118 protein-coding genes, 1 tRNA gene and 2 riboswitches (1 of these 121 running past the window's edge) are annotated in these 115,343 nt (G+C 36.2%); of the genes, 10 read left to right on the forward strand and 109 right to left on the reverse strand.

From position 1 onward, the window contains the following. The first annotated feature begins 109 nt into the window (after nucleotides 1-109). The 3 genes from FR7_RS11720 (at nucleotide 110) to FR7_RS11730 (ending at nucleotide 4,769) form a co-directional block, all read left to right on the forward strand. On the forward strand, nucleotides 110-1,486 hold the full coding sequence (locus tag FR7_RS11720; RefSeq protein WP_237714844.1) for a VanW family protein: 1,377 nt from the start codon (nucleotides 110-112) through the stop codon (nucleotides 1,484-1,486). Nucleotides 1,487-1,725: 239 nt separating this feature from the next. Then, nucleotides 1,726-3,525, forward strand: a complete 1,800-nt coding sequence (gene hflX / locus FR7_RS11725) for a GTPase HflX (RefSeq protein ID WP_007934294.1) — start codon at nucleotides 1,726-1,728, stop codon at nucleotides 3,523-3,525. After that, nucleotides 3,522-4,769: a methionine gamma-lyase family protein gene (locus tag FR7_RS11730; RefSeq protein WP_007934293.1), complete on the forward strand. Its 1,248-nt coding sequence runs from the start codon at nucleotides 3,522-3,524 to the stop codon at nucleotides 4,767-4,769. The genes hflX and FR7_RS11730 overlap by 4 nt, the downstream gene beginning before the upstream one ends. Before the next feature lie 79 nt (nucleotides 4,770-4,848). On the opposite strand, the gene lexA is transcribed toward FR7_RS11730, so the two are convergent. Then, on the reverse strand, nucleotides 4,849-5,469 hold the full coding sequence (gene lexA, locus FR7_RS11735) for a transcriptional repressor LexA (protein WP_007934292.1): 621 nt from the start codon (nucleotides 5,467-5,469) through the stop codon (nucleotides 4,849-4,851). Nucleotides 5,470-5,661: 192 nt separating this feature from the next. Between lexA and FR7_RS11740 the strand changes: the two genes are divergently transcribed. Continuing rightward, a complete protein-coding gene (locus FR7_RS11740) occupies nucleotides 5,662-5,970 on the forward strand; it encodes a LysM peptidoglycan-binding domain-containing protein (RefSeq protein WP_007934291.1) in 309 nt (102 codons plus the stop codon). 85 nt (nucleotides 5,971-6,055) lie between these two features. On the opposite strand, the gene FR7_RS23855 is transcribed toward FR7_RS11740, so the two are convergent. The 3 genes from FR7_RS23855 to FR7_RS11750 form a co-directional block, all read right to left on the reverse strand. Next, nucleotides 6,056-6,229 carry a hypothetical protein gene (locus FR7_RS23855; protein ID WP_007934289.1) on the reverse strand — a complete coding sequence of 58 codons (174 nt, stop codon included), beginning with the start codon at nucleotides 6,227-6,229 and terminating at the stop codon, nucleotides 6,056-6,058. 140 nt (nucleotides 6,230-6,369) lie between these two features. After that, nucleotides 6,370-6,762 (reverse strand): PIN domain-containing protein, encoded by a 393-nt coding sequence (locus FR7_RS11745; protein ID WP_007934288.1) that lies wholly within the window; start codon nucleotides 6,760-6,762, stop codon nucleotides 6,370-6,372. Between the two features lie 34 nt (nucleotides 6,763-6,796). After that, on the reverse strand, nucleotides 6,797-7,039 hold the full coding sequence (locus tag FR7_RS11750) for an AbrB/MazE/SpoVT family DNA-binding domain-containing protein (protein WP_007934286.1): 243 nt from the start codon (nucleotides 7,037-7,039) through the stop codon (nucleotides 6,797-6,799). A gap of 188 nt (nucleotides 7,040-7,227) precedes the next feature. Between FR7_RS11750 and FR7_RS11755 the strand changes: the two genes are divergently transcribed. Together FR7_RS11755 and FR7_RS11760 are read left to right on the forward strand one after the other, a co-directional pair. Further along, the gene (locus FR7_RS11755) at nucleotides 7,228-8,199 is read left to right on the forward strand and encodes a site-specific integrase (RefSeq protein WP_007934285.1); all 972 of its coding nucleotides are present in this window, start codon (nucleotides 7,228-7,230) and stop codon (nucleotides 8,197-8,199) included. 119 nt (nucleotides 8,200-8,318) lie between these two features. Continuing rightward, complete coding sequence (locus tag FR7_RS11760) at nucleotides 8,319-8,732, forward strand: DUF6173 family protein (RefSeq protein WP_007934284.1); 414 nt, start codon at nucleotides 8,319-8,321, stop codon at nucleotides 8,730-8,732. Nucleotides 8,733-8,741: 9 nt separating this feature from the next. On the opposite strand, the gene FR7_RS11765 is transcribed toward FR7_RS11760, so the two are convergent. The 68 genes from FR7_RS11765 to FR7_RS12100 form a co-directional block, all read right to left on the reverse strand. Next, a complete protein-coding gene (locus FR7_RS11765) occupies nucleotides 8,742-9,566 on the reverse strand; it encodes an Asp23/Gls24 family envelope stress response protein (RefSeq protein WP_007934283.1) in 825 nt (274 codons plus the stop codon). A gap of 172 nt (nucleotides 9,567-9,738) precedes the next feature. Beyond that, nucleotides 9,739-10,578: a PHP domain-containing protein gene (locus FR7_RS11770; RefSeq protein WP_007934281.1), complete on the reverse strand. Its 840-nt coding sequence runs from the start codon at nucleotides 10,576-10,578 to the stop codon at nucleotides 9,739-9,741. Then, complete coding sequence (locus tag FR7_RS11775; protein ID WP_007934280.1) at nucleotides 10,575-12,074, reverse strand: leucyl aminopeptidase; 1,500 nt, start codon at nucleotides 12,072-12,074, stop codon at nucleotides 10,575-10,577. Before FR7_RS11775 ends, FR7_RS11770 begins: the two co-directional genes overlap by 4 nt. Before the next feature lie 107 nt (nucleotides 12,075-12,181). Further along, nucleotides 12,182-12,442: a stage V sporulation protein S gene (locus FR7_RS11780; RefSeq protein ID WP_007934279.1), complete on the reverse strand. Its 261-nt coding sequence runs from the start codon at nucleotides 12,440-12,442 to the stop codon at nucleotides 12,182-12,184. A gap of 108 nt (nucleotides 12,443-12,550) precedes the next feature. Then, complete coding sequence (locus FR7_RS11785; protein ID WP_007934278.1) at nucleotides 12,551-13,336, reverse strand: TIGR00282 family metallophosphoesterase; 786 nt, start codon at nucleotides 13,334-13,336, stop codon at nucleotides 12,551-12,553. A gap of 42 nt (nucleotides 13,337-13,378) precedes the next feature. After that, entirely contained in the window at nucleotides 13,379-13,915 is a 537-nt protein-coding gene (locus FR7_RS11790; RefSeq protein ID WP_237769520.1) for a hypothetical protein, read from the reverse strand. Between the two features lie 130 nt (nucleotides 13,916-14,045). Beyond that, nucleotides 14,046-15,569, reverse strand: a complete 1,524-nt coding sequence (gene rny, locus FR7_RS11795) for a ribonuclease Y (protein ID WP_071524645.1) — start codon at nucleotides 15,567-15,569, stop codon at nucleotides 14,046-14,048. A gap of 318 nt (nucleotides 15,570-15,887) precedes the next feature. After that, on the reverse strand, nucleotides 15,888-16,355 hold the full coding sequence (locus FR7_RS11800) for a regulatory protein RecX (RefSeq protein WP_007940162.1): 468 nt from the start codon (nucleotides 16,353-16,355) through the stop codon (nucleotides 15,888-15,890). Continuing rightward, nucleotides 16,336-17,388, reverse strand: a complete 1,053-nt coding sequence (gene recA / locus FR7_RS11805) for a recombinase RecA (protein WP_007934273.1) — start codon at nucleotides 17,386-17,388, stop codon at nucleotides 16,336-16,338. The genes FR7_RS11800 and recA overlap by 20 nt, the downstream gene beginning before the upstream one ends. A 263-nt stretch (nucleotides 17,389-17,651) precedes the next feature. Next, nucleotides 17,652-19,232 (reverse strand): DEAD/DEAH box helicase, encoded by a 1,581-nt coding sequence (locus tag FR7_RS11810; RefSeq protein WP_007934272.1) that lies wholly within the window; start codon nucleotides 19,230-19,232, stop codon nucleotides 17,652-17,654. Between the two features lie 32 nt (nucleotides 19,233-19,264). Then, entirely contained in the window at nucleotides 19,265-20,506 is a 1,242-nt protein-coding gene (locus FR7_RS11815) for a competence/damage-inducible protein A (RefSeq protein ID WP_007934271.1), read from the reverse strand. Between the two features lie 85 nt (nucleotides 20,507-20,591). After that, nucleotides 20,592-21,926: a 30S ribosomal protein S12 methylthiotransferase RimO gene (gene rimO, locus FR7_RS11820; protein ID WP_007934270.1), complete on the reverse strand. Its 1,335-nt coding sequence runs from the start codon at nucleotides 21,924-21,926 to the stop codon at nucleotides 20,592-20,594. Between the two features lie 31 nt (nucleotides 21,927-21,957). Beyond that, entirely contained in the window at nucleotides 21,958-22,995 is a 1,038-nt protein-coding gene (locus FR7_RS11825; protein WP_007934269.1) for an extracellular solute-binding protein, read from the reverse strand. A gap of 226 nt (nucleotides 22,996-23,221) precedes the next feature. Further along, nucleotides 23,222-25,144, reverse strand: a complete 1,923-nt coding sequence (locus FR7_RS11830; protein ID WP_007934260.1) for a YgiQ family radical SAM protein — start codon at nucleotides 25,142-25,144, stop codon at nucleotides 23,222-23,224. Nucleotides 25,145-25,329: 185 nt separating this feature from the next. After that, on the reverse strand, nucleotides 25,330-26,070 hold the full coding sequence (locus FR7_RS11835; RefSeq protein ID WP_007934259.1) for a helix-turn-helix domain-containing protein: 741 nt from the start codon (nucleotides 26,068-26,070) through the stop codon (nucleotides 25,330-25,332). 343 nt (nucleotides 26,071-26,413) lie between these two features. Further along, a complete protein-coding gene (locus tag FR7_RS11840; protein ID WP_007934258.1) occupies nucleotides 26,414-26,641 on the reverse strand; it encodes a YlzJ-like family protein in 228 nt (75 codons plus the stop codon). Next, nucleotides 26,638-27,411 (reverse strand): ClpP family protease, encoded by a 774-nt coding sequence (locus FR7_RS11845; RefSeq protein ID WP_007934257.1) that lies wholly within the window; start codon nucleotides 27,409-27,411, stop codon nucleotides 26,638-26,640. Before FR7_RS11845 ends, FR7_RS11840 begins: the two co-directional genes overlap by 4 nt. Before the next feature lie 138 nt (nucleotides 27,412-27,549). Next, complete coding sequence (locus FR7_RS11850) at nucleotides 27,550-29,214, reverse strand: ribonuclease J (protein ID WP_007934256.1); 1,665 nt, start codon at nucleotides 29,212-29,214, stop codon at nucleotides 27,550-27,552. 236 nt (nucleotides 29,215-29,450) lie between these two features. Continuing rightward, the gene (gene dapA / locus FR7_RS11855) at nucleotides 29,451-30,377 is read right to left on the reverse strand and encodes a 4-hydroxy-tetrahydrodipicolinate synthase (protein ID WP_071524644.1); all 927 of its coding nucleotides are present in this window, start codon (nucleotides 30,375-30,377) and stop codon (nucleotides 29,451-29,453) included. Continuing rightward, nucleotides 30,352-31,572: an aspartate kinase gene (gene dapG, locus FR7_RS11860; RefSeq protein ID WP_007934254.1), complete on the reverse strand. Its 1,221-nt coding sequence runs from the start codon at nucleotides 31,570-31,572 to the stop codon at nucleotides 30,352-30,354. The genes dapA and dapG overlap by 26 nt, the downstream gene beginning before the upstream one ends. A 10-nt stretch (nucleotides 31,573-31,582) precedes the next feature. Then, on the reverse strand, nucleotides 31,583-32,614 hold the full coding sequence (locus FR7_RS11865; RefSeq protein ID WP_007934253.1) for an aspartate-semialdehyde dehydrogenase: 1,032 nt from the start codon (nucleotides 32,612-32,614) through the stop codon (nucleotides 31,583-31,585). 192 nt (nucleotides 32,615-32,806) lie between these two features. Next, a complete protein-coding gene (dapB, locus tag FR7_RS11870; protein WP_007934252.1) occupies nucleotides 32,807-33,601 on the reverse strand; it encodes a 4-hydroxy-tetrahydrodipicolinate reductase in 795 nt (264 codons plus the stop codon). Nucleotides 33,602-33,765: 164 nt separating this feature from the next. Then, a riboswitch (Lysine riboswitch) is annotated at nucleotides 33,766-33,943 on the reverse strand. A 104-nt stretch (nucleotides 33,944-34,047) separates the two neighbouring features. After that, nucleotides 34,048-34,665 (reverse strand): general stress protein, encoded by a 618-nt coding sequence (locus tag FR7_RS11875; RefSeq protein ID WP_007934251.1) that lies wholly within the window; start codon nucleotides 34,663-34,665, stop codon nucleotides 34,048-34,050. A 65-nt stretch (nucleotides 34,666-34,730) separates the two neighbouring features. Then, nucleotides 34,731-35,012 (reverse strand): YlmC/YmxH family sporulation protein, encoded by a 282-nt coding sequence (locus tag FR7_RS11880; RefSeq protein WP_007934250.1) that lies wholly within the window; start codon nucleotides 35,010-35,012, stop codon nucleotides 34,731-34,733. Between the two features lie 4 nt (nucleotides 35,013-35,016). Next, nucleotides 35,017-35,337, reverse strand: a complete 321-nt coding sequence (locus FR7_RS11885) for a hypothetical protein (RefSeq protein WP_007934249.1) — start codon at nucleotides 35,335-35,337, stop codon at nucleotides 35,017-35,019. Between the two features lie 114 nt (nucleotides 35,338-35,451). Then, nucleotides 35,452-35,904: a dUTP diphosphatase gene (dut, locus tag FR7_RS11890; RefSeq protein WP_007934248.1), complete on the reverse strand. Its 453-nt coding sequence runs from the start codon at nucleotides 35,902-35,904 to the stop codon at nucleotides 35,452-35,454. Continuing rightward, complete coding sequence (locus FR7_RS11895) at nucleotides 35,885-37,138, reverse strand: M16 family metallopeptidase (protein WP_007934246.1); 1,254 nt, start codon at nucleotides 37,136-37,138, stop codon at nucleotides 35,885-35,887. The genes dut and FR7_RS11895 overlap by 20 nt, the downstream gene beginning before the upstream one ends. Before the next feature lie 193 nt (nucleotides 37,139-37,331). After that, the gene (locus FR7_RS11900) at nucleotides 37,332-38,201 is read right to left on the reverse strand and encodes an N-acetylmuramoyl-L-alanine amidase family protein (RefSeq protein WP_007934240.1); all 870 of its coding nucleotides are present in this window, start codon (nucleotides 38,199-38,201) and stop codon (nucleotides 37,332-37,334) included. Between the two features lie 22 nt (nucleotides 38,202-38,223). Then, nucleotides 38,224-39,459: a glycosyl hydrolase family 18 protein gene (locus FR7_RS11905; RefSeq protein ID WP_007934239.1), complete on the reverse strand. Its 1,236-nt coding sequence runs from the start codon at nucleotides 39,457-39,459 to the stop codon at nucleotides 38,224-38,226. Between the two features lie 114 nt (nucleotides 39,460-39,573). Next, nucleotides 39,574-40,290: a polysaccharide deacetylase family protein gene (locus tag FR7_RS11910; RefSeq protein WP_007934237.1), complete on the reverse strand. Its 717-nt coding sequence runs from the start codon at nucleotides 40,288-40,290 to the stop codon at nucleotides 39,574-39,576. 115 nt (nucleotides 40,291-40,405) lie between these two features. Then, nucleotides 40,406-42,499 (reverse strand): polyribonucleotide nucleotidyltransferase, encoded by a 2,094-nt coding sequence (locus FR7_RS11915; RefSeq protein ID WP_007934235.1) that lies wholly within the window; start codon nucleotides 42,497-42,499, stop codon nucleotides 40,406-40,408. 156 nt (nucleotides 42,500-42,655) lie between these two features. Continuing rightward, entirely contained in the window at nucleotides 42,656-42,922 is a 267-nt protein-coding gene (gene rpsO, locus FR7_RS11920) for a 30S ribosomal protein S15 (protein WP_007934234.1), read from the reverse strand. Nucleotides 42,923-43,076: 154 nt separating this feature from the next. Continuing rightward, nucleotides 43,077-44,012: a bifunctional riboflavin kinase/FAD synthetase gene (locus tag FR7_RS11925; protein ID WP_007934231.1), complete on the reverse strand. Its 936-nt coding sequence runs from the start codon at nucleotides 44,010-44,012 to the stop codon at nucleotides 43,077-43,079. Nucleotides 44,013-44,099: 87 nt separating this feature from the next. Beyond that, complete coding sequence (gene truB / locus FR7_RS11930) at nucleotides 44,100-44,978, reverse strand: tRNA pseudouridine(55) synthase TruB (RefSeq protein WP_007934223.1); 879 nt, start codon at nucleotides 44,976-44,978, stop codon at nucleotides 44,100-44,102. Beyond that, on the reverse strand, nucleotides 44,975-45,928 hold the full coding sequence (locus FR7_RS11935) for a DHH family phosphoesterase (protein WP_007934221.1): 954 nt from the start codon (nucleotides 45,926-45,928) through the stop codon (nucleotides 44,975-44,977). The genes truB and FR7_RS11935 overlap by 4 nt, the downstream gene beginning before the upstream one ends. A 3-nt stretch (nucleotides 45,929-45,931) precedes the next feature. Further along, on the reverse strand, nucleotides 45,932-46,288 hold the full coding sequence (gene rbfA, locus FR7_RS11940) for a 30S ribosome-binding factor RbfA (protein ID WP_007934215.1): 357 nt from the start codon (nucleotides 46,286-46,288) through the stop codon (nucleotides 45,932-45,934). A gap of 15 nt (nucleotides 46,289-46,303) precedes the next feature. Continuing rightward, on the reverse strand, nucleotides 46,304-48,835 hold the full coding sequence (gene infB / locus FR7_RS11945) for a translation initiation factor IF-2 (protein WP_007934214.1): 2,532 nt from the start codon (nucleotides 48,833-48,835) through the stop codon (nucleotides 46,304-46,306). Nucleotides 48,836-48,877: 42 nt separating this feature from the next. Then, nucleotides 48,878-49,186, reverse strand: a complete 309-nt coding sequence (locus FR7_RS11950; RefSeq protein WP_007934211.1) for a L7Ae/L30e/S12e/Gadd45 family ribosomal protein — start codon at nucleotides 49,184-49,186, stop codon at nucleotides 48,878-48,880. Further along, on the reverse strand, nucleotides 49,183-49,449 hold the full coding sequence (gene rnpM / locus FR7_RS11955) for an RNase P modulator RnpM (protein ID WP_007934208.1): 267 nt from the start codon (nucleotides 49,447-49,449) through the stop codon (nucleotides 49,183-49,185). Before rnpM ends, FR7_RS11950 begins: the two co-directional genes overlap by 4 nt. A 9-nt stretch (nucleotides 49,450-49,458) precedes the next feature. Next, a complete protein-coding gene (nusA, locus tag FR7_RS11960) occupies nucleotides 49,459-50,496 on the reverse strand; it encodes a transcription termination factor NusA (RefSeq protein WP_007934207.1) in 1,038 nt (345 codons plus the stop codon). A gap of 28 nt (nucleotides 50,497-50,524) precedes the next feature. Continuing rightward, nucleotides 50,525-50,983 carry a ribosome maturation factor RimP gene (locus FR7_RS11965; RefSeq protein WP_007934205.1) on the reverse strand — a complete coding sequence of 153 codons (459 nt, stop codon included), beginning with the start codon at nucleotides 50,981-50,983 and terminating at the stop codon, nucleotides 50,525-50,527. A gap of 248 nt (nucleotides 50,984-51,231) precedes the next feature. After that, nucleotides 51,232-54,897, reverse strand: a complete 3,666-nt coding sequence (locus FR7_RS11970; protein WP_007934203.1) for a PolC-type DNA polymerase III — start codon at nucleotides 54,895-54,897, stop codon at nucleotides 51,232-51,234. A gap of 230 nt (nucleotides 54,898-55,127) precedes the next feature. Beyond that, nucleotides 55,128-55,748: a histidine phosphatase family protein gene (locus tag FR7_RS11975; RefSeq protein ID WP_007934201.1), complete on the reverse strand. Its 621-nt coding sequence runs from the start codon at nucleotides 55,746-55,748 to the stop codon at nucleotides 55,128-55,130. Further along, a complete protein-coding gene (gene cobD, locus FR7_RS11980; RefSeq protein ID WP_007934197.1) occupies nucleotides 55,748-56,845 on the reverse strand; it encodes a threonine-phosphate decarboxylase CobD in 1,098 nt (365 codons plus the stop codon). Before cobD ends, FR7_RS11975 begins: the two co-directional genes overlap by 1 nt. Then, complete coding sequence (locus tag FR7_RS11985) at nucleotides 56,823-57,719, reverse strand: GHMP family kinase ATP-binding protein (protein WP_007934196.1); 897 nt, start codon at nucleotides 57,717-57,719, stop codon at nucleotides 56,823-56,825. The genes cobD and FR7_RS11985 overlap by 23 nt, the downstream gene beginning before the upstream one ends. Before the next feature lie 70 nt (nucleotides 57,720-57,789). Further along, on the reverse strand, nucleotides 57,790-58,536 hold the full coding sequence (cobS, locus tag FR7_RS11990) for an adenosylcobinamide-GDP ribazoletransferase (RefSeq protein WP_007934195.1): 747 nt from the start codon (nucleotides 58,534-58,536) through the stop codon (nucleotides 57,790-57,792). Nucleotides 58,537-58,601: 65 nt separating this feature from the next. Continuing rightward, nucleotides 58,602-59,552 (reverse strand): adenosylcobinamide-phosphate synthase CbiB, encoded by a 951-nt coding sequence (cbiB, locus tag FR7_RS11995; protein WP_007934194.1) that lies wholly within the window; start codon nucleotides 59,550-59,552, stop codon nucleotides 58,602-58,604. 1 nt (nucleotide 59,553) lies between these two features. After that, nucleotides 59,554-61,074 carry a cobyric acid synthase gene (locus tag FR7_RS12000; RefSeq protein WP_007934193.1) on the reverse strand — a complete coding sequence of 507 codons (1,521 nt, stop codon included), beginning with the start codon at nucleotides 61,072-61,074 and terminating at the stop codon, nucleotides 59,554-59,556. Next, nucleotides 61,067-61,648 carry a bifunctional adenosylcobinamide kinase/adenosylcobinamide-phosphate guanylyltransferase gene (gene cobU, locus FR7_RS12005; protein WP_007934191.1) on the reverse strand — a complete coding sequence of 194 codons (582 nt, stop codon included), beginning with the start codon at nucleotides 61,646-61,648 and terminating at the stop codon, nucleotides 61,067-61,069. The genes FR7_RS12000 and cobU overlap by 8 nt, the downstream gene beginning before the upstream one ends. A 23-nt stretch (nucleotides 61,649-61,671) precedes the next feature. Next, nucleotides 61,672-63,069 carry a cobyrinic acid a,c-diamide synthase CobB gene (locus FR7_RS12010; RefSeq protein ID WP_007934189.1) on the reverse strand — a complete coding sequence of 466 codons (1,398 nt, stop codon included), beginning with the start codon at nucleotides 63,067-63,069 and terminating at the stop codon, nucleotides 61,672-61,674. A gap of 41 nt (nucleotides 63,070-63,110) precedes the next feature. Beyond that, nucleotides 63,111-63,737 carry a precorrin-8X methylmutase gene (locus FR7_RS12015; RefSeq protein ID WP_007934188.1) on the reverse strand — a complete coding sequence of 209 codons (627 nt, stop codon included), beginning with the start codon at nucleotides 63,735-63,737 and terminating at the stop codon, nucleotides 63,111-63,113. Further along, nucleotides 63,725-64,498, reverse strand: coding sequence for a cobalt-precorrin-6A reductase (locus tag FR7_RS12020; RefSeq protein ID WP_007934187.1), 774 nt, complete (start codon nucleotides 64,496-64,498; stop codon nucleotides 63,725-63,727). Before FR7_RS12020 ends, FR7_RS12015 begins: the two co-directional genes overlap by 13 nt. Next, nucleotides 64,495-65,193 (reverse strand): precorrin-3B C(17)-methyltransferase, encoded by a 699-nt coding sequence (cobJ, locus tag FR7_RS12025; RefSeq protein ID WP_007934185.1) that lies wholly within the window; start codon nucleotides 65,191-65,193, stop codon nucleotides 64,495-64,497. The genes FR7_RS12020 and cobJ overlap by 4 nt, the downstream gene beginning before the upstream one ends. 26 nt (nucleotides 65,194-65,219) lie before the next feature. Next, nucleotides 65,220-66,281, reverse strand: a complete 1,062-nt coding sequence (locus FR7_RS12030; RefSeq protein WP_007934183.1) for a cobalt-precorrin 5A hydrolase — start codon at nucleotides 66,279-66,281, stop codon at nucleotides 65,220-65,222. Next, nucleotides 66,278-67,033, reverse strand: coding sequence for a precorrin-4 C(11)-methyltransferase (gene cobM, locus FR7_RS12035; RefSeq protein ID WP_007934182.1), 756 nt, complete (start codon nucleotides 67,031-67,033; stop codon nucleotides 66,278-66,280). The genes FR7_RS12030 and cobM overlap by 4 nt, the downstream gene beginning before the upstream one ends. A gap of 42 nt (nucleotides 67,034-67,075) precedes the next feature. Next, nucleotides 67,076-67,657, reverse strand: a complete 582-nt coding sequence (cbiT, locus tag FR7_RS12040) for a precorrin-6Y C5,15-methyltransferase (decarboxylating) subunit CbiT (RefSeq protein ID WP_007934180.1) — start codon at nucleotides 67,655-67,657, stop codon at nucleotides 67,076-67,078. Then, nucleotides 67,654-68,280, reverse strand: coding sequence for a precorrin-6y C5,15-methyltransferase (decarboxylating) subunit CbiE (cbiE, locus tag FR7_RS12045; protein ID WP_007934178.1), 627 nt, complete (start codon nucleotides 68,278-68,280; stop codon nucleotides 67,654-67,656). The genes cbiT and cbiE overlap by 4 nt, the downstream gene beginning before the upstream one ends. Then, a complete protein-coding gene (cbiD, locus tag FR7_RS12050) occupies nucleotides 68,265-69,365 on the reverse strand; it encodes a cobalt-precorrin-5B (C(1))-methyltransferase CbiD (RefSeq protein ID WP_007934176.1) in 1,101 nt (366 codons plus the stop codon). The genes cbiE and cbiD overlap by 16 nt, the downstream gene beginning before the upstream one ends. A gap of 81 nt (nucleotides 69,366-69,446) precedes the next feature. After that, a riboswitch (cobalamin riboswitch) is annotated at nucleotides 69,447-69,620 on the reverse strand. Nucleotides 69,621-69,765: 145 nt separating this feature from the next. Continuing rightward, nucleotides 69,766-71,307: an ArnT family glycosyltransferase gene (locus FR7_RS12055; RefSeq protein ID WP_007934175.1), complete on the reverse strand. Its 1,542-nt coding sequence runs from the start codon at nucleotides 71,305-71,307 to the stop codon at nucleotides 69,766-69,768. Nucleotides 71,308-71,442: 135 nt separating this feature from the next. Then, nucleotides 71,443-72,354, reverse strand: a complete 912-nt coding sequence (locus FR7_RS12060; RefSeq protein ID WP_007934174.1) for an NAD-dependent epimerase/dehydratase family protein — start codon at nucleotides 72,352-72,354, stop codon at nucleotides 71,443-71,445. Between the two features lie 12 nt (nucleotides 72,355-72,366). Next, nucleotides 72,367-73,350, reverse strand: coding sequence for a lysylphosphatidylglycerol synthase transmembrane domain-containing protein (locus tag FR7_RS12065; RefSeq protein ID WP_007934173.1), 984 nt, complete (start codon nucleotides 73,348-73,350; stop codon nucleotides 72,367-72,369). Beyond that, on the reverse strand, nucleotides 73,343-74,197 hold the full coding sequence (locus FR7_RS12070; RefSeq protein ID WP_007934172.1) for a ChbG/HpnK family deacetylase: 855 nt from the start codon (nucleotides 74,195-74,197) through the stop codon (nucleotides 73,343-73,345). The genes FR7_RS12065 and FR7_RS12070 overlap by 8 nt, the downstream gene beginning before the upstream one ends. A 138-nt stretch (nucleotides 74,198-74,335) precedes the next feature. Further along, on the reverse strand, nucleotides 74,336-75,124 hold the full coding sequence (gene folE2 / locus FR7_RS12075; RefSeq protein ID WP_007934171.1) for a GTP cyclohydrolase FolE2: 789 nt from the start codon (nucleotides 75,122-75,124) through the stop codon (nucleotides 74,336-74,338). Between the two features lie 3 nt (nucleotides 75,125-75,127). Then, nucleotides 75,128-75,808: a 7-cyano-7-deazaguanine synthase QueC gene (queC, locus tag FR7_RS12080; RefSeq protein WP_007934170.1), complete on the reverse strand. Its 681-nt coding sequence runs from the start codon at nucleotides 75,806-75,808 to the stop codon at nucleotides 75,128-75,130. Between the two features lie 153 nt (nucleotides 75,809-75,961). Next, a complete protein-coding gene (larC, locus tag FR7_RS12085; protein WP_007934169.1) occupies nucleotides 75,962-77,188 on the reverse strand; it encodes a nickel pincer cofactor biosynthesis protein LarC in 1,227 nt (408 codons plus the stop codon). Between the two features lie 4 nt (nucleotides 77,189-77,192). Further along, on the reverse strand, nucleotides 77,193-77,945 hold the full coding sequence (gene larB, locus FR7_RS12090) for a nickel pincer cofactor biosynthesis protein LarB (RefSeq protein WP_007934168.1): 753 nt from the start codon (nucleotides 77,943-77,945) through the stop codon (nucleotides 77,193-77,195). A gap of 111 nt (nucleotides 77,946-78,056) precedes the next feature. Next, entirely contained in the window at nucleotides 78,057-79,085 is a 1,029-nt protein-coding gene (locus tag FR7_RS12095) for an HD-GYP domain-containing protein (protein ID WP_017531223.1), read from the reverse strand. Between the two features lie 296 nt (nucleotides 79,086-79,381). Next, a complete protein-coding gene (locus FR7_RS12100; RefSeq protein ID WP_007934166.1) occupies nucleotides 79,382-79,579 on the reverse strand; it encodes a hypothetical protein in 198 nt (65 codons plus the stop codon). Nucleotides 79,580-79,827: 248 nt separating this feature from the next. On the opposite strand from FR7_RS12100, the gene FR7_RS23495 reads away from it, so the two are divergent. Both FR7_RS23495 and FR7_RS12105 read left to right on the forward strand, forming a co-directional pair. Next, complete coding sequence (locus tag FR7_RS23495; RefSeq protein WP_017531222.1) at nucleotides 79,828-79,971, forward strand: hypothetical protein; 144 nt, start codon at nucleotides 79,828-79,830, stop codon at nucleotides 79,969-79,971. 145 nt (nucleotides 79,972-80,116) lie between these two features. Beyond that, on the forward strand, nucleotides 80,117-80,641 hold the full coding sequence (locus tag FR7_RS12105; protein WP_007934164.1) for a hypothetical protein: 525 nt from the start codon (nucleotides 80,117-80,119) through the stop codon (nucleotides 80,639-80,641). A 199-nt stretch (nucleotides 80,642-80,840) separates the two neighbouring features. On the opposite strand, the gene FR7_RS12110 is transcribed toward FR7_RS12105, so the two are convergent. From FR7_RS12110 to FR7_RS12225, 24 genes are all read right to left on the reverse strand, one after another. Further along, nucleotides 80,841-80,917 (reverse strand) — tRNA-Pro (locus FR7_RS12110). A gap of 47 nt (nucleotides 80,918-80,964) precedes the next feature. Further along, nucleotides 80,965-81,873, reverse strand: a complete 909-nt coding sequence (gene thrB / locus FR7_RS12115) for a homoserine kinase (RefSeq protein ID WP_007934162.1) — start codon at nucleotides 81,871-81,873, stop codon at nucleotides 80,965-80,967. Nucleotides 81,874-81,904: 31 nt separating this feature from the next. Further along, a complete protein-coding gene (locus FR7_RS12120) occupies nucleotides 81,905-83,200 on the reverse strand; it encodes a homoserine dehydrogenase (protein ID WP_007934161.1) in 1,296 nt (431 codons plus the stop codon). Nucleotides 83,201-83,217: 17 nt separating this feature from the next. Further along, nucleotides 83,218-83,664 carry an ACT domain-containing protein gene (locus FR7_RS12125; RefSeq protein WP_007934159.1) on the reverse strand — a complete coding sequence of 149 codons (447 nt, stop codon included), beginning with the start codon at nucleotides 83,662-83,664 and terminating at the stop codon, nucleotides 83,218-83,220. 172 nt (nucleotides 83,665-83,836) lie between these two features. Further along, nucleotides 83,837-85,315 (reverse strand): stage IV sporulation protein A, encoded by a 1,479-nt coding sequence (gene spoIVA, locus FR7_RS12130; RefSeq protein ID WP_007934157.1) that lies wholly within the window; start codon nucleotides 85,313-85,315, stop codon nucleotides 83,837-83,839. Between the two features lie 233 nt (nucleotides 85,316-85,548). Next, the gene (gene plsY / locus FR7_RS12135; protein ID WP_007934156.1) at nucleotides 85,549-86,163 is read right to left on the reverse strand and encodes a glycerol-3-phosphate 1-O-acyltransferase PlsY; all 615 of its coding nucleotides are present in this window, start codon (nucleotides 86,161-86,163) and stop codon (nucleotides 85,549-85,551) included. Between the two features lie 26 nt (nucleotides 86,164-86,189). After that, complete coding sequence (gene der / locus FR7_RS12140; protein ID WP_007934155.1) at nucleotides 86,190-87,512, reverse strand: ribosome biogenesis GTPase Der; 1,323 nt, start codon at nucleotides 87,510-87,512, stop codon at nucleotides 86,190-86,192. 36 nt (nucleotides 87,513-87,548) lie between these two features. Further along, nucleotides 87,549-88,085: a cob(I)yrinic acid a,c-diamide adenosyltransferase gene (locus FR7_RS12145; RefSeq protein WP_007934154.1), complete on the reverse strand. Its 537-nt coding sequence runs from the start codon at nucleotides 88,083-88,085 to the stop codon at nucleotides 87,549-87,551. A 4-nt stretch (nucleotides 88,086-88,089) separates the two neighbouring features. Next, complete coding sequence (locus FR7_RS12150; RefSeq protein ID WP_007934153.1) at nucleotides 88,090-89,397, reverse strand: DUF512 domain-containing protein; 1,308 nt, start codon at nucleotides 89,395-89,397, stop codon at nucleotides 88,090-88,092. A gap of 222 nt (nucleotides 89,398-89,619) precedes the next feature. Further along, nucleotides 89,620-90,780, reverse strand: coding sequence for a stage II sporulation protein P (gene spoIIP / locus FR7_RS12155; RefSeq protein ID WP_007934152.1), 1,161 nt, complete (start codon nucleotides 90,778-90,780; stop codon nucleotides 89,620-89,622). Next, nucleotides 90,773-91,528 (reverse strand): DUF1614 domain-containing protein, encoded by a 756-nt coding sequence (locus FR7_RS12160; RefSeq protein WP_007934151.1) that lies wholly within the window; start codon nucleotides 91,526-91,528, stop codon nucleotides 90,773-90,775. The genes spoIIP and FR7_RS12160 overlap by 8 nt, the downstream gene beginning before the upstream one ends. A 75-nt stretch (nucleotides 91,529-91,603) precedes the next feature. Continuing rightward, nucleotides 91,604-92,668 carry a type 2 isopentenyl-diphosphate Delta-isomerase gene (gene fni / locus FR7_RS12165; protein WP_007934150.1) on the reverse strand — a complete coding sequence of 355 codons (1,065 nt, stop codon included), beginning with the start codon at nucleotides 92,666-92,668 and terminating at the stop codon, nucleotides 91,604-91,606. 12 nt (nucleotides 92,669-92,680) lie between these two features. Continuing rightward, the gene (locus tag FR7_RS12170) at nucleotides 92,681-94,648 is read right to left on the reverse strand and encodes a bifunctional 4-hydroxy-3-methylbut-2-enyl diphosphate reductase/30S ribosomal protein S1 (RefSeq protein WP_007934149.1); all 1,968 of its coding nucleotides are present in this window, start codon (nucleotides 94,646-94,648) and stop codon (nucleotides 92,681-92,683) included. 143 nt (nucleotides 94,649-94,791) lie between these two features. Next, entirely contained in the window at nucleotides 94,792-95,382 is a 591-nt protein-coding gene (locus FR7_RS12175; RefSeq protein ID WP_237714845.1) for a lysophospholipid acyltransferase family protein, read from the reverse strand. A 1-nt stretch (nucleotide 95,383) separates the two neighbouring features. After that, the gene (gene cmk, locus FR7_RS12180; RefSeq protein WP_007934137.1) at nucleotides 95,384-96,058 is read right to left on the reverse strand and encodes a (d)CMP kinase; all 675 of its coding nucleotides are present in this window, start codon (nucleotides 96,056-96,058) and stop codon (nucleotides 95,384-95,386) included. A gap of 28 nt (nucleotides 96,059-96,086) precedes the next feature. Continuing rightward, a complete protein-coding gene (gene aroA / locus FR7_RS12185) occupies nucleotides 96,087-97,388 on the reverse strand; it encodes a 3-phosphoshikimate 1-carboxyvinyltransferase (RefSeq protein WP_007934136.1) in 1,302 nt (433 codons plus the stop codon). 109 nt (nucleotides 97,389-97,497) lie between these two features. Further along, nucleotides 97,498-98,028, reverse strand: coding sequence for a DUF5359 family protein (locus FR7_RS12190; RefSeq protein ID WP_007934135.1), 531 nt, complete (start codon nucleotides 98,026-98,028; stop codon nucleotides 97,498-97,500). A gap of 96 nt (nucleotides 98,029-98,124) precedes the next feature. Then, nucleotides 98,125-99,390, reverse strand: a complete 1,266-nt coding sequence (locus FR7_RS12195; protein ID WP_007934134.1) for a BaiN/RdsA family NAD(P)/FAD-dependent oxidoreductase — start codon at nucleotides 99,388-99,390, stop codon at nucleotides 98,125-98,127. Between the two features lie 70 nt (nucleotides 99,391-99,460). Then, complete coding sequence (locus FR7_RS12200; RefSeq protein ID WP_007934133.1) at nucleotides 99,461-100,183, reverse strand: pseudouridine synthase; 723 nt, start codon at nucleotides 100,181-100,183, stop codon at nucleotides 99,461-99,463. A 19-nt stretch (nucleotides 100,184-100,202) separates the two neighbouring features. Beyond that, complete coding sequence (locus FR7_RS12205) at nucleotides 100,203-101,171, reverse strand: hypothetical protein (protein ID WP_007934131.1); 969 nt, start codon at nucleotides 101,169-101,171, stop codon at nucleotides 100,203-100,205. Between the two features lie 12 nt (nucleotides 101,172-101,183). Continuing rightward, nucleotides 101,184-102,464 carry an FAD-dependent oxidoreductase gene (locus tag FR7_RS12210; RefSeq protein ID WP_007934130.1) on the reverse strand — a complete coding sequence of 427 codons (1,281 nt, stop codon included), beginning with the start codon at nucleotides 102,462-102,464 and terminating at the stop codon, nucleotides 101,184-101,186. 156 nt (nucleotides 102,465-102,620) lie between these two features. Then, nucleotides 102,621-103,157 carry a spore maturation protein gene (locus FR7_RS12215; RefSeq protein ID WP_007934128.1) on the reverse strand — a complete coding sequence of 179 codons (537 nt, stop codon included), beginning with the start codon at nucleotides 103,155-103,157 and terminating at the stop codon, nucleotides 102,621-102,623. Between the two features lie 5 nt (nucleotides 103,158-103,162). Further along, the gene (locus FR7_RS12220) at nucleotides 103,163-103,756 is read right to left on the reverse strand and encodes a nucleoside recognition domain-containing protein (protein WP_007934126.1); all 594 of its coding nucleotides are present in this window, start codon (nucleotides 103,754-103,756) and stop codon (nucleotides 103,163-103,165) included. A 95-nt stretch (nucleotides 103,757-103,851) separates the two neighbouring features. Beyond that, nucleotides 103,852-105,003 (reverse strand): D-alanyl-D-alanine carboxypeptidase family protein, encoded by a 1,152-nt coding sequence (locus tag FR7_RS12225; protein WP_007934125.1) that lies wholly within the window; start codon nucleotides 105,001-105,003, stop codon nucleotides 103,852-103,854. A 208-nt stretch (nucleotides 105,004-105,211) separates the two neighbouring features. Here FR7_RS12225 and FR7_RS12230 point away from each other — a divergent pair, with 208 nt between their 5' ends. Beyond that, a complete protein-coding gene (locus tag FR7_RS12230) occupies nucleotides 105,212-105,400 on the forward strand; it encodes a hypothetical protein (protein ID WP_007934121.1) in 189 nt (62 codons plus the stop codon). A 118-nt stretch (nucleotides 105,401-105,518) separates the two neighbouring features. Here the strand turns inward: FR7_RS12230 and ytfJ are convergent, their stop codons facing one another. The 6 genes from ytfJ to FR7_RS12260 form a co-directional block, all read right to left on the reverse strand. Further along, the gene (gene ytfJ / locus FR7_RS12235; protein ID WP_007934120.1) at nucleotides 105,519-105,965 is read right to left on the reverse strand and encodes a GerW family sporulation protein; all 447 of its coding nucleotides are present in this window, start codon (nucleotides 105,963-105,965) and stop codon (nucleotides 105,519-105,521) included. Between the two features lie 17 nt (nucleotides 105,966-105,982). After that, nucleotides 105,983-106,633: a DUF2953 domain-containing protein gene (locus tag FR7_RS12240; RefSeq protein ID WP_007934118.1), complete on the reverse strand. Its 651-nt coding sequence runs from the start codon at nucleotides 106,631-106,633 to the stop codon at nucleotides 105,983-105,985. Between the two features lie 97 nt (nucleotides 106,634-106,730). After that, nucleotides 106,731-107,246 carry an SMC-Scp complex subunit ScpB gene (gene scpB, locus FR7_RS12245; RefSeq protein ID WP_007934116.1) on the reverse strand — a complete coding sequence of 172 codons (516 nt, stop codon included), beginning with the start codon at nucleotides 107,244-107,246 and terminating at the stop codon, nucleotides 106,731-106,733. Nucleotides 107,247-107,253: 7 nt separating this feature from the next. Further along, the gene (locus FR7_RS12250) at nucleotides 107,254-107,961 is read right to left on the reverse strand and encodes a segregation and condensation protein A (protein WP_007934113.1); all 708 of its coding nucleotides are present in this window, start codon (nucleotides 107,959-107,961) and stop codon (nucleotides 107,254-107,256) included. Between the two features lie 2 nt (nucleotides 107,962-107,963). After that, complete coding sequence (trpS, locus tag FR7_RS12255) at nucleotides 107,964-108,953, reverse strand: tryptophan--tRNA ligase (RefSeq protein ID WP_007934111.1); 990 nt, start codon at nucleotides 108,951-108,953, stop codon at nucleotides 107,964-107,966. An 18-nt stretch (nucleotides 108,954-108,971) separates the two neighbouring features. After that, a complete protein-coding gene (locus FR7_RS12260; RefSeq protein ID WP_007934110.1) occupies nucleotides 108,972-109,592 on the reverse strand; it encodes a site-2 protease family protein in 621 nt (206 codons plus the stop codon). A gap of 228 nt (nucleotides 109,593-109,820) precedes the next feature. On the opposite strand from FR7_RS12260, the gene FR7_RS12265 reads away from it, so the two are divergent. Further along, complete coding sequence (locus FR7_RS12265) at nucleotides 109,821-110,564, forward strand: DUF4363 family protein (protein ID WP_007934108.1); 744 nt, start codon at nucleotides 109,821-109,823, stop codon at nucleotides 110,562-110,564. Nucleotides 110,565-110,590: 26 nt separating this feature from the next. Here the strand turns inward: FR7_RS12265 and FR7_RS12270 are convergent, their stop codons facing one another. The 7 genes in view from FR7_RS12270 to spoVAC are tightly spaced (at most 40 nt apart) and all read right to left on the reverse strand, a layout consistent with a single transcriptional unit that may run on beyond the window. Next, nucleotides 110,591-112,087: a spore germination protein gene (locus FR7_RS12270; RefSeq protein ID WP_007934106.1), complete on the reverse strand. Its 1,497-nt coding sequence runs from the start codon at nucleotides 112,085-112,087 to the stop codon at nucleotides 110,591-110,593. After that, nucleotides 112,065-112,661: a stage V sporulation protein SpoVABEA gene (gene spoVAEA, locus FR7_RS12275; RefSeq protein ID WP_007934104.1), complete on the reverse strand. Its 597-nt coding sequence runs from the start codon at nucleotides 112,659-112,661 to the stop codon at nucleotides 112,065-112,067. Before spoVAEA ends, FR7_RS12270 begins: the two co-directional genes overlap by 23 nt. Before the next feature lie 10 nt (nucleotides 112,662-112,671). Further along, on the reverse strand, nucleotides 112,672-113,328 hold the full coding sequence (locus FR7_RS12280; RefSeq protein ID WP_007934102.1) for a hypothetical protein: 657 nt from the start codon (nucleotides 113,326-113,328) through the stop codon (nucleotides 112,672-112,674). A 10-nt stretch (nucleotides 113,329-113,338) separates the two neighbouring features. After that, a complete protein-coding gene (locus FR7_RS12285) occupies nucleotides 113,339-113,731 on the reverse strand; it encodes a hypothetical protein (RefSeq protein ID WP_007934099.1) in 393 nt (130 codons plus the stop codon). After that, nucleotides 113,731-114,078 carry a stage V sporulation protein AE gene (spoVAE, locus tag FR7_RS12290; protein WP_017531221.1) on the reverse strand — a complete coding sequence of 116 codons (348 nt, stop codon included), beginning with the start codon at nucleotides 114,076-114,078 and terminating at the stop codon, nucleotides 113,731-113,733. The genes FR7_RS12285 and spoVAE overlap by 1 nt, the downstream gene beginning before the upstream one ends. 40 nt (nucleotides 114,079-114,118) lie before the next feature. Next, on the reverse strand, nucleotides 114,119-115,126 hold the full coding sequence (gene spoVAD, locus FR7_RS12295; RefSeq protein ID WP_007934095.1) for a stage V sporulation protein AD: 1,008 nt from the start codon (nucleotides 115,124-115,126) through the stop codon (nucleotides 114,119-114,121). Between the two features lie 12 nt (nucleotides 115,127-115,138). After that, nucleotides 115,139-115,343, reverse strand: partial view of a stage V sporulation protein AC gene (spoVAC, locus tag FR7_RS12300; RefSeq protein ID WP_007934093.1) — the 3' end only. It continues 272 nt past the right edge of the window; only the last 205 of its 477 coding nucleotides appear in the window; its start codon lies beyond the right edge, outside the window — the gene reads right to left on this strand; the stop codon is at nucleotides 115,139-115,141.

Below are 115,343 nucleotides of genomic sequence, written 5' to 3' on the forward strand. Positions count from 1 at the left end.
TCTCTCCAATTATGGTGGTTTTATTATCATGTTACGAACAAATCCCCGCTATTGGCGGGGATTTGCTCTCTTGCTAGCTAATCGAATAATTGGAATGGAGTTACTAACTATGAAAATTACAATAAATCAACGTGCTAAAAATATAATGCTTTTTCTTAGCATTATTATATTATTTAGCTTAACTGGATTCATTGCCACCACTACTGCGTTTGATGTCAGTGATAGTATCTATGAAGGTGTTTTCATCGGCGATATTCCTGTGGGGGGATTATCAATTGATGAAGCAAAAAGTGAAATTATTATAAATATCAAAAATCAAACAGCTAATTCACCAAGTTATTTAACGTATAAGACGCAAAAATGGCCGATTTATGCAAATGACATTGATCTAGAAATCAATGCAGATGATCTTGCGCAGCAAGCTTATAATATCGGTCGTCTTGGCAATATAGCTAAACGTTTACAAGAAAAAATTATAGCTGTAAATTATGGATATACGATTCCGTTGTCTTTACATTATAATCATGTTAAGTTAGAAGCAATTCTTAATACAATTGCAGATTCTATCAATAGTAACCCCGAAGATGCTTTACTGATATATCAAAATTCGAATGTTAATATTCAGCCTGAAAAAAATGGTCATAAAGTTGATTTAGAAAAAAACTGGCTTGATTTAAATGCTATTATACATACTCGTATTCCTTTTACTCTTGAATTAACGGTTAATGAAATAACTCCTAAAATTTTATCGAAGGATTTAGCTGAAGTTGATAGTTTACTTTCTATATATACCACAGAGTTTGATCCTGATAATGAAAACCGTTCTAAAAATATTAGCCTTGCTGCCAAGAATGTGAATCACATTTTAGTTCGTCCCAATGACGTTTTTTCTTTTAATAATAATGTAGGGGAACGTCTATCGGAGAATGGTTACAAGGAAGCTCCCGTTCTCATTGATGGTAAACTAGTTTTGGATTGGGGTGGAGGTGTATGCCAAGTAAGTAGTACTTTATATAACGCAGTGTTATTGGCGAATATGAGTATTGAAGAACGAACATCACATTTTCGCCCGCCAGCCTATGTCCCTTTAGGGCAAGATGCTGCTGTTGCTGATAACCTTTTGGATTTTAAATTTAAAAATACAACAGATTCTAATATTTATATTACGACAGAGATTCTAGACAGGGAGATTATCGTTCAAATTTTCGGAAAAAATAATCCTACTCTTTCAGATATACGGATTATCGGTACGAATAAAAAAGTATTAGAACCTAATACGATTATTAAGCAAGATCCCACTCTTGAATTAGGAAGCCAAGTAGTAGAGTACGCAGGAGAGAAAGGCTTTCAGATTACGACTTATAGGATTGCATTTGCTAATGGACAAGAAGTTAAACGAGAACATTTGGCTTATGATGAATTTAAGGCGGAGGATAGAATAGTGCGTATTGGTACTAAAATGTTATCGAATCAGTTAACCAAGTAATGAATAAAAAGTAATACTTTCTGTTTAGCAAGCGGAAGGCATTACTTTTTATTATATTTTGTGCATAACAACAAAAGGAGCTATTAATAATAAGAAAGCTAGGAAAGATACCTTTTCCTATTTGTCTGTGGTAATATGTAGTATAATCAGTAGTGGCCCTGAAAAAAGTATATTACTAGACGATTTGTTATCTTAATCGAGCTAGCAAAATGGAATAGGATCGAAGGAGCGTGAAATAATTGACAACTATATATGGAGATGTCAATGGTATACGAAAAAGTATTATTAATAGGCTGGAAGAATTATATGAATTTACTATTCCTTTTGGGCAAGTCATAACAAATGAATTAGCACAAAAATTGATCGATTTGACAGATGACCTAAATCGCGAACTTGTTGTATATATTACCAGAAAAGGACAAGTTACTTGTGTAGCAGTTGGCGATGTCTATACCGTAATATTGCCGGAAGTTGATGGTCGGCGTTCTGTCAATCGATTAAGTGGTATTCGTTGTATTCATACTCACCCTAGTGGCGAGACAGAACTTAGTGGGGTGGATATAGCTTCATTAAAGGAAATGCGTTTTGATCTAATGGCTGCACTGGGACGCAAGGATGAGATGATACAAGCAAGCTTTGGTATTATTACCAATATTGAAAATGATCAATTTAATACTCAAATGATTGGTCCTTTGTCCATTGATGAATTTATAGAGTTGGATATTACATATTTAACTGCACAAATTGAGCGCCAACTCGATTTAAATACTAAAACGAGTGCTATTGCAGAACCTGAAAGAGCTCTATTGGTTGGGGTGGAGAGGCAAGGAAAGTGGCGAATTACTGACTCATTAAAGGAATTGGCTCAATTAGCAGAGACAGCTGGTGCGGAAGTATTAGGTATGACGTGGCAAAAGAGGGATCGACCAGATTCAGCTTTATTTATTGGACGTGGAAAAGTGCAGGAGATTAGTTTGCTGCGTCAGGAAAAGAATGTAAATCTCATTATTTTTGATGATGAGTTATCACCTGCACAGCAACGCAATCTTGAAAAAGCCTTGGGTATTAAAGTTTTAGATCGTACGGCGCTAATTCTAGATATTTTTGCACAGCGTGCTCGATCTCATGAAGGGAAGTTGCAGGTTGAATTAGCTCAGCTTCGCTATAATTTACCAAGATTAGGTGGACAAGGATTAGTATTATCTCGGTTAGGCGGTGGTATTGGTACTAGAGGTCCTGGCGAAACCAAGCTTGAAGTCGATAGACGTCGAATCAGAGAACGCGTAAGTGACATCACAAAACAAATTGAATATATAAAAAAACAACGTAATTTGCATCGTAAACGTAGAGAAACTACTCGCATCCCTACGATCGCTTTAGTTGGCTATACAAATGCAGGAAAATCAACCTTGCTCAACCTGCTTACAGCATCGGAAGTGCTGGCCGAGGATAAATTGTTTGCAACCCTTGATCCAACAACTAGGAACATTACGTTAACCAATGGCCAGCAAGCCTTAATTACTGATACAGTTGGCTTTATACAAAAGCTGCCGCATCAATTAATTGCTGCATTTCGTGCAACCTTAGAGGAAGTTGTACAAGCTGATATTCTTCTGCATGTTGTTGATGTTAGCCATCCTCAATACCAAGAACAAAGCCATGCTGTTTTTCAGGTTTTACACGAATTGAATGTAGATATAAAACAATTAATTACAATTTTTAATAAGGCAGATAAAGTAGAGGATTCGAATAGTGTAAGTGCTCTTTTAAAAACAGAAAATAGTGTTATGATTTCTGCTTTGCATGGTCATGGTATTGAAGGACTATTATTATTAATTGAAAATGCTATAAAGCAGAAAACCATTGAAATGCATTTGTTGATACCTTATGACGAAAGTAATGTAATAGCCAAGCTATATGATATATCAAATGTTCATTCTACGGAGTATCGTGAAGATGGCATCTATGTAAGTATTTCACTGTCTCCAGACCAAACTAATTATTTTAATCGATATGCTATAGGAGTAGAACAAGAATGACTATATTTAGTAAAGAAATATTAGAAATACGTAAACAAGCATTACAGCAGGCATCCTCTTTATTTGCTCGAGTGGATGAAATATCCGAAAAAAATACTACTAGAGTTCTAGAAATATTTCGTAACCACAGAGTATCTGATTATCACTTTCGTACTACCTCGGGTTATGCCTATAACGATGCTGGGCGAGAGAAGCTAGAAGAGGTTTGGGCTGACATTTGTGGAGCAGAAAAAGCCTTAGTGCGTACTCAATTTGTATCTGGGACCCATGCATTGGCTACTGTACTTTTTGGTTTACTGCGTCCTGGACATGAGCTGTTATCCCTTACAGGAGCGCCTTATGATACCATGCAGACCGTTATTGGGCATACTTGTTCCTCGTCTGGTTCTTTAAAAGAATTTGGTATCGGTTATTCAGAGCTTCCTATGATTGATAGTGGAGTGGATATAAAGAATATTGCTAAAGCTATGAAACCTAATACTAAAATGGTTTTGATTCAAAGGTCGCGAGGATATAGTATGCGAGCGCCTTTAACTATCGATGACATCAAAGAATTATGCACTTACATAAAGAAAATTAATCCTGAATGTATATGTTTTGTTGACAATTGCTATGGTGAGTTTGTTGATATCTTAGAACCAACTGCTGTGGGTGCTGATATTATGGCGGGTTCATTAATTAAGAATCCTGGGGGTGGTATTGCTCCAACAGGCGGATATATAGTCGGAAAAAAAGAATTGGTTGAACAAACAGCTTATCGAATGACTGCGCCAGGTATTGGAAGTGAGTTAGGTGCGTCACTTGTTGATAATCGTCTTTTATTCCAAGGAATGTTTATGGCGTCACACACTACAGCCCAAGCTGTTAAGGGAGCTATATTTGCTTCCGTATTTTTTTCATTGTTAGGTTATAAGACATTACCTCTTCCTAATGAAGAACGTAGTGATATTATTCAAGCGATTCAACTTGACTCTCCAGAAAAATTAATAGCATTTTGTCAGGGAATCCAAAAATATTCTCCGATAGATGCCCATGTACGACCAGAGCCTAGTGCGATGCCAGGGTACCAGGATGCGATTATTATGGCTGCAGGTACCTTTGTGCAAGGTGCATCGATTGAGTTAAGTGCTGATGGTCCTTTGCGTCCACCGTACATCGTCTACTTACAGGGTGGATTAACTTTAGAACATGCTATCGTTGGGACTATGGGAGCTGCTGCTGAAATATTAAAAATAAAAAAGTGAATATAAATAAGCAAAAGGCAACTACCTACTTAAATAGGTAGTTGCCTTTTGCTTATATTCTATATCCTGACCTACATTATTACATACTTCGGAAAATACCAACTACTTTACCTAAAATTGATACATTGCGAGAAAAAATAGGAGACATACTGTCATTTTCAGGCTGCAACCGTATGAATTCTTTCTCTTTAAAAAAGCGTTTTACAGTAGCTTCTTCATTATCAAGCAAAGCAACTACAATGTCATTATTATTAGCGGTTTTTTGTTTATTAACTAAAACATAGTCGCCATCTAAAATACCTGCATTGATCATACTATTTCCTTGGACGGTAAGCATAAAGATGTTCTCGTTATTACCAATTAAATTTTTGGGAAGTGCATATGTCTCTTCAATATTTTCAATAGCTAGAATAGGTTGCCCTGCGGTAACGCGACCAACTAATGGTACTGAAACAAATGTTTCCTGCTTCCATGGTGTTTCTCCTAATACCTCAATTGTTCGAGGTTTTGTAGGATCACGGCGTATAAAGCCCATTTCCTCGATTTTAGCCAAATGACTATGAACAGTAGAACTAGAACTTAAGCCAACGGCTTTGCCGATCTCTCTTACTGAGGGGGGATACCCCTTTGCGCGTAATGTGTTTTTAATATAGGTTAAAATCTGGCTTTGCCTAGATGTTAATAGATCTTCTTTATCCACAGCTTCATCTCCTAAATCAAAATAAACATTAATGTTATAATGTTTATAATTTCAATATTATTATCATTATAACAATAATTAATAAAAATCGCAAACGTTTGTTCGTTTTTATATTTTTTACTCTTGACCGAACATATGTACTGTGCTAAAATGAAAACAGACAAAACAAACATATGTTCGGAGGTTTGTACAATGTATAAATTAGATACTATTTGGATTGTAATATTGGTAATTATGTCTATATTTTTATATGATACTAATTTTGAGTTTTCTAATAAATATTTGGCATGTGCCACATATCAAATTGTTGATGTTAATAAAGGAGATTCGTTGTGGACTATTTCTGCAAGATATGTTACAGATAAAGATGATATTCGTCATTTGATTGCAGCAATTAAGCAACTGAACCGATTAGATAATAACACACAAATATATCCTGGGCAGCTTTTAAAAATACCCGTTGCATCAGATAATATTAGATTAGCGAGAGAAACAAACTAAGTACTGATTATTCTTAGTTTGTTTCTCTTTTGCAGCATCAACTTATGTTAAGTTATCAGTTTATTTTATTTAACAGAAAGAATCGTTATCTACTTATCGCAATGGGAAGAATTACTTCTGAATTAGCTCCGTGCACCCCACATTCCGGACAAAGCCACGATTGTATTCGTAGCTTCTTCGTTTCATTTCCAAAACGATATTCTACAGTAATATACTTTGCAACTTTTTCTACATGCTCACACCATAATTGTTTATGCATAAATAAATACCCTCCTGAAATTCAGAATTATAAGATTATTTGTTGATGATGTATTTTATTATTCTTCCTCGGGTATTATGCAACACTTATTAAAGATTCTTAAGAGTTTTATATTCTAAAATCAAGAGGAATATCTATTTCTATATGCTTGCTTCCTCTGGTATATTAAAAATAATTAATCCTGGAATCATCCTATATGCTTTGACATCAAAGGTGACAAGAGGAAAACCATTTTCTAAAGCAGTAGCAGCGACTATTGCATGCTCGGTAGTCGTTTCAGGATATTGTATTTTTAGGTTCCCTGCTTTTTGAGCAATGGAAGAAGATAAAGGGAAAATTTTCGTGGTAGTGAGAAGCTTGGCAATTACTGCAGGGGTGAGTTGAGGAATCGTATGAAGCTCCATCTCTGTAATTGCGGATATCGCGGGCAAAGGAGCATTGCTCTGCGCTACTGTACGTAAAAAATCAATAGTGGCTTTACAACCGTTTAGATGAGATTTTAAAATGGATGCATCCATGAGAATTTGATTCATATTAAATAACCTCCATATCTTAAGTCTTTAAAATTCATTCAAGTTTCTGGGCTCTCCTCCCTCTATTCATGGCAGCGAATGTTTCTTCGAGAGCTCTTAATAGTCCATCCGTATCTTTATCAATATTGACATTTTTTCCGCCCTTTAACACAATGGTTCCTTCCTCCGCTTTTTTTGCAAGTAGTACGTCATCTTCTTGAATTGCTAATATTTTTCTAATTTGCGACGGAATTGTTATTTGTCCCTTGGAATTAACTTTGCAAGAATAATTCAACATACATCACCTCTTTCGTATTTATAGTAAAATTAGGATTTCCTAATTTTACTATAAATAATAAGAAATCTCAAGGAGTTACTGAAAAATCATTGACGATTCTTTCTTAGTGAGATAAAATTAAATAAAAACTCAATATACGATAATTTAAGATTATCGTATATTGAAAAGTGGTAAAAAGGAGAAAAAATATGAATAATATTATAATTGAAGAAAATAAAGAGATTTCTTCTGAAATGTACAATTCATACATAAAACAAGGGAAAAAATTAATTATAAACTCCAAGGCGGAAAATACTAGAAAAGCATACTTTTCGGATTGGAAGGATTTCTCTGAATGGTGTAAGATGAATAAGGTAGTATCATTGCCGGCGGAACCGGAAACAATTGTGGCATATTTATCCTACTTGTTTGCAGAAAATAAGAGACCTAGTACAATAGCGCGTAAGAAGAGTACGATTAGCCAAGCGCATGCCACTGCGGGTTATGGTTCCCCAACGACGGCTAAAATTGTAACTGATACCATGAAGGGAATAAAACGTGAGTTAGGTATTATGCGTAATAAGAAAAATCCTATATTGGCTGAAGATATACAGCATTTTTGTGAGAAAAAAGATGACATAAGAGATCTTCGTGATTGTGCGTTACTATTAATTGGATTTTCTGGCGCCTTTCGTCGATCTGAGTTAGTCTCCTTAAATATTGAAGATGTTCGTTTTACGAGAGAAGGAATTCGAGTTATTCTTCGTAAATCGAAAACAGATCAGGAAGGTGCAGGGATGGAAAAGGGAATTGCTTATGGTTCTAATCCAGATACTTGCCCTGTGCGCATTTTACAAGACTGGATTGAGGCTGCACAAATCAGAGAGGGAGCACTCTTTCGTCAAATTAATAAGTATGGTCAAGTTTCAAAAAAAAGGTTAGCATCATCCCATTCGGTAGCTAGGATTGTAAAGGAGTATGTGCAGAAAATTGGACTTCCAGCAGCAGAATATTCCGGACATAGTCTTCGTGCTGGTTTTGCTACAGAAGCATCTGCCAATGGGGCATCTTTAGATGATATCATGAGGCAAACAGGTCATCGGAGTGTGGAGATGGTAAGAGAATATATTAGAAAGCAGAATCTTTTTAAAAATAATGCTTCAGCAAAATTGGGGTTATAGAAATATAGCTATCAAATATAAAAAATAAGAGTATTTGAATAAAATACTCTTATTTTTTATATTTGATAGCATGTTGGAGTTATGTGACCCATATAATGATTAAGGGGGTGTATAATAAAATGAATCCTTCAGAAAGAACTGTTGGTGAAGATGTAATAAAAGAGGGAGAAAGCTTGGAACTCGCCAGTGATTTTTTTAAACAACTAAGTTACTATATGGATGAGTTTGATAAAGGGCTTAACCAGGAACACGAAGTTGGTATTAAGCTAGTAAACTTTGGTCAAACTGTGCAATTTACAGTACATAATATTGGCTATTTTAATCCAAAACTGATTTGTTTTTATGGTGAAATGCCGGATGGATCTGCTATTCAATTAGTTCAACATGTCAATCAAATTAGTTTCCTGCTTACCGCCGTACAACGTAAAAATCCAGAAGAGCCAAAGCGTCCTATTGGTTTTTGTCCAGAGTTATTCCGCAATAAAGAAGGTTATCCAGCTTACTTTTTTCCCAGAATAAAAGGTGAAAGATGAAAATGACTTTTATTCTAAACTAAGCCGTTTGACAGAAACATTTACTTCTTTCACTAATAATCCAGTCATATGCTCCACCATACTCTTAATGCGTTTCTGAGCTTCGTGTGCAATGGTCTTAAGAGAATTACCGTATCGGACAGTAATATCTAGTTGAATCGAAATTCCCGTTTCTTTGTCGTGAGAGTTTTTGATATTGATTTGACCTGTGGTGGGAATTTCCGGATCTATTGTAGCCACATATCCGACAATTGTCGCTATTGCAGCATCTGAGATGAGCAGCTTTCCATAATAACTAAAGGTTGGACGTACAATTGATTTTTCACCAATTTTATGCCTTCGCTTTTTAGGTTTTTTAAAAAAAATTTCTAATGGATCAATCAAATAGCCAGAAAAATGTGGTTTTAGCTCAATTGTTGGTACAGGGATTATATGCTTGCCTTCTTTTAATCTGCTTTCTCTGGCTTTAGCAATTTCCGCGGCTGTAGCAATATCTTCAATCATAATAATTTGTTGTATTTCTGGTAATTCTAATACATGAACAATTTTTTCTACCATATTTACTGAGGTGCCTAATACTAAAATACGGGTTGGTTTCACCTTTTGGATAGCTTCCCTAACTTCTTGTGCATGATCGGCTTCCATAAAAATTGCTCGTTTTACGGCCATTATTTTACTAGCTTCTTTTTTGGCAGAATGACCGGCGATAATTTTACTGTCCTTAATCAGTAAACCATCATCAATAATTGTATCAATATGATGTTCATGTGCTACAATTAATGCTCGATGACTTTTTCCAGTTCCGCTTGGCCCCACTAATGCGATGATATCCATCGGGCAGCCTCCTACTTTTTATATTATATATTGATACAGGGTTCATAAATAAAAATAAACATCTTTCGAGATGTTGTCAAGAAAAAATATTTTGCAATGTTATTTTGAAAAAAATATGGGATATTCCTAGTCACCCGATTTAGTGGCTAGGAATATTTTTTTATAATTAGATTTAGTATGAATGATTGTTTAGTTTATATTCATTTAGTTCCTTAGCTAAATTTGCAGGGATCGTAAATAAGCCTAATTGGGAGGGGAATCGATTAGGAACAGCGTGAAAATCTGAGCCACCTGTTACTAATAATTGATATTGTTTTGCCAGATCTAAATATTTCTGAGTTTGTATTTGATCATGGATAGGATGATAAACCTCTAAACCTACAAGCCCATGATGGATTAAATCTAGAATGATCGTATCATCGCCAACCAAGCCAGGGTGAGCTAAGACTGGAATGCCACCAGCCTTTTTTATTAAAGTAATAACTTGTAATGGTGTTAGCTTATAGTGAGGTACATAAGCAGATCCTTTTTTATTTAGTAAGGTAGTAAAGACTTCGGATACTGTAGAAAAATACCCCTTTTCTACTAACGCTCTAGCAACATGTGGTCTGCCGATAGAAGTAGCGTGTTGTGCTAGTTCTATTACACGTGAGTAATCAATTGTATAGCCTAATTGTTTGAGTTTCTTAATGATTTGTTTGGTGCGTTCGTGACGATGAGTAACTAAAATATCTAATTGCTTGCGCAGCTCTGCATTATAGATATCAATATGATATCCTAAAATATGAACTTCATTTTTGGGTAAATCTGTACTAAATTCAATACCGGGAATTAGACAGATCATGTCAATCTTATCGTTGCCTCCTTCATATAGCTCTAATAAGCCGTTTACGGTATCATGATCCGTAATGGCAATATAAGATAGCTTTGCATCAACAGCGTGTATTAAAATGTTTTCTGGAGTAAATCTTCCATCAGAAGCTGTAGTATGAATATGTAAATCGGCTGTCATAATTGGCTCATATTCTGTGCTAATTGTATTAAGGTTCTTGTTCCAACTCCAGTTCCACCTTTAAGATTGTAACCATCTTCTTTTTCAATATTCGCAGTACCGGCAATATCGATATGTACCCATGGAGTATTCTCAACGAATTCTTCAATAAATAAACCAGCAGTAATGGCTCCTGCCATACGACCACCAGAATTCTTCAGGTCAGCAATATTACTTTGTATATCTTTCTTATATTCACTGAAATTTGGAAGCTCCCACATCTTTTCACCCGTAGCAGCTGATGCTTGTAGAACGTGCCCACAAAAATTAGCATTATTCGTTATGAGTCCGGAAGTCACGTTTCCTAAGGCTACCACGCAAGCACCTGTTAACGTTGCTATGTCAATAATTTGAGTAGCTCCCAGTTTATTAGCATATGTAATAGCATCAGCGAGAATTAATCTTCCTTCAGCATCTGTAGAAATAATTTCGATGGTTTTACCACTCATAGAACAAATTACGTCCCCAGGTTTAAATGCCTGACCTGAGGGCATATTTTCAACACAAGGAATAATACCTAAAATATTGACTTTCGGTTTTAACTGTCCAATGGCAGCCATTGCTCCTAAGACTGCAGCTCCTCCAGCCATATCATCTTTCATTTCACCCATATTTAAACTTGGTTTTATGGAAATTCCACCACTGTCAAAAGTAACACCTTTTCCTACAAATGCTGTAAGATGCTTGCTATTGGCATCTCCCATATATTTTAAGATAATCATTTTAGGTAGCTGGATACTGCCTTGGGAGACTGATAACAATGCGTGCATTTTCTCACCAAGCATATCTTCTTTTTCTAATAATAGTAATTCAAGATTGTTTTTTCGAGCGATTTCTTGCGCATGTAATGCCATTTTTGTTGGTGTCATGTATTGAGATGGATGATTTACTAAATCGCGGGCAAGGTTGACGCTTGATCCTATAATTGATGCAATATGAATGCCTTTATGTAGTGATGATGTATTATTTTGATCATGTTCAATCAGAAATAGATCTTTAAAAGGTACATCAGTATTTTTTGTTTTATAATAATTAAATTGATAAGAGCCTAGCAACGCACCCTCTACGATAGCTTGTGCAATTGTTTGAAGATTATTTGTACGTGTAAGTAAATCAGAAGGAATAAAAGCAATTGATGAAGAATGAATCTTTTTTGCTGCACGCATAGCAATTGCTGCTGATGAGCGAATTTTATCGGTTGTTAAGTCTTCTTTATCTCCCATTCCCACTAGCATGACATGCTTAGCCTCAATTACTCCTAAAGTATAGATAATAGTAGTTTCTCCAAATTCGTTACTATTAGGCTGAGCTAAAATTATTGAATTAAGATAACCTGATAATGCTTGATCAAGTATATTGATAATTGGAGTTGTTTCTTTTGTATTTTTGTATAAGCAAACAACTAAAGTATTACATGATGTTTGAACAATTGACTTATCTGTTACAGTTATTTTCATCGTTAGACTCCTTTATCGCATCATAATAAATATAAGTGTATCATATAAGTATTATTATACCCAAATAAAATAGCTAAAACCTGCTCTAAAGAACAGGTTTTAATTATTTATCTTGGTTGGACTATTAGTTTCATCGCGGTTCGTTCTTCACCATCAATTAAAATATCTGTAAAGGCAGGGATGCAAATAAGATCAACACCATGTGGTGCTACAAATCCTCTTGCAATTGCTACTGCTTTTACTGCCTGGTTAAGTGCTCCTGCACCGATGGCTTGCATCTCAGCGCCACCACGTTCTCTTAGCACTCCGGCCAATGCACCTGCTACAGAATTCGGGTTAGATTTTGCTGATACTTTCAAGACTTCCATGTTTTTTAGTACCCTCCTTTAAGTTAGAAAAGCAAATGATAAAGTCCTTATTATATCAGTATTCGTTGCTAACCCAAAAAATTCCTTTTTTATCTAAAATAAATAATTTTAAAATTTAAAATTTTCTTGTATTCGAATAATCTCGCTAATCTTATTAGTAGAAGGGTCAATTTTAATAATTACGGCACAGAAGATTGTCTCACTACCAGATGCTACAGTAAATTTAGTGGGTAAGCCCGTTAAGAATTTTTGTATTACAGGTTCTTTATCAACACCTAAAATCGAATTCCAGCTTCCTACCATACCAATGTCTGAAATAAAAGCGGTTCCCTCTGGTAAGATGCGTTCATCTGCAGTTTGGATATGTGTATGCGTTCCTACAATGCATGATACTTGACCATCTAAATAATATCCTAAAGCTAATTTTTCGGAAGTGGCCTCAGCATGAAAATCGATAATAATAATTTCGCATTGATCTTTAATTTTGGATAGAATCTGATCAGCAGTACGAAATGGACAGTCGATGGCAGGCATAAACACTCTACCTAAAAGATTAACGACAGCAATCTTGTAATTGTTCATAGAAAGAATATGATAACCTTTACCCGGTGTGCCTGGGGGATAATTTGCAGGGCGAATTAAGCGTTTTTCAGTATCAATAAAATTGAAAACTTCTTTTTTATCCCAAACATGATTACCAGTTGTAATGCAATCAATACCCATTTCTAATAATTCCTTTAATACATTCGCTGTAATTCCTACACCGCCAGCTGAATTCTCACCATTAGCAATAATTAAGTCTAGGTTATATTTCTTTTTTAAGAGAGGAATATAATGAGCTGCTGTACGTCTACCAGGTTGACCACAAATATCACCGATCATCATAATATTCAAATTACTTACCCTCCATATGAGAAGTAGATTATGCCATTGTGGCTATTTGTTAAAGACCAAAACCCTGCCATCTTCACGAATACCGATTAATCTATTTTCTGTATGGTGTTTTTTTATATTTGTTAGCATATCTTCAATAACTTCTTCTTGAATTAGAAGGTCTTCTTCTAATAAAGAGTCATTGAAGTCTGTGATGAGGTGGTTCTTGAACTTACCTCGCAATAATGCAATTAACAAAGCAATTTCACCTTTAGAGATAGTATGTACATCTCTGAAGATGCTTAACATAGCGACTTGGTCATAAGTATCTAATAGTACATCAAAAGTGCTTAAAGATACATCCTCTAATGTAGTATAGGCAATTAGACTATTTAATAATAAGTTTTTAATATTGGAGAATTCGATGTTTGATGGTATCGTTGACAACAAAAATGTCAGCTTTAAAGAATTACTTTGTGGATCAAAACCAATTCTTCCAATTTCAGGGTAACGAACAAGAATAGAAATCAATAAATTGACACCATCAGAAACTTGTTCATCATATTGTTTGTATTTAGGCATAAAAAAATCACCGTCCAATAGTATGATAAAATGTTAGTATGATTTATGTTATTCTCTAAAGATGATGAGAACTCCTTTTTAAAATATATGGAAGAATATAAAAACGACCTTAATAAGGTCGTTTTTATATTCTTCCATATATCTTTATTTATTTCGCGTAATCAACAGCACGTGTTTCACGAATTACAGTTACTTTTATTTGTCCTGGATATTCAAGATCATTTTCAATTTTTTTGACAATATCTCTTGATAATCTAACAGATGCTAGATCATCAATTTTATCTGGTTTAACCATAATACGAATTTCACGACCCGCTTGAATAGCAAATGATTTTTCTACGCCTTCGAAAGATTCTGCTATTTCTTCCAATCGTGTTAATCGTTTTAGGTAACTTTCAAGACTTTCACGACGAGCACCAGGTCTAGCTGCAGAAATAGCATCAGCAGCAGCAACTAATACTGCCTGTACTGTGATAGGTTCTTCATCACCATGATGAGCACCAATCGCATTCACTACTTCAGGCGATTCACGATATTTTTTTGCTAAAGTCATGCCTAATTCAACATGAGATCCTTCCATCTCATGATTGACTGCTTTACCAAGATCGTGTAAGAGACCCGCTCGTTTTGCTAGCATCACATCTACACCTAACTCAGCAGCCATGACGCCTGCTAAATGGGCGACTTCGATAGAATGTTTAAGTACATTTTGCCCATAACTGGTGCGATACTTTAAACGACCAAGAAGTTTAATGATTTCTGGATGAAGTCCGTGAACCCCAGTTTCAAAGGTGGCCTGTTCGCCAGCTTCTTTAATTCGTTGCTCCACTTCTTTCTGTGCCTTTTCAACCATTTCTTCAATACGCGCAGGATGAATTCTTCCATCAGCAATTAATTTTTCTAGAGCAATTCTAGCGACTTCTCTACGTATCGGATCAAAGCCAGACAAGATAACGGCTTCGGGAGTATCATCAATAATAAGATCAATACCAGTAAGGGTTTCTAAGGTCCTAATATTACGTCCTTCACGTCCGATAATACGACCTTTCATCTCATCATTAGGTAACGCTACAACTGAAACAGTAGTTTCTGCAACATGATCTGCAGCACATCGCTGAATTGCTAAAGAGATGATGTTACGTGCCTTTTTGTCAGCTTCTTCTTTTGCTTGTTGTTCTAATTCTTTAATCATCATTGCCGTTTCAAGTTTAATTTCTTCTCGAGCATTCGCTAATAATAAATTACGAGCTTCTTCAGATGTTAACCCCGAGAGTCTTTCTAATTCAGCTAATTGTTTGGCATATAAAGTATTAATTATTTCTTGACTTTTATCTAATTCAGCTTCTTTATGGCTGATAATCTCCTCTTTTTTCTCAAGAGAATCAACTTTCCTGTCAAGATTTTCCTCTTTCTGCATTAAGCGTCGTTCTAAACGTTGGAGCTCAGAACGACGTTCCTTAGTTTCTCGTTCTAATTCATTCCTAAGTTTATGAATATCCTCTTTTGCTTCCACCAATGCTTCTTTTTTCTTAGCTTCGCTTGAACGCTCTGCCTCAACGATTATTTTTTTCGCAGCTTCTTCAGCTGAGATTATTTTTGCTTCGGCAGTTTTTTTGCGTATCCAATAGCCTATGCCAAAGCTGAAGAACGCAACAAGTGCAGTAGTTAAAATAAATTCAAATATAATCCTTACACCTCCTTTTATTTCCGTGTTTTAAGGGTAAAGCTGAGAATCTTAAATCAGCTTTTAAAGCATTTCGCAATTACTCCCCTACAGTAACTGATTTTTATTGGATAAGTATGACAATTGCCTACACAATTGATTAATTCAATTGTAAATGTTTTTCAAAGTAGTGTCAAGTTATCCCTTATGTCTCTTAGTTGAGTTTAAAGGAAAAGAAAATAACTTTGAAAATACTTTATATCTCAAGATACGTTGTAATAAACATAAAATGATTTGGCTCATGCCAAATCATTTTATGTTTACCACTTATTTATCACAGTGAGAAAGGGTTTGTAAGACTTTATGAATGCTAGTCGCTGAAAAACCTCTAGAAGCCAAATAGCGATAAATCTTTTCTTTTGTAGTCGTATCGAAGCTTTTAAAACGGGCAGTAACTACTTTAAGCGCCGATTTCCACTCTTCAATATCATCGAAATCTCTTGCGATCTCAGATAAAATTGCATCTGGTAAACCACGTAGCTTTAATTTGTAAAGAATTTGCTTAGTACTATATTTATTTGTTTCTAAGTATTTATGAAATAAATGATTTGCAAGTTTAATATCATTGATGTAACCATATTCTTTTAAACGGCTAAAAACCTTTTCAATGTCATCGCAGCTATAATCCTTATATTCTAATTTTTGCTGTAATTCTTTTTCACTATAGGAACGGCGAGTTACTAAGTGCAATGAGTATTGCCAGATATCATTATGATTATTCAAGGGATGAATCATCCAAAGGGTCGGGCACAACCGCTTGTACTTTGCCAACCAAGAGCAATTCTCGAATCTTCTTGTCGATTTCATCTGCAATGTCGGGATTTTGTTTAAAGAATTCTTTTACATTCTCTCGTCCTTGTCCAAGGCGAGTATCTTTATAGGAATACCATGCTCCACTTTTATTGATAACTTCAAATGAAGTTCCAATATCGACTAAACATCCTTCGTGGGAGATTCCTTCACCATACATAATATCAAACTCAGCTTGTTTAAATGGTGGAGCAACTTTATTTTTAACAACCTTTACTTTAGTACGGTTACCGATAATATCATTACCTTGTTTAAGACTCTCAGCTCTTCTTACCTCTAGTCTTATTGTAGAATAGAATTTTAGAGCACGTCCGCCAGTAGTTGTTTCTGGGTTACCAAACATAACGCCTACTTTTTCACGAATTTGATTAATAAACACAACGATTGTACGTGATTTACTAATAATACCGGTTAATTTACGTAATGCTTGTGACATCAGCCGCGCATGTAAACCCACATGAGAATCGCCCATTTCGCCATCAATTTCCGCTTTGGGTACTAAAGCGGCAACTGAATCAATTATGATCATGTCAATTGCATTACTTCTTACTAAAGCTTCACAGATTTCTAAAGCTTGTTCACCATTATCCGGCTGTGAGATGAGCAAATTATCAATATCAACACCAAGATTTTTAGCATATCCAGGATCTAGGGCATGCTCAGCATCAATAAATGCTGCTAATCCACCAGATTTTTGGGTTTCAGCTATCATATGTAAGGCGACGGTTGTTTTACCAGATGATTCAGGGCCGTATACTTCTATCATTCTACCTCTAGGTACGCCGCCAATGCCAAGGGCAATATCAAGTGGTAATGCACCTGTTGGAATAACTTCGACATTCATCCTGGCAGCAGCTTCGCCTAATTTCATAATAGAGCCCTTGCCAAAATCTTTTTCAATTTTGCGTACAGCACTTTCTAATGCTTGTAATTTATCTGATGTTGTTGATTTCTCCATGTATTTATCATCTCCCTTATTAATATCATTGTACAAACATTTGTTCGTAATGTCAATAGTCATAAATTTGTGATGGATGACTTTCTAAACTTAGGAAGATTAGCATTAATAATTGTCAGTAGGTTGAATGCAAAATAGCTAGCATAAAAAAAATTTAGATAAAAACAGGCGAATATTTAAAGGAATACATAATAAAAGAGGACTATATAGTCCCCTTTTATTATGTATTTAAAAATTAGATTTTACGAAGAAATGTAGCTTGATTATCTGCTTTTAGCAGGCTCAACATTAATCTTATATCCTTTAATTGAGCTTTTATGCAGTACTGCGATAACACGCTCCGCTACATCTATTGGTACTTCTACAAAAGTAAATTTTTCATAAATATTGATTACACCAATTGTATTTCCAGAGATGTCGGCTCCCTCTGCTATCGTGCGTACAATATCTTCTGGACGGATTTTCTGTGCTCTACCAGCATTAATAAACAAACGTACCATACCTGCTTCAGCGCCCGTATTAGTAAAGTCAGGTTTTTCTTCTTCAACGGTAAACTTTTCTTTAAATCCTTCTTGAGCAAGTTTAAGAGCAGCGGCAGCAATCTCTATTGGATCATAATCAGCGGCTAAATCCACAATAATGTCCTGATAGACTTCAAACTTACCCTGTTCAATTGTTTGCACTAAACGATTCTTAATGATTTCTCGTTGACGATCTAAAATGTCAGCTGCTGAAGGTAGTTGCTTGCGTACAATACGTGATTTAGTTAGCTTCTCGATCAGTTTAAGCTGGCGGTATTCACGAGGATTAATAAAGGTAATTGCCACACCCTTTTTACCAGCACGTCCTGTACGTCCAATACGATGTACATAGGCTTCATTATCTTGAGGGATATCGTAATTGAAGACATGTGTGATATCATCAATATCTATACCGCGAGCAGCAACATCTGTGGCTATTAATAATTCAAGTTTTCCATCACGGAATTTTTTCATGACTCTATCACGTTGTGCTTGACTTAGATCACCGTGTAAACCATCAGCCATATAACCGCGTCCTTGTAAGGATACAACCAAGTCATCCACACCTCTTTTAGTACGGCAAAAGATAATCGATTTACCTGTTGTCTCTACATCTAAAACGCGACATAATGCTTCTAATTTTTCTCGTGTTTCATAATAAATCTGGTCAATAAGAGGTACTGTAAGCTGCTCTCTATTGATAGAAATTGTTTTTGGATTATTCATATATTTTCTTGCTAAAGTAGCAATTGGTCCTGGCATAGTAGCAGAAAATAAGAGTGTTTGTCTTCCTTCAACAGGAACTTCTTGCATAATAGTTTCAATATCTTCAACAAAGCCCATATCAAGCATTTCATCAGCTTCGTCAAGAATAAGTGTTTTTACAGCGTCAAGTTTTATTGTTTTCCGGCGAATGTGATCTAAAAGTCTACCTGGAGTACCAATTACAACATGTACACCCATACGTAGAGCCTTAATTTGTCGGTCAATTGGTTGCCCACCATAAATAGGTAAAGTTTTTATTCTTTTGAACTTACCTATCTTTGCCAGCTCTTCTGAGACTTGAATTGCAAGTTCACGAGTTGGAGTAAGTACCAACACTTGTATTTGACGACTATCAGCAATTTTTTCTATTGCAGGTATACCAAATGCAGCGGTCTTACCTGTACCTGTTTGTGCCTGTCCTATAACGTCGTGACCTTCAAGTACAAGAGGAATGGTTTGGTTTTGAATCGGTGAGGGTTCTTCAAAACCCATTTCAGCAATTGCTGAAAGTAGTTTTTTGCTTAATGGAATAGTACCAAATAATTGAGTATCGTTCAATGTATAGCCCCCTAGTTTTTATTTAATTTATATTATAACGATAATGTATACTGTCTTAGCATATGTAAAGCGGTTTGCGATATACGATATTTAATGTCAGTACGCTGACCATTAAATGTATGATGTTGGCATTGTATACCAGCAGGACCATCAATTGCAATAAAAACCGTACCAACAGGTTTTGTTGGAGTAGCGCCAGTTGGGCCAGCTATGCCGGTAATCCCTAATCCAATACTAGCAGCAAATTTCTTACGAATGCCAGCAGCCATAAGACATGCTGTCTCTTGGCTTACCGCACCAAGTTTAGTAATAATTTGCGGTGTTACATCAACAAAATCAGTTTTAATTCGATTGGTGTAACAAACTATAGAACCTATAAGGTAATCTGAACTACCAGAAATGTCGGTAATGCGACTGGTAACCAGCCCGCCTGTACATGATTCGGCTAATGCAACAGTTAACTGTTTCTTAGTTAAAATTTCCCCAATATTTGCTTCGAGAGTATCATTATCTAGACCCCAAATGTAATCGGCAATGTATTGCCTAAGTTGTTTTTCTAATGTATCAATTAATGTTTGGGCTTCATTTTTGCTAGCGCCTTTAGCAGTAAGGCGGACAATAATTTCGCCTTGTCTTGCCAACAATGCAATTGTTGGATTCGACTGGGATAAAATAAATCCTTTGATTTTATCTTCAAGCGAGGATTCACCTATTCCATAAGTATGTAATACTCTAGATACAATTGCCCCTTGTGAGTTAAAATGACTTTTAAGATATGGAACCACTGCTTGTTCAAACATAGATTTTAATTCGTGAGGAGGTCCAGGTAAATGAATAATTATTTTATTATTATGCTCTATGATCACACCAGGAGCTGTGCCATTTTCATTTCTTAATACAAGAGCTCCTTTAGGAATCATAGCTTGTCTTAAGTTACTTTCAGTCATAGAACGGTTACGTTTGGCAAGAAGATCTGTCATGTGAGCTACACTTTCTTCATGTAAAAACAGAGGTCGATTTAATAGGTTTGCAGTCACTTCTTTTGTAATGTCGCCCTGAGTAGGTCCTAAGCCACCAGAAGTTATAATAATATCTGATCGTTCTAACGCATTATTGAAAACCTGTGTCATGCGTACTCTATTATCACCAACTGTAGAATGATATAAAACATCAAATCCTAATTCATTAAGTTTTTCTGATAAAAAAGGTGCATTTGTATTCATAATCTGACCCAAAAGTAGTTCTGTACCAGTAGTTACTATTTCTACGACCATATAAAATCACTCCCTAGACATTGAATAATGTATAGTAATTATTTTAAACAAATATTTCTAAATTATTATTCTTTAGCAGGCATCTTTATAATTTTTCTGCAACAACATCATAGGTAAAGCCTTGGACAATTCTTGTTTTAATGACATCTCCTGGTTTACATTCCATTGCTTTCTCAACATAAACTTGCCCATCTACATCAGGTGCTTCACGATAGGAGCGTCCAGAGACAACAATCTCTGACTCGTTGATATTAACTTGTTCAATTAATACATCCAAAACTGTACCTTCTAATCCCTGATTAAGCTGTTCAGATATTTGACATTGCAATGTCATAAGGCTATGATAACGCTCTTGTTTAATCTCATCAGAGAGCTGATGGGGAAGATTTGCTGCTATAGTATCGTCTTCTTGTGAATAAGTGAAGACCCCTACTCTATCAAATTTCTGTTCCATTATAAAGTGTTTCAAATCTTCAAAATGTTCTTCTGTTTCACCTGGAAAACCTACAATAAAAGATGTGCGAATCGTAATACTAGGAATCTTTGCACGTAAGGTGGTTAAAAGAGTTTCTATATCTTTACGACCATCTTGCCGCAACATTGCTTTTAAAATATCATCATTAGCATGCTGTAGAGGCAAGTCAATGTATTTGCAAATTTTTGATTCAGTGGCAATTAACTCAATTAGTTCATTTGAAAAATATTTAGGATAACAATATAATAATCGCACCCACATAAGTCCATCAATTTTAACTAACTCTTTTAAAAGAGTAGTCAATTTGGGTGAGTCATATAAATCACGTCCATAGCTAGTTGTATCTTGTGCAATCAAGTTGATTTCTTTAACACCAGTTGCTACAAGGTTTTTCACTTCAGCTATAATTGATTCCATTGTTCTGCTGCGAAAAGAACCTCTTACCTTAGGAATAATACAGTAAGAACAACAGTTACTACATCCCTCAGCAATCTTAACATAAGCACTATAGAATGGTGTTGTGTTTATGCGTGGCATGGTTTCATCATAAAGTGTATTTGTTTCTCCTACTAATAATACACGTTTATGATCAACAAGAGTATCATTGATAGCTTCAATAATGCGATGCCAAGCTCCTGTACCAATAATGGCATCAACCTCTGGCAATTCATCAAGCAACTCTTGTTGATAGCGCTGACCAAGGCAGCCAGCTACAATTAAACATTTACAATTACCATGTTTTTTATAATCAGCCATTTGAAGAATAGTAGATATGGATTCCTCTTTTGCTGAATCGATAAAACTACATGTATTGATGATAAGAATATCAGCTTCATGGGGATTATCCGTTATTTTAATATCATTGGTGGCTAATAGTCCTAGCATAACTTCTGTATCTACCAGATTTTTAGCACATCCCAGGCTTATAAACCCGGCTTTTAACATGAATGTTCCTCCTAGATTATAGATCAGATTTTTATTTTGGAGCGAGCCGTACTGTAGTTACCCATTTATCAAGTAGTTGACTTTTTTGTTCAATTGAAAAGGTTTCTTTTTTATCCAAAAGCTTAATATGTTTTGTATCGTAATATTTATAAATGAGTGTTTCTGGATTTGTAGGAATTAAATAAAAACTGCTTGTATACAAAATACTATGGGCAGCATCTTGTAGCAACCAATCCATAAATTGCTTAGCTTCTGTTTCATTTTTTGCGCCTGTAACTAATGCAGATCCAGTTAATACAAAAGAGGTACCATCTTCCGGATATAATAATGTTATAGGAAATTTGTCATTCATATAACGTATTGTTTCGCTCTGAGTCGCAATGGCAATATCTACCTCACCCATTCCAGCCATGCGCACAGGAGTAGATAGAAATTTAGCATATTGAACAATTTGGGGATGAAGCTTTTTCAGATAAGAAAATGCTTCAGACTCTCCAGTTGCAGATACTAAAGTATAAAATAAATTAGCAGAAGCTTCTGCTGCTAAGAAATCAGTTATACCAATACGATATTTACTATCTTGAGTGAGATCACTCCATTTACTAGGTACTTTAGGAAGGGTTTTTAAGAAATCACGATTCGCTGCAAAAACCATAGGGTCATACCAGATACCTGTCCAATAACCGTTTTCTTCTTTAAATCGTTCCGGTATAATATCTGTTTGTTCAGAAGCATATGGTTTTAGTAGATTCATTTTTTGGATCTGTTCTAAAAGTGCACTGTTGGCAATAATAATGTCAGCATTAGGCGCAGCCATTTCTACTCTAATCTTTGTTAGTAAATTTGCTTCAGAAAGAGGCACAAGGTTTACACGTACCTTTTGCGTTTTTTCATATTCCTGAGCCAATATTGATAGTTGCTCTATCGGCAACGTAGTATAAACATTAATACTTTTAATATTCTTCTCAGGATTTTGTTCATCAGCATAACCTTGGAGAGATGTACTCCCAGTGACTATAGTAACTAGTACAAAGAAGGAGATTAATAAAATTGGCAGATAACGACGCATATTCTACCTCCAGTACAAATTAGACCAATAATACTATACCTCTTATTGGTTCGGTATGCAAGTCAAATTTCTATAAAGTGTAAACAAAACATCTTGTAATGCTATTTTAAGTCGTTTACCTTTCTTCTGTCTTAGTATTATCTGAAAATAATGGACTTATGTGAGCGGGGATGTATGAAAGAAAAGTAGAAGCAGCTATAGCAAATTATAGTTGCTTCTACTCGTATTACGAGCGACTCCTAGAATGTTTCTTAGTATTATTCTTAAGCTGTGTAGTGGATTTTGTGTGCATGTTTCTACTACTACTATTTTTACTTGTGGTAGTACTACTATTTTGTTTATGATTTGTATTGTGTGGTGGACGAATGAGGCACTTGGGTCCATAGCCAATAAGATCCTGACGATTAGCCTTTGTCAGTGCTTCGTATACTAAATAATAATTTTTAGGATCACGGTATTGCATTAATCCACGTTGCATTTTCTTTTCATGTATATCTTTAGCTACATACACTTTTTCATTTGTAAATGGGTTGATACCGGTATAGTAAATACAAGTAGATAAACTGCCTGGAGTGGGAATGAAATCTTGTACTTGCTCTGGCCTATAATTCAGATCGCGGATGAATTCTGCTAATTCAATCGCTTCTTTAAGCCCAGACCCAGGATGGCTAGACATAAAGTAAGGAACGAGGTATTGCTCTTTTCCTATTCTTTCATTTACACGTTTATAAGCATGCATGAATTTTAAATAAACCCCTTTTCCTGATTTCCCCATTAAATTGGTAACTTTAGGGGAAATGTGCTCGGGTGCTACTTTAAGTTGACCACTAATATGATGCTCACATAATTCGCGTAAAAATTCTTCGTTGCTCGGATCTGCCATTAAATAATCGTAACGTAGTCCAGAGCGAATAAAAACTTTTTTTACACCTGGTAAAGCTCGTAAGGTGCGTAATAATGTTAAGTAATCAGTATGATTCGTCATTAATTCTTTGCATGGGGTTGGAGCTAAGCATTGCTTTGCTTTACAAGTACCGCGCTCAGATTGTTTTTGACAGGATTGTATACGAAAGTTAGCAGTAGGACCACCGATATCATGAATATAACCTTTAAAATCAGGCATAGCAATGATTATTTTAGCTTCATTCAAAATAGATTCGTGACTCCTGCTTTGAATAATACGTCCTTGATGAGAAACAATTGCACAAAATGAACACCCGCCAAAACAGCCACGATGGCTGACCAAACTAAATTTTACTTCTTGAATTGCCGGCACTCCACCAGATTTCTCGTAAATTGGATGATAGGTGCGTTGATAAGGAAGATCATAGATCTCATCCATCTCTTCTGTAGTTAGCGGCAAAGCAGGCGCATTTTGTACGATAGAATATTCACCATGGTTCTGTACAATTGTTTTACCGCGGATAGCATCCTGCTCTTGGTATTGAATTTTGAACGCTTGGCTAAATGCTTGTTTGTTCGTGTTTACATCATCGTAGCCAGGAGTTTCAATGAAATTCCATAAATGTTCAATGGAATCAGTCTTATAACAAGTACCTTGAACGTTACGAATGTCAGAGATATTGAGTCCTTGTTGTAATTGTTCAGCAATTTCTTTTAATTGTTTTTCACCCATACCATATATTAAAATATCAGCTCTGCTGTCAATTAAAATAGAGCGCCGTATACTATTTGACCAGTAATCATAATGAGCAAATCTCCTGAGACTTGCTTCAATACCTCCAATAATAATCGGTATGTCCTTCCAGACTTCTCGAATTCGGTTGCAATAAACAATAGTGGCTCTGTCAGGACGGCAGCCTGCTTTTCCTCCAGGTGAATAATTATCTGAGCTGCGAAATTTTTTAGCAGCAGTGAATTTATTCAACATCGAATCCAAATTTCCAGCTGATACTAATACGCCTAACCGAGGTTTTCCCATTTTTTTAAAATCTAATGTTGAACGCCAGTCTGGTTGAGAGATAATACCCACTCGATATCCATACTTTTCTAATAAACGGCAGAGAATGGCAGGTCCAAAGCTGGGGTGATCTACATAAGCATCACCGCTAACAAATAAAAAATCTAGTCGATCCCATCCTCGTTTGGTCATATCTTCCTTAGAAATTGGTAAAAATTCATTTTTCATAATTATTTCCCCTATGCAGTCATCACACACTCTAGAGAACGAATGTATAATTGAAGAATATTTTTGTATTATTTTCAAAACGGAAAAAATAATGCATTACGTAAAATAAGAAAAGACTTGGCTCATGCCAAGCTTTCAATAAAGCAACAATGTTAGTCTTTTCTTTAGTATAGTTGTAAACTCGTTTATCTGCTTAAGGCGAATGTTTTAACAAGTACTTCACCTTTTGTTCCCAGTTTCCCCAAGGATTGTCCATTATATACTATATCAATTCCATCAGCATTACCAGCTTTTATTGTAATATTTTGTTCTGCTTCCCAAGTAAGCGTTTCACCGGCTTGAGGAGTTCCCTCATAAATAATTTTATTATCAGCAGTCACTGAGGTCCAGCACTGATCAGTATATTTTGCAATAATAACTACCGGTTTTATTGAAACTGGAGTAGTAGGAATCGATACTTGTTCTTTTACTCCTTGGCTTGGTATTACTGGAGACGGTTGTTGCACCTTTTTGTCTATCTTAGGTTCTTGTGATGAACTTGAATTATTTTGAAGCCACCATGCACCACCAGCTACACATAGTGCCACTACACCAATAGCTAACCATTTGCTAGAAAGAGTTGTATTTGGTTTTTTCATGGATTTTTCTTTTAGAGGTGCATCCATTTTATTCATTTCTTCAGCCACTGTTGTAGGATTTTGAGATTGACGATATAAATCAACAATTTGTTGACCATCTAAACCTAGAAAATTAGCATAATTACGAATAAATCCTTTTAGGTATACCTCACCTGGTATAATACCATAATTACCTTCCTCAATTGCTGTTATATATACAGTCCTTATACTGGTGGCAATTTCAATTTCTTTAACAGAAAGTCCTTTTTTTTCCCGCTCACTACGCAAAATTTCACCAATTGTTTGCACTCAAGATACCCTCCTTAACTTCTCTATGTAGTTAATAAATTTAAGAATTTTAGTTTTAGTTAGCTATAAACTTAGAATTTTTATAGTAGCAGTCTCAGTTCCAGATTTCTCCACCTTAACAATAGATATATTTTACCATTTATATGAGTATTTTTCAAAGTTTCTTTTTATTTTGCGTAAATCGTCAAAAATAAAAAGGATTTTAGATATTAAATAGTAGAATTTTATGTTTTTATGTTACTATAAGGTACATTTTGTTGCATTGAATATAGAGCAGAAAGACCGCCAAGGTTAAGGTATCTTGCAGCGGTCTTTTGTACTACGTTATCTTAATATAAACATTTTATAAAATGGGCTTATATGTTAAAATCTTTCCTGGTTGTATTTCTGGTTGTAGGTAATCTTGGGGGTTTGTTGTTAGTAATCGGCTGACCTTACATTGAGTGGGACCTATTTTCTCGACTAGTAACTTTATGTTATTGCATTGGATTTCTTCATAAAGAGGTGGGCTATCTGGTAAATTATTTGTACTAAAAATTAATTCTTCTGGTAATATACTCCAGAAAGTCATTGCTTCAACCCCTTAGTTTCTTTTTGTATTTTAATTAATTCATTTAGTTTTGTTTGTGCGTGGGATAATCCTCCGATTTCGTTGATGATACCATAAGATACAGCATCTCTGCCAATGACGGATGTGCCAATATCACGAGATAGCTCCCCTGTTTTAAATAGCAGCTCTTTCCACTTTCTTTCAGAAACATTAGAATGATCTACAACAAATTTATTAACCCTATCTTGCATTTTTTCTAGATAATCAAAAGAACTAGGAGCACCGATAACCAACCCAGTAAGCCGGATGGGATGAATTGTCATGGTAGCACTTTCTACAATATAAGAATAAGTTGCAGATACAGCAATTGGCACACCAATACTATGTCCACCACCAAGTACGATAGAAACAGAAGGTTTGGACATACTAGCGATCATTTCTGCGATAGCTAATCCTGCCTCGACATCACCACCAACTGTATTTAAAAGCAGCAATAAGCCTTCAATATCAGAATTTTGTTCAATTGCTACTAGCTGGGGCATAATATGTTCATACTTAGTAGTTTTATTTTGTGGTGGTAATATCATATGTCCTTCTACTTGTCCGATAATTGTCATGACATGTATGTTGGTTTTAGCTGTAGGAATTTCAGTGGCACCTAATTCTTGAATATTGTCTACGGTATCAGTCTTTCGAGCTGTCACCGTTTTTTTTGTATGCTCAATTGGTGGTTTAGGGTTTTCTGGATTTATTCCAGGTGGTTCTATAGTTGGGTTATCATTTTCTAACATTGCATTACCTCCAATATAGTACTTTTTATTCTTTATAGTATTAGCTATGTATAAACTTTCATACAGCTTTGCACAAAAAATGGCTTATGCTGTTATAAAATCAGCATAAACCATTTAAAAAAATAACAAATTATGTTTTTAGACTTCCATAATAATTGGCAGTATCATAGGACGACGACGTGTTTTTTCATATAAATATTTACCCAAGGTATCACGAACGCTTGATTTAATCATAGCCCATTCGGTAACATTGTTCAATTCGCATTTATCCAGTGTTTGTCTTACTTTGTTCTTAGCTTCATCCATTAATTGCTCGGATTCCCTCACATAAACAAAACCACGAGAGACAATATCGGGACCTGCAACAACACAGCCGCCTTGCTTGTCCATTGTAATAACAACAATCAAAATTCCCTCTTGGGAAAGCTGTCGGCGATCTCGTAGTACAATATTGCCGACATCGCCAACACCTAATCCATCAATTAACACAATGCCAGAAGATACTTTTCCTGTAACACTGCCTTTTTCAGGAGTAAACTCCAGTACCTGCCCATTCTCAGCAATGAAAATATGATCTTTAGCCATGCCAAGCTCTTGGGCTAATTTCGAATGCTTAACTAAATGACGATATTCACCATGTACTGGAATAAAAAACTTAGGACGAATTAAATTGTGCATCATTTTTAATTCTTCCTGGCTAGCATGACCTGAGACATGAATGCCAGAAGTTCTCTCGTAAAGCACTTCTGCACCCTGCCGTAATAAATAGTCAATAGTACGAGATACTAATTTTTCATTACCTGGAATTGGCGTAGCGGAGATAATAATGGTGTCACCAGGTACGATATCAACTTTACGGTGGTCAGACATTGCCATTCTAGTTAATGCTGACATAGGTTCACCTTGACTGCCAGTTGTGATGATAACCACGCCTGATGCAGGATAATTATTAATTTGGTCAATGTCAATGAGTATACCTTCTGGAATATTAAGATAACCTAATTCCGATGAAATCGTAACTACATTAATCATACTACGTCCCAAGACTGCTACCTTACGATTATATTTACAGGCGGTATCAATAGCTTGTTGCACGCGATGTACATTGGAAGAAAAACTCGCAATGATGATTCGTCCATTAGCATTATAGAACATCTCATCAAATGTAACACCAACTGATTTCTCACTCATCGTATATCCCGGATGCTCAGCATTCGTACTGTCTGCAAGCATAACGAGTACTCCCTGATCACCCAATTCGGCCAATTTATGAAAATCGGTAACTTTACCATCAACTGGAGTTTGGTCAAATTTAAAATCTCCGGTATGCACAATTGTGCCAACAGGAGTTTTAATAGAAAGGGCTACAGCATCTGCAATACTATGACTAATGCGAATAAAACCAATTTTAAAAGGTCCAACTTCAATTTGGTCGCCTGCCTTGACAGAAATTAAATTAGTTAATGGAACATTATTTTCTTTTAATCTGCCTTCAAGTATTCCCAATGTTAACCTTGTACCGTAGACAGGTACGCTAAGTTGCTTCAGAACATATGGTAATGCACCAATATGATCTTCATGACCATGAGTAAGTATTATCCCCCGTACTAAATCACGATTTTCTAGTAGATACGATATATCTGGAATGACTAGATCAATTCCGAGCATATCATCTTCCGGAAACATTAGACCAGCATCAATAACAATAATATCGTCTCCATAACGAACTACAGTCATATTTTTGCCAATTTCACCTAATCCGCCTAAAGGGATAATTTGAATTTTTTGTTGTGTTTTTACCAAAAAAAATCACACCTCCAGTTATTTTTATAAAGCAAGAAAAACAAACCATTATTTCTAGGTATTTGCCGTTCATTAGAAAATGAGCTAAAAACCGGCCCGTTCATTCACTTATTGTAATTATAGCTTATTTTAAAGTGCATTTGCAATATATGATGCTTCTTTTGAAGGTATTATATGTAAGATTCTCTTGATAAAAGATAAGAACCTCACCCAAAATATGAATGAGGTTCTTATCCTTATATACGATTTATTTTATGCAGATAGCTTTTTATTTGTTCTAATTCATTAATTGTCGGTGGTATTAAAGGTAACCTAAAGGTACCGCCATTTTGCCCAATTAGATTTACAGCTGTTTTTACTGGTATCGGATTGGTTGTAATAAACATCATTCTAAAAAATGGTATTAATTCGGATTGTATGGCTTGAGCTTTAGCAATATCATTATGGACAAAAGCTGTAATCATTTCTTGCATACGATTCCCTACAATGTGAGCTGCCACACTAATAATACCAACGCCACCCACAGATAGGATTGGTAATGTAAGGCTATCATCACCACTGTATACCATAAATTCATTAGGAGTCGTTCGAATAATTTCTGCAACTTGCTCAAGATTTCCGCTGGCTTCTTTAACAGCAACAATATTTTTAAGTTCTGCCAAACGCGCTATCGTTCCAGGTAAAATATTAGAACTAGTACGTCCAGGAACATTATATATGATTAGCGGTAAATTAGTACTGTCAGCAATAGTTTTAAAATGTTGATAAAGCCCTTCTTGCGGCGGTTTATTGTAGTAGGGGCCTACAAGCATAGCGCCATGTACACCTAATTTCTCTGCTTCTTGCGTTAACTTTACGGAAGCCATAGTGTCGTTTGAACCAGTACCAGCGATCACGGTAGCTTTATCACCAACAGCATCAAGTACCGTGGAAAATAGCTTGAGCTTTTCTTCTTTATCTAATGTTGCTGATTCACCAGTGCTACCAGCAACTACTAAACCATCTGAACCATTTGCAACTAAATATTTTGCAAGGGTGGCTGCCGCATCATAATTGACGCTAAAATCATCATCAAATGGGGTTACCATGGCTGTTAAAATCCGTCCAAAAGTCTTCATAGTAATCTTTTTCTCCTTATTAACATGATAAATTAAACTTTTCATGTAATGCTGTAACGGCTGATTGTACAAATGATTTCTTTATTAAAACGGAGATTGATGTATGAGAGTCTACTGTTTGTAATATAGGGATGTTATTCATAGACAGGGCTTCTATAAAACTGGCCATCACACCTGGGACACCATTAATTCCCCCACCTACAACTGAAACTTTAGCACAGTCAAGAGTTGTGTGTACATCGCAACCAAATTCTTGAAGTTGAGCAGTTGCTTTCTCTGCAAGATCTTCTGCTATTGTAAACATGATTTGCCCAGGATGAACATTAATCAAATCTACACTGATTCCATTGTCCGCCATTGATTTGAAGATATTAAAGCTTGCAATATTATTTAAAGAATCATGTAAATTAATTTTGATTTGGGCAATATTAGATATAAAGGTTACACCTGTAGCAACACGATCAGCAACATATGTGTCAGCTGTATCTTCTTTAGTAATGCTAGTTATAAGTGTACCAGGTTCATTGGAAAATGTTGACTTTACCACTAGAGGAATACTTTTCTGCATAGCAATTTCTACAGCTCGAGGATGAATAACTTTAGCACCTTGGTGAGCTAATTGACAGACTTCTCCATAGGTAATACAGTCGAGAATCTTTGCTGTACTTACAATTCTAGGATCGGCAGTCATAATTCCATCTACGTCTGTATAAATTTCTATCAATTCAGCATCGAGAGCAGATCCCAAAGCAGCTGCAGTAGTGTCACTACCTCCACGGCCTAATGTAGTAAATTCATCATCAATAGTTATACCTTGAAAACCGCATACTACAGGAATTTTACCCATCTTAATTAAGTTGCATATGCGAGAAGGATCTACTTTTAAAATACGAGCGTTATTGAAATTATTATCAGTTATTATGCCAGCTTGCCCACCTGTAAGCATAACAGCATCAAGTCCAGCGGCTTGTAATGTGCCAGCCATAATGACGGCGGAGATCATTTCGCCGCAGTATAAGATCTGATCAAGTTCGCGGCTTGCTATATCTTTATATGCTTTTCGTGCTAATTCAATAAAAGTATCGGTTGCATAGCATTCCCCTTTACGTCCCATAGCAGAGACGACAACGACAGGACTCAATTCGTTAGTAACAGCAGCTTTAATTTTTTCTATTACTAACTTTCTTGCCTCAGGAGTTGCAACTGAGGTACCACCAAATTTTTGAATTATTATCCCCATTATTTACACCTCAAATTAAGTTATGCTTAATCATATACTCGGCAATTTGTAAAGCATTTAAAGCAGCACCTTTACGTATTTGATCGCCAACAACCCATAAATTAAGGGCATTTTGAATGGAATTATCTTTTCTAATTCGACCAACAAAGACTTCATTTTGGTTTGAAGTGAATAATGGCATTGGATACAACATTTCTGCAGGATTATCTTGTAAAATAACCCCAGGAAATGCAGCTAAAAGTTCTTTTGCCTGATCAACTGAGACTTCTTTTTCAAATTCTATATTGATTGACTCTGAATGGCTACGATAAATGGGCACTCTTACAGTAGTTGCTGTAATTCCCATTGTATAATCATTGAATATTTTCTGTGTTTCATGTACCATTTTCATTTCTTCTTTTGTGTAATCACCTTCCACAAATACATCAATGTGTGGAATGACATTAAAGGCAATCTGATAATGTTTTGGTAAGCTGGAACTTGGTAAAATAGTAGCTTCTACAGGACGATTTTCTACAATTGCTTGGACCTGGTTATCTAATTCATCAATCGCTTCTTTACCAGCACCAGAGACTGCTTGATATGTGGATACCACTACTCGCTTAATTTTAGCCTGATCATATAGTGGCTTTAAAGCCATTGCCATTATAATGGTAGAACAATTTGGATTTGCAATAATTCCTTTATGTTGTTGTATCGCTTCTGGATTCACTTCTGGTACAACTAATGGTACTGTAGGATCCATTCTAAAAGCGCTGGAATTATCAATGACTACTGCACCATATTTTACTGCAGCAGGTGCAAACTTTGTGCTGGCAGAGCCACCAGCAAATAAAGCGATGTCTATATTCTTAAAAGAGTCATCAGTAGCTTCTTCTACAGTGAAATTTTTTCCCATAAAATTAATAATTTTACCGGCTGACCGTTTGGAAGCAAGCAATTTTAAATTATCATATGGAAAATTACGCTCTTCAATTAAATTTAAAAACTCCTGACCAACTGCTCCAGTAGCTCCGAGTATTGCTACATTATATTTTTTCATATATATCGCTCCCTTTTGTTTTCTCATAAGATTCTATATACTTTATTATATTCATATTTTTTACTATAATTCTTGCTTAGAATGCTTAATTTAGTGCAAAAAATGCTATTAATTTAATAATGATTATGCCATTAATGCCATTATTTTGGGATATTTATATTTCATAAGCTATATGTTAAAGGATACAAGGGATTATTTCAAAATTTCTTCAAGTCCTAAGACTAGGCCATTTGCATTAAGTACGTGTTTACACGCTAGTAAAACTCCTGGCATAAATGATTCTCGTGATATAGAATCATGGCGAATCGTCAAGGTTTGACCAAGTCCACCAAAAATAACTTCTTGATGTGCTACATAGCCAGGAAGACGAACGCTATGCATTCTGATACCTGAGAAGTCGCCACCACGTGCACCAGCGAGCTTTTCAACCTCATCAGGGTGCCCTTGATGTAAGAAACCGCGCTTTTTGGCTATTAGCTCTGCAGTATGCAAGGCAGTTCCAGATGGTGCATCAAGTTTTTGATCATGATGTAATTCAATAATTTCCACATGAGGAAAAAATTTCGCAGCATCTTGTGCCAGTTTCATCATTAAGATTGCCCCAATTGAAAAATTAGGAGAAATTAATGCATTTACCTTAGTTTCTACGCATAATCTTCTAATCTCTTCTATATTTTCTTCTGATAGACCAGTAGTTCCCACAACAGGACAGATTCCATTATTAATGGCGATGTGGATATTATTTAATACTACTTCTGGTCTTGTGAAATCAACCATTACTTGTGGCTTTGTTTCGTTAATAACGGTTTGCAAATCATTACCTATAACAATGCCCGTTTTTCCTGCGCCGATTAAATCACCAATATCTGCAAAGTCAGATTTAGTATCCACAGCACCTACGATACTTAATTGAGTATCGTTATGTATGGCTTTGAGTACTTCACGCCCCATTTTACCGTAAGCTCCGCAAACTATCACTCTAATCATCTTGTGCACCTCCTAATAGTAGCAATGTATTCATTCAAAGTGTTGAATGTTAATAATGAAGACAAAAATAATAGCCGATGAGTAAAATCTCATCGGCTGTCAATAGTAGGTAAGACAGTATAAGGATGGTGAGAAAACAAAATAACAATGTTTTCCCACGCCTTAGATAAGATAGCACTCCACTAGAAAATTAATTCTAGTGACAGTCTTACATCTATTAAATGAAAGACCAGCACAAAAGATTTGGTGTCTTTTGCACTTCGGCAAACAACCCTTTTCTTTCAGATCATAAAAACCAATCTCCCTGAAAGTACTCTTGTTGTCTGCACCTCTATTCCATCCCGCGCAGGATGAAGTCTATTGAATTACATACATTGTATACTAGTGCCTATAGAGGTGTCAATATATGAGTGGAGAAAAAAACGCTATTTCTCCATTCCTATATTCTATTTACTATGATTCTCTACATCTTTAGCACCATTTTGCCGCAGGATTTGTGCTGCAGAACTGACTTTGGTTGTATCTGTCCGAATAATTGCCAGAATACTACCACCGGCAACTTCTTGCTCATAACGTTGACTTGCTTCGGCAGGAATGCCCCAATCAATCAATCCTCCTGCAATACCACCTGCGATTGCTCCTCCTACAGCAGCAGTAATAGGACCTACTGCGATAATCGGACCAATGCCGGGAAGCATTAAGGCTCCTGCTCCCATAAGTAAGCCACCAATTCCACCTAAAGTACCGCCTGTTAATGTACCATCAGTAATATCGTCATCATAGGTTCCATCTTGATTTTGATCTTGATTCTTTTGTTTTTTAGAGACAATATTAATTTCTTCAGTAGTAAAGCCTTGTTTTCGTAGCGTGTTCACAGCATTTTCAGCTTTAGCTCTTGATTCAAATACACCAATAACAGTTTGATTGGCTTGTTGTGTATTTGTGGTATTGTTGTTAGCTGGTGCTGCCATAGTAGTAGCATTTCCATTTCCTGCACTATAGCTGTTTACTAGTGAACTTTCATTTTCTTCATTGGAAACTTGATTATTGGTTTGATTTTTCATGAGTAAAACCTCCTAACATTAAATGCATATCATGCAATTTAACGTTAGTGTCTCCATGATAATCATTAATATGTATTTTCATGACGTTCTCGGTTAAAATTAGTATAAGCATTATTTATATCGACAATAATTACTTCATCTCCAATACGTTTTATTGTTTGCCAAGGAATAGTAGAAGATTTTATATCATTAAAAAAACTAAATAATCCGTTTTTTCTTGGAAGTACAATTGTGAGTATTTTTCCTGATTTATGGTCAAATGTTAACTCACATTCTTCAATGATTCCTAAGCGAGCTCCATCACTTAAATTTATAACTTCTTTTCCGGATAGATTGCTTAAACGCATTTTATCACCCCTTATTATTTTTGCAAAAAAGTCTTATAAAGAAAGGTTGAATGATGGATAATAGAATGGCTATGCAGGCTACTGGGTCTATCCACATTTGAAAAAACAGTATTTTATGAGGGATATCTAATTTTAAAAAAGATATTAGCATCACTAATGATAAGTATATACCTCCAGCAATTGCAACTAGCTCTTGAATTGCTAATGATAAGGGTGAGCTTTTTACATCACCTGCATCATATGTTTGACGAAAGTATTTTATTCGTTCTAATAAAGATAAGATTAATAGTAAAGAAAATCCCAGTAAAATGCTCCAGGAATACATGGTAAACCTCCAGATACCTTCTACTTTAATAGTATGAGGTTAAAGTCAATAATATGTTAAAAAAGCTCTATGGAAAGTATACATAACTTTTCCATAGAACTTTTTTAAAGTATATTATTGACCTGTACTACCGAAACCACCTGTTCTTGTAATGAACAAGTTATTTTCATCATGATCCGCTAATAAATATTTATAAAAAATTCCTTGTGCGATTCTGGTCCCTTTATTTATAGGAATGCTCTGAGAGCTATGATTATAGATTGCAATGAAGATGTGTCCTTCATTTTCATTATTATTGAAATAATCAGCATCAATGATACCTTGGCCATTTACTAAACTTAAATTTTTTTTAATCGACAAGCCTGAGCGGATATGTATGCCAAGATATTCATCTGATTGCATATATGCTTTTATTCCTGTTGGTACTAGCGTAACACTAGCTGGGGCTAATAATACATCTTCAGCTGCAGCTATATCATATCCTGCACTATATTGAGTTTTTCTAGTAGGTAATCGCAGATCATTTTTTTCATAACTAGAAATAAATTTAAAACCTCTTAATTGCATTATATATCTCCTCATTTACTGGACCTAATACTGTAAAAGCTAACCTATCTGGAATCAATAATGTATGTATAATATTGTGTAAGTTTTCTAAAGTTACCTTATCAATTTTATCAACTACTTCATCAAGAGTGATAAAGCTTCCCAATGTTAGTTCCATTTTACCGATTCTAAACATACGGCTGCTAGAACTTTCAAGACTTAATAATAAACTCCCCTTTAACTGCTCTTTGGTTTTTGCAAGTTCAACAGCATTAATTCCTACGTTTCTTAGTGTATTAATATTATCGATTATCAGTTCTATTACTTGAGAAGCATTACTAGGTCTTGTTCCAGCATAAATAGTAAATAATCCGGCATCGCTATAGTTAGTTTGGTAAGAATAGATTGAATAGGCAAGTCCCTGTTCTTCTCTAATTGATTGAAATAAACGTGAACTTATACCACCGCCGACTATGGTATTTAATATATGCATGGTATAGATATCCGGCGATGTTTGAGGTACACTGGCGGTTCCGAGACAAATATGTACTTGCTCAATATTTTTAGATTGTATAATTTGTGCAGGTATTAAGTTTGGTGCAGTGGAACTAAGAAACTTCTTTTGACCAGTCATATTACCAAAATAGTACTCTACTAAGGCTTCTAGTCTTTCATGGCTTAATTTTCCAGCCCCGGCAATAACAATATTATCAGGGGTATAAAAACTTTGATAGTATTCTAGAATCATATTCTTATTAAAATTTTCAACAGATGGAGTGGTCCCAATAATGTTATGCCCTAAGGCATGACCGGCCCAAACATTATTATGATGTAGATCGTGGACTAATTCATCAGGCGTATCTTCATACATACAAATTTCTTCTAGTACGACTTCTTTTTCGCGCTTGATATCTTCTTGGGTAAAAATAGATGTTCTCAGCATATCACTGAGGATTGCAAGAGCTAATTCTAGATGAGTATCAAGGACCTTTATATAATAACAAGTATGTTCTTTAGTAGTAAATGCATTGATTTGCCCTCCGACCCCATCGACTGTTTCGGCTATATCCTTGGCAGAACGATTTTCAGTTCCTTTGAAAACCATATGTTCAATAAAGTGAGAAATCCCATGATTATATTTTTGCTCAAAACGTGATCCAGTGCCTATCCAGATTCCTAAAGTAACCGATTTGACATAAGGAATAGCTTCTGATACGACTCGAATACCATTTGGTAATAATGATTTACAATACATATAATGCTCCTTTAACTCAATATATAATTAACTTCCGGCTGTAATCGAATAATTCCTGCACGACTCTTAGAATTTGCGAGAAAATCACTATAAATAAAGGGACTAGTACTCAGATAAAGTTTAAATTCTATCTGAATACTAGTCGCAATTTAATCATTTTTTATACTAGAAAGCATCATCCTTAGAGCAGTTTTTAATTCTTATTAAAATAATTTACAATCCCTGTAAAAATCCCCTGTGCTAATTTGCTACGATAAGAATCACTGCTTAGTTGAGCTGCTTCTTCTTTATTAGATACGAATCCCATTTCAACTAAAGTACTTGGCATAGACGTGTTACGTAGAACGTGGAAATTGGCAGAAGATGTTCCTTTATCAATTGCACCAGTTTGCACGACCATAGCGTTTTCTACTGCAGATGCCAGTGCAGATGATTTTCCCGTAGAGTAGAAAGTCATGGCACCTTTAATATTAGGATCAGAATTAGAATTGGAATGGATGCTGACGAATGCATCTGCTTGGTTAGAGTTAGCCAGAGTAACTCTAGCCCCCAGCTCTTTACTCAAAGAGCTGCCTTCAGGCGCAACTGTCCGATCCGTTTCACGAGTCATGATGACTTTAGCACCAGCTTGTACTAATTTATCACGTAATTTTAAAGCTACGGATAAATTATTATCAGACTCTCTAGTATTATTGGCGACTGCCCCAGGATTGCTGCCACCATGTCCAGGGTCGACTACAATAATCTTATTTTTTAAAGTGGTATTACTATTTGTTGGTGGTAAAGGTTTTACAGTAACAGGATTATTCTTCGATGGACTGGATGTACTGCTACTACCACCAAAAATATTGAATACTGGTCCCAGAATCTTATTAAACACTAAATCAAATATTTGCTGAAAAAATCCATTTCCTGTTTGCGTACTGCTTGTCTCTAAGGTATTAGCTGCAAGAGAATTAACCACAGAATCAAGGGAGGCAGCATGTGTTGTTGAAATCGGTGCTATTATGCTAATTAAAAGTAAGCATATAATACTATAAGTTAATAATTTGTTTTTATGCACTCTAACACCTCCATAAAGTAAGTTATTTTTTCGAAAATACATTTTTCAATACGTTCCAAGCATTAGGGTCTTCTTCCCCTAATTTCCACATTGCAGCACCTGCGATGTCATACTTGGTAACCAAATCAATTTTATATTTAAGGCTTTCGCTATTTTCAAACCAAACTTGGTGCTTTATGCCATTTGAATCCGTATAATCAAAATGAGGAGATTTAGAAGAAGTATCCCATATAGCAGAACGATTAAAATCTTGCATTAGTTTGGTGATAGCCTTATGTTCTAGGCTTTCTACACCCTTACTGGACCAATCATAACCGTAAGCTGCTAGTCCAATATACAGTTTATTTTTAGGGATAAATTTCAATGCATATTTTAGGTTATTTTCTACCCAATTGATATCAGCGATTGGTCCAGCATCACTCCAAGTACCATGATTATCATAAGTCATAAGAATGATCTTATCGGCATATTTGGCTAATTGTGCATAATCATATGCAATTGCTACATCATTTGATTCATCTTGTTTAGGGAATACGTCAATCGATATAATATACCCTTGGGGTTTAAGACGTGCAGAAAGTTCTTGCATAAAAGTAGATAGGTTATCTCGATCTTGGGCATCAACCATTTCGAAGTCCACATTTATGCCATCCAGCTTATATTTTTTTATATAAGATTCTAAACTATTTATAGCTTTCTCTCGTAATGATGGAGTAGCTAAAATCTTATGAATGGATGATTGACTGTCTTGTTGTTTAGCATTATTTACTAGTAGTAATACAGATATATTATTTTTATGAGCAAAATCAATTACAGACTCATGGTCATTACCACCACGATCTGTAAGTGTACCATCTTCTTCTAAAGTAGCCCAAAAGGGAGCAATCGTTTTAATTACGTCGGTATTTTTATATAGGGAATTAAAAGAAGAGGTATCGGTTGCCCACCATTCAGCGTAAAAACCGATCAGCTCTTTGGGAGAGCTTGTATTTATTCCTGAAGGGAGTTTAATCTTTTTTTGAAGATCTTGTGGAAGAGTCAGTATATCTCCAAAAAAGTTTCCCATTATACCAAGCAGCATGTCCACTAAGCCATTCCCGGAGGGCGCCTCCTTAGGAGTGGTAGAGTTAGCAGTAATCGCTGATTGTAAAATATCAGTAAAGGAAGATGCATATGCTGATGATGTTATCGGGAGCATAAAGGTAAATGCCATCATAAAAATGAGAAGCCATGAGATGGATCGATTATATTTTTTCATGTATCAACCTCCAAGAAGTATTACAATATGAAGTTGTTCATAGTTATGTAAACATGATAACACAAATAAAAGTAGGTAGCAATAACAAAAACAGGCAATTATATGCCTGTTTTATCATTTGATGATATCAGATACTGTTGATATCGTATAGCCTTTACTTTGGATTTGCTGAATTAACTCTGGTAAAGCTTTGCTTGTAACTTCTGTGGGATGGATAAGAATAATGGCTCCATTATGTAGCTTTTTCATAACCCTATTAATGATGATTTCCGTTGGAGGACGCTGCCAGTCAATGGTGTCAATACTCCACATAATGGTTGTATATCCAAGATCGTTCGCTGCTGATAGTACAGTATCATTATATTCACCATAAGGTGGTGCATATAGTGATGTTTTAATAGTGGTAAGCTCTTTCACCAGTTCTTCAGTGCGCAATATTTGTTCTTTATTTTTCTCTTTACTGATAGTGTTCGGGTGTGGATGAGTGTAAGTGTGATTACCTAATTCATGTCCTTGAGTTGCTAGTTCTGTAACTAAAGCAGGGAATCGTTTTCCCCAGCTACCACCAATAAAAAATGTTATTTTTATATTATTTTCATTAAGGGTGTTTAGCATAGTAGGCAGATATTCTTCACCCCAGAAAACATTGCATGCAAAAGCAACTTTCGGTGTCGCTGAGTTACCATGAAAGATAGGAACTGGCTTATTTACAGGTTGTGTATTATTAAAAATGGGTTGCAATAGTCCTGACAAAATAATAATGGCAAAAAAAACTCCAGCAGAAAACAGCACATACCATTGTTGAATTCGAATAACAAAACACCATTTCAAAGGGAATCACCTCTAACTTCATACTATTCTATATTTAATCCTATTAATTAAGAAGTGATTTTATGAAACAAAAAAACATAAACCAAGTGGTTTATGTTTAAAATTTTTATTTACATTATTCTTTTTTTTCAGATTCCACAGGTAAAAGCTCTTTACGTGAAAGGTTAATACGTCCTTGGCGATCCACTTCTGTAACTTTAACTAGAATTTCGTCTCCAACTTTTACAACATCTTCCACCTTTTCCACACGTTCACGAGCTAATTGAGAAATGTGGACAAGTCCTTCCTTACCTGGGAGAATCTCGACAAAAGCACCAAAATTCATTAAACGTGTAACTTTGCCCGTATAAGAGCTGCCTACTTCTACTTCTCTAACCAGTGTTTCAATGATTTTTACAGCTTTTTGTCCTGCTTCCATATCTACAGCAGCAATAAATACTTTGCCGTCATCTTCAATGTCAATTTTAACACCAGTTTCTTCAATAATTTTTTTAATTGTTTTACCACCAGGTCCAATTACATCTCGAATCTTATCTGGATGAATCTCCATTGTAATAATACGAGGAGCAAAAGGCGACAACTCAGCCCTAGGTTCCTGAATCACTTCTACTATCTTACTCATGATGTGCATTCTGCCGCGATGAGCTTGAGAAAGCGCTGCAGATAAGATTTCCTCTGTAATACCAGCAATTTTAATATCCATTTGAATGGCTGTAATGCCAGATGTTGTACCAGCAACTTTAAAATCCATGTCACCTAATGCATCCTCTAAACCCTGAATATCAGTTAGTATAGAAAAATCTTCCCCCTCTTTAACTAAACCCATCGCAACTCCAGATACTGGACGTTTGATCGGTACACCTGCGTCAAGAAGAGATAAGGTACTGCCGCAAACACTAGCCATGGAACTAGAACCATTTGATTCTAAAATTTCCGAAACCAAGCGAATTGTATAAGGGAATTCAATTTCTGAAGGAATAACTGGAACTAATGCACGTTCCGCTAATGCACCATGACCAATTTCTCTTCGTCCTGGCCCTCTTGATGGTCTTGTTTCACCAACGCTAAATGATGGGAAATTATAATGATGCATATAACGTTTGGATTCTTCAACGCCTAAGCCATCAAGTATTTGTTCGTCTCCCATTGCACCAAGAGTTGTGATCGTTAATGCTTGGGTTTGTCCACGAGTAAATAAGGCAGAACCATGCGTACGCGCTAACAAACCAATATCACAACTAATAGGTCGTACTTCTTCTAATTGACGACCATCTGGACGTATTTTATCAACAGTTATCATTCTGCGAACTGCTTCTTTAATAATTTTTTGCATCATATTTTGAATGTCTTTACCATTATCAGGATATATAGTCTCAAAATGTTCTGCAACTTGCTTTTTAGCTTGTTTTATATTTTCTTCTCGGGTTAATTTATCAGAATTTCTAACTGCCGTTGTAAGTTTTTCTGTAGCATAATCACGTATGGCATTACTGATCTCAGCTGGTATTTCATATAGTTTTATTTCACGTTTAGGTTTACCAATTTCAACAATCATTTTTTCTTGGATAGCAATTAGATTGCGAATAATGTCATGTCCAAAGCTAATTGCTTGTAAAATAGTATCTTCGCTTAATTCATTAGCATTAGCTTCTACCATAAGTACAGCATCTTTTGTACCTGCAACGACTAAATTAAGTTCACTTAATTTTTGCTGCTCAACAGTCGGATTCGTAATGAATTCATTATTAATCAAACCAACTCTGACACCGCCAATTGGTCCATTAAATGGAATATCCGAAATTGATAAAGCACATGATGCGCCGATCATCGCTGGTATTTCTGGAGAATTATCCTGGTCGACTGATAATACGGTTGCTACAATTTGTACATCATTGCGAAAACCGCTAGCAAATAATGGTCGAATGGGTCTATCGATCAAACGGCTTGCAAGAATAGAAGATTCACTAGGACGTCCTTCACGCTTGATAAAGCCACCCGGAATTTTACCTACCGAATATAATTTTTCTTCATAATCAACTGTCAGTGGGAAAAAATCAATACCATCCCTTGGTTCTGCCGATGCTGTAGCAGTTACTAATACTGCAGTATCTCCATATCTGACGAACACTGATCCACCAGCTTGCTTAGCCATTCTGCCTGATTCTATAATCAGGGGTCTATCTCCAAGTTGCATTTCGATTTTATACATATATGGCATTCCTCCTCTGTAACCCTTACTCTCTCTACCAAAGATTAACACTTCGACATTTTTTTTAGTATTTCCTTTATTATTAACAGTTAATCTATAAAAAAATACTTCTTGCAATAAAAAGAAAAGACTTGGCTTGTGCCAAGTCCCCACTTGTTACTTTCTAAGATTCAATTTTTCAAGAATAGAACGATAACGCTCGATATCATTGTTGCGTACATAGTTCAATAATCCTCTACGCTGACCAACCATTTTTAAAAGACCGCGTCTAGAATGATGGTCTTTTTTATGCTCTTTTAAATGATTTGTCAAGTAGTTGATACGTTCAGTTAAAATAGCTATTTGCACTTCTGGTGATCCAGTATCAGCTTCATGCGTACGGTATTTTTCAATCAGAGATTGTTTTAATTCTGGTGTTAACAAAATGGGCACCTCCTTTTTATAAATGATCCCCATTAGCCAAGACAATCGTTGGAGAATCGAATATCCTCGCTATGGTTACTTTCAATGACGACTTTCATCAATCATCAACAAAATATAGTTTATCATAAATCAATGCAATTGTAAATAATAAGTACTATTTTCCCTGAGAAGTTTGGTAATATTTTTGGGCAGCCACGATATCTTTTGCTATTTGTAACTTAAGTTCTTCAGAATTGGAAAAGGTTTGTTCATTTCGAATATGATTCAAGAATCTTACGGTAACTGCTTCTCCATATAAATCTCCAGAAAAATCCAGAATGTGAACTTCTATACGACGTCCTATATCATGAAAGGTAGGATTCGTGCCAACATTGGCGATCCCATTATATTGATTATCTTGGATAATAAGTTCAACAGCATATACTCCATTCTGAGGGACAGCAAGACCTGAGGCAATTCCTAGATTAATTGTTGGATAGCCTAATAAGCGACCTCGTTTAGCACCGTGGATGACCATACCCTTTAGTGTTACTGGTCTACCTAAAAGATTTGCTGCTTGGTGCACTTGACCTGCTGCAATCATTTGGCGAATTAATGTACTGCTGACCATAACATCATCTACGTATACCGTGGGATTAATTTCTGTTGTAAATCCATATTGTAGTCCAGATTTTTGTAAAAGTTTTGGAGTACCACAACGCTTATATCCAAAAAAATAGTTTGGACCGATTAGAATATGCTTTGGATTTAATTGGTCTAATAATAAGCGAATAAATTGAGATGCTGATAATTTCAGAAACTCTGCAGTAAAAGGGATATTTAATAAAATATCCACACCCAATTTTTCAATTAATTCAACTTTGTCATCTTGCGTAATGATTTGTAAAGGACATCTTTCAGGAGCAATAATGGATAAAGGATGATTGCTAAAAGTGAATACGACACTTGTTCCATTTAGTTGCTTGGCCGACTCTACAGAACGAGAAATTACTTTTTGATGACCAATATGTACGCCGTCAAAAGTTCCTAAGGCAACTGTAATTCTAGGGTACTGATCTTTTAAAGTTGTCAGTTGATTTAAAACTTCCATATATTCCACCACACAATAACAATAATATCAGAAAATCTATCTATGGAACTCGGATTAGAAAGCTCTTTTAGATAGATTTCATTTTGATTATTCTAATTTGATTACTTTTATTGGCGTAATCACTGCAGTATCAGTATTTATTTGCCCGATTCCAATAAATGAATGTTCTTGGTCATATATTCGCAATACTGTTTGTTTAGAAACAGTATGAGTAGAATTTTCAATACTCTGACCATATTGAAATGCCTGTGCTATTTCTGGAGTCAGTATTACTTTAGGCATATATCCAATAGCATAATCTAGAGGTAGAAGAGCAACAGGAGAATTGTTTTCAATTTCTTGTAATGTAAAAGAATTCTCTAAAGAAAAATCCCCTACACGAGTACGTACTAGAAAAGACATAACGACAGGGCAATTTATTTTTTTCCCTATGTCAGAACATAAAGATCGAATATACGTCCCTTTGGAGCAGGTTACATCAAATAGGATGCGCGTATCATCTATATGTAATAAAGTTATATTATGAATCGTAATAATACGTGGCTGGCGTTCTACTGTTATACCGGCCCTTGCTAATTCATATAATTTTTTCCCTTGTATTTTTATAGCTGAATACATAGGAGGAATTTGTTCAATCGTACCAATAAATGACGATAATACCTTTTCAATTTCCGTTTTAACAGGCATAACACAAACAGCATTATTTAGAATCGCACCAGTATCATCACCAGTATCCGTTTCATAGCCAATAGTGAGTTCAACACGGTAACTTTTATCAGTATCTGTCATATACTCAAGCAATCGTGTAGCTGATCCTAATGCAACTGGCAAAACACCCGACGCTGCGGGGTCTAAAGTACCAGCATGACCTACACGCTTTAGATGATAGGTTCTGCGAATGAAGGAAACAACATCATGTGAGGTCATGCCCGGTGGTTTTAGAACATTTATCAAACCACTAGTCATAGCAGTGTCTCTGCTAGTTGTTTGATGGCAGAATCAAGGACTCTTTTTTTGACTTCTTCAATTTTACCAATGATAGCACAACCAGCTGCACGTATATGTCCACCGCCGCCAAAGGAAAATGCTAGTCGGCTTACATCTACTGTTTTTGAACGGAAACTAATTCTGATCGTACCTTCATTCATGATTTTAAACATGATAGCAATTTCAACACCTTCAATAATTCGTGGATAATTGATAAAGCCTTCAGTACTATCTAAACTCTCAAGAGTATCTGGTGATACAGTTATTGTAGCAATTTTACCATGATGATGCAGTTCAAGAGTTTCTAATACTTTTGCTAAAGTTAAAATACTTTCGAGTGGCTTGGTTTCCATATATTCTGATATAGAATTTGGATTAGCTCCGTATTCCATCAAATCAGCAGCATAACGCATGGTTTGCACTGATGTATTCGCATAACGGAAAAAACCACAGTCAGTAGCGATAGCAGTGTACAAACAGGTTGCTATTGTAGGAGTCATTTTTGCATTTAATAAGCGTAGCAATTCCAAAATGATTTCCCCAGTTGCTGCTGATTGACTATTGATATACCAATAGTCAGCAAACTTAGTATTAGAAATATGATGATCAATATTTAAGATAGGGGCATTTACATGTTCTTTCACTTTACCAATACGTTCAATATCACTGGCATCAAGTACTACTAATAAATCAGAACTAATTATTTTAGTTGTTGGTTTACCAATCGCTTCATAGCCAGGAAGAAAATTATATAATGCAGGTACTTCATCATCAAGCACCATTTTTACACTCTTTCCTCGTGAAGTAAGATATTCATTTAGCGCCAACATAGATCCCAAACAGTCACCATCTGGATGAACATGAGCAGTAATAATAATAGTGCTGCTATTTTGTAAAAGTTCAGCAATCTGCTTAAGTGAAAAATCCATAATTTATTGATTGCCCTCTTCCTGCTTGATTTTAATTAATAATTCTTGAATATGAGCGCTATAATCTAAGGACTCATCAAGGTGCAACGATAATTCAGGAGTGATTCTCATTCGAATGCGCTTACCAATTTCGCTGCGCATGTAGCCTAAAGAACTTTGCAATCCTTTCCACGTATCAGCTTTTTGCTCATCACTGCCCATTAAGCTAACATAGATCTTTGCACTACGCAAATCACCAGTTGCCTCAACTTGAGTAATCGTCGCAAAACCGACACGTGGATCTTTTAATTCGGTTAAAATAATTTTACTGATTTCTTGCTTTATAAACTCCTGAACTTTTTCAACTCGGAGCTGGCTCATATATATCCTCCGCCTTTAACCTTTAGGTTTTATTTCTTCCATAGTGAAAGCTTCAATGATATCGCCTTCTTTAATATCACGGAATTTATCAATTGTAATACCACATTCATAACCTGCAGCTACTTCTTTTACATCATCTTTGAAGCGTCGCAAGGATTCTAATTCACCTTCATGAATCACAATGCCATTACGGATTACACGTACTTGAGACGAATTGAGTATTTTTCCTTCTAATACATAAGCACCAGCAATAACAACCTTTGATATTGTAAACAACTGACGTATTTCTACGCGACCTTGAAGTACTTCTTTGTATTCTGGAGCCAGCATACCTGTCATAGCAGCTTCTACGTCATGCAATGCTTCATAAATAACGCGATATAATCGAATGTCTATCTTTTCAGATTCGCCAGCTTTGCGGGCATTACCATCTGGGCGGACGTTAAATCCGATAATTAACGCATTAGCAGCAGAAGCTAACATGACGTCAGATTCATTAATAGCACCTACTCCAGCATGCACAATGTTCACTCGTACTTCTTTGTTATTAGCATTTAAGGCTAGTAATGACTGACGTAATGCTTCAACAGAGCCCTGAACATCGGCTTTAATAACAATATTAAGATCTTGGATATTTCCATCTTGAATCTGTTTAAATAAATCATCTAGTGAAACCTTTTGTGACTGCATTAATTCATCTGTACGCCTTTTAGCAATACGTTTTTCAGCTACCGCTCTTGCTATTTTTTCATCGACTGCAACCAGAACATCACCTGCTTGTGGTACATCAGCCAACCCAAGTACCTCTACAGGAGTAGAAGGTTCAGCTTTTTTCACTTTCTCACCACGATCATTTACCATGGCTCGAACTTTACCATAGGCAATTCCAGCAATAATAGTGTCACCGATATGCAGAGTTCCTTTTTGCACTAATACAGTAGCGACTGGACCGCGTCCTTTATCAAGCTTTGCTTCAATAATTGTACCATAAGCCTGACGATTCGGATTTGCTTTAATTTCTTGCATCTCCGCTACTAATAAGATCATTTCCAAAAGCTCATTTATACCGGTTTTTTTCTGTGCAGAGACAGGTACCATGATGGCTTCGCCACCCCAGTCCTCAGCAACAAGACCGTAATCAGATAGCTGTTGTTTGATTCGATCAGGGTTCGCACCAGGACGATCCATTTTATTAATTGCTACGATGATAGGAACATTAGCAGACTTAGCATGATTGATAGCTTCAATCGTTTGTGGCATAACGCCATCATCTGCTGCTACTACTAAAATTGCAATATCTGTTACCTGTGCTCCACGAGCTCGCATAGCAGTGAAAGCCTCATGTCCAGGAGTATCGAGAAAAACAATTTTTTTACCTTGGCAAGTTACTTTATATGCACCAATATGTTGTGTAATTCCACCAGCTTCTTGAGAAGTTACATGTGTTTGCCTGATAGAATCTAATAAAGAGGTTTTACCATGATCGACATGTCCCATAACGGTAACAACTGGTGGTCTAAGAACAAGGCTGGAAGGATCATCTTCAATTTCCGCAATTTCAGTGGGGTCTTCTTCAGGTGGTAATTCTAATACTTCAACTCCAAATTCTGTTGCTAACAATGAAGCCGTTTCAAAATCAAGATCTTGATTTATCGTAGCCATAACACCAAGCATCATAAGCTTTTTGATTACTTCACCAACATCACGGCACAATTTGCTCGATAGTTCTTTGACTGTGATAGATTCACCTAATTTAACGCTTTTAGGTTTTGGTGGTTCAATTTTAACCGCTGGTGCAGCACCACGGGATTGGAAACCACGATTTGCTTGCGGCCGTCTATTGAAATTACCTCCCCCTTGGTTTCGTTGAGCGTTATTATTGTTAGTAGGGCGGTTGTTATTTGATTGGAACTTATTAGGAGGAGCAGCAGGCCTAGATTGTACAGGAGGTTGCTGGGTTCCTGCATTCCTTGGTTGAAAATTTTGTTGTGGTGGACGTTGTTGATTTTGGGTATTTTGCTGTGGACGTTGTCCTTGGAAAGGTGCTTGTGGCGGACGTTGTTGATTCTGGGTATTTTGCTGTGGACGTTGTCCTTGGAAAGGTGCTTGCGGCGGACGTTGTTGATTCTGGGTATTTTGCTGTGGGCGTTGTCCTTGGAAAGGTGTTTGTGGCGGACGTTGCTGATTTTGTTGCGGTCTGTTTTGGTTAGATTGACTTTGCCAAGGACGTTGTGGTTGCGGATTAGAAGAAGGACGCTGTTCACCACTATTACTTAGCGCTTGTGGCCTGCCATCATTTCCAGCAGAACGTGTTGTTTGCGTTGGCTGTTCTTGAGTTCTTGGTTTATTTTCAATAGTTGAGGTTCCTGCTGTAGGTGTGGAAGTTATTTTATGCGCAAAGGTCCGGGTAATAACATTCTTGGCATCTTCGTCCACACTACTCATATGATTTTTTGCTTCCATATTGTTACGGTTTAAAATATCAATAATAACTTTACTTGTTGTATTAAAATCTTTGGCTAATTCATATATTCTATATTTGGACATTCATCTACCCCCATTTTCTTTTTCAATAGTGAGTTGTAATACTTAACTATTGAGTAATTTCTTAACTGCATTTGTAAATCCAGTATCTGTTATTGCTAATGCAGCACGATATACTTTTCCGATACATTGTCCTAATTGCTCTTTTGAAAATATTTCATAAAGATCAACTTTGTAATAGGCAGCCATATCATTATAACTTTTTTTTGTAGCATCCGAGCAGTCTATGGCAACGATAAGAAGTTTAGCTTTACCCGATTTTACTGCCTTTTCAACAGATAATTCTCCTGATGAAATTTCCCCTGCTTTTTGTGCTAAACCGAGTAATGAAATTACCTTTTCTTCTTTGGTCATGTTATAATCCCAGATCGTAATTGTTCATATATTTCAGGATTAATTACTCTTTTTAATGCTCGTTCTAATCTTTTTTCTTTAAATGCTTTAGCCAAGCATTGTTCATTGCAGCAAAGATATGCACCTCTTCCTGATTTTTTACCGGTTGGATCTAAAATAACATCATCGTCAGGAGTGCGGACAATTCGCAATAACTCTTTTTTATTTTTCATTTCTTGACAACCAACACACATACGTTGAGGAGTTTTTTTCTGTATAACCATAAAATCCTCCTAAGAACCAACTTGAGATTCGCTTTTAATATCAATTTTCCAACCAGTAAGTTTGGCAGCTAGACGAGCATTTTGCCCTTCTTTACCAATTGCTAACGATAATTGATAATCAGGCACTACCACTCTCGATATTTTCTCAACTTCATTAATTTCTACACTGACTACCTTAGCTGGACTTAATGCATTAGCGATATATTTAGCAGGGTCAGTATTCCATTTTACAATATCAACCTTTTCACCTTTCAGTTCATTAACGATTGATTGTACACGCATGCCTTTATGACCAACACAGGCGCCTACCGGATCAACATTTTCATCACGTGAATATACTGCGAATTTCGAACGTAAGCCTGGTTCTCTAGCCACAGACTTAATTTCAACAATTCCATCATGAATTTCTGGAACCTCTAATTCAAATAATCGTTTTAATAATCCTGGATGTGTTCGTGATACTAATATTTGAGGTCCTTTCGTTGTTTTCTTCACTTCAATTATGTACGTTTTTAATCGATCACCATGTTTATAGACTTCCCCGGCAATTTGTTCAGAAGGAGCTAAAATGGCTTCTGCTTTACCAAGATCAATAAAAACATTTTTTTGTTCAATACGTTGAACAATACCGGTTAGAATATCGCTTTCTCTATTTGAAAATTCATCATAAATAATACCACGTTCCGCTTCCCGAATACGTTGTACTACTACCTGCTTGGCTGTTTGAGCTGCAATTCGGCCAAAGTTTTTCGGTGTAACTTCGACCTCGACAATATCTTCTAAATCATAGCGTATATCTAATAATCTTGCCTCAGTGAGATCGATTTCCAGACGTGAATCGGTTACTGCCTCAACAACTGCTTTACGGGCGTAAACATGAATTTCACCTGTTGTGCGCTCTAATGATACCCGTACATTTTGAGCTGAGCTAAAGTTTCTTTTGTAAGCTGAGATAAGTGCTGCTTCTATTGCCTCAAACAAGACTTCAGGGGCAATCCCCTTTTCCTTGCCTAATTGTTCAAAAGCCTGCATAAATTCTGCGTTCACCTAAATTCCTCCTATTCAATTTTGCGTATTAAAAATCAACAAATAACCTAACTTGTGAAGTTTGATTGCGTGGAATGATCATTTCAACACCATCAATATCAATGCTGATATTACCATTATTTAAGTTGTTTAATGTACCTACGGTACGTTTCTGACCATTAATTGGTGCAAATGTAGTAATTTCAATTTTATCGCCAATGTGACGGACAAAATCCCTGTCTTTTCTTAATGCACGGTCAAGTCCTGGCGAAGAAACTTCTAAATAGTAACTTTCTTTAATGGGGTCAAGCTCTTCTAATTTTGCTTCAAGCTGCTCGCTTACCCAATGACAGTCTTCAATTTCAATACCGCCTTCTTTATCTAAAAAGATGCGAAGATACCACTCGCGTTCTTTGATATATTCTACATCTACTAATTCAATTGGACTGTTAGCGACAATATTTTGAACAATATTCTCTATCAAATTCTCAATATGCTCTTTTGACATACAAAACCTCCTACCTAAGTATATTTTTCTATTATCTTAGTCTTGCCTAAAAATATGTAAGCTTATACCCTATATTTGGTAGGCTAAAATAACCACTAAGCTGAAAGAGTGGGTATTATACCCACTCTTTCAGCGCAAAAAAAACATTTATACTACCACTTAGTATATCATTATATAGTGGTATTTACAATAACATTTTGATTTAAACAGGAAATTAGAATCGGTTCGCATTAATTAGTTGTTATTCATTATCCGAAAAGCATCATTTGATCCGATTCAGGTAAATCAGTGAGGCAACCGTGGGTTTTTAATATATCCACTACTGTTTTTGATAGACGTGCTCGATTTCTCAGGTCTTCCATAGATGAAAAGGGAATTCCTTCACGTGTAAGGGCAATATTATGCGCTGCATTTTCTCCCAAACCTTGTAGAGAGGATAAGGGCGGTAAGAGTCCATTATCCACAACTAAGAACTTAGTTGCATCTGATTTATATAGGTCAACTCTTTGAAAAGTAAAACCACGCAAATACATTTCCAAAGCCATTTCAATAATAGTAACAAGTCCCTTTTCTTTAACAGTTATATTATTTCCTTTTGATTCAAATTCATTTAACTTATTTCGTAACATAACCTCTCCTTGTAACACAAGTTCTGCATCAAAATCAGTACCTCTTACCGTAAAATAAGAAGCATAAAAAGCTAAAGGGTGATGAACTTTGCAATACGCTATACGAAAGGCCATCATAACATAAGCAACTGCATGGGCTTTTGGAAACATATATTTAATTTTTTGGCAAGATTCAATATACCACTCTGGTACATTTTTCTCACGCAATTTTGCGACATCCTCCGGCTTTATGCCTTTTCCCTTGCGTACACCCTCCATAGTCTTGAAGGCCAAAGAAGGATCAACACCTTTATGAATAAGGTACATCATAATATCATCACGGGCTGAAATAGCTTCAGATAATTTGGCTGTACCTGCTTTAATCAAGTCTTGAGCATTATTGAGCCATACATCTGTACCATGGGAAAAACCACTGATCCGCACTAATTCACTAAATGTTTTAGGTTTGGTGTCTTCTAACATTTGCCGTACAAATTTTGTCCCGAATTCGGGGATGCCAAAAGTTCCAACGTTGCTCCCCAACTGCGCAGGTGTTAAATTTAATGCAGTAGTTGAGGAAAATAAACTCATTGTTTCGGTATCATCCAGTGAAATCGTTTGGGCATCAATTCCAGTTAGATCTTCTAACATGCGAATAACTGTTGGATCGTCATGACCGAGAATATCAAGCTTAACTAAACGGCTACTAATAGAATGATAATCAAAATGAGTGGTAATTGTTCCAGAAGTCTTATCGTCAGCAGGATGCTGTATGGGTGTAAAATGATGAACATCCATATCCCTTGGTACAACCATAATACCTCCTGGATGTTGTCCAGTAGTTCGCTTCACTCCAGTGCAGCCATTAATCAAAGCATTAATGTAAGCATTGCGCGGGGTTATTCCTTTATCATTAAAATAATTTTTCACATAACCATATGCTGTTTTATCTGCAACAGTAGCAATCGTTCCTGCACGAAATACATTGTCCTTGCCAAATAATTCTTCTGTATATTTATGAGCAGTAGGCTGATAATGTCCAGAAAAGTTTAAATCAATATCAGGAACCTTGTCACCATGAAAACCCATAAAAACAGCAAATGGAATATCATGTCCATTTTTTTCCGTAGGAGTATTGCATTGTGGACAAATTTTGTCAGGCAAGTCAAATCCGCCTCCATAGCTGCCATCCGTAACAAATTCACTATATTTACAGCTCGGGCAGCTCCAGTGTGGAGGCAAAGGGTTAACTTCCGTTATATCTGTCATAGTGGCAACAAAAGAAGAGCCAACAGAACCCCTTGAACCTACCAGATAGCCATCGTCTAATGATTTTTTTACTAATTTATGAGCAATAAGATATAAAACAGCAAAACCATTATTAATAATAGCATCCAATTCATATTTTAATCGTTCTGCTACCACTGGCGGCAATGGATTGCCATATAATTGTTCTGCCTTATGATAGGACATCGATCGGATTTGATCTTCAGCACCCGGAATTTGTGGTGAGTAAAGCTCATCAGGAATCGGTTTAATTATTTCAATTAGCTCGTTAATACGTCGTGGATTTTCTACAACGACTTCATAAGCCTTGTCATTGCCAAGATATACAAATTCATTCATCATTTCTTCTGTAGTACGAAAATACAAAGGCGGTTGTTGATCAGCATCACTAAAGCCTTTGCCAGCCATCATGATTCGTCGATATACTTCGTCTTCGGGGTTTAAGAAATGTACATCGCAGGTTGCTACCACAAGTTTATTAAGCTTAACACCAATTTCGCAGACTTTGCGATTGATTTTTCTTAAGCCCTCTTCATTTGCGACCATCCCTTCTCGGATTAAGAAAGAATTATTGCCGATAGGCTGAATTTCCAAATAATCATAAAACTCAGCAATTCTAAATAATTCTTCGTCATTTTCTCCACGCAGTATAGCTTGAATCAATTCGCCTGCTTCACAGGCTGATCCTAATAATAAGCCTTCTCGATACTCCATTAGTATTTTGCGAGGAACACGAGGTGTTCTATATAAATATTTTATGTGGGATAATGAAACTAACCGATATAAATTTCGCAAACCAATACTATTTTGGGCTAATATAATAATGTGACGAGCTTTCTTGAGATCTTCGTCAACTAGGTAGCCTTCCATACCGTAAATTACTTTAATGCCTGCTTTGAGGGCGGCTTCATGAGCTTCTGGGAACGCTTGGACTACACCGTGATCAGTAATTGCAACGGCAGAGTGCCCCCAGTTAGCAGCAGTCTTGATAAGATCTTTGGCTGATACCACAGCATCCATATTACTCATGCGTGTATGAGCATGTAATTCAATTCGTGTTGTTGGAGCATTATCCATGCGCGTGACGGTATTAACCTTGCACATACTGTCAGCATAGAGAACTAGTTCATTGCTGTATTTATCAAATTGAACAGTACCTTTCGCTTTTACTGTCATCCCTTTTTTCAAAATTGCTGATACTTTAGCAAACTGTTCTTTGTCTTTATCTTCAAAGAATACTTTGCCACTAAGACCATCCGTTAAATCCCCCATATCAAAAGTTAAGAGCTGTCGTCCTGAACGTAATTCTCGCAACTCAAAATTTACAAGTTGACCCTCTACTACAATATTACGTGCTTCATCTTGAATACTGCTCATAGGTACCGAGTCAGCTTTAATATTTCTCCCAAAAATAATGGGATTGTCTGCCTTGGCCTCACTAGGGGATTTATGTTCTGTTAATGCTTCTAAATATTCAGGAGTTAATAAGTCTTCATGGCGAGTGACTCTAGTAGTAGCTGTAGTGATACATTTGACAGTGCAGTTTCGATTAAACTCAGCCAATATAAAGGACTGCATATTTTGTATGGTTCCATGAGTGGAAAAGATTTCAGCAGCTAATTCACCGATGGCTTCAATCGTTAGGGTTTGACCATCAAAGTTCCACGTGGCGTTTGTAAGTAAATGTTTAATAGAATGTACATTATTAGAGATTTTAGCAACGAAATCTAACCAATTATGTGCTAAATAATCTTCTAATACTTTAATACTTTGAATAAAATTTACTTTTTTTAAACCGCAATCAGTGCAGAACTTTTCTTCCGCTACCATCAACATGTTTGTGGATAATTCTTTTGGTACAGTTATGAATATATCCCAAGTACTTAGCGCAGTATGAACCTCAACCTTGGTAATTTTGCAATATTTAATTAGCTCTTTATCTTCGCTTTTTATTGGTAATTGTGAAAGGAAAGACAAGAATTTCTCAGGATTATCAGGTATAATACAATAACTATACATTGTCACAAACCTCTTTCGTGATCAAACACTCTTTAGAAATATAATAAGGGATAAGAGAATTTTGATACTATATCATTTTTATATTTTAACATAGTTTTTATAAAATAGAGAGTGTAATTGAAGACCTACTTAGTATATATATCAACAGAAAGTATACCCCAAAAGAGATCTCAATTCTTTTTAGGTATACTTTCCCTACTATGCAAGGGGCATAAGTTAAAATAACATTGCTATTCTATTGAACCAACCTTTAAATGATGCGTACCATTTACCAGTGAAACCAATACTTGATTGTCATAATACTCAAGAATATTAATAGCAGTATTATCTTGCTTTATATTCCATAGATAGTTCAAATGGATATTAAGCACTGCACATAAAATAGTACGTATGGTTCCTCCATGAGAAACAACAACAATTGTTTGGTCTGGGTGTTTTTCCACCAATTTTGTTAAGGCAATGGTAGATCTTTCTTTTACTGCTCTAAAGGTTTCACCTTCTGGGATTTCAATTTCATCAGGATGAGTAAGAAGCTTAGCCATCAGATCTGACCACTGATCATTGATAGCAGCGTAGGTAAGACCTTCCCATTTACCAAAATTAATTTCCCTAAATTCAGGTATAGTTTTAACCTGCAGCTGATGCTTTTTAGCAATACATTCGGCTGTCGCAAAGGCACGGCATAAATCACTGGCATATACAGCAGAAAGTGATTCTTCTGCCAGACTATTTGCTGCCAGATTAGCTTGTCGTATGCCTTCTTCAGTTAAAGCTACATCACAATGCCCTTGATATTTCATTTCTAAGTTCCACTGTGTTTGTCCATGACGGACTAAAATCACTTTTGTCATTAAATTCCTCCTAACAATCTTTTTAATGTATCGACTAAAATATAATTTTGTTTCTTTTGTTTTACAGCTACCCGAATATATTCTGAAGATAAGCCTGGGTAATTACTACAATCACGAATTAAAATATTATGCTTTTCCATAGTGTTTCGTAATTGCTTTGCTGTCATAGCTGTCTCTTTAATATTTATTAAAATGAAATTTACAGATGGTAAGTATGGTTTTAATTTTTTTATTGCTAATAAGTTATTATATAACTCTATTTTTGCTTCTGCAACATAGTCTTGGCTTATACGTTGATAATCATTATCAGACAATGCCACAACACCAGCATTTTGCGCTAAAGTATTAACATTCCAAGGATCTTTTCCTGCGTGTAACATCATGGTAATTCTAGGACTGGCTAGACTAAAACCAAGTCGTAGCCCTGGTATGGCGTAAAACTTGGTAAGTGAATGCAAAATGATAAGGTTTTCATATTGCGTTAATAAATGACGGCAAGTGTACGTAACTGCATTAGGTAAAAAGTCGATAAATGATTCATCAATGACTACATAAGTATTCTGTATTCTAGCGACTTCTAATAGCTTTTCTAGCTGTTTATTTGTCAATAAGGTACCAGTTGGATTATTAGGATTGCAAATGAATATCACATCGATATCAGTGAGTCGTTTAGTTAGTTTTTCTATATCAATCTCAAAATTATCTCGCTCATCAAGATAAAAATATTCGATATTTGCTCCACTAGCCCTTGCTGCACATTCGTATTCACTAAACGTTGGTGCCGTCACCAATACTCGTTTGGGGGCTAGCATATGACATAAAATGTACATCAGCTCTACCGCTCCATTACCTATTGTTATTGATGCAGAGTCTACTTGATAATGTTGGCTGATTGCATTCTTTAAAGCATAACCTTGTGCATCAGGATAATGGATAATGGATTCTAGAGACTCATGTAATGTTTGTCGAATTTTATCTGAAATACCTAGAGGATTAATATTAGCACTAAAATCTAATATTTCAGATAAACCGCCGCCTGTCTCTCGCATTTTAGCATACAAATTACCGCCATGTTCAAAAACATTGAGTCCACTCATTACTATCACCTTCTTGTTTCTTTAATCCACCAGAAATAAATTTTACAATACGCAAAAATTTAACACTATCACAATGCCTATTGATTTCTTCGATACAAGGCGAACAATGATGCAGTTGATTTGGCGGAAATAGGATTCCAACCACAGTACCGCTGTGAGCAATATTTACTCCTACTGCTCCCCAGGATAAACTAATGCTGATCATTTCTTCTAAATAGGGTTTAAACAATATTTTCTGATTTGCTAGTGCACTAAGAGTAGCTCCTTCACCAAGAAGAGAGAGATCATTTGTAGTAAGTCCTTTAACGATTAAATTCATAGCTTCTTGTACTTGCAACTCCTTAGCTTGGTTTAATTTTTCTAAGTCATTGCGTTGATTAAAGTAAAGGGTATCTATTTCTCCTCCAACATCAAGAATTGCAATATACATTGGAATTGCATTTCCTAAGCACTGACGAATCTGTCCTTGTATATGATCAAATAATACAATACCTGGATAGAATATACCATCGGTAGGTTCTATCGATAAAGCAATATCAGCTATTTCATCAGGTGATAAAATCTTTCCGCTGCTTAAAGCAATACTTTGGCAAGTGGCACTAATATCTGCACTGCTGGAAGCCATTCCTTTACCAATTGGTAATTCTGATCTTAGATTGACATAAAAATTATCCGTAATTTTTAAATAATGGAGTGTTTTCTCGATAGCGGACATAATCTTATTGCCAACATTCAATGATGCCGTATCCTTACATGGTTTTACTGTCACTTCAGAATATAGATCAATGGGACAAGTAATCAAAAAGTTTTTTCCAGCAATTGTACCTTGTGCTAATTCACCACAAGACCCAGGAGCTTTGACTGTTACCCTCATACAATTGTTCTCCAATGAAGTTATTATTTTTAGATGCATATTACATTTGACGATATACAATATCTACTAATTAGTACAAAAATACAAGGAGTAAAACTATTTCGGTTATTTCAGTAATTGCACCATAAATATCACCAGTCAAACCCCCGATTAGTTTTTTTACATAATTAGAAAATAGTAGAGTAACAACAATCACAGCAAATAGACTCACAATAGCCTGCTTACCCAAAGGTATTATAAATAATAAGGTGAGTACGGTGGCAATGCATAAAGTGTATTTACCTGCATATTGAGCAAAAGCTTTACCGATGCCATCAGGGCGGGCATAGGGAAATACAGTAATTCCAATGACCATTGCAAATCGACCTACTAATGGCATCATAAACAAAGCTGTAGGAAGCCCTTGGGGAGGAATGTCCATAATGAGCGACCACTTTAGTATGGCAAGCAATACAAAAGACATCACACCATTAGCTCCAATTCTGCTGTCTTTCATTATTTCTAACATTCGGTCTTTCGATCGACCGGAAAAAATGCCATCCATAGTATCCATGAAACCATCACAAGTTAGACCACCAGTAAGTAAAACATTAGAAATGATCAAAAAAATTGCTAATATATGGGGTGGTAGATACATCCCAATATAAGGGAGGAACTCAGCCAATACATGATAAACTAGCACGAGAATAATCCCAAGGATAGCACCTATTAAAGGGAAATATTTGACACTTCGGCCAAAGCTTTCAGGTGACCACTCTGATTGTTTAGCAATTTGAATTCGCGTTAAAAACTGTAATCCTGTTATAAAATTATTCATTTTTATTCTATAGCGTAAGTACGCTATCCTCCAACATTGTCAATTTTAGCACTGCTTAAAAAATATTATACCATCAGCTTAGAATAGATGAATAAACTCGCAATAAAAAAAGCCGTTGTTATGTACATGATATGAATTGTCTGTTTGATATGAATTGGAATTAAAGGAGTTTTTCCTTCTCCCATGTAAGCACGTTGTGAAGCGATTCCCCCATAATAATTTAAACCACCTAAGCGGATGCCTAGCGCGCCAGCGACAGCTGCTTCTGATAGTCCACTATTAGGACTGGGATGTTTTGCTGCATCCTTCCAAATTGTCTTACTTGCTCCGATAAAGTTAAAGCGCAGCACAATTGTAGCTAGCAGGATGAAGAGCGCTGTTAAACGCGCTGGAATATAATTAAAGAGATCATCAACACGAGCTGCGCACATGCCGAAATCCTTATATTTATCGTTCTTGTACCCCACCATAGAGTCCAGAGTATTTACTGCTCGATATAAAAACGCTAATGGAACTCCACCAACTATAAAATAAAAGAGGGGGGAAATAACACCATCAACAATATTTTCTGCGATGGTTTCTACTGTTGCCCTTGTAATTTCTGGAACAGTAAGTTTATCTGTATCTCGTCCCACAATCCAGCCTACCTTAAATCGAGCTTGTTTTAAATCACCAAATACTAAGTAATAGTAAATTTCATTTCCTGCCTTAGCTAAACTGTTAGGTGAAATTGTAAGGCTCAACAAAAGAGCTCCTCCAAGAAATTCGGCCCAGGGATGAATTTGAGATAAGAGTTTTAATATCCACCAAGTAACACTATAAGTTATCCCTAAAACTAAGATTACAAGCAGCATACCAGTTATTTTTTTAAATCTATGAGAATATCGAGGATTTAATAGCTTTTTTTCAAAAAAAGCAATACAATTACCAATCATTACTACAGGATGCAGAGAGGATCGAGGGTCGCCAAGGAATGTATCAATTAATATGGCAACTAGTGGCAGATATTGCTCCATTTTATTCTGAACCCAGAAGTGTATAAATTAATTCCATATTAAGACTATTCCTCACTGTGTCTGCTAAACGATTATAACTATTTTCTTTTCGGGTGTGAGTGTCATTCACTGATTCAATAGGAGCTAAACCTTTACGTATTCTTAAGGAATTCAGTAGGTTACGGCGATATTCATCATTATCAAAAATACCATGGATATAAGTTCCCATGACTAAGCCATCCGAACGTACCACCCCATCAACAGATGTTAGTGGCTGATCTGATCGACTAGTGATCGTAAAAGCGTGTTGGAGATTATCCAAAAACTCAGTACGTCCCATATGAATTTCGTATCCTGTCAAATCATCACAGCTAAATTTTACGCCTAAGAAACCATTATTATTACAGATAGCAGTTACTTGATGAGTCACTTTACTAGGTGTAAATGTTGTGGCAATATCTAACAGTCCGATACCTGCAATACTATCTAAATTCGACTCTGTATGTTCAGGGTCTGCTATTTTTTTCCCTAACATTTGATATCCACCGCAAATACCAATAAGCGGAGTACCTGAGTTTACTAATTCTAAGATTTGTTCTTCATATCCTTGTTGGCGTATATATAATAAATCTTCAATCGTATTTTTACTTCCTGGTAACAGTATAAGATCAGGTTTGCCAATGGACTCGCCTTGTTTAATATAACGGACATTGACATCTATTTCACTGGCAAAGGCCGCAAAATCTGTAAAGTTAGATATTTTAGGTGTTCTAATGACTACGATCTCAAGTTCACGGACGCTCATTATTTGTTTATCATCAAGAGAAACTGAATCTTCATCGTCAATGCCTAATTGATCAAGATGTGGCACTACACCTACTACAGGTTTACCTGTTTTTTCTTCTAAAAATTCTAAAGCCGGCTTTAATAGATCGATATCGCCACGAAATTTATTAATAATAATTCCCTTAACTAAATCACGTTCATCAGGATCTAATAATTCCAAGGTACCAACAACAGATGCCAAAGCGCCTCCGCGATCAATGTCGGCGATTAATAAAACGGGTGCTGTCAGCATTTTCGCAATACGCATATTCACAATATCATTTGCCTTGAGATTTACTTCAGCTGGGCTGCCAGCTCCTTCAATCACGATGACATCAAATTCAGAACCTAAATGATCCAAACACTCTTTAATAACACCTAATGCTTTGAGACTGTAACCAGTATGATATTCTTTAGCTGTCATATTACCGATGGGTTTACCCATTAAAACAACCTGTGAACAAGAATTACCTGTTGGTTTTAATAAGACTGGATTCATTTCTACTACAGGTTCCAAACCAGCAGCTTCTGCTTGGGCAACTTGAGCTCGGCCCATTTCGCCACCTGTTTTAGTTACATATGAATTTAAAGCCATATTTTGTGCCTTAAAAGGTACTACCCTTTGTCCATCTTGTAAGAAGATGCGGCATAAAGCGGTTGTTATTATGCTTTTTCCCACATGTGAGCTTGTTCCTTGTAGCATAATGGTTTTAGCCATGATGTACCTCCTTAGAAATCTGCAGAGCTATTTTCTTTAATTCGACAGGCAAACCACAAATGACCAAGTATACTTCATCAGATTCGGCAGCTATTTTTTGATTAACCATACCTGCGATATCACGATATTCACGAGCCAGCGCATTTTCTGGCACAATACCCATACCTACTTCATTTGTAACAAATATTACTGTAGCTTGACTTTTACGAGAAGAATACAATAATTTATCGATTTCTTCCATGATGTATTGATATCTTTCTTCTCGCTTGGCAGGTGTACTATCTGACAATAACAAATTACTCGTGTATAATGTCAAGCAGTCGAATAAGATAACATCCGCTTTTTTAGCGGCCTCCAGGAATATTTGGTCAGCATGATATGGTGCTTCAAATGTTTGCCACGTATCTGGCCGACGTTTACGGTGCAGATTTACGCGGCTTTGCATTTCTTGATCATAAATATGAGCAGTAGCAATATACGCTACTTGATCGGATTGTGCAGCGGCATATTGCTCAGCAAAAACACTTTTCCCACTTCTGGTACCGCCTGTAATAAGTACAATTTTTCCTTGCATTTATATCAATCTCCCAAGGATCTTTATTTTCTTTCTTGTTTAAACTCCATACATTTAGTAAGAAAACGCAAGGCATTCTGCTCATTGCCAGCAAAATGCATATGCAGATAAGAGGCAACTATATTTTTATGAGCATAACCACCAGAATAAACTGCTCCTGTACGTGTTTTCTTAAACTCAAAAGCCCAGGGAAATGGTTCCTGAATATCGTCGTCGTCATGAGTCATCTGTGAAAAATGAAACTCATGACCTCGTAAGACATCTCCTGCAGCACATAAAACACTATCAGTCAACGCAGTTGCCTCTACATAACCCACCGTTTGCAATTTAGATTGCATATTGCATTTGGCTGGTATTACTCCCACCATATCATATTCTTGTCCATTAAAATCAATAATCTTTTTGGTCAAATACATAAAACCGCCACATTCAGCATAAAGGGGCATACCTTCCCGGCAGGCTTGCCGAATGGATTCATGCATGCTTGTATTGTTAGTTAATTCATTGACAAACATTTCGGGAAATCCACCGCCAAATATCAAACCATCAACTGGAGGAAGTGTACTATCTTTGATCGGACTAAAGGGGATGATTTCTGCCCCCAAAGCTTTAAGAACATCAAGACTTTCTGGATAGTAAAAGGAAAAAGCTTCATCTTGTGCGACACCGATACGTATATGTAGTGGCGAGTGATGAAAATCATTTGTCTTTTCTGATTTTGTATTTAAGGTTGAAGATTGATATGCGATTTTTAAAAGCTCTTCAAGATCAACTTGAGCAGAAATTTGTTCTTGCAATTGACTCATCATACCATGAGCGTTATGTTCCGTAACTGGAGTTAAACCTAAATGTCGTTCTGGCATATGTAAGGCTTCATTACGATAAATACTACCTAATACAGGAATTTTTATTTTTTCTAAGGCTTCACAGATCATATTCTGATGATTTTTTGATCCCAATCGATTAATGATGACTCCTGCCAAATTGACCTCTTGGTCATACATTTTAAACCCTAGTGCAATGGCTGCAGCGCTTTCACCGATAGACTTTGCATCAATCACTAAAATGACGGGAGCATCGAGCAGCTTTGCTATAGCAGCTGTGCTGCTTATACCTGTACGGCCTCCATCATATAACCCCATTACTCCTTCAATAATAACGATATCATTATCAAGAGCTGTTTTAGCAAAAATAGGTACTAACTTATCGGCCGGGATTAACCAAGTATCTAAATTATGTGCGACTTTTCCACTTGCTAATTGATGATATCCTGGATCAATATAGTCAGGTCCTACTTTATAAGATTGAACGGTAAGACCTTTTTGCTTTAAAGCTGCTAAAATTCCTGTAACAATCGTGGTTTTCCCCACACCACTGTTTGTGCCCGCGATAATGATACGTGGGATCTTAAAGTGGGACATAGTTCTCCTCCCTCCTTAGTACATTGTATCTCATCAACGCTTTATCTTCTATGCATATACAATAGAGCATTTGTGACTGCAGCAGCGATTGGACTACCACCTTTATTACCCCTGACTGTAATATATGGAACAGGTGACGTTTCAGCTAAAAAGTCCTTGGATTCACTGGCACCAACAAAGCCTACAGGAACACCAATAATAAGGGCAGGCCTGATTGTTGTTTCCTTCATCAAATTAAGTACTTCAAATAAAGCAGTTGGTGCATTGCCGATAGCTACAATCGAGCCGTGCAAACGTTCACCGAACGTACGCATAGCTACCATTGAGCGGGTTATACCAAGCTCTTTTGCTGTAGACGCGACCTTTTCATCCCCAATTAAACAATGGACAGTTCCGCCATTGTCTGCCAAACGACGCTTATTTATGCCAGTACGCACCATTTCCACATCACAGAAAATATCGCATCCACTCTCCAATGCAGCACATCCGGCCCGAATAGCATCTTTATGAATTTCAATAATTTTCGAATATTCTGGGTCACCCGCTGCGTGAATGATCCGTGAGAAAACCTTTACTTCTTCCGGTGTCAAATTTAGTTCAGCCAAATAAGGAGCAATGATTTCCATACTGCGCTCTTCTATAGCCATAGGTTCTGTTATATAGTGCATTTATGTACCTCCCTAATAAACTTTATTACATCCTCCATATCATATACTACATTATGATATGGAATAACCGGTCTATCGATCATTACTAAAGGCAGATTTAGTGACATGGCAGCGGTAATTTTAGTATCGCTACCGCCAATTTGTCCACTATTTTTTGTTATAATTACCTCGGTGTTATATTCTTGAAATAATGCGATATTCAGATTATGAGAAAAAGGCCCTTGCATTGCTACGATATCCTTAGGCTTAAAGCCTAAAGATAGGCACTCTGTTAATACGCTTGGTTCGGGTAATACACGGGCAATTAACCTGTGATTTTGCAGGCAGCTTGTGTTTTTAAAGAGTTTGAGATGACGACTGCCAGTGGTGAGAAAGACAACCTTGCCTAAGGCGGATGCCATTTTTGCAGCTTCATCATAATCATGAACAACATGTAAGCCATGATATGCTGGCAAAGGGGCTTTAGGGCGTTCATATCTAACATAGGATATGCCAGTAGATTGACAGGCTTTCATTGCATTTTGAGAAACATTAATAGCATACGGGTGGCTAGCATCTACAATTAAATGAATATGATTAATGCCGATGAAAGAAATAAATCCATCTGTATCTAGAGGACCAGTATGCACTAATTCTTTATCCAGTTGTATCAAATCACGACCATAATCACTAAAAACTGATACTACGACTGGATAGCCTTTTTCGGTTAATAAGGCTGCCAGATCTCGTCCATCTTTTGTTCCTCCAAGAACTAAAATCATAACTTGTATCCACGAGGTGTAATCATACGATTTTCTTGTACATAGGTTTGACTATTGCCGATAATTACCAAAGAGAACATATCAATGAATTCTTGGGTAAAGTCGTTAAGATTCGATATGACCATATTTTCGCCTTCCCTAGTGGCATGATGGACAATTCCTACAGGAGTGGCTGCCGTTCGATGTTTTAGTACAATTTCTCGCACTTCTCTAATTTGGCTGGTACGACGTTTACTTTTTGGATTATATAAGGCAATAACAAAATCTCCTGCTGCTGCCATTTCTACCCGCTTTCTAATAACGTCCCAAGGTGTTAATAGATCACTTAAGCTAATTACAGCAAAATCATGCATGAGAGGTGCTCCTAATACGGCAGCAGAAGCTCCCACGGCACTTATTCCTGGTATGATAATGACTTCTGGGCGAATAGCTGCTTCGTATTTCATGGCTAACTCTAAAACCAGACCTGCCATGCCATACACACCTGGGTCGCCGCTAGAAATAACGGCAACCTTTTTTCCTGCTAAGGCTTGATCCACGGCACTTTGACAGCGCTCAATTTCTTGCATCATACCAGTGCCGATAATTTTTTTATCAGTTAATAATTCAGAAACTAATTGAACATAGGTATTGTAACCCACGATTACATCCGCATTTTCAATACTTTCTCTGGCTCTAGGACTCATGTCAAGCAAACTGCCTGGTCCTATTCCAACTACTGCTATTTGACCGGGGCAATGGCCACCGTTACATTCTTGTACTTGGTCTTTGGAAGAAGAAGTTTGTTCGACTGTCCCGCTAAGATTGCTGCTGCTGCACATACATTTCCCACTCCTATCTCTTTTTTAACAAAATTTGATTCTTCTAATTGATATGTTTCAATACACTCCTGCAATTGCTCGTTAACGAAGAAAATACTAGGTACATTCAACTGTTGTATGGCTGATAGTAATCCTTCTTCATCCTGTTTTACAATCGTACTGCCAATAATTGAAATGCTGTTTATACTACGTCCAATTTGTGTACAAGCATCTTTCATTGCTGCTAAGATTTCTTCCTTGCTAGTATTGCGCCTGCAACCTATACCAACTGCAAGAGTCAAGGGACGTAAATATAATTGATTCTTGTTGATGGGCAATGATTGATCCGTAATAATAACAGCGGCATCATATTTTTCATTAGGTAATTGAGATAAATCTTTAAAAATAACACCTTGTTTTGCTGCTTCTTGATCATATCGATTTTGATTGATCAAAGTTTTATCTAAGAAAAATTTGACAGTATCATTATTGACAATAGCAGAATTAATTGTTTTTAATTGGGTAAATGGTTCTATCTTTAAATTCAGTTTTATGGCTAACATATCTGCTGCTGGTTTTTGTGCAAGATCGGTAGCTGTAGTAATGACAGGCTCAGCATCTGAAATTTCTGCAATTAAGTGTGCCAGTTCGTTAGCTCCACCAATATGTCCTGACAATAGACTAATTATATGTTTTCCATTATCCCCCATTACCACAATAGCTGGGTCAACACGTTTATCAGAGATATGGGGAGCGATCACTCTCACTACAATACCTGCTGCCATTATAAACAAAAATCCATTATATTTAGAAAATATATCACCGATTAGCTTGCTTAATGAATCATAAGATATTGATTTTATTGGATTGCGTCCTGTTTTAGCAAAAACATCCGCTTTTTTTCCCAGTTTAGCCAGCTTTTCTGCTAATGCATCACCCAGTAATGCGCCCTGGTTTGTTACGGAAATGATTGCTAACTTCATTTTGCATCTCGGTACATATGCCCAAATTCGGGGGCATACAATCTAGAAAGTGCATATTGACTGTCTAAACAGCGCCCTACAACAATCATCGCAGTGCGATCAATCTTTGCATCAGTGACAATTTTCCCAATTGTAGAAACTGTACCTCTAAAGATTTTTTGATCAGGCCACGATGCTTTTTGTACGATCGCTACTGGAGTATCTTGCTGATAACCACCATCTATTAATTCTTTCATAACGCTGTCTATCATATGTACACTCAAAAAGATACACATAGTAGCATTATGACTGGCCAATAAAGCCAGTTTTTCTTTTTCAGGCACTGGTGTACGGCCCTCAAGACGTGTAATGATAACCGTTTGCGATACATCAGGTAACGTATATTCACGTTGTAAAGCTGCGGCAGTTGCCAAGAAAGAACTGACGCCAGGTATCACTTCATAAGAAATATTCTTCTTATCCAGGGCATCCATTTGTTCTTGAATAGCCCCATAAATACTTGGATCTCCAGTATGTAATCGAACCGTTTTCTGGCCACGTTCTGTGGCCTTCTCCATAACTTCTATAACCTGATCCAAAGTCATAGAGGCACTATTATAAATAGAGGCTCCCTGCTTTGCTAGCGACAGCAAGGCTGGGTTTACTAACGAACCCGCATAAATAATAACATCTGCCTCACCTAATAAACGTTGTCCTTTTACAGTAATAAGCTCAGGGTCCCCTGGACCTGCTCCTACAAATGATACATGCATGAATGAACCTCCTGATTAATTAAAATTCTCTAACGAATAGAGTCAGATATTCTTAGTGGATGTAATAACATAAATTGGATTTAAAGCTTGCAGCATATTACTTGTTTTAATATGTTTGATACGTGTTACTTGCATACCGAAAGCTTCTACGGTAAATTCAGGTTTAGCTTGCATAGTATGTAAAGCTTCATATAAAGTTTCAACGGTAATTGCCGTAATTACTAATCGTCCATTTGATTTTAATAAATAATTACTTTGCTTTAAGATTTCCTGTAAATGACCACCGCTGCCTCCAATAAAGATTACATCAGCCTTTGGAATGTTCTGTAATACTGTTGGAGCAGTTCCAGAAATGACTTCAACATTAGCCGCCCCAAATTTTACAGCATTAGCACGAATTAAATCAACTCCCTCTGGATGACGCTCTATAGCATATACAGTACCTTGGGGAGCCTGAAGAGCAGCTTCAATTGAAAGAGACCCAGTACCTGCACCGATATCTATAATAATATCGGTGGGGCATATCTTAGCTTTATTCAGAACTAAGATACGAACTTCCTGCTTCGTCATTGGTATGTCGCCCCGCAGAAATTCATCATCGTTAATACCTGGAAAATATGTCATATTGTCACCACCATTACACAATGAGCAAATCCATCGACTTCTTTGATTTCACCTAATGTTAAGTGTTTAATTTTCTCATTTTCATAAGATAAATTAGCACATAACCATACCTTTGAATGTAATGGCCACCCATGCCCAATGAGTACGTTTGCAATATATAAAGGATTTTGTTCAAAATCAGTTAATATGCCAAGTTTTTTTTCAGGATCATAATTCAGATCAATATCTTTGGCTTGTCGTCCATGCATACTAATCAAAACTGCATCCTGCCAGATTTCAGTGATCCTGGCAAAAGCTAACTGCATCGAACTAATACCAGGAATAACCGTTATCTGTGCCGGGGAAAATTTGGTTTTAAGGGTAGCTAAAAAACTATAAAAGCCAGGATCACCGGAAACCATTACAACTACATCGTTATCCATTAGGGAGGTAGCGATAAATGTTAATACCCCTTTTAGGTCATTGTCAATTACCTTAGTAATCCCATGATCAGGAGCAAAGGTTGCAAGAGCACGCTTACTGCCTGCTATCACCTTTGCATCTGCAATGATGCGGCTAGCCACTGGCAAGATGTAATCAGGTGAACCTGGTCCTATTCCTACAACTATTATTTTATGTTCCATCCTAACTTGCCTCCAATTTCTCGTGCCGTATCATCAACCGCCAATAAATCACCTTGCAGAGTGATCATTGCGGTACCTACTTTTAAATCACCAAATACATATCGTTCAGCCCGAATGCTGACTCTTTCAGCAATTACACGATACACATCATTTAATTTAAATTGTGCAATTATGGGCATAGCGGCTTCTGTAGTATTGCACATTAATATCTCTTGTATAGCTTGCTGCGGAGCACCAAGGGCAGCCATGTAGGCGGCTAAAGTTTCAAAGCGAGCATCAGCTACACGGTTATGAGTATGAAAAATTCCAGCAGCTACTTTTACGAGCTTTCCTAAGTGCCCAAAAATTAATACTTGTTTCATACCATATTGCACAGCACTTTCTAACATATGTCCGATAAAATTACTAGTTTGGATTACCGTTTCTGTTGGCAGATGATATCGGTTAATAGCAATATCCTGACCAATTTTTCCAGGAGCAAAGACCACTTCATCATATCCTAAGGCCCTCACCATTGATATTTGCGGTGACAGTGAATTTTTAAAGGCTTCCTCTGACATTGGCTCAACAATGCCTGTAGTACCTATAATCGATAAACCGCCGATAATACCTAAAGTAGAATTTAACGTACGTTTTGCTAATTTTTCACCTTCAGGTATCGAAATAGTAACCGTTACGCCATGACCATCAGGTAATACATCCTGTATTGCTTGCATGATCATTTTACGTGGGCCAGGATTAATAGCAGGTTGTCCAACAGCTACAGATAGACCTGGCTTTGTTACAATACCGACTCCTATACCAGCTTGCAGGATTATTTCATTCGTAGTATTAATTTCTATTTCGGCAGATATAGTTGTGCCATGTGTTACATCGGGATCATCGCCAGCATCTTTTATTACACTGGCTTTTCCACCAGTATTCAGGCGTTGACTTGTGGCAATGTCTACTTTAATAAGATGTCCCTGTGGTGATGTAACATCAACCATTGTGGGGGATTCACCTTTCCACGCTAACAGGGCTGCTTTAGTGGCAGCAGCTGCACAAGTACCTGTAGTAATTCCTGATCTCATCTTTTTTGACAAAATAAAATCCCCCTGCAGACAGAGGGTACAATAAACCAAGTGATTAATTTATTCTACCACCTGCCTATCCTTCGTAGTCATAATGGTGTGCTAGAATAGGTAGGTCTCCTGACTTTGGTTCATTATACAGCTAAACCTTCCCGGGATTTCCCAGTGGTATTCCTTAGCTGCATTCCCCAATACAGTGGCGGGACCGTGCTGGCTTTTAACCAGTCTTCCCTTTTAAGCGTAAGCACCTATTCCCATAGAGATATTAAATTATTGTTATACTCGGCATTAAACTTCTGATGTTGTATGTATTCCACCAGCGAATAAATATTTCCTGCTATTCTTTGATTAAATATAAAAGTTAAACTTTATTTTGATAGTAGAGAACATTTTTCGACCCACATTTTTAGTATCACTCTTTTAGCAACAATAGTTTGTCACTAATGCAAGATAAAATGATAATCGATTGGCGGGTTGCAACTGTTAAACGATCATATTCAGATTTTCTGATTAGAAAATAAGAACGCTGGCTTTCTTGAATCAACTCATTAAAATCGGTACCTAGCACGATCTCCTTGCCATAAACGTTGGTGTAAAAAGCAAAACCAGGACGCAAGAATTTTACTACATACACTGGAGATTTGCCATCGTATTGACGGTTAAATTCTTGAGCAATATTTTTAGTTGTGAACATAGGCGCTGCAGCGGGAATCAGTATAGCTGTTAGAACCATGGAAAATAAAGTCATCGATATGATTTTAGTCCAAAAAGCGAGACGAATTTCGTTTTTCCATCCAAAATACGCTACCAAGGAAGACATTAAAATAAAAATTATGGCGGATATATATATGCCATTTGCCAATAGCGGCATAGCTTTAATCCCTATAAACATAATTCCTATAAATAATGCAGTTAGTATACTTAAACCTATAGACAAACTTGTAAAATGACTTTTATCATGTGATGTCCAAAGACGATCAATATACCAACCAACAATCATGGATAATGGTGGGTACATAGGTAAAATATAGGATACCAGCTTTGTTTGAGAAATAGTAAAAAAGGCAAAAATAAATAATGACCAGATATTTAGAAATAATAGAGTTGAAGAATCATATGTACTTTTCGTTAGAGAACTCCATATGGATTGAATTATGAACCCTGTCCAAGGAAAGAAACCCAGAATAAGAACTGGAACATAATAATACCAGAGTACACCCTCAGGATGCTCTGGAGATGTGAACCTTGTAATATTATGAAAGCCAAGAAACGTATCGACAAAAATACTTCCGTGAATATTATACATCAAGATATACCAAGGTGCAGCTATCGCAGCGTAGAGCAACAATCCCGAGAATATTTTCATACTTTTTAATAAAGCCCAGTTACGTGTAATAAGTAGATAAAAAAAGATAATTCCTCCAGGAAATAATAATCCAATAGGTCCTTTCGTTAATGTAGCTAATCCAGCGAATAAATATGCAATATAATATTTTTTCTCTACAAAAGCTAATAAAGAAGCAGATAGAAAAAAAAGTAAAGTAATATCAGTTACGGCAGCCTTTCCCAAATAAAAAAATTCAATACTGGTAGCTAATACTAACGCTCCAGCAACACCGGCTCGTTCATTAAATAATCTGCGACCAGATTGGTATACCAGTACTGTACAAGCAACAGCTAATACTGCAGAGGGAAAGCGAGCAGCAAATTCATTCATACCAAAAAGTTTATAAGAGGCAGCTACTAACCAATAATACATGGGAGGCTTATCATACCAATACTCCCCATAAATACGAGGGGAAAGAAATTCATTAAAGCTAAACATTTCTTTAGGCGTTTCTGCATATACAGGTTCATCAGGATCTAACAAAGGGATTCCGCCCAAATTAAAAAAAACGATTAATAATGTAATTATAGCCACCAGCCAAAAACCAGTTTCTAACTTTTTAAACATTTGGTCCGCAACCTCCGAAAGTTGAATTAATTAGATGAATAGGATTTATAACAGCAATGGATATATTATTACTTAACAACGCTGGTCATGTATTTGCGTGTTAATAATAATATATCCCAAAGAAAAATTTAAGGTTTAGATGAGGGAGTGATATGTTTTGGCTAATCCCTCTAAAAGCATCATATGTGGTTGCCAGTCTAAATTTTTCCGTGCTGTGGCATTTGATAAAGAAGATTTATAAATATCGCCTTCACGTTTTTCATTATAGTTTCTCACTACCATCTTACCAGCGACATTTCCCATATAATCGATTAACATATTAACACTTGTTTCTGTTTGTGTACTAATATTGCATATTTTGTTAGCATGATCGACTAATAATGATTGATAATTAGCATTGGCGACATCTCCAACGTAAATAAAATCTCTTGTCTGGCTGCCGTCACCAAAAATCAAGACTGGTTGATCTTGACGAATCTTGCGAGCGAAAATACTAATAACACCACCCTCGCCCCCGTCACCTTGACGGTCTCCGTATACATTAGCATACCGTAATATCATATAATCAAGACCATAGACTTCCTTATATAATGACAAATAATTTTCACAGGTTAACTTGCTCAATCCATAAAAAGAAGTAGGTGCTTTTGGACTTGTTTCCACTACAGGTAGTGCTGTTACATTGCCGTACACTGCGGCTGTAGAAGAAAAAATAATACGCTTTACATTCGCTTTTCGGCATGCTTCTAAAATATTTACAGTACCTAATATATTTATATCACAATCATAGTCTGGCATTTCTAACGATTTATGTACCATAGTCTGAGCAGCAAGATGAATTACAAAATCAAATTTTTCAGTCATAAATAGACTAAAAATTTCATCATTACGAATATCTAACTGAATAAATGTAGCGGCCGGATTGATGTTTTCCCTTAATCCAGTACTCAAATTATCAATAATCACTACCTGACATTTTTCTTGTATTAATTTATCAACAACATGTGAGCCGATAAAACCAGCTCCGCCAGTTACTAATACTTTCACTCTACATTCCTCCTATTTAACATGATTGGCTAAAAATCTATGTCCAAACACTTTAATGGTAAAATATAAACCAATAACAAAGGGGAGATACTCGACAATAATTCGCCAGGCTACAGCCACTATCCCTACAGTTCCTGATGGTAGAAAGCCACTAAATAAAAGAACAAATCCGCCTTCAGCAATACCAGATCCTCCTGGTGTGGGAGCAAAGTAAAGTAAAATGTTTAACAAAATCATCCTCCCCATAATTTGGGGGATATTAACTGTTATGCCCATTCCCATAAACAATATTGGTACAACACTATATAAAGCTAGTAAACTGACAGCTGATTCAATAAATACTTTCCCCATGCTTAAAGGGGAAGATGATAGCATGAATACAGCACCTCTAACGTCACGATAGAGAAGAAAAATCCGACGACGATTCCGATGACTAAATTTCTTTGTAAGTGCCACTAACCAATAGTAAGGCAAACTAGTACGAAATAACCAAATCAAACCTAGAATAATGGCAATAAGTGAGGCAAAACAAATTGTAAGGATATCATCTGAAAGACCTGGCATAATCTCTGGATCATAATAAAAAATAACTGGTAGGCAAAGCACTAAAAAAATAATAGATAACAATGTTCTAACAACTATTAATACAGTCGCTTTACCAGTAGGTACTCCTGCTTTTCGCAAAAACATGACCTGCGCTACTGCACCACCTGCAGCTCCAGGCGTTAGGAGAGCCAAAAAATAATTTCCAAAGACAACATGAACAGCTTCAATCAGACGAATCTTTTCCCCTGAAATGGATACAAGATGCATAAGACGAATTCCATCAAAGTATAAACCGATTATTAAGAAAACAAAAGCTAAAGCTAAAGACCAAGGCTGAAAACTATCAAGGTGGCGTAAGGTATGAATATCAACAGTAAAATAGATTACAATGCTGGAAATACTACCTACGAACAGTAATAAGAGAATCAGCCGTTGATAAAACTTAATCATTTTCTAACTCCCTAAAAGAAATTAATTGTATATGGTGGTCCATGATATATTGAGAGATTTCTGGGCTGGTTACTGAATGTAATTCAGCTTGCCAGTGATAATTCCAGTTATACATTTTTTGCAAAATAGAATCGTTCGTTCCTGGGTGAATCATAATTTCCGAGGTACCTTCTGGTAAAGATGATAATATGCGTAATAAATACTCCTCATGCATATGTCCTCCAGCTAACATTCCAAAAAAGTGTTCAGTGGCAGAAAATCTGTGCTTTTGTATCTTCCGCCGTGCTATTTCGGCTAAAAACGTTAGACCTCCACGTGCTATAATTCGTGCTGTTTGGAATGGATATCCACCTGAAAATAAATAAGGCTCAGCAGGAATACGTATTTTTTTTATACCAAAACTTTTAGCAATGTCGATTGTAATATCAATGATCCCAGGTACAATATGCATATGTTGATGACTATCCAGATGAGTAATCGCTATTCCAGAGTCCAATACTTTCTGTACCTGGGCAGTAAATTCTTTATGAATGTCATTAAGCTTTATCTTTCCTAAACAATAACGTCGTAAGAACTCAGAGTAATGAAGTGATAAACATCCTTCACTATTCACTAAAGAGGGTATCGTCTGAGGATCACAAAGTGGTGTTTCACCTACTAATGTTAAGTGTATACCAATTCCTAATTCTTTATTAACTGAAGCTAGTGTTATAGCATGATCAAAAGCACTACCTGAGGGCATAATGGTTGTGCTGGTAATGATTCCATTTAGATGTCCTTGAATAATGCCTACGTTTACCATTTCATTAATGCCAAAATCATCAGCATTTATGATTAATTGTCGCATAGTGAACAACTCCTTATTATACACCTCAACTATATATGGTAGCATGTATAAGGAGATATGGCAATTTGTGCTTAAATAATTTTATATAAAAGTTCGAGCACAAAGAGGAAGGAGCCTAGATTAGGCTCCTGTATTGTATTAAGCTTTTAGATGTTCAACATGTTTGGCATAAGCGCTGTGATTATGAATAGACTCGTAATTTTCACATTGTACTTCAAACCATCGAATTGATTTTTGCTGGCGTAAAGATAAAACCAAATCCCTTAAGACATCTTCAACGAATTTTGCATTTTCATAAGCATGCTCTGTTACGTACTTCTCATCTTCACGTTTTAATAGAGGATAAATAGGGCAGCTTCCTTCTGCCTCCATTAAAGCCACCAAATCCTCAATCCAAATAAACTGTCCATCTGTATTTTTGATTTTCACCTTCATCAGTCCCCGCTGGTTATGTGCACCATATGCTGAAATCTCTTTACTGCAAGGGCATAAGGAGGTAAATGGAACATCAACACCTAAAATAAAATCTAAAGGTTTGCCTTTGGTTAGCTGAGCTGAAAACAGGCAATCAACATCAAGCATACTTTTAAAGCCGCTAATAGGAGCAGTTTTTTCAATAAAATATTTAAAATAAATATCCATTTGTGCATGCTCAGCATCAAGTTTATTGACAGTATCCATTAAGATCAATTCCATTTCTCGATAAGAGACAGGTTTTTGACTCCACTCACTCAAAATTTCGATGAAGCGGCTCATATGAGTGCCTTTATATTCTTTTGGTAAATTAACAGTAAGGCTTATCGTTGCTAAAACAGACTGAAGGGAGTCTGCCTTCGTCTTTATAAGAAACGGCAAGCGTACATCGCTAACACCTACATTTTGAATTGCGATGCCACGATTGTCGGAAATATTTTGAACGTCTTTCAAATCTTATTCACTCCTAGTTCTATAAATAATAGGATCTATTGTACCTGCTTCAGCAAAACCTTTTAAACGCAAAAGGCAGCTATCACATTCTCCGCAGGCAACTGGCTCTCCATTATAACAACTGGTAGTAAATTGAAGAGGAGCATCTAGATTCTTACCCAACAAAACAATATCTTTCTTAGTTAATTGCAATAAGGGAGTTTCTATTACTATCTTTCGATGATCCTGTACCCCAGCTTTTGTACTATAATCGGCAACTTGTTGAAAGAGATTGATAAATTCAGGTCGACAATCAGGATAACCTGAATAATCAAGAGCATTCACACCAATAAAAATTTTATCTGCTCCCGTCACCTCTGCATAACCTAAAGCATAGCTTAAAAAAATCAAATTCCTAGCAGGCACATACGTTACAGGAATTTGATGGCTATCGATATTACCAGTAGGTACTGTCAATTGCCCATCGGTTAAAGCACTGCCGCCGATTACATTCATGTTGGTTTCAATAATAATATGTTTAGTGACATTATAATATTGAGCTACACTTTCAGCGCTTTCTAATTCACGAGCATGACGCTGATTATAATTAAAGCTGATAGGAAAAAGCTCATAACCTTTACTATGGGCTACAGCCATGCATACTGTAGAATCTAATCCACCTGACAATAATACAACTGCTTTCATGCTAAGAAACACTCCTAAGTTTATATAAATTTTATTCAAATGCTTAGACTATAGTTATTTTATCCGATGATCAAGATACTCTATACTCGTCTCAACAAATGCAACTGGCAAGAAGGATTTTCTTCCCAAAGTACTCCTCACATGAAGAAAGAGTTAATTTTCTGGAATCGCGTCTTTTTTGATAATAATAGATGCTGTTTCTAAAGCAGTTTGCTGTACTTTTTTCAGAGGAATTTTATATTCGTCTGCTATGATTTTACAATCTTCATATTCAGGAGTTATACTGCATATTTTTCCTTCATATGCACTTACTTTCACTTTGACTTTACCCCAGGGGAGTTTCACATCGATTATTTCCCGCATCGCAATTTTTCTTTCAGTTTCATAAAATCGTAATCCAATAGTAGATGTTTGCTCAAAGATGAGCTTAATAACTTGATCCAACATGGAATCATTTACTAATACAGACAGCATCGTGGCAGAACGATTCTTTTTCATAATAATTGGGGTGAGCCAAACATCAAAAACATCCATATTAAGCAATTTTTCCATAACATATGGATAAATCTGAGGATTTAAATCGTCAATATTGGCCTCCACAACGAAAGCTTTTGTTATTATACGTTCTTCTTTTATTTCGCCCACATGCATTCTTAGCACGTTAGGAATTTCTAAATCCCATGTTCCTGCTCCATAGCCAATTGTTTCACTAAGAAAATTAGCTGGCATATTTCCATGTCCAGCACTTAGTGCTGCAATTACAGCAGCTCCTGTAGGTGTTACTAATTCTTTACTCATTTCTCCGTTATAGTATGGGATGTTCTTAAGTAACTCTGCAGTAGCTGGTGCTGGTATTGGCATTAGCCCATGGGCGCATTTTATAAATCCTTTGCCAACTTGTAATGCAGAAGTATAAATAGCCTGAATTCCTAAATAGTCTAAACCAATCGCTGTACCTACAATATCAACAATTGAATCAACAGCTCCTACTTCGTGAAAGTGAATTTCTTCTACTCCTACCCCATGTACCTTAGCCTCTGCTTGAGCTAATAATAAGAAAATTTTCTTACTATCAGTTTTAATTTTAGAGGATAATTGAGAATCATCAATGATCTGAAAGACATCTGATAGATGACGATGATGATGATGGCCATGGTGATGATCAGCATCATGATGATCGTCATCATTGAGTTTTACATCTACATAAATGGCACTAATACCACATTTGTTTACTTTTGTAACAATTAAATCATAACCATGAACAGGCAAGAGTGATAAATTTTTTCTTAATACTTCCTCTGGTAATCCTACATGTAATAATGCTCCTAATAACATGTTACCACTAATACCGGAAAAACAATCTAAATAAAGAGTTTTCATGATATCACCTCATTTTATTAATAATACTCGCTAATCGTCCTGCTCCAAACCCATTGTCAATATTTACCACTGATATTCCGGCTGCACAGCTATTTAACATACTTAATAAAGCTGCTAACCCATTAAAACTAGCACCGTAGCCCACACTAGTAGGCAATGCAATTACTGGTTTAGCAACCATACCTCCAACGACACTAGCCAAGGCGCCTTCCATACCTGCAGCTACAATAATTACATTAGCATTTTGAATAATATCTTGATGCGCAAATAATCGGTGGATACCAGCAACGCCAACATCATAAACGCGCTCTACTTTATTTCCCATGATTTCTGCTGTAACAGCGGCCTCTTCAGCGACAGGTATGTCGCTTGTACCCGCAGACATAACGAGAACAAATCGTTGACTATCAGGTTCTATCGTATCACGTTTAACATAAATTATTTTAGGTACTTCGTAGAACTGTGCTTCTGGCAGTACAGCCTTTACCACTGCATACATAGCTTCAGTTGCTCGAGTAGCTAATATACTATTGTTATGTACAGCTAAACTTTTCATAATTGTTGCTACTTGTTCTGCTGTTTTCCCTTGACAAAATATCACTTCAGGGAATCCCTGTCTGATCATACGATGATGATCAATTTTTACAAAGTCTAAATCTTCATATGGTAAAATTTTAAGCTTATCTATTGCTTCATCCAAAGACAATCGACTTGCTTGAAAGTCTTGCAATACATTGCGTAAATTATTAATATCCATGTTTGTCTCCTTAATTAATAGTTTAGTTCAATTGAATAAGATTGCTTTCTATTATATCACTTTTCTAATTTATAAGCATATAATACTAAAAACTTGGCCTTAGCCAAGTTTTTAGTAACTTGTAGCAATAATAGCAATATCTGGTTCGTGTAATAGATTTATTATGCCAGCCGGAGTCGTAATTAATGGTCGTGCTAAATTACTACTGTTGAGTCTAAGAACCTTACCTTCTATACCATTCGTAAGTTTGACATTACTATCAATTTGATAAGGAATAGCAATGCGATTAAATGCTTCTATTACATTTGAATCAAAATGAATCTCACTGCCTTTGTTAATAATTTCCATTGCCTCAAAAGAGCTCAGGCGTGAGCGGTATACTCGATTTGTAGTCAGCGCATCATAAACATCTGCAACAGCTACAATTCGTGCTAATGGATGGATCTGATGCCCTGATATTCCCCAAGGATATCCACTGCCATCGCAGCGTTCATGGTGCTGTAATGCCATAAATGTAACACGATAATCTAGGTAAGTATCTATTTTAAGAATATTATAACCAAGAGCAGCGTGTTCTTTAATTTCGTTAAACTCTTCTGATGTTAGTTGACCTTGCTTATCTAAAATATACTTTGTGATTCTAGTTTTCCCAAAATCATGCAGTAATCCGCCCATACCTAAAAGGCATAATTCATCATAAGGCAAATCCATCGCAATACCGATAATTATAGAGAACAGACCCACGTTGACGCTATGCATAAATAAATAATCACTTGTAGAATTAACGTCATCTAAATACATGAGAACATTTTTATTTTTCGCTAATGTAGATACAATATCATTTACATAATTCTGCAATTGTGTTAAATGTCGAACTAAACCATCAGTACTGTTAAAAGCATCTTCAACATTTGAAATTAATTTTAACCTAGTATCCATATTAATTAAATCATATGCTTTACTAATTTCATAATTACTAGTTTTATCATCACGCACAGAAATAGAAAAGATTTCATGCTTTTTAAGTAAATTAATTAATTCCTGTTTTAATGGCATACCTGCTGTTACGAGTGTCCTACCATATCTATCGACGATATCTTGTGCTAAAATCATATTTTCCTTGACATCATTTAACAACATTTGCTGAATTTTTGTTACCTCCTATCCAGGGTATGTTCTCCTTATGTAGCAAACCCAGCTTGTTTATGATAATTCTACATAAATTTAACATTTCCCTTCTAAATCTAAAGAAAATATTGGCTGTAATATTATATGGATCTAAAATAAATGTTGTGACATTCTCATCGAAAGGAAAGTACAAGATCGCATAATCAAGGATATAGTCGTCTATTAAGATTATATTTTTATCAGGGAATATTGTTAAACGTCAAATTAACGTTAGAACGTTTCTAAGTGAAAAATATCTTAAAGGATAATTAATCTTGTCTGCAAAAGTCTAGAAAGTTATTGTTTTTACCAAGTTCTTCAATTTTGTGTTTTGCATCTCTTATGGTTTTTCCAAGATTAGCAACTTTTTTCATTTTAGTATCTGTTAAAATAAATTCACGATTTGACATTATAATATGTTCTTTCAAATCATTACCACACCAAAATTGAGTAATTTCCGCTTCCATTTAAACAGCTCCCTTTACTAAATTCTTAAATTAATATTTCGGCAAAAGGACATGATTCCCTGCAAAGTTAATCACTTCTAGGACCGTGTTTAATTTTCATAGAAAATAACCAGAAGTATAACTAACTAAATATAACCAGACAATGTGGAAGGCATAACATCTGACTATATTTTACCAATAGACTTTATTAGATTCAAAAAGATATACTAAAAAATATCCACAAAAATAATTTAAAATGAGGCGATATTTTGAGACGTTTTAATCGCACGATTGATTGGACTGTCAAATGGAGTAAAAAATTATATCCAGATCGCACGAATGAATGGGACAAGCAGCAACAAGCCTTGAAGAATCTGAAAACAATCGATATATTATTACATAAGAAATTATAAGGCAATAAAAATAGGTGACAAATATCACCTATTTTTATTGGCCTTATTCCTCGTATAAGTATTTTATTCATCTAGCTCGTTGTCATACATAATTAGCTAATATCAAGGTATACTTATATTATCCGTTTAGTTGGAGATGGTGTATATGAGCAATCAAACGCTATTTTGGGCAAGTCTAATATTTTCATGGTTGTCTACTCTATTTCTAAAAAAAGAAGATCTAAGGCGATATATGCCTGTTTCTTTATTTTGTATGCTTACTTTTGCTTTTATCTTTGAGACTGGTATTACCTTACATTGGTGGGCAGTAAAAGAGACCTTTTTCCCTCTTATAAATTTGCCAATATTCCTTTATGGTGCTTATCCTATTGGTACAATCTGGATTTTCAAATACACTTATGGACACTTTTGGCTGTTTCTTATCACAAATATCATTTTAGATTATATCTTGATATTTTTCCTGATTGATTGGTTTGTTCAGCGCGGTGTCTGGGAAGCTTACATAACTTATTCTCAAGTATTATTTATCACTACCTCACTCGCTATCCTTATCTACGGATACCAGATGTGGCAAGAAGGGCAGCAGGAAACAGGAGTTATGCTTAATGGACGGTCTGCAATCTGCAAACCACTTAGCAAGGAAAATCCGGATGAACCTAACAATCAGTAAATTCACTTTCAACAATCACATCTTAATGATCCCTCACGATATTCAGCTCATGAAAACTATAAAAAAAAACGACGGTCAAATTAAATCTTTCCGTCATATATATATTCTTTAATTTTTTTACATAAAATCCCTCAGAAACACTTTTATCTAAACAAAGGGTTCGCAAAAAATGCGAACCCTTAAATTTACTATGTTTTGCTGGTCGGAGCGGCGAGATTCGAACTCACGGCCTCTACCACCCCAAGGTAGCGCTCTACCAAACTGAGCCACGCCCCGACTGACAGAATCTATTGTACCCTTTTTTAGGTAGTATGTCAATAAATTCATTCAATAACTTTTGCGCCTTCAGCATCAATGCTAAGCGTAATATATTTGGATTTTACATCACACTTAGCAAAAGCTTGAACCATAGCCATACCTATTCTATCGCAATTAGATTCTGTAAAGGCAATTAAACAAGGGCCGGCACCGCTTAAAGCTGCACCATACGCACCTTTAGCTACAGCTGCATCAAATACCTGCTGCATACCAGGAATAAGCTGCAGCCTATAGGGTTGATGAACTTTATCTTCAAGTGCATATTGCAAATGATGAAATTCGCCTTTACACAATGCTCCAATTAATAACGCCACCCTGCTAATATTAAAGACGGCATCTTTCATTGTTATTGTGTCTGGTAATACTTGACGTGCTGTATGCGTAGATAAATTAAACTCAGGAATTGCCACTACCATATTGAGCATTTTCTCGGGCATAAAACGTAAATAGACAGGTTGATTACCTTGCATTACACTTATGGTAATTCCTCCAAAAATTGCAGGTGCTACATTATCTGGATGACCTTCTATTATAGTAGCCATGGAGAATATCTCCTCTTGAGTTAATGTATTTCCTGTTGCCTGATTTGCTGCTATAAGCCCGCCTACAATAGCAGCAGCGCTACTGCCTAAACCACGGGCAAGAGGAATCTTGTTATATAACTTAAGATATATTCCTTGATAGGGCTTTCCTACTTTATCTAATACTGCTTGCACAGCTTGATAAATAATATTATTCCTATCAGTTGGAATACGCCCGTTACCTTCACCCTCTATCTCAATCCTTAAAGTTCCTTCGTCACTTAAAGATAATTCGAGCTCACTATAAATAGTACAAGCTATGCCTACCGTGTCAAAACCAGGTCCACAATTAGCAGTAGTTCCTGGCACACGAACTTTAACTGTAATCGACATATAATATCTCCCATCTCATTATCGTGGAATATTATGCAAAGTCTTCTGCTTCTACTCGAATTACGCTACTTATTTTATTTACTACTGACATGCCGGAAATTGTATTAATAGCCAATCGTAGATTAGCATCAGATACTTGGTAAGTAATCAATACCAGTTCAGAAGAGTTATTTACTTTTCGTTTTTGAATAACAGAGTGCAAACTTACTTGCTGTGCGCCAAAAGCACCAGCGATTGCAGCTAATACACCAGGCTTATCTGCTACTAATAATCGAATATAATAAGGTGATTCTGTATTTTGTACAGGGCAAAAACTTTTTTGTGAAAAACAAGTGCAAAGAATACGGCTGTTTGCATTATGGGTAATATTACGAGCTACATCAATAATATCAGACACTACAGCACTAGCTGTAGGCATGCCGCCAGCACCGCGTCCATAAAACATAGTTTCTCCTACCGCATCACCTTTTATATAAATAGCATTAAAAACGTCGTGAACTGAAGCTAACGGGTGCTTTGCAGGGATAAAGGCTGGGTGCACACGTACATCAATACCACGTTCATCATCTTTAGCAATTGCCAATAATTTAATTACATATCCAAGTTCTTTTGCATAAGTAATATCTTCTGTGGAAATAGTAGTAATACCCTCAACGTAAACATCATCGATAGATACTCTGCTACCGAAAGCAATCGAAGCTAGTATTGCAATTTTGCGAGCAGCATCAAATCCTCCTACATCAGCAGTAGGGTCAGCTTCAGCGTATCCCTTAGCCTGAGCTTCGGCTAAGACACTATTAAAATCCAGACCTTCATTTGCCATTTTAGTAAGCATGTAATTTGTTGTACCATTAATGATTCCCATAACTTCGCTAATTTTGTTTGCTGCCAAACATTGCTTTAAAGGGCGAATAATAGGAATTCCTCCAGCAACGCTGGCTTCAAATAAAAAGTCTACCTTACTTTTATCAGCAGCTTCAAATATTTCCTGACCATGTTTTGCTACAACATCCTTATTGGCTGTTACTACATGTTTACCAGCGACTAATGCTTGAACAATATAGTCCTTAGTAGGATTCATGCCACCCATGACTTCCACTATAATATCAATATCTGGGTCATTAATAATATCATCAATTGTAGTGGTAAATTCAGCATCGACATCTATATTTCGATTTTTATCAAGTTGACGGACCATTATTTTTTTTATATTTACAGGTATACCAACCTTTTGTGAAATATCATTTGCATTTTCGGTAAGTATTTTAACAACGCTAGTTCCGACAGTTCCCATGCCAAGTAAACCAATAGTAATTGTCTTTCTCATTATTGTTTCGCTCCTTTTTAAGCTTGACCTAACACTTCTAAGCGTTTAACGCCTTCAACCATTCTTACTTTATCTAGTAAAGCTTCTAAATCAATTACTAATTCAGCCGTTTCAATAGAAATAGTAGCATTGGCCACACCTTGAAGCGGTATACCTTGGTTAATTGTTAGCACACTACCACGTTCATTGGCAATTGTATTTAAGACTCTTGATAGAACACCTTGTTTATGCTCAAGCAAAAGTGCTAATGTTACTATTTTTTCTTTACTTGCTTCGTAAAAAGGAAAGACATAATCTTTATATTTATAGTAAGCACTGCGACTCAACTCCATTTTTTCTACAGCCTCATTAATTGTACGTGCTTCACCACGTTTTAACATATCTTTTACTTTAATTGTCTTTTTTATCGCTTCAGGTAATATTTCTTCACGAACTAGAAAAAATACAGATTTTTGTCCTATCACTGCTATACCCCCTTAGTATTACTCATGCGGATAATAATCTATTCTCAGTAGACAGTATAGCACTACTACACTACAAAAAACAAGTATTATTAATAAAAAAAATGGTCAATCTGTACAGATTGACCATTTTTATCAATTTCTCAGCTATCATTTTTGTTTTTATAAGTTTTATTTAAAAAATAATACATATTAATCCGCCACTCCCATCGTTTACAACTTTTTGTAAGGTATCACGCAATTTTATCTGTGTATTTTCTGGCATACCAGCAAGTTTATTTTGAATGCCTTCCCGGACTAAAGCATTTAGTGATTTACCAAATAAATTTGTCCGCCATATTTTTTCTGGCTCTCCTTCAAATTCTCTCATGAGATATTGAACGAGTTCTTCGCTTTGCTTTTCACTGCCAATAATAGGTGATATTTCAGCTTGAACATCAGTTCTAATAATATGTAATGACGGTGCAGATGCTTTTAATCTCACACCAAAGCGATTCCCTGTTTTTATAATTTCTGGTTCCTCTAGAACCATTTCATCCAGCTGTGGTGATACAATGCCATATCCAGTTAAATTAACTTGCTCTAGCGCACTTGCTATTTTATCATACTCACGTTTTGCAACAGATAAGTCTTGCATTAGACGCAATAAATGGTGTTCACCTGATATCGTAAAGCCTGTCAATTCTTCTAATACTTGATAAAATAAATCAGTTCTGGCTGTAATCTCAATTACTGCAATACCATTTCCAAGATCCATATCGTGCAAAATTACATCTGCAATAAAATCGTAACCTGATAAATCATCAATGGCTCGATCAATGTCTCTAAGTCTTCTTACATATTGGACTACCTCGCGTACTGCACCATCAAACTTTTCTCTAAGCCAATGATCAGTTTCCAATTCTTCAATCCATTTCGGCAAAGAAATATTTACTTCTTTTACTGGAAATTCATATAAAACTTCTTGTAAAATGGCATAAATATCATCTTGATTAAGTTGAATACAATCTACAGGTACTACAGGAACATCATATTCATTTTCTAACTTTGCTACTAATTCACGGGTTTCTTTTGAAGTTGGCCGGCATGTATTTAATATGACTAAGAATGGTTTTTCTAATGCTTTTAATTCGTTAATAACTCGCTCTTCAGCAGGTACATATTTTTCGCGGGGTAAGTCTGTTACACTGCCATCAGTAGTAATTACTAAACCAATCGTAGAATGCTCATCAATTACTTTCTTTGTACCAACTTCTGCGGCCTCTTGAAATGGAATTTCATGATCAAACCAAGGTGTAAGGACCATACGGGGGCCATCTTGCTCTTCATATCCTAATGCACCATCGACAGTATAGCCCACGCAATCAACCATTCTGACTCTAACATTTATATTATCCTTAACACTAATTTCGACAGCTTCGTTTGGAATAAATTTAGGCTCCGTTGTCATAATTGTTTTGCCAGCGGCACTTTGTGGCAGCTCATCCTTAGCTCTTTCTTTCTCATATGGATCAATCATGTTAGGTAAAACCATCGTTTCCATGAATCGTTTAATAAACGTTGATTTTCCTGTTCTGACTGGGCCTACAACACCAATGTAAATATCACCACCAGTGCGTTCGGCAATATCCCGAAATAAATCGAATTTTTCCATTTACCGTTTCCCTCCCTACAGCTATGCTTTATGGAAAATACTAGCGTATATTCTACACTCGCAAACCATCCCTCCCTTAATGAAAAAATAAGAATCGAATGAAATGAAATGAAATAGTATTTTAAAATTAACTAAATAGTAGTCAATTAATCATTATAAATATATGACATGCCAGCAATATTATTACAAAGTAAGAAAAAAGACTGGGCCTAAGCCCAGTCTTTTTTCTTACTTTATTTTTCTTTAGAATTAACACTCATATTGCCTGCTTTTATTTTTAATTCTGTACCTTTCAATAGCCTTTCAATATTTGGCTTATGCCTGCCGACTACGAACAAGGCGGCAAGAATACCAAAATATAAGAATTCAATTTTTTCACCCCAAAGCCACATGAAAATGGGTACTAATACAGCAGATACAATGGATGCCAATGATACATAACGAGTAATATATACTATAATTGCCCATATTAAAAATATGATTGCAGTAATTTGAGGAACTAATACAGCTATGACACCTAAACCCGTGGCAACGCCGCGTCCACCTGTAAATCTCAAAAACACTGACCAATTATGACCAATAATAGCAGCGATGCCGCCCGTTAATAGTGCGATTGGTGTGCCTATAAAAAAATCACTTACATATACTGCAATAACTCCTTTGGCTGCGTCAGTAAAAAATACCCAAAAAGCCGGCCACAGACCTAACGTTCGAAATGCATTTGTGGCTCCAATGTTTTTACTGCCAAAATGCCGTAAATCTACATTATATATTTTTTTCCCAATAAGCAATCCGTTTGGAATAGAACCAATCAAATAACCAAGTACAGCGATAAGTAAATAATTCATTATATCACTATCTTCTCCCCATCATATTATTCTTCCTCTTTACGTCCACGCACCACAAGTTTTAGTGGTGTTCCTTCAAAACCAAAGCTTTCTCGAAGTCGATTCTCTAAGAAGCGCAAATAGGAAAAATGCATTATTTCGGGCTCATTAACAAAAAGAACAAATGTTGGAGGTTTTACATTAGGCTGAGTAGTAAAATAGATTTTTAAGCGTCTGCCAAACTGTGACGGCGGAGGATTAATTGAAACTGCGTCTTCAATTACTTGATTTAAAACACTAGTAGCGATACGCATCGTATGCTGCTCTGCTACAAATTTTATCAATTCAGTAACACGAGAAACTCTTTGATTCGTAAGAGCTGAAATGAAAAGTATTGGTGAGTATTGCATAAAAGCTAATTCTGTACGAATATTCTCTGTGTATCTTAGAGACGTTTTGCCGTCTTTCTCAAGCAGATCCCATTTATTTACGATAATAACAGAAGCCTTACCTGCATCATGAGCGTAACCTGCGATTTTTTTATCCTGCTCTGTAACACCATCTACGGCATCAATCACAATTAAAACCACATCAGAACGATCCACCGCTCGCAATGCTCTCATGACACTGTATCTTTCAACAGGAAGCTCGACTTTAGCTTTACGTCGCATTCCAGCCGTGTCAATTAAAACGAAAGATGTATCATCTTTTGTAAAGTGAGTGTCAATCGCATCGCGAGTGGTACCTGCTACATCGCTTACAATAACTCGTTCTTCACCAACTAATCGATTTACCAATGAAGATTTTCCTACATTAGGACGGCCAATAACCGCAACTTTAATTGTTTCATTATCCTCTTCCACAACTTCATCATTAGGTAAACGTTTAACAACCTCATCCAGCAAATCACCAATATTAAGAGCATTTGCAGCAGAAATGGCAATTGGATCACCAAGTCCCAAATTATAAAACTCATATATTTCATTTGCTTTTTGCATGTTATCAACTTTATTTACAGCTACGATCACTGGCTTACGAGTATTACGCAGAATAATAGCAACTTCTTCATCAGCAGAAGTCAAACCAACCTTTCCATCTACAATAAATAAAATAGCATCTGCCTCGTCAATTGCTAATTTCGCTTGATATCGCATTGCAGTTAACATTTTATCGCTAGATTCTATTTCGATGCCACCGGTATCAATCATCGTAAATTCACGGTCAAGCCACTCTGCATCAAGATAAATCCGATCTCGGGTAACGCCTGGGATGTTTTCAACGATGGATACTCTTTTCTGTCCGATATAATTAAATAACGTAGATTTACCCACATTAGGGCGTCCAACAATGGCTAAAATTGGTTTACTCATATTTATCTCCTATACGTAATCATATATTTTTATAAATTAAAATTCAATACCTTGGCGTGATTCCATTTCCGTTGAATAATTATGACGTATTTCCTTCATTTCCGTTACTAAATGAGCAATGTTAATGATTTCAGGCGGTGCATATCTGCCTGTTAAAATAATTTCCGGAATTTTGGGTAGTGTCATGCGATCTTCGGTTAAGAAACTGACTACAGAATGTACGTCTAGTATTTTACATGCGATTGCTACATTGATTTCATCGAGAATAACGATGTCATATTTACCGGAACTTATAGCATTCTTTGCTTTATTCCATCCATCTTGGGCTAATTTTTTATCAATCTCTTCGGGGTTTTTCAAATTCACAAAATCATTGCGACCAACCTGAAGCAACGTTAAACCAGGAAAATTGATACTAGACTTAAATTCACCATATTCTGTATTATCCTTCATGAATTGAATCATACAAACTTGAAAACCATGTCCACAGGCTCTGAATGCTAAACCTAAACTAGCAGTAGTTTTCCCTTTTCCATCACCAGTATATACTTGCACTAATCCTAAATTAGCCACGAAATTACCTCCAGGCTTGTAATAATTCTCTTAAATCCTTAGCACCATAGGCTGCACGTACAGGAACTGCTATGTGATCTTCTAATTGCTCACAAGTCATATTATCTAAAAATACAGTCTCACCTTTTTTTAATGCGGCTCCAGGTATGATGACGCCTGTTCGTATTCCCTCATTTGCTGTCAACGTTCTAATTATATCTTGCCCCGTCAGTAGCCCGCTTACAGTTATGTCAGTACCAAAAAATATGTTTTCAACGGACAAAACACGAATTGTTAAATTGGGAATGGTAATATCTTTTAATAATGGTCCTAGGATTTTTTTTGCTGATATGCCACATACCACATCCAGATAATGGGGCTCAGAATATCCTTGCGCTACTATTGGTTCTTCCTGCCATTCAAATAAGAAGTTTCGCACAAGACCAATTCCATTTTCAAGCTGAGGAAAACCATCGTACATCTCATAATCCGGGATGGGCTGATTCGCTGCGAGATAAAATTCATCTGATAAATAGACAAAAGATGTTCCATTCTCTTCCCGGCATTTTTCTTGCCAGCTATTTATCTTCTCAACAACAGCAAGGGCTTTGTCTGGTGTAAAAGTTTCTAACTCATAACAATTATCTCGAAAACGGCTCAATCCAACAGGAACGATTGCCATTGATAGTATATTCGGATGTAATGCATATAAATCACGGATTGTTCTTTCAAGATCGTCACCATCATTAATATTCGGGCACAATACGATCTGCGTGTGCATTTCAACACCATTGTCAATTAACGTATGTAATTGGTCCATAATGTTACCTGCAACTTTATTATTTAACATTCTTTCACGTAGCATACCATTTGTAGTATGGACTGATATATATAAAGGTGATAAGTGAAGCTTGCTAATTCTCTTAATATCGCGAGGTCCAAGATTCGTTAGAGTAACAAAATTACCATACAAAAAAGAGAGACGATAGTCATCATCTTTTACGTATAAACTTTCTCTCATACCAGGTGCCATTTGATCCACGAAACAAAATATACATTTATTGGCGCATCGACGAACACCATCAAAAACTGCGCTTTCAAATTCAATGCCTAAATCTTCGTCATATTCTTTTTCTATTTCAAAAACTTCTTGTTCTCCATTTTTCTTTTCAATCAAAAGTTCTATACATTCATCCGCTAAAGCAAAGCTTAAACCAATAAGATCTCGAATATTTTCTCCATCAACTGCAAGCAGACGATCCCCTTGTTCCAAACCTATTTCATCTGCAATACTTTCTGGCATAACTTTTGAAATAATACCACTATATGCCATCAATGTCACCTCTCATGCTATATTCCTTTTTTTTTCTTTATTTCCTGCAATAAAAGAAAGAGTGATGGAAGAGCATCACTCTAAATAAATCATTATTTAGATCCTTTTTCAAAAAATGATTTTATAATGCATTTTATTATAAAATCTTTATTGCATTCTATATCATACTATAAATCGCAAAGAAATACTATTTATATTATAAAAAAAGTATTTCTTTCCTATTTATTCTTTTTCTTTTTCATGATTCGGCTTAACATTCTCTTTTTTAGCTTTTAATTTAGGTCCTAAGAAATTAGCAAACTCTGTTGTAGCAAACTGTTTTAGTTTTCCTTTTGCTTCTTTCATACTGCCAGTACTCAAAAACAAAAAAGCAACGACACCAACAACCAGAAAACCTACAATCCAGCCAATTGCCTTACTTGCACCCGAAGGTCCTGTTTGCTCTGTACCTACTCCAGCTGCCCCTTCTGCATTACTAGGAGATGCGGATGTTTTTCCTAGGATACTCGGTATTACATCTGCAAACAAGGCAACACCTCTTTCGGCAGATTCACGATCATTAGTTTCCGATCCGACTTCTAATAACATAGAGCGGGGGTGCAAATCTTGGTTATAATCACCGCCTTTAGCAAAGAAAATACCTTTAATTAAACCTGGGTGTTGCGTGTCTGAATTTGCTTTAATTTGTAAAGCATAATCTTCAATTTGTTTTCCCGTAGGTCCATATTTTCCAACAACTAATTGCAACTTGGTAATATCTTTACCATCGATATTTCCCTTATAGACTTCTGGTGGAGCTGCATCACGGTGGATGTCGAAAATAGCATCCGGCTGTTTTTTTAAGAGTTCTGTAACTGTACGCCGCGAACGCTCATAAGCCATATTATCGTGAGGATCATGTTTAGCTTCGGAATGAAAAACTTCTAATCCTTTACCTTGTAAGGCACTTGTAAAGGCATTTCCCACTTTATAAATACCGCCGGCTCCTAAGATACTATCTTTGCCGTCAGTAGGTATATAGGATTCATCAGAGTGAGTATGATAAACAGCAACTTTACCACTGGCTTCAGCCCATGCAATAGAAGGATGCAGAATACTAAAAAAAATATTTTTTTCTGGATTAGCGTATTTACTTAGGTTGACATTACCTAAAAATTTACTCTGGGCAATATCACCTGAGATGCTAATTACCTCATAACGTTTATTGTTCTCAGTAAGAAACTGATCACCTACGTCAACGCCCCAGCCTGTTATATAAACGGTATTACCATTCTCATCGACTAAAGTATAATATCCCCCATCTGTTCGCTCATGTGCATACCCTTGCATGGTTATGCAGAATACCAATAATAGCACTATAACTGCCCCCCGCAGTTTATTCATGATCTTCACCTCTATCCTTTTCTTCCTTACTTGCAAGCTCTTCATTTAGTTTACGAGTTTTACCTTTGCGATTATTATGGGAAAGCTCTTTGCTAAATTCGTATAATCCTTCTGGTCGATATCTACCAAGCACTGGACCACCTTGCATCTTCTCTCTAGTTTCTCCAACTAATTCTGCAACCATCACTGCTATAACCCCTGCAATCATTACTACGTCAAAAGCACCTGCACCGCCAATATCCGTTGTACCAGGTATACCTAATCCTATAATTGTAACCATATGCACAATATCGCTTAAGACAATACCCAAGACTCCACCTACAAAGGCACTTCGTCTAGAACGACCAGCTAAATAGGCAATTAGACCTGCAGATATGCCATATATAATTTTAGGATCTAAGAACATATTCTCTGGCTCATAGGGTAAATAACGCGACCCTAGGGATACAGCAACAGCAACTAAGATAGCTGCCAGTATAGCTCGTACCCTTTCTGCCGTTTCATCGGCTTTAAATATTAGCCAAATCGCTAATAAAGCTGGCAATAATGCTCCCCCAACATTAATACTTACTTCAACGGGAGTGCTCATAAGAGGAATATCAATAAAACTACCTACAATTACTGCACCGATAAAAAGTAAAGCCTGTTTATCGGTTAAACGCATTCTATCTAGAATTCTATGGGCTACACCAAAATAAACCAAAACACCAACAACCAATAGCATAATCATTCCTATTGGCATATTCATATTTATTCACCTCTACTGTATTTTATGGTTTATCTTGCCCCTTTAAGAAACAAAACATACAAAAAAAGCATGGCATCAGCCATGCTTTCTATTAACAGCATATTTACTTATATCAATTTCTCTGGTGATCAGCCAATCTTTACAGTAGCCAGAAATAATGAGAGGAACACATTCTAGCTCTCTTACATTGACAGCTCCCAACAGCAGCATATAACAATGAATTTCATGCAAAAACTCTTGAAACCAATTAACAGCAGAATCTATATTTTTCTCACACAACAGTCTCACTATTGGTGTTGCCATACCTGTAGCAACACCGCCTAATGCAAGAGATTTCACCACATCTAGAGAGGTACGTATTCCGCCCGAAACCATCATATCCATTTGTTTAGGTAATACTGACATCGTTTCAACAGCACTTATAACAGTAGGAATTCCCCAAGATAAAGTCTCTTGATTAACATCTAACTGACGACGGGCAGCTTCAATTGCTAGAAAGTTTGTCCCACCAGTACCACCAACATCAATTGCCTTAATACCAGTTTCGGATAACAATTTTGCCTGTTCCTTGGCGATTCCGCAGCCAACTTCTTTAACGATTACAGGAACCTTCACTTTATTAACAATATTAGTAATATTTGTAAGATATCCTGTAAAATCTCGATCTCCCTCAGTCATCATCATTTCTTGAGCAACATTTAAATGAATCTGAATGCCTTGGGCATCAATCATATCTATTGCCATCTGAGCTTGCTGTGGAGTAACATAGGCCCCTAAATTTGCGAAAATAACCCCATGAGGATTTTTTTTACGAACAATCTTGTAAGAGTGCTGCACTTCAGAATGCTCCAAAGCCGCATATTGAGAACCAATTGCCATTGCAGTATTGGTTAAACTGGCAAAATCAGCAATACGCTCATTAATTTCTGTAACATCATTAGCTCCACCAGTGATTGCATTGATAATAACAGGATGGGCAAGGGATATACCAGCCAGCGAAGATGAAACATCAATATCATTCCAGGATAAATTGGGAAGGCAATTATGTATTAAAGAAATGTCGGCAAATCCGCTAGCATTAGGTCCATCATGTAATGCTAATGAATATTTTAAATGATCTAATTTACGTGATTGGCGCACCCTGTCATCTCCCTACTCAAATTTCTTAAATAGGTGTCCGAGTTTATCACCAATTGTCGATCCGGTTCCTTCTTGCTTATCCAAATAAGATTGATATTCTACTCGTTCAGCATCCTGTTGCGCTTTGTTAATACTAAGAGAAATCCGTTTATTTTCTTTATTAATCTCCAGTATCTTTACAGTTACTTCCTGTCCAATTGCTACGATATCCTCGACCTTATTGACTCTCTCATCGGATAGTTCTGACATATGAACCAGACCTTCTATTCCTGGAACTAATTCTACAAATGCTCCAAATTTAGTAATCTTAGTAACTTTTCCTTTTTCAATTGCACCTATTGAATATTGTTCGATTAAATCTAGCCAGGGATCACGCCCAACTTCTTTTAAGCTAAGGGAGATTCTCTTTGCCTCATTATCAATTTTTAAAATGAGTACCTTTACCTGATCACCTAGGGCTACAATTTCCTGAGGGCTTTTTACACGGTGCCATGATAAATCTGAGATATGAACTAACCCATCAATACCGCCGATATCAACAAAGGCACCAAAATCAACAATACGTCGTACTGTTCCTGATACAATCTGTCCCACGGCTAATTTTGAAAAGATTTCTTCTTCAAGAATGCGACGTTGTTCTTGCAATATAACCTTACGAGATAAAATTGCTCGTTTTTTAATACGATCAACCTCAATGGGTTGAAAAGTTAATGTTTGTCCTGTAAAAGGTGATAAATCTTCTACAAAGCGTAATTCTACCTGAGACGCAGGAACGAAACCATGAACTCCCAAAACAGAAACCTTTAAACCACCATTTACAACTTCCAAAACCTTAGCTTCAACTTGTTTTTTATTCTCTAGGGCTTCTTCTAATACATCCCATGCTACTATTGCATCAGCTTTTACCTTAGACAGTTTAATACCATCATTGCTCTCTAAGTCTAATACAAACACGTCAATGGTTTGCCCCTCGCTAACTATTTCTGCGGCATTCTCTGGTGTTGGATATGCTAATTCAGCTAAGGAGATGCTTCCTTCTCCTTTATAGCCAATGTCAACAAAAACCTCATCTTTACGAATACCTACGATCTTCCCCTTGATAATACTGCCTTGCTCAATTTTGATTACTTCATTGTCTAACAATTGATTGAATTCTTGCATTTTTTGATAAACCTCCTCTATTAACCAATCTGGAGTGGATGCACCTGCTGTAATTCCAACAGTTTCTATCCCAGAAAAATCTTCAACTCTCAATTCCGCAGCTGTTTCTATATGATATACCCGGCTGCCAGCATCATGACATAATTGGGCTAACCTTGAAGTATTTGCACTATTTTTACCACCAATTACTAACATTACATCTACTTTTGCTGCGATATTTAATGCTGATTGTTGCCTAAGATCAGTTGCAGTGCAGATTGTACGACGAATTTGAAATTCGTTGCATTTCGTTTGCAAAACATTAACTATAGTTTGAAAAACTTCTCCAGAAAATGTAGTTTGTACCACTACACCTAATTTCGGCATAAAAGGTAAGTGCATTGCTTCTTGAATTGTTTCGACTACGATTCCCTGGTTGTTTGACCATTCTAAAATACTCTTTACTTCTGGATGGTGTTTTTCACCAACGATTACTACAGCAAAACCATCCTGTAATAACTCATGAGCTGCTTGTTGGGCTTTTTTCACATGGGGACAAGTAGCATCAACAACCGTTAATTTTTTAGTCTGGGCTTTCGCATATATGTCCGGACCTACTCCATGAGAACGTATAATCACTGTACTCTCATCATCAACAAAAGATAAATCGTTTACTACTTCAATACCTTTATCTGAAAAGCGTTTAACTACTTGTGGATTATGAATAATGGGTCCTAAAGTATGTATAGTGCCTTCCATACCTATACATTCTTGAGCCATTGCCACTGCGCGTTTAACACCATAGCAAAAACCTTGGTGTTCAGCCGCAATTATTTTCATACATTACCTCCTATAGATTGTAAATTACTTATAGTGATATTCCCTGTAAATAATAATTATTCCTTTTATTTTATGTGAAAATAAAAAGGATATACTTAAAGCCAAGGTGGATTGATCCTCGGATAAAGAGAAGGTAAACTATCTTAAAAGTTTACCTTCTCCTCTAACAACAAAGAAATTTCTTGCATGATTTTATCACTGAGTTTTTCCATCGTTTCTTTATCAGCTTTTCCCTGATTTACAATAATAGGATTGCCAAATTTAACAATGAAGCGAGGAAATAGCTGCCCTTCTTTCCATACTTGATTTGTACCAATAACCGCAGTGGGTATAATTGGCACACCAGCTTTCAAGGCGATCATTGCAAGACCAGTTTCAGGTTTACCCAATTTACCAGTTAGACTACGCGTTCCTTCTGGGAAAAGACCAAGCAACTCCCCATTTTCTAATAAATTGATAGCATGCCTAATAGCAGTACGATCAGCTGTAGCGCGTCGTACGGGAAAGGCGTTTAAATTCTTTAAAATCCATCTAATAAATGGTACTGCAAATAACTCTTCTTTAGCCATAAAATGAATTGATCTTGTAAAAGCAGTTCCTACAACGGGTGGATCAAAGAGACTCACATGATTAGAGGCTATAATAGCCCCTCCTGCCACTGGAATATTATTAGCTCCGATGATTCTGCAGCGAAAAAAGATTTTAAAGAAATAATGCAAAAAAACTCTAATCACACTATACAAGACTTTTTCTCTCCTCACAAAGTTTTGTGATTGCCTCCACTGCTTCTTGTATGGAAAGAGTGGTAGTATCAATTAACACAGCATCTGACGCTTGTATTAAGGGAGCGAATTCACGTTCAGAATCATTTTTATCGCGAGCCATAATTTCTTGTTCAAGTTCTTCTAGATTTACCTTAAAGCCCTTTTCCGTTAACTCTCGCCAACGACGCTCTGCCCGCTCTTTAATCGATGCCGTTAGAAATATCTTTACATCTGCATTAGGTAATACATGAGTGCCAATATCACGACCATCCATAACAACTCCCCCACAGCCTGCCATCTTACGTTGTAATTTGAGCATAGCATCGCGCACGGATTTAATTTGAGCAATTTCTGATACGATACGAGAAACTTCAGGTGTACGAATTTCAGCAGTGACATCACGACCGTCAACAAATACTGTGGTTTTACCATCACCATAATGTAATCCAATATTAATATCCTGAGCGATGTTTCCAATGGCTACTTCATCATTTAAAACATCACTTTTTATTGTTTTCCAGGCAATTCCACGATACATAGCTCCAGTATCAATATAATTATAATGAAGACGGTGAGCTAGAATTTGGGCTACAGTACTCTTTCCTGCTCCAGCAGGACCATCTATAGCAATAATTAACTTTTTCATAACTGCCCCCATATACAAAATCCAAATATTATTTTCTAATATTTTCTAAAGTTGCAAAAAAATTAGGATAAGAAATATTAGCACAAGTATGCTTATGAATGTTTACTCCCAAAGAAGCAGCACCTGCGATAGCGAGTGCCATTGCTATTCGGTGATCATGATAAGATTCACAATTAGCAAATTGCATCTTCTGAGGGCCATCAATAATTAAACCATCATCTGTTTCCGTCATAATGGCCCCCATTTTTCCTAATTCGCTGGCGACTGCCTTTAGTCGATCTGTTTCTTTTACTCTTAATTCTTCTGCACCACGAATAATCGTTCTTCCATCTGCAAATAATGCTGCAACAGACAAGATTGGTATTTCATCAATCAATCTTGGAATAATCGCGCCATCAATTGTGGTACCTTTTAGTTTGGCAGATTTTACAACAAGATCAGCTACAAGTTCTGCACCACTAAAGCGTTGATTTTCAATTGAAATATTTGCGCCCATTTCTTTAAGAACATCCAGGATTCCTGTACGTGTCGGGTTTATGCCGACATTTATAAGAGTTAAATGACTATCAGGAATGATGGTTGCCCCTACTAACCAAAAGGCTGCTGAACTTATATCTCCAGGTACATTTATTTCACCTGGCGCATGTAACTGAGATGCAGGGTTAATGTTAACACTCGTGCCCTGTCTTGCTACTTTTACACCAAAAGTCTCCAACATCAACTCAGTATGATCACGAGATACATAGGGTTCGGTAATGGTGCTAGGGCTGCTTGCAAATAAGGTTGCCAGCAAGATCGCCGATTTTACCTGTGCACTAGCCATTGGCATAGTATATTCTATACCAATAATTTTCTCTTTTTTACTTTTAATAATTGAAATGGGTACGTATCTTGTATCTTGGCGTCCGGTGATTTCGCCACCCATCATTCTCAAAGGAGTTACAACCCTAGCCATAGGTCTGCTGCGTAAAGAGGCGTCACCAGTCAACACGCTAAAGAAAGGCTGTCCAATTAAAATACCTGATAATAAGCGTAATGTGGTTCCAGAATTTCCAGCATCAAGAATATCTTCGGGCTCTTTCAGACCGTATAGTCCTTGACCCAATACGTGCAAATTATTCTCTTCGTCTTTTTCGATTTTAGCACCTAATTTTTGCATACAACTAACTGTTGATAAACAATCTTCTGCATATAAAAAGTTTTTTATAACTACAGGTGTAGACGCAAGTGCTGCAAACATAACACTTCGATGAGAAATGGATTTATCTCCTGGAATATTTATACTACCAGATAAACCGCCTTTGGGACTTATCGTTATATTTTCTAACATATAAATTCTCCTCCATATTTTAGGTAACAAAATAATAAAATAGAGTTTCGATTAGTTAAGAAAAACATATTTATTTATAATTCACCGAAAAAAGCCATTATCCTTTTTACTATTCATTCTTAAATTTTATTTTGCCAATAGTCAAAATGCCCTTACTTCCTTCCACTATTAAACCATCTACGGGAGAAAGTAAATCTTTTTCCGGAATTTTAATAATAAATTGGACTGGTTGTTCTAATTCAGTAGTATCAATCTCAAGATAATCCCCATCATATACGGTAACTTTACTATTTCCTTTAATAAAATCACTAGTCCTTTTTCCATTTACAACCACATAAACCTTTGCATTTTCAGATGGTTTTACCATATGGAGAAGAATAACCTTACTTTTTCGTAACATACTTTGATAATTTTTTATGGCGGTAGCTTCTTCTTTAATTTGCAAGGGGGTATCTGCGTATAAAGGCATAGCAGTATTAAGTTGTTCACCTTCCATTTTGTCAACTTTTGATAAGTAAGATCGTGTTTCTTCTTTAAATAACAAGAGTTGGGATACAACTAATATCATCATACAAATAACTATGATGCGTAATAAAATGGCTTCGCTACGTATCATCCAGCTGTCTTTTGATTTATTCACGAAAGATGCCACCTGCTTTTTGTCATTTAGCCTATATTATGCGCTATTTTATATCGTACATACCTTGCCCAACTCATATTTCAGAATATAATTATCTCAGGCTTCCCCACTTATGTAATCATATTTGGCTGCATTGTAACCTGCTACATAGCCAGTAGAAAAAGCAGCTTGTAAATTAAAACCACCAGTATAGCCATCAATATCAATTACTTCACCAGCAAAAAATAATCCTTTTACAATTTTTGATTCCATTGTTTTAGGATTTATCTCCTTTACATAGACTCCGCCTGCTGTAACAATTGCCTCACTAACTGGTCGTGTCGCTGTTATCGTAAAAGTTAATTTAGTAATCTGTTCCTGCAAACGTACACGCTCACTTTTAGTAATTTGATGTACAAATTTATCAGGATCAAGATGAGCCAAATCGATGACAACATTAATTAATTTGGCCGGCAATAACTCACTAAGAGAATTTTTTAATTGCTTACGAGTAAATTTTTCAAAATCTCGTTGGATGCGCTTGTCAAGTATTTCTGCTGATAAAGCTGGCTTTAAGTTAATTTCCATCAGTATTTCTTCATTAGGATGATGATTCAATAGTTCAGCTACTTTTTTGCTTAATGACAAAATAATAGGACCGGATAAACCATAATGAGTAAATAACATCTCACCAAAATCATCTGCTACTTTTTTCCCTGCAAAGATGACACTAGCTGAGACATTTTTTAAGGAAAGCCCTTGTAATTCACGAATCCAATCTTCACCTACTTCTAGTGGCACTAATGATGGTTTTAATGGAATAATCGTATGCCCAACGGCTTCACTCATACGATACCCATCACCAGAAGAACCGGTTCCCGGATAAGAAGAACCACCTGTGGTCATGATTACGGCTTCAGCATCATACTTTACATTATTGTTAGCAAGCACTCCTGTTACCTTACCATTATGTGTAAGGATTCTTTTTACCTGCTGCCCCGTTACTACTTCAATATTTAGATCTTTAAAGGCCTTTAAAAAGGCACTAACGACATCCTTGGCCTGATCACTAACCGGGAAAACCCGCCCACCTCTTTCGATTTTAGTCATAACACCATAATGATGTAAAAAGTCTATAATATCCTGGTTACCAAACTTATGTAAAGAACTATAAATAAATGCTCCATTTCCTGGAATGTTTTTAATAATGATCTCTTTTTCAGCAATGTTAGTAATATTACATCTACCTTTACCGGTAATCGATAATTTTCTTCCTAAAGAAGCCATTTTTTCCAAAACAATGACTTTACCACCATTTTGACTAGCACTAACTGCAGCCATCATACCGGCAGCACCACCGCCAACTACAATAATGTTCCTCATCTTATCACCTTTTTCATTTTTTAGTAAAACAAAAAACCCTTATTATATTACACAATAAGGGCTCGCACACTCATTTATTAATGTTCTGTAATGCTTCCACTTCTTGAGGCAATAAATGCCTATACCCTCCTCGGCGTAACCCTTCCAGTGTTAAAAAAGCAAATTTAACCCGCTTGAGTTGTTTTACATCAGAACCAATAGCTTCAAACATACGGCGAATTTGACGATTCTTTCCCTCATGAATGGTAATTCTAAAACTGGTTAGATTTCTCTCACGCTCAAATTCCATTTCATCAATTATTGCAGGAGCTGTCACACCATCTTCTAATCGAATACCAATTCGCAGTAAATCGATTTTTTCTTGAGAAGGTCTACCAGCAACTTTAGCAATATATGTTTTATCAATTTTTTTGCTGGGATGAATTAGAGCATTGGTAAGTGCACCATCATTAGTTAGTAGCAGTAAACCTTCCGTGTTATAATCAAGTCTACCTACAGGGTAAATACGCTGTGGGATATCAGTGACCAATGATGCCACTGTTTTACGATCTTGAGGATCTTTTAATGTGGTTAAGATTCCCTTTGGTTTATATAGTAAAATATATACCAGTTTTTCTCCTGAAATAAGTTTACCATCCACGGCAACCCGATCTTTACCGGGAATGACTTTAGTACCTAACTCGGTAACTACTTTACCATTTACGGATACCCGACCTTGCTGTATAATTTTCTCCGATTCCCTTCTGGAAGCAATTCCAGCTTGACTGATAATTTTCTGCAAACGTTCTAACATCATAAACTCCTTTTAATAATTAATCCTCAATAAATTTAGAAAAATCAATTTGTTGCTTACACAGTCTAATTTCTGTATTGCCCTGCACCTTTTTGATGCAGCTACCACAAATACCTTCGCCACAGCACATAGTCGCATTATTGGTAGCCACCATAGGTATATTAACACCTGCCGCTTGCATGGTTCTAATAATTGCGTAATGCTGATTATCAGGGCCAGCACTTACGACTAAATCAGGTTTTTGATATAACCCCTCTTTCAACATAGAGATGCCATTTTTACGTAAGGAAGGCACGATATGTACTGTCACACCTAATTCAGTTAGTTGTTCTTTTATAAAAATCTTTCCTACTTTTCCAGGAGCCAAAACCGCTGTAATTTGATTATTATTTTTTTTCAAATTAACTGCGAGGGGCAGCGCAGGAGCTTGCCCAATACCACCAGCTACTAATATTATCTTACCATAAGTAAGATTGTCAATCCAGGGTTGACCTAAAACTCCATTCCAATAAGGTCCACGCACCACTAGTTTATCATTATTTTCTGCTATGATTCTAATTGACTTCGGTCCAATCGATTCAATGACTACATCTAATTTGTTTCCTTGTACACTCATAATATTAACAGGAAAGTAAAAAAAGGCGGGATCATTAGGTCTTTTTAAAAATACAAAAGAACCAATTTTCATTAAAGGTTCTGCAAATGTATTACTCACTTGCATTTCCAGTCTATATGTATTATCGCTAATCTGTTCTTTTACGGTAAAGGAAACCTCTTCCTCCATCCTTGTTGCAATACTTTCATCACATTGCTGTATTTTTTTATACTGCCAATGTTTTTCATATAATATACATACACCCGCCCAATTACAATTACAAGTTCCCTCTCCTTTTAAATGACTGCAAAAAGTACATTGATTTGTTTCCGCTAACAAACAAGGGCAATATTTTGAATTAATATCAATACATTGGGAGATATTTCTATCCATATTTATACCTCCTTATACTAGGCAAGCGCTATAAATGTCTTTAAATCCAGCTTGAGCTACTCTATCGTGTATTTCAGTTCGATTAATGGAATATAAAGATAACGCCTTCATTCTCTCAAAATACACAGAGCCAGAGAAGGTATACCGTATACTTAGGCCTGCTTCTGATTTCATCTGCTCATGTACAAATGCAATAAAATCACCAGAAGCTATTGAGGTTGGCAATTCTAAATATTTCATATCCAAGCAGTGGCGAACCGCATTATTTCCTGCAAGCAAACCCGTTACTACTGCTTCTGTATGCCCTACAAGAATTGCTGATTTTTCACCACAGCAAAATAGATTGTCCAACCCCTCAACCTTCAATGAATTTGTACATGGAGCAATTCCTAAATATCGTATAGAATTCCCCATACTACCAGCATAAGGATCTTCATAGCGCGCTTTTTCTAAGCCTGGAATACTTCTTAAATCTTCCAAGGGAAAATATGGCGTCATTAATTTGGCATGCCCAGTATCTAGCAATACTAAATTAACCGCATATTCATTCAAAGCATATTGAGTACAAGCCTTTTTACCTAAGGAACCACTTTTCTGTAATCTTTCTGGCAATGGTAATACTACGACACCATCCCGATCTAAAGAATCTTTAATTTCAATACTAAGAGATTCTTTACATAATTTACATGACCCACTCATTGCACCAAAGGTTCCATCTGATTTTCTTCCCATTAGTTCTTTTATCTCTGCCTTAGCCGTAACACTAACGCGAGGACCAAATGATGGACAACGCATTACGCACATAGCACACCCATTCCCATAGGTAAGGCAATTTCCCATAGATCCCGCAGTACCAGTTGCATCTACAAATACATCACCCTTTATTTCAATCCCACCATCTATAATCAATGTATGTATTCTTTTTCCATGTTTTAGCACATCGACTACCCTTGTATTTGTTTTAATCTCAATTCCATAATTTTGTAGAATCTTTTTTACTAAAGGTTCCATCGTTGTTACATCATAAGTGGAAGCATGATTATGGCCAGGAAATGAAATACCTTTATGTCTTGCATTTGCATCCATTGCAACAAAGATATCCCCGCCCCCCATTGCAATAGCTTCTTCTGCTGCAGTATGCCTTCCATTATTACGAAATATACCCCCTACTAAGCCAGTGCCCAGTAGTGAATCAGTACGCTCTAATAACAGTACTTGTGCCCCAGCTTTAGATGCTGATAATGCTGCGGCACAACCTGCCCATCCCCCTCCAACCACGACCACTTTTAGCATAAACATCCCTCCATATCATTCTGCTATCACACTACAGTCTATTCTCAGCCTTACTAAGTGCCACTCGATAGGTAAATAAAAAATAGGTGATTTAAAATCACCTATCTAATGTCATTATCATTGTTAGTAAGATATATTTTCTTATAAATAAAATAATCAATTAAATAATTTTGTACAAATGTAGATAGAACCTACAAAACCAATTAAATCTCCTAATAAACCTACAAATACAGAATAGCGTGGTTTCGTTATACCAATAGCCCCAAAATATACTGTTAAAATATAAAAAGTTGTATCTGTACTGCCTAAAACAGTCGAAGCAATACGTCCAAGCATAGAATCAGGTCCATGAGTGTTTAATATTTCAGTGGTTATCCCTAAAGCTCCTGTACCTGATAAAGGACGCATAATCGCTAAAGGCACCAATTCTGCCGGTACTCCGTAAAACTCTAATATCGGCTTTAGACCATCAACCCATACATCCATCGCCCCTGATAACCGAAAGATGTTTATAGCTACCATCATTGCAACCAAAAACGGCATAATACGAATGGCAGTATGAAATCCTTCTGATGCTCCTTCGACAAAAGCTTCATATACTTTAACACGGCGAAAGTAGCCAACGATAGGAACCAGAAGTAAAATAATAGGTATTACCCAAAGAGATAATTGCTCGGTAAGCAGGCTAAACATATTGTTTACCTCCTCACACGAATCTGATAATACATTCGGCAAAGACGATCTGCTATAATTACACTCATTGTGGCTCCCAAACTTACAATTAAGGTGGCACCAACAATTTCTGTAGGATTGATTGATCCAGCTGCGGATCGAATTGCAATAATAGTTGCAGGCACTAACGTGAATCCGGCTGTACATAATGCTAATAGCGTACACATTGCATCAGAAGCTTTTTCTTTTTCTTTATTAATGCTCTGCAGTTCCTGCATCGCTTTTATACCAAGAGGAGTTACTGCATTTCCCAAACCTAGCATATTTGCACTAAGAACCATGATGATTGCTCCCATAGCAGGATGATTTTTAGGTACACTAGGAAATAAGAAACAAATTAGTGGACTTAATATTCTTGAAAAAAATCGTATGATACCTGCTAATTCAGCAATTTTCATAATCCCCAACCACAGGCACATAACTCCAATCAACTTAAACGATAAACCTACAGCTCCTTCAGCAGCGCTAATCGCTCCTTGGGTTACCACTTCTATTCTTCCCTGCCAACCGGCATAAAGTATACCCGTTACCATTAAAAATAACCAGATTAAATTAATCATATACACACCCCCTATGAGGGTATGTTATATGTCTTATCACTAGAACAAATCATGCCGAGTTTTAAAAAAGAAAAAGTGAGAACATATTCTCACTTTTAAGCAAAATTTTTAAGGAAAAGCGTTACAATATTCCAAGCGGAAGCAACTAATGTACTAAAAAAAGATTTTCGTTCAACACTCTCGTCTGCTACTAAGTCAACCGCAGCAACTTCAGTATTATTATAGAAAACTCTTGCCACACCCAGCTTCTGTCCTTTTGTTATCGGTGCTTCTAAGATCATTGGAGCATCAATGACTGTACTAAATTCATCTTTATCTGTTTCTGAAACTGGAAGGATAATGCTTGTATTTGCAACTAATTTTAGAAGCTCAGATTTACCATTTGCTACCCTCGTGGTTTTTAATATATCACCTTGATTAAATACGGTTTCTGGCTTTAACTGACTAAATGCAAAATCTAATAGCGTCTTAGAATCATCCCACATGGTATCACTATCTAAAACCACCGCAATAAGTTGTATATTATCGCGCTTTGCACCTGAAACTAAGCAACGACCAGCAGCATCCGTATAACCTGTTTTTACACCATTGCCTCCTTCATAAAACCAAAGCATTTTATTTTCGTTATACAAATCACGAATATCTCCTTTAACAGTGGGAGGAAGGATTTTATGTTCTGTGCTCACAATTTGAGTAAACAATGGATTTTTATAACCATATGCCGCAATTTTAGCTAGATCATGAGCAGTGGTGTAATGGTTAGGATCCGGTAAACCGCTAGAGTTAGTAAAATTAGTATCCCTGGCTCCAATAGCATGTGCTTTCTCTGTCATTAATTCAGCAAATTTCTGTACACTTCCTGATATATGCTCAGCGACAGCTACAGTAGCATCATTACCTGAGATAAGCATAATGCCATATAGTAGATCAGTCATCGTCATCTGCTCTCCCTGTGTTAACCACAACGATGAACCTTCTGTGCTCGCTGCATTAGGACTTGCAGTAATTACATCATCAAGATTACCATGCTCAAGAGCTACAATTAAACTCATCATTTTAGTTGTGCTCGCAGGGTAACGCCGCTCTTTAGCTGCTTTACTGTAGATCACTTTTCCTGTAGCTGCATCCATTACAATAGCTGATTTTGCTGTGACATTTGGATAATTGGCCGCTGCAAAAACTGTACTTGTTGTCATAAAAAGCATTAAAACAACTATCGATATACGAATCTTCTTTTTTTTAATCATGACTAATTATCCCTTTCTTAGGTGTGCTGGTTTTAGAATAATACTTTTATATTATAACGATCTTCTGACAACTCGTCAAAATAAAGATACATTATTACAAGTAGTACCGGAAATAATACTACCTAGGGAGCATAGAAAATGTAGCAATATGCTATGATTTCTACTAAGCTGCCTTCCTATTCTATTAAATCTTAGGAGGTGAAATTATATGGAATCATTAGATATAGCAACAACGCTGCGTAATACTTTAACACACAAGCAAGAGCTGGTACGGGACTATCAAAGTTTCGCTAAACAAATTAACAACGCTAACGTTTCTAAAATGTATAGTCATTTTGCTGAGGCAGAAGCATTACAAGCTACTCAAATAAAAGAGCAGCTAGACCAATTACGTTAACCCAGTATTACATTATATGTAAAAAGCCGCACAATTATGTGCGGCTTTTACATACCATGTAACTATAGCACTTTCTTCTTTTAGCAGCATCTTTTGATTCAACATTTTTTTAATAAACCTAACTATTCTGAGTTTCGGCTGTTTTTGCCAGTTCATCCATATCGTCATTTGTATCCTTTTTACTGCCATCTAACATATCTTGAAGCTTACATAGTACTTTAGGTACTAAATCTATTATTCTATCGTAAATTAGATTTCCTTCTACTGGCATAAAGCGAACACCATGTACAGGTGAACACACTAAAAAACCTACTGGTTTGACACTCACACCTGCACCGCTGCCGCCACCAAAAGCATAATTCTTTTGAGTTTGATCCTGACCTATTTCATCAGGTTCACAATTGCCCCCGCCTGCTGCGAAGCCGAAAGATACTCGAGAAATGGGCAGGATCACAGTACCATCAGGAGTTTCAACTGCATCTCCAACAATTGTATTCACATCTACCATATCTTTAATACTTTCCATAGCAGTTTTCATTAAACCTTGAATTGGATGGTCAGACACTTTCTATTTCCCCTTTACTATTTAATGTTATATATACTTCTGAATGCTTTTATAACATTGCCAAGTCTTATACTGAATATACATTGAAAGTCTATCTCAAATTGATTAGATCCAAAAATTGGCTTAACCTCAATATCTAATGTCCCCATTGAAAAAATTCTTCTCTTTAATTGATTCATTAATAATGACTTAAAAGCCCATAATATTCCGACTAGAGCACCTGTCAAAGCAGCATCTTCTGATCCAAATTTTGTTTTCCAAAACATTTTTTCGCAAACTATTAATTTTAATAATTTTTCAATTATTTTACAATACTGTTTGGAATAATGATGAAACTTTTGAATTGTATGTCTTATTTTTCGAGGGTGTTTTTTAACTAACTGATCTGTTTTTTTTATCAGTTTTTCCTCTCGAATGGGATCGGTCTTTTTCCGACTGACTGCAGTCCTTACGGTGGATTCCAACGTAAACTCACCTGATTTTTCTACAATTCTAACCATAGGAACTTGCATCGTATAGGAGATTAGCTTTTTTAATGCATAAACATTAACTGCTACATAATCATTTTCATCATTTCGTTTATATGTTACTTCTATATAAATCTTGCTCAAAGAAATTAGAAAAACGATTATTAAAGTTGCCACGATAAACGTTAATCCAAATTCCATAATACTGCCTCTTTTTATCATTTATTTCTCTTACTATGTTTTATTGTTAGTCCAATGCCCTAAATTTATACAAAAAAAACAGCCCTAAGGCTGCATATTATGGTAGCAGTTCAGCTAAAGGAGGTAAGTCCTGCAGACCGTTCAGACCAAAACATTTCAAGAAATTTTCAGTTGTTCCATATAAAATTGGTCTTCCAATCGTGTCTTTTCGTCCAATTTCCTTGATCATTTGTCGCTCATTTAGTGTAGCAAGAACCCGATCAATTTTCACACCACGAATATTTTCAATTTCAATTTTTGTAATTGGCTGCTTAAAGGCAATAATCGATAATGTTTCCATAGCAGCAGCAGACAATTTATTATCCTGAACTTGTCCTAATTTTTCTAAAGTTGTTGATAATTCAGGTTTAGTACATAACTGATAACCAGCAGCAACTTTTATAATCGTCAGTCCCCGATTCTCTTCAGCCATATCCTGAATCAGTTCCTCTATTAATGATAAAATATGCTCTTCAGGTATCTCTAGGATTTGTGCTATTTTATGTATCGTAATAGGGTCGCCGCTAACAAAAAGTAAAGCTTCTATGTGTTTCTTATACTTTAAATAAAACATTTTGCATTCACTCTTTCAATGTAATATAAATCGTCGAAAACCGTTCTTTCTGGGAAATGAGCACTCTTTGCAATTTTACCAATTCTAATAATGCTAAGAAAGCTGCTATTACTTCAGATTTGGTTCCCTTGCGAATTAACGTCTGATGAAACTCAATTGTACCTTTATATTTATATAATAGATGAATAATATCATACATCTTATCTTGGATGCTAAATTCTTCACGAGACACTAGTTCATAATCATCAATACTACTTTCCCATACGGCTGCAAAAGCTACTACTAAATCATTAATATTTAACCCCAACGGCAATGGAATCTTTATTGGAAATTCTTCTGGCAAGCGAGTAAAGAAATGTTCTCTTTGCTTTAGCATCTCTTCCATTACCACCGACATATCCTTAAATTTTCGATACTCTAACAGCCTGTCAACCAATTCCTGGCGAGGATCTTCTTCCTCCGTTAATTCTACAATTTGCGAAGGACGCGGCAACAACATACGAGACTTTATCTGCAATAAAGTTGCTGCCATAAGTAAGAACCCACTGGCAATATCAATGTTAAACTCCTCTAATGCTTTAAGATAGGTTATGTATTGTTCTGTTACCACTGCAATCGGTATATCATAAATATCAATTTGATTTTTTTCAATTAGGTGCATTAATAAATCCATAGGGCCTTCAAAAATTTCTAGTTTAATTTTATAATCTGGCATAGCTAAGCAAGATTCATTGCTTGGCGAACTTCGTCCATTGTCTTGGCAGCAACAATTCTTGCTCTTTCACCACCAAACACTAAAATTTCTTTAACCCGCCCTGGATTTTTTTCCAGTTCCTGACGACGCACATGTATGTCAGCTAAGCTATTAACCATTTTCTCTGCTAAACATTTCTTGCAATCGACGCAGCCAATCGTTGCCTGACGACAGGACTGAGCGATTTCAGTAGATTGTTCTGCATTAAAAATTTTATGAAATGTATAGACTGTGCATACATCAGGATTACCTAAATCTGTGCGTTTTACTCGATTTGGATCTGTTATCATTAGACGAATTCTGGCTCGTAATTCATCTGGACTTGCAGCAAAGGGAATTTCATTCCCATAGGATTTACTCATCTTGCGACCATCAATACCAGGTAATATAGCAGATTTACTTAAACTTGGTTTTGGTTCAGGAAATATAGGTTGATATAAATTATTAAACCTTCTTACAATTTCCCGTGATAATTCTAAATGTGGCAGTTGATCTTCCCCTACGGGAATGGTGTCAGCTTTATATAAAATAATATCAGCTGTCATTAACTCCGGGTACCCTAAAAAACCATAGGTATTAATATCCTTGCCTTGAATTCCTAATTGCTGCAATTTATCTTTATAAGTTGGTACGCGCTCTAACCAAGATAATGGAGTCATCATTGACAATAGTAAATGTAACTCTGCATGTTCTTTTACATGAGATTGTACAAAGATAACATTCTTTTCTGGATCTAAACCAGCACTTAACCAATCTAAGGCCATTTCATGAATGCGCTCAGGTATTTTGCTAGTATCTTCATAAGAAGATGTAAGTGCATGCCAATCTACTATACTAAAAAAGCATTCATATTCATGCTGTAATTTTACCCAATTTTCCAAAGCTCCCATATAATTTCCTAAATGAAATTTACCTGATGGCTGCATGCCGCTAAAAATTCGTCCTTTGGTCATTAAAAAAATTCCTCCTGATTAAAAAATTATCTTTACGATTTGATTAATAAAAAAACTAATAGCATTATAAAAAGGTGTTATAAAAACATGAATCACATTAAAAAGTACTAACGCCATCAAAATAAATGGTGCATAGGGTTCAATTTTTTCTAACATATATGCATGACGTGTTGGTAATATATTCATCAAAACCTTTGAACCATCCAAAGGAGGCAATGGAATCATATTAAATACTGCAAAGATTATATTGTAGCTATATGTGAAATTTAATACCATAGCCAGTCCAGTGGATAACAGCTGCATCTTAGCTAAAATAGCATAAAGAATAGCAGCCATCAAGGCCATAATTACATTTGAAACTGGTCCTGCTATAGCAACTAATAGGGTTCCCTTTCGCCAATTTTCAAAATTGTTAGGATTAATTGGTACAGGCTTAGCCCAACCAAACTTAAATAACCATAACATAATTAGCCCAAAAGGATCAAGATGAGAAATTGGATTTAATGTTAATCGTCCCATCATTTTAGGAGTATTATCTCCCATCCAAACCGCCACTCTGGCATGAGCATATTCATGAATGGTTAATGCAATAAGCAATGCCGGAATTCTAAATATCATATTTTCATCAAAACCAAACACTAGTGTTCCTCCTTAAGCTAAATATCATTGACCGAAAAACAGCAAATTGTAACCTCATTATACTAGAAAATTTTAGCTAAAGCAAAATATTAACCAAATGAAGAGGTTTTAACTAGATTAAACTTAAGTTTCTCATGATATTATATTGATATGAAGTGTTGTTTTATTATATTTCTAGAATAAATAATATGCTACTAGCAGATGCTATTATCAAAAGGAGGAGCTACATTGACATATTCAAATTATTCAATTTTAAAGTTAGTTATTGTAATTAGCGTTACCCTATTAGTAAGTGGCTGCAACATGTTTACGCCATTAAAAAAACCTGAAATAGGACCTGCTGGCAGCCCTGTAGAAGCAAAACCAAATCCACCTATCAGTCAACGATTCGAATCGCCACCTAAGGAGCTCTATGATTTGGAAGCTACTGCTGGTGTCATTTTTCAAGGAATCAATAAAAAAGACTGGGTACAAGCAGAACGTGGTATTGCAACATTACAAACACTATGGCCTCAAATTAGAGATTTAGCTGGCAATAAAAAAGGACTGAAAGATGCTGATGAGGCGCTTACAACATTAGAAACAGATATCAATAAACAAAGCAGTCTCGCTTCCTACGAAAGTCTTATTAAATTTATGGCAAGTATTAGCGATGTAGGAAAATCATATAAATTATCTCCTCTATCGGATATTGTTGTAATTGGCAATACCATTCGCAATGTTAGCTTCTATGTGCAAGAAAAAGACTGGGATAAGGCAAAAGCAAAAATGAAAGAGTTGGAAGGAGCTTGGGGACAAGCTAAACCGAGCATGGAAAAAGTCGGTATCCTAAGTGAAATAACAAAAACCCATTCGGCTGTCAAACAATTGAAAGATGCTGTTGAAGCAGAAAATAAAGGCGCAGCTGAAGAGCAAATAGCCAATATTAATGAAAGTATGGGATTCATAAGAGAGTACTATCATGGCAAATAATAAATCCTCGCAATTGCGAGGATTTATTATTTGCCATTCTTATTTTTTTCCTCATCTTCATTGTCTAAACGATCTTTATCTTGCGGTTTTAATGCAGCAGGACGCAATATTTTGCTCGGTAAAGGCAAACGTAATAATACGTCTTTCATGCCTCCAAGATTAAAGGGTAGTAAAGGCCACAAATAAGGAATACCAAAAGATTTTGTAGTAGCCATAACAATGAAAATACCAACTAAGCCAACTAATAAGCCTGGCAATTTAAAAAAGATAACCAATAGTAATAATATCGCTCGGAAGAATCGTATTGCCATAGCAAATTCTATACTTGGTGTAGCAAAAGCACCAACAGCAGCTACTGCAGTGTAAAAGATGATTTCATTACCGAATAACCCCACTTTAGTAGCAAATTCACCTATCATAAAAGCACCTATAAAACCAAGAGCCGTAGACTGAGCAGATGGTACATGTACAGTAGCCATACGCACCAATTCTACCCCTAGTTCTGCTAGAATGAACTGAAATCCAAGAGGAATAATTCCTGGATCTCTGGGACCAAGAAAGGCCAAAGATTCAGGCAGCAAATGACGTTGTAATACCAATGCCAGCCATAGCGGTGGTAACAATAAGGATAAAAAAACTCCTAATAATCGTACCATACGAAGATAAGAACCAACAACAACATGTTGATGAAATTCTTCGACGTGTTGTACATGATGCCAGAATGTGGTAGGCAAAATCATAATATTAGGTGAAGTGTCAATCACTAAGCAGACATGACCTTCTAACAAATGAACAGCTGCTACATCTGGACGTTCAGTATAACGCACCTTAGGTAAAGGATTCCACTTACTTCCACCTACGATAAATTCTTCGATTGCCTTTTCTGCCATGGGTATGCCATCAATATTAATACTATTTAATCGTTCTTTCACGATATCAACTAATTTAGGATCCGTTATGTCTTTAATGTAAGCAACTGCAATATCACCTTGTGAACGAGTTCCTATCTTAACAATTTCAAATCGCAGCTGCGGATCACGAAGACGTCTTCTAATTAAAGCTGTGTTAAAAACTAATGTTTCAACAAAGGAATCTCTCGAACCCCTCGTCACTTTTTCTATTGTAGATTCACTAGGCATTCTCGCTGGATATGATCGAGCATCAATGATGATTATTTCTTCTTCGCCATCTACTAAAAACAATAATTCACCTGATAATAAACTCGTAACTGCATCATTCATATTGCCCATTAATTTTACCTGTGAATGAGTAACCCTAGTATAAAATAGCTTTTGCAGCGTATTAATTGTTAACTCATCAGGATGTAGGGTAAGCATATCTTCAATAACATTAGTAAGGAGTATATCATTCGTCATTGCATTAATGGAAAAAGACGCTGCTCGTTTGCGCCCTATTTTATATTCACGAAAAATAATATCAAAGCTTTCTCCTACGCCTAAAAAATCTTTTAAATAATTAATATTATGATCGATATCTTTCTCAATTTTCTTTTGCTCTTCCATATTCAATACCACTCCGTTTTAAGATCTCTTCAATTGCTTTACGTGTGATGGGCGCGCCCCGCCCAATATCATCTGCTCTGTCCATCTTACCAATATCTCCCACGCCGACAATAAAAGGTATGTCAACATGATTTAGTACATCTACGGTATCGCCAGTAATAATAGATCTTTTTTCATGTGTCTTCTTGCAAACACCATTTTTATCGACCGAATGATTTACGATATCACCACTGCTGGTTATGCACTCATCAGCTGCAATTCCAACTATCCCTGTAGTATTCGATGCAACAGCGACTGCACCCAATACTTCAATATCAGGGTGGGAAGCAACATATTCCATTGCAACTTCTCCGTTACCTTTGTGGCGACTTCCCCGGTCGTCGAACATAACAAGTACGGGATCATGATGAACAGTTTTTAACAATCTTACGATTTCTTTTCCACTAATTGGAGTGGGATTACCGCCTGATGCTGATATACAACGAAGACCTAAGGATATAGCAATATCCTCTACTACATGTTGTGCAACTCTATCGCCATCTGTAACTAAGATTACTCGTATTTTTTCGGACAATATTTTCACCTCATGATTTTTTTTTATTTTCTTTACTTAACAAATGGCTAATATTTATCGCCACTTTTTCACTTTTACTAATGACTTCTTTAAGTTTTTGCAAACTTGTTTCTAGTTCGTTAGCCAACTCGTATTGTGTTTGAGCTAATACCTGACTAACAGTCTGAACAGCCATCGAATCTTGCTGCTGCTGTTTCATATCAGAGTTTTTAGTTTCATTAGTTTGTGATTTTGAAGAATTGCCCTCACTATTGCTCTTATCTTGCAGCATTGCACTTACCAAGGTTTTTAACTCTTGCAATAACTCCTTATCCCCTTGTTCGTTTTCTCCATTTTGTAGCAGTTGTTCAGATAATTTTGCTTGAAGAAGTTTCTTACTTGAAGAGCTATCAGTATTTTTTCCAGCATCAGAAGAAATATTTTTTTTACTATCATCATTTGAACTTTTCATTTCTTCTAAATTACTATTAAGCTTTTCCAATAGAGCAATAATTTCTTTATTATTACCACTATCAACTTTAGTTTGAGCTTGGATAAATCCTTGAGCCATATCTGCAATTACCTTATTTGTATCACCATTATTCTTATAATCGTCATCATCTTTTATTGGTCGTTCTTCATTTGTTCTTCCCAAATGCATAGAACGTCGTGCAGTTCTTCTCTCCATCTTTTGCACCTCACACAAAAATCTTCCATAGACTAATTAAACATGCTAAAACACATAAACGAAAATTAACTACTGCAAAAGGATACTTAAGAGCACTCATCGGATTCAATAAGCGAGATGTAGGTTCAAAAGCAATACCTCCTGCAAGGGAACTTGCAATATAATTAGTTAAAGATCCGCTAAATAGTAATAAAGTTCCTATCAGACTTGTATTATAGTTACTAACGTCAATTGTGCCAAAAGCACCAGCTGCTACAATGGTATCAATTTGTCCATTAAAAAGAACTGCCATAACAATCTCCCCTACTTCATGCAAGCTAATCGCAAGTAAAACATAATGTGGGTAACGTATGCCAATTAGACAAATTGTGGCGACGATACCAATAAAATCGATAATTAGCATCAGCCGCCCTTGCCTTTAGGATTAAATAATACAGACATGAAGAAGCCAAAGACTACAGCAGCCATGATACCCGTTGCTGTTGCTTTTAAAGCACCACTAAAAATTCCTAGAAAGCCAAAGCTATTAATATCTTCAATTGTCCCTGCTACCAAAGCATGACCAAAGCCTAATAAAGGAACTGTTGCGCCAGCACCTGCAATATCTACTAAAGGCTGATATAAACCTATACCGCTTAGTATTCCCCCTAATACCACAAATAAAACTAAAACATGAGCAGGTGTTAAGGGAGTTAAATCCATTAGTAATTGTCCAATCACACATAAACCTCCTCCCACAACAAATACCATTATATACAAAGACGTGATAAGCCCCTCCTTTAATAAATATTTATGGCATTTCTATTGATACAGCGTGGGCAATACAAGGAATCGATTCCTTTTGTTGATAAGATGTTGTACTATGTAAACTGCCTGTTCCCAAAAAAAGTATCTTTTTCAATTTATCCTGTAGTAATTTTTTATAAATGTACCCACATAACACAATTGCGGAACTGGCGCATCCACTAGCACCTGCGTGAGCATCTTGATTCTCCTTATAAACCATACAGCCACAATCTTGATAGTTAGTGGAGATATCTACCCCTTTTTCTTGCAGCAGCTGTATGACTAAATCTCTTCCTACACTTCCTAAATCTCCAGTAAAGATCATGTCATAATAAGCTGGTGTTCTTCCAATATCCTGGAGATGCTGCCATATCGTATCAACTGCAGCTGGTGCCATAGCTGGTCCCATTGCATTCGGATCTTTTATACCATAATCAACAATCTTACCAATTGTTCCTGTAGTAATGCGCGGGCCACTACCCGATGTGGAAACAACTACAGCTCCCGATCCTGTTACTGTCCATTGAGCTCCAGGCGGCCGTTGTACACCCATTTCATTAGGAAAACGATATTGTCGTTCTGCAGCATCATGATGGCTAGAAGCAGCCGCCACAATTTTACTGAAAAATCCCCCATCTAGTAATATAGCGCTTAACAGCATGCCTTCTACCATAGTAGAGCATGCTCCATATAATCCTAAAAATGGTCTTTTTAGATTTTTCATTGCAAAATGAGTACTCATTAATTGATTCAGCAGATCACCAGCAAAGACACAGTCAACTTCTTCCATCGTGCTATTGTCTTTTTCTATCGCTCTTTTTATAGCATATTCCATTAAATACGATTCACATTGCTCCCAACTAGCCAAACCATTTAGGTTATCCGGCATAATATAATCAAAGTATCCTTGCAATAATCCTTTTCCTTCCATAGGGCCAACAATATTTGCTGTGCTTGTTATAATTGGAGGATTTGTAAAAACAACACTTTGCATACCTTGCTTTTTATTCATTTAATCTACCTCCTATTGTCTGATCCAATAGATTAAGCCAATTATAAATGCAGTTACCATTCCATATACTAATACCGGTCCAGCAATAACAAACATTTTAGCCCCAACACCGAATACATAGCCTTCACGTTTAAACTCCATAGCTGGCGCTACAATGGAATTTGCAAATCCTGTTATAGGGACAATTGAACCTGCCCCAGCTCGCTTGCCTAAATCA

Source organism: Pelosinus fermentans DSM 17108 (assembly GCF_000271485.2).
GTDB classification, from domain to species: domain Bacteria; phylum Bacillota; class Negativicutes; order DSM-13327; family DSM-13327; genus Pelosinus; species Pelosinus fermentans.

What these genes read in the sequence shown, in the direction of transcription:
- FR7_RS12250 (WP_007934113.1), bottom strand. Translation starts at nt 107,961, where the DNA reads ATGCCAGATTATAAAATTAAACTAGAAATTTTTGAAGGCCCTATGGAT.
- FR7_RS12100 (WP_007934166.1), bottom strand. Translation starts at nt 79,579, where the DNA reads ATGGAAGCGGAAATTACTCAATTTTGGTGTGGTAATGATTTGAAAGAA.
- FR7_RS11885 (WP_007934249.1), bottom strand. Translation starts at nt 35,337, where the DNA reads ATGTATTCCTGGAGCATTTTACTGGGATTTTCTTTACTATTAATCTTA.
- thrB (WP_007934162.1), bottom strand. Translation starts at nt 81,873, where the DNA reads ATGTCGATTACAGTTAAAGTTCGTGTGCCAGGAACTACTGCTAATTGT.
- FR7_RS12015 (WP_007934188.1), bottom strand. Translation starts at nt 63,737, where the DNA reads ATGCACTATATAACAGAACCTATGGCTATAGAAGAGCGCAGTATGGAA.
- FR7_RS12120 (WP_007934161.1), bottom strand. Translation starts at nt 83,200, where the DNA reads ATGAGAAAGACAATTACTATTGGTTTACTTGGCATGGGAACTGTCGGA.
- larB (WP_007934168.1), bottom strand. Translation starts at nt 77,945, where the DNA reads ATGGATATTAATAATTTACGCAATGTATTGCAAGACTTTCAAGCAAGT.
- FR7_RS12000 (WP_007934193.1), bottom strand. Translation starts at nt 61,074, where the DNA reads ATGGCTAAAACCATTATGCTACAAGGAACAAGCTCACATGTGGGAAAA.
- FR7_RS11975 (WP_007934201.1), bottom strand. Translation starts at nt 55,748, where the DNA reads ATGACAAAAGTGATTTTAGTCCGTCATGGACAAACACAGTGGAACTTA.
- cbiE (WP_007934178.1), bottom strand. Translation starts at nt 68,280, where the DNA reads ATGGAACATAAAATAATAGTTGTAGGAATAGGACCAGGTTCACCTGAT.
- FR7_RS11740 (WP_007934291.1), top strand. Translation starts at nt 5,662, where the DNA reads ATGTATAAATTAGATACTATTTGGATTGTAATATTGGTAATTATGTCT.
- cbiT (WP_007934180.1), bottom strand. Translation starts at nt 67,657, where the DNA reads ATGACATATTTTCCAGGTATTAACGATGATGAATTTCTGCGGGGCGAC.
- FR7_RS11925 (WP_007934231.1), bottom strand. Translation starts at nt 44,012, where the DNA reads ATGGAAGTTTTAAATCAACTGACAACTTTAAAAGATCAGTACCCTAGA.
- dapB (WP_007934252.1), bottom strand. Translation starts at nt 33,601, where the DNA reads ATGATTAGAGTGATAGTTTGCGGAGCTTACGGTAAAATGGGGCGTGAA.
- cobD (WP_007934197.1), bottom strand. Translation starts at nt 56,845, where the DNA reads ATGAGTGGACTCAATGTTTTTGAACATGGCGGTAATTTGTATGCTAAA.
- FR7_RS11775 (WP_007934280.1), bottom strand. Translation starts at nt 12,074, where the DNA reads ATGAAAATAACTGTAACAGATAAGTCAATTGTTCAAACATCATGTAAT.
- FR7_RS11800 (WP_007940162.1), bottom strand. Translation starts at nt 16,355, where the DNA reads ATGATTCATCCCTTGAATAATCATAATGATATCTGGCAATACTCATTG.
- cobM (WP_007934182.1), bottom strand. Translation starts at nt 67,033, where the DNA reads ATGCATGTATCATTTGTAGGAGCAGGTCCAGGGGACCCTGAGCTTATT.
- FR7_RS11915 (WP_007934235.1), bottom strand. Translation starts at nt 42,499, where the DNA reads ATGTATAAAATCGAAATGCAACTTGGAGATAGACCCCTGATTATAGAA.
- FR7_RS12215 (WP_007934128.1), bottom strand. Translation starts at nt 103,157, where the DNA reads ATGTTTAGCCTGCTTACCGAGCAATTATCTCTTTGGGTAATACCTATT.
- rbfA (WP_007934215.1), bottom strand. Translation starts at nt 46,288, where the DNA reads ATGAGCCAGCTCCGAGTTGAAAAAGTTCAGGAGTTTATAAAGCAAGAA.
- FR7_RS12055 (WP_007934175.1), bottom strand. Translation starts at nt 71,307, where the DNA reads ATGTTTAAAAAGTTAGAAACTGGTTTTTGGCTGGTGGCTATAATTACA.
- rimO (WP_007934270.1), bottom strand. Translation starts at nt 21,926, where the DNA reads ATGTTAAAAGCCGGGTTTATAAGCCTGGGATGTGCTAAAAATCTGGTA.
- FR7_RS12270 (WP_007934106.1), bottom strand. Translation starts at nt 112,087, where the DNA reads ATGGAAGAGCAAAAGAAAATTGAGAAAGATATCGATCATAATATTAAT.
- trpS (WP_007934111.1), bottom strand. Translation starts at nt 108,953, where the DNA reads ATGACCAAAGGACGAATTTTTAGCGGCATGCAGCCATCAGGTAAATTT.
- FR7_RS12095 (WP_017531223.1), bottom strand. Translation starts at nt 79,085, where the DNA reads ATGTTGTTAAATGATGTCAAGGAAAATATGATTTTAGCACAAGATATC.
- cmk (WP_007934137.1), bottom strand. Translation starts at nt 96,058, where the DNA reads ATGAAAAAGTTAATTATTGCTATAGATGGTCCTGCTGGAGCAGGAAAG.
- FR7_RS12150 (WP_007934153.1), bottom strand. Translation starts at nt 89,397, where the DNA reads ATGGCATATAGTGGTATTATTTCAAAAGTTATGCCAGAAAGTATTGCA.
- spoIVA (WP_007934157.1), bottom strand. Translation starts at nt 85,315, where the DNA reads ATGGAAAAATTCGATTTATTTCGGGATATTGCCGAACGCACTGGTGGT.
- FR7_RS12240 (WP_007934118.1), bottom strand. Translation starts at nt 106,633, where the DNA reads ATGGAATTTGGATTAACGTTTATCGTGGCAACTTTAATAATCGTTTTT.
- FR7_RS11880 (WP_007934250.1), bottom strand. Translation starts at nt 35,012, where the DNA reads ATGCGTTTAAGCAATCTATCCGGAAAAGAAGTTATAAATTTAAGTGAT.
- queC (WP_007934170.1), bottom strand. Translation starts at nt 75,808, where the DNA reads ATGAAAGCAGTTGTATTATTGTCAGGTGGATTAGATTCTACAGTATGC.
- spoVAD (WP_007934095.1), bottom strand. Translation starts at nt 115,126, where the DNA reads ATGAATAAAAAGCAAGGTATGCAAAGTGTTGTTTTTACAAATCCTCCA.
- FR7_RS11830 (WP_007934260.1), bottom strand. Translation starts at nt 25,144, where the DNA reads ATGAAAAATGAATTTTTACCAATTTCTAAGGAAGATATGACCAAACGA.
- FR7_RS12200 (WP_007934133.1), bottom strand. Translation starts at nt 100,183, where the DNA reads ATGTTAGAACGTTTGCAGAAAATTATCAGTCAAGCTGGAATTGCTTCC.
- plsY (WP_007934156.1), bottom strand. Translation starts at nt 86,163, where the DNA reads ATGAATTATTTACTTATCGCTGTACTTGGTTATTTGATTGGTTCTATT.
- FR7_RS11965 (WP_007934205.1), bottom strand. Translation starts at nt 50,983, where the DNA reads ATGTCAAAAGAGCATATTGAGAATTTGATAGAGAATATTGTTCAAAAT.
- infB (WP_007934214.1), bottom strand. Translation starts at nt 48,835, where the DNA reads ATGTCCAAATATAGAATATATGAATTAGCCAAAGATTTTAATACAACA.
- FR7_RS11770 (WP_007934281.1), bottom strand. Translation starts at nt 10,578, where the DNA reads ATGACAGCCGATTTACATATTCATACTACAGCTTCTGATGGAAGATTT.
- scpB (WP_007934116.1), bottom strand. Translation starts at nt 107,246, where the DNA reads ATGTTTTATTTAAAGTATAAGAAACACATAGAAGCTTTACTTTTTGTT.
- dapA (WP_071524644.1), bottom strand. Translation starts at nt 30,377, where the DNA reads ATGAAAAGTTTAATTTATCATGTTAATAAGGAGAAAAAGATTACTATG.
- FR7_RS11895 (WP_007934246.1), bottom strand. Translation starts at nt 37,138, where the DNA reads ATGTATTGTAAATCATTATTACCAAATGGTATTCGAGTCGTATCAGAA.
- rnpM (WP_007934208.1), bottom strand. Translation starts at nt 49,449, where the DNA reads ATGGTTATACAGAAAAAAACTCCTCAACGTATGTGTGTTGGTTGTCAA.
- FR7_RS12070 (WP_007934172.1), bottom strand. Translation starts at nt 74,197, where the DNA reads ATGCGACAATTAATCATAAATGCTGATGATTTTGGCATTAATGAAATG.
- FR7_RS12230 (WP_007934121.1), top strand. Translation starts at nt 105,212, where the DNA reads ATGGAATCATTAGATATAGCAACAACGCTGCGTAATACTTTAACACAC.
- FR7_RS12210 (WP_007934130.1), bottom strand. Translation starts at nt 102,464, where the DNA reads ATGCTAAAAGTGGTCGTGGTTGGAGGGGGATGGGCAGGTTGTGCCGCA.
- FR7_RS11760 (WP_007934284.1), top strand. Translation starts at nt 8,319, where the DNA reads ATGAATCCTTCAGAAAGAACTGTTGGTGAAGATGTAATAAAAGAGGGA.
- FR7_RS11745 (WP_007934288.1), bottom strand. Translation starts at nt 6,762, where the DNA reads ATGAATCAAATTCTCATGGATGCATCCATTTTAAAATCTCATCTAAAC.
- FR7_RS11765 (WP_007934283.1), bottom strand. Translation starts at nt 9,566, where the DNA reads ATGGATATCATCGCATTAGTGGGGCCAAGCGGAACTGGAAAAAGTCAT.
- spoIIP (WP_007934152.1), bottom strand. Translation starts at nt 90,780, where the DNA reads ATGAATAAACTGCGGGGGGCAGTTATAGTGCTATTATTGGTATTCTGC.
- aroA (WP_007934136.1), bottom strand. Translation starts at nt 97,388, where the DNA reads ATGTTAGAAAATATAACGATAAGTCCCAAAGGCGGTTTATCTGGTAGT.
- FR7_RS12205 (WP_007934131.1), bottom strand. Translation starts at nt 101,171, where the DNA reads ATGGATAGAAATATCTCCCAATGTATTGATATTAATTCAAAATATTGC.
- cobS (WP_007934195.1), bottom strand. Translation starts at nt 58,536, where the DNA reads ATGAATAATTTTATAACAGGATTACAGTTTTTAACGCGAATTCAAATT.
- FR7_RS12195 (WP_007934134.1), bottom strand. Translation starts at nt 99,390, where the DNA reads ATGAGGAACATTATTGTAGTTGGCGGTGGTGCTGCCGGTATGATGGCT.
- dut (WP_007934248.1), bottom strand. Translation starts at nt 35,904, where the DNA reads ATGCAATTAAGAGGTTTTAAATTTATTTCTAGTTATGAAAAAAATGAT.
- FR7_RS12105 (WP_007934164.1), top strand. Translation starts at nt 80,117, where the DNA reads ATGAGCAATCAAACGCTATTTTGGGCAAGTCTAATATTTTCATGGTTG.
- FR7_RS11845 (WP_007934257.1), bottom strand. Translation starts at nt 27,411, where the DNA reads ATGTTAGAAAATGATAACCCAACTATAGAACCACCTGGAATAAATCCA.
- cobU (WP_007934191.1), bottom strand. Translation starts at nt 61,648, where the DNA reads ATGCAAGGAAAAATTGTACTTATTACAGGCGGTACCAGAAGTGGGAAA.
- truB (WP_007934223.1), bottom strand. Translation starts at nt 44,978, where the DNA reads ATGACTAGTGGTTTGATAAATGTTCTAAAACCACCGGGCATGACCTCA.
- FR7_RS11840 (WP_007934258.1), bottom strand. Translation starts at nt 26,641, where the DNA reads ATGACTTTCTGGAGTATATTACCAGAAGAATTAATTTTTAGTACAAAT.
- FR7_RS11905 (WP_007934239.1), bottom strand. Translation starts at nt 39,459, where the DNA reads ATGAAAAAATATAATCGATCCATCTCATGGCTTCTCATTTTTATGATG.
- FR7_RS11865 (WP_007934253.1), bottom strand. Translation starts at nt 32,614, where the DNA reads ATGAAAAAATATAATGTAGCAATACTCGGAGCTACTGGAGCAGTTGGT.
- FR7_RS11755 (WP_007934285.1), top strand. Translation starts at nt 7,228, where the DNA reads ATGAATAATATTATAATTGAAGAAAATAAAGAGATTTCTTCTGAAATG.
- FR7_RS11875 (WP_007934251.1), bottom strand. Translation starts at nt 34,665, where the DNA reads ATGAAAAATCAAACCAATAATCAAGTTTCCAATGAAGAAAATGAAAGT.
- FR7_RS12065 (WP_007934173.1), bottom strand. Translation starts at nt 73,350, where the DNA reads ATGATTAAGTTTTATCAACGGCTGATTCTCTTATTACTGTTCGTAGGT.
- FR7_RS11720 (WP_237714844.1), top strand. Translation starts at nt 110, where the DNA reads ATGAAAATTACAATAAATCAACGTGCTAAAAATATAATGCTTTTTCTT.
- FR7_RS11815 (WP_007934271.1), bottom strand. Translation starts at nt 20,506, where the DNA reads ATGGTCGTAGAAATAGTAACTACTGGTACAGAACTACTTTTGGGTCAG.
- der (WP_007934155.1), bottom strand. Translation starts at nt 87,512, where the DNA reads ATGAGTAAACCAATTTTAGCCATTGTTGGACGCCCTAATGTGGGTAAA.
- FR7_RS12030 (WP_007934183.1), bottom strand. Translation starts at nt 66,281, where the DNA reads ATGAAGTTAGCAATCATTTCCGTAACAAACCAGGGCGCATTACTGGGT.
- FR7_RS12010 (WP_007934189.1), bottom strand. Translation starts at nt 63,069, where the DNA reads ATGTCCCACTTTAAGATCCCACGTATCATTATCGCGGGCACAAACAGT.
- spoVAE (WP_017531221.1), bottom strand. Translation starts at nt 114,078, where the DNA reads ATGGTATTTGTTGTGGGAGGAGGTTTATGTGTGATTGGACAATTACTA.
- larC (WP_007934169.1), bottom strand. Translation starts at nt 77,188, where the DNA reads ATGAAAACTCTTTATTTAGATTGTTTTTCCGGTATTAGTGGTAACATG.
- FR7_RS11970 (WP_007934203.1), bottom strand. Translation starts at nt 54,897, where the DNA reads ATGTATAGTTATTGTATTATACCTGATAATCCTGAGAAATTCTTGTCT.
- FR7_RS12285 (WP_007934099.1), bottom strand. Translation starts at nt 113,731, where the DNA reads ATGCTAATTATCGATTTTATTGGTATCGTCGCCACAATTTGTCTAATT.
- FR7_RS11935 (WP_007934221.1), bottom strand. Translation starts at nt 45,928, where the DNA reads ATGGATTTTTCACTTAAGCAGATTGCTGAACTTTTACAAAATAGCAGC.
- FR7_RS11780 (WP_007934279.1), bottom strand. Translation starts at nt 12,442, where the DNA reads ATGGAAGTCTTGAAAGTATCAGCAAAATCTAACCCGAATTCTGTAGCA.
- FR7_RS11750 (WP_007934286.1), bottom strand. Translation starts at nt 7,039, where the DNA reads ATGTTGAATTATTCTTGCAAAGTTAATTCCAAGGGACAAATAACAATT.
- FR7_RS12280 (WP_007934102.1), bottom strand. Translation starts at nt 113,328, where the DNA reads ATGGAGAGAAGAACTGCACGACGTTCTATGCATTTGGGAAGAACAAAT.
- dapG (WP_007934254.1), bottom strand. Translation starts at nt 31,572, where the DNA reads ATGGGGATAATAATTCAAAAATTTGGTGGTACCTCAGTTGCAACTCCT.
- FR7_RS12160 (WP_007934151.1), bottom strand. Translation starts at nt 91,528, where the DNA reads ATGAATATGCCAATAGGAATGATTATGCTATTGGTTGTTGGTGTTTTG.
- FR7_RS12225 (WP_007934125.1), bottom strand. Translation starts at nt 105,003, where the DNA reads ATGATTAAAAAAAAGAAGATTCGTATATCGATAGTTGTTTTAATGCTT.
- FR7_RS11825 (WP_007934269.1), bottom strand. Translation starts at nt 22,995, where the DNA reads ATGCGTCGTTATCTGCCAATTTTATTAATCTCCTTCTTTGTACTAGTT.
- FR7_RS23855 (WP_007934289.1), bottom strand. Translation starts at nt 6,229, where the DNA reads ATGCATAAACAATTATGGTGTGAGCATGTAGAAAAAGTTGCAAAGTAT.
- FR7_RS11950 (WP_007934211.1), bottom strand. Translation starts at nt 49,186, where the DNA reads ATGACCAAAGAAGAAAAGGTAATTTCATTACTCGGTTTAGCACAAAAA.
- recA (WP_007934273.1), bottom strand. Translation starts at nt 17,388, where the DNA reads ATGGAGAAATCAACAACATCAGATAAATTACAAGCATTAGAAAGTGCT.
- FR7_RS12170 (WP_007934149.1), bottom strand. Translation starts at nt 94,648, where the DNA reads ATGAAAATAATTGCGGCTGAACACCAAGGTTTTTGCTATGGTGTTAAA.
- FR7_RS11730 (WP_007934293.1), top strand. Translation starts at nt 3,522, where the DNA reads ATGACTATATTTAGTAAAGAAATATTAGAAATACGTAAACAAGCATTA.
- cbiB (WP_007934194.1), bottom strand. Translation starts at nt 59,552, where the DNA reads ATGGAGCAATATCTGCCACTAGTTGCCATATTAATTGATACATTCCTT.
- FR7_RS12020 (WP_007934187.1), bottom strand. Translation starts at nt 64,498, where the DNA reads ATGATTTTAGTTCTTGGAGGAACAAAAGATGGACGAGATCTGGCAGCC.
- FR7_RS11985 (WP_007934196.1), bottom strand. Translation starts at nt 57,719, where the DNA reads ATGAGGGTAACAGTCAAAGCTCCTGGGTCTTGTGGTGAATTAGCACAA.
- FR7_RS12220 (WP_007934126.1), bottom strand. Translation starts at nt 103,756, where the DNA reads ATGATTAATTTAATCTGGTTATTTTTAATGGTAACGGGTATACTTTAT.